The following is a 115,343-nucleotide window of genomic DNA, read 5'->3' as shown; positions in this document are numbered from 1 at the left end:
TGCCGGTAGATCACCCGTGCCCGGGCTCCGGCAGGTTGCGCCGGACGTGCCGCCCGCAACGTCGTGGCCCGGTTCACGCGGTGGCACCGAGCCGTTCGGTCACCCCGAACACTTCGTCGTAGATCGATCCCGGAATCGTGAACGGCTCTGTCGCAGCGACTTCCGAAAGGTGCGCGGCGATGTCGTCAGCGCTGGGGTTACTGTCCGGCGGCGCCATCCAGCCCTCGGCCAAACCGACGAACACGCGGGCGAAACGCCCCGCGCAGGCCGAGAAGTTCTGGTGGCTCATCCCGCAGTCGCGGCTGGCCAGGTACACCACCAACGGTGCGACGAGTTCCGGCCGGATCGCTTTGAAGAAGCCGTTGTCTTCAAGGACTTTCGGGTCGCCCAGGGTCTCGGTGACCATTCGCGAGATACCGAACGGAAGGACGGTGTTGGCAAGGATCCCGTGCGGTGCTCCCTCGAGCGCGATCACGTTGGTCAACCCGACCAGCCCGGCCTTGGCCGCGGCGTAGTGCGCTTCCAGATGCTGACCGAACATCCCCGCCGACGACGCGATGAAGACGAACCGGCCGTAACCCTGACTCTTCATCACCCGGTAGGCGGGCTGAGCGAGATAGAAGCCGCCGTCGAGGTGGACGCTCAACATGCGCCGCCAGTCCTCGGGGGACAGCTCATCGAAGGGGATGCTGTTGAAGATGCCGGCGTTGCTGACCACGGCGTCGAGCCGGCCGAAGCATTCGACCGCCGTGCGCACGATCGCCGCACCACCCTCGGGGCTGTCGACCGAATCGTAGGATGCCACCGCCGTGCCGCCGGCAGCCGTGATCTCCTCGACGACCTGATCGGCGACCGCGGCGTCCGAGCCCTGGCCCGCCATCGTGCCGCCGAGGTCGTTGACCACGACAGCGGCCCCACGCCGGGCCAGTTCGAGCGCGTACACCCGGCCCAGGCCGCGGCCGGCTCCGGTCACCACAGCGACCTGGTCGTTGAAGTCGATCACTTTGTAGCCCTTGCTAGTTGATGTTCCGGCTCGGTCCATTGACTCCGGGTGGTGCCGAACTCTACGGTGGAACAGATATTTGGTCAACGCGACGGCGTAGTGCGGAGGTATCGGTTGTCTGACGGTGGTGGTGACGGCGCCCGATTCTCCGGGCTGGGCATGCTGGCATCCGCGCTGGCAGCTCGTCCGGTCGCGGTGGCGGCAGCCGACGCGGGAAGCGGACCGTGGACCGACGGCAAGACCGTGTTCGTCGACCCGTCGGCGCCCACGCGCAGGCAGCTCGAATCGGTGGCCGTGCAGGCGTCGCTCATCGCGGCAGGCAGCCTCGACCCCGATGTGGTCGGTGCCCTGGTCCGTCATCGGCGGTTGGCCAGGCGTTACCTGGCCGTCGAGGGGCACCGAGCGCTGTTGGCCAATCACGCACTCCTGCCGAATTCCCTTGGCTCCTTGGCGGATCGAAGTATCGGCGAGCGCAGTGAGTCGGCGGCATCGTCCCTGGCGATCGCGCGGGGGCGGGATGCGCTCGACGACCCGCCTGCGGGATTCGGGGTGATTCAGGTCAAGAAGGTCCTGGCCGCGTGTGCGACGGTCAAGCCGGCCGACGAACAGTCGGTGGGACATGTGCCGCGGCGGCCGGGCAAGCGGGAACTTGAGGAACTCGATGAAGGCGACGTCGATGATTCTGATGATCCCGATCTGTTCTCCAGCCCGGTCGGCGGGGGCGGGGCCATCGGAAAATGGCTCAAGAAACTGCTGTCCTCGTCGCGCAAGACGGGTGGCAACGGTGGGGGACCGCCCGGTGCCGACTCACCGACACATCGCACCAACTCGACGAAATGCGGGGTGCATGCGGTCACGTCGCTGGCGACGGTGTCGTCGGAGGAATTCGTCGACATCAAGACCGAGGGCGTGAAGTACCCGGAATGGAACGCCGAACGCGGGGTCTATAGGCCGGACTGGTGCACGGTCCGCGAGGCTGACCCGCAGATCAAGGCGCATGCCACCCAGCAGATCGAGGATGCGATCAGCGTGCGGCGCCCGCTGGCGCGCCTCGGGATGGGTTTGCATCGGCGTCACCGCCAGCCCCAGGGCGACGACATCGACATCGATGCCGCGCTCGAGGCGCGCGTGGAGGTCCGGGCCGGGTCGGTACCCGACGAGGCCGTCTATCTCGACAGTCTGCGAAGGCGGCGGGACTTGTCGGTGCTGTTGCTGTTGGATGTGTCCGGCTCGACGGCCGAGCCGGGCACCGTCGGGCGCACCGTGCACCAGCAGCAGCGCACGGCGGTAGCGCATCTGATGGTCGCCCTCCATGACCTGGGCGACCGGGTGTCGCTGTACGCCTATTACTCCCAGGGGCGGTCGGCGGTGACCATGGTTCCGGTGAAACGGTTCAACGATCACCTGGACGCGCAGGTGATCCGAAGGCTGAACAGCCTTGAGCCCGGCGCGTATTCGCGACTCGGAGCGGCGATCCGGCATGGGGCGTCGGTCCTCGAGAAGCGCGGCGGCACGTCGCGGCGACTGCTTGTCGTCCTGTCCGATGGACTGGCCTACGACCACGGCTATGAGCGGGCCTACGGTGCTGCTGACGCCAGACGTGCCTTGGCCGAGGCCCGGCGCCGGGGTACCGGTGCTGTGTGTCTGACCATCGGTGCCAGTACCGACGTGGAGTCGCTGCGCCGGGTGTTCGGTAGCACCGCACACGCCACCATCTCCGGTCCCGACCAGCTCGCGGGTGTCATCGGGCCGCTGTTCCGCTCGGCGATTCGCTCCGGCGAGGTTCGTCGCAGGGTGTCCTGAAGGTGCACCGGTTGCCGTGATGCGAAGTCCCAGAATGTCATTGGAATCATCGACGCCCGTGCATCTTCAAGCAATCAGTGCTTGAAACAAACATCTGGTCCGCGTTAGGCTCGCTTCTGTACCGCAGTGTCGCGGATACGACGAAAGGTGTGTTGATGGCTAACGAGTCAGGGCTCGCTCATCAGAACGGTGCCAATTCGCAGGCCCTGAGCGCGCGTCCCTATTACCGGCCGGTCGGCAACGAGGAGACGGTGTTCAAGGCGGCCTACCGCCAGGGTCTTTCACTGGTTCTGAAGGGTCCGACCGGGTGCGGCAAGACGCGATTCGTCGAGGCGATGGCTCACGACCTCGGCCGGCCGCTGATCACCGTCGCCTGCCACGACGACCTCACCACCGCGGATCTTGTCGGCCGGTACCTGTTGCGGGGCGATGAGACGGTCTGGGTGGACGGCCCGCTGACCCGCGCGGTGCGCGAGGGCGCGATCTGTTACCTGGACGAGGTGGTCGAAGCCCGGCAGGACACCACTGTGGTGTTGCACCCCCTCGCTGACTACCGCCGTCAGCTGCCGATCGAGCGCCTCGGCATCACGTTGGACGCGGCGCCGGGATTCGGTCTGGTGATGTCCTATAACCCCGGCTACCAAAGCGTTCTCAAAGACCTCAAGGACTCGACGCGTCAGCGGATGGTGGCCATCGAGTTCGGATTTCCGGACCCCGAAGTCGAAGAGGGCATCATCGCCCACGAGGCGGGAGTAGATCGCCCCACCGCTGCCGAGTTGGTGCGCTTCGGGCAGGCCATCCGGCGCCTGGAGACCGGTGGTCTGCGCGAAGTCGCGTCGACCCGCGTGCTGATCGCGGCCGGGCGCTTGGTCGCCGAGGGGCTGCCCATGGCCGTGGCGGCCAGGGTGGCGGTCGCGGGACCGTTGACCGACGACGTCGCGGTGAGTCGTGGTCTGCACGAGTTGATCGACGTCTACCTGGGCGGATCGGGATCTGGTGATTGACGCGGTGCACTGCCCCCGTTACGTTCAGAACAAATATTAGGTCGACCCCGGTGTTCCTGCGACGAACGCCCGCACCATGGAGGTCAGATGTCATACGAGAGCACCGCGGAGCCCATCAAGGTCGGCTACCTGATGGACTTCACCTTGCCGCCGGGGTTCCCGGACGAACTGCTGGCTTCGTTCACCCAGACTTTTGACCTGGTGTTCGAAGAGGCCGTCGAGCAAGGGCTGATGGATCGGCCGGTGCGGATGATCTACCGCGAGGTGGAAGGGCTGCCCAAGGGTTCGGTGAAAGCGGTCATCGACGCGTACGGCGAACTCGTGGACGAGGGCTGTCTGGTGGTGTTCGGGCCGAACATCACGGACAACTGTGTGCCGCTACGGGAAGCGATCGAGGAGCGCTTCAAGGTGCCGGCCATCAGCGTCACGGGAACCGACGACTGGCTCGGCGAGTGGACGTTCGCCTTTCCCCAGGGATCGATGACGGACGAACCCATCTTTCTGGCGGACCTGGTGGCGAAGCGGGGACTGACGGAGATCGGTGTACTGGTCGAGCAGAACCTCATCGGTGACAGCTATCTGAAGAATCTGCGAACGGCGTGCGCCCGCAAGGGCATTCGGATTGTCGCCGAAGCTGTGATCGCGCAAACGGCGCAGGACATCAATGCCGCCGTGAGCACGCTGCACGAAGCGAAGGCCGAGGCGATCGTCCATCTCGGGTTCGGTTTCGGCATCGTCTTCATCAACCCGGCGCTCGAGGCCGTCAACTGGGATCCCCCGCGCTTCACGACCACCGCATTCCAGAACGCCTGGGTCAACCCGATCATGTGGAACGCGTTTCTTGGCTGGACCGGGGTCGATCAGTACGACGAGGGGAACCCGGTCGGGCAGGCCTGGCTCGACAGATATGCCAATCGGTACAACGGAAGTCGTCCCGAGTACTGCGTCTCGGTGGTCAACCACGACGTGGCCGCCACGCTGGTGCGCGCCTTCACCGATGCACATCCGTTGAGCCCGCGCGGCGTCAAAGAGGCGCTCGAGCGCGTGAAGATGATGCCCGCGGCTTCCGGCGCACCCGGAACCCGGGTGTCCCTGGGGAAGTGGACACGACGCGCGTGGATGGGGTCGGGCTATCTGGTCGCCCGCACCCTCGATGCGGACGGTATCAACTCGCACCTGGTCGACCGGTTCGGGGAGGAATGACATGACTACCAGAGAATCCCTACCGCCTGATACCCAGGTCAAACCGCCGCCGCGCAAGGGTCCGAACTGGGGTCGCGTGATCGCCCTGCTCGCTTGGCTCGGCTTTCTCGGCCTGTTCGCCGCGGTCGGTCGCACGGACGTCGACCCGCGGGTGGCCAACCCGAACGTCGAGGGCCGGCCCCGTCCCGTCGCGTTCCTGACCGCGTTCGATCACTGGCAGATCATCCCGCAGGTGGGCGCCGTGATCATCGTCGTGGTGTTCACCGTCCTGTTCATCGTCGGCTGGCGGAAGAACCCCGGCAGCCCGGTGCTGCTCATGGTCCTGGTGACGACGTTGATCGTCTGGCAGGACCCGATCATGAACTGGTCGCCGTATGCGGTGTACAACCCGATGCTGCTGCACTGGCCGGAGAACTGGTACCTGATCATGATGTCGCCGACGGTGGAACCGTTCATCGTGTTCGGTTACGTACTGTTCTACTTCGGCCCGTACTTCCCGGGGATCTGGATCCTGCGCAAGCTGCAGGCCAAGCGCGGTCCCGAGGCGTTCGTCACCCGACACCCCCTGATCAGTTTGGGCGCATTGGTTTTGGTCATCGGCTTCATCTTCGATGCCATCCTGGAGGTCAGCCTGGTCCGCACCGGGCTGTACATCTACTCGCAGGCCATTCCGTTCGGCACGTTGTTCCCGGGCAGCACCTTCCAGTTCCCGTTGATCTGGGAATCGCTCTCGGTGACCTTCGTGATGGTCCCGGCGGCGATCCTGGTCTACCGCGACGACACCGGAAAGTCGGTGGCGGAGAAGCTCGCCGCGAAGGCGAAGCTCTTTCCGAGCAAGCCCGTACTCGGCACGTTCCTGGTGATGTTCGCGATCATCAACGTGTCGTACTTCGCCTACGGTGGCTGGTTCTGGGTCATCAAGGCCAGCGGCGCGGCGACCTCCGTCGCCTGCCCGTGGCCCTTCCCCGAGGCCAAGATTTATGACCCGCAGGGGTTTTACCGGGCGAACGGAGCCGAGGGGCCGTACTCGGTAGGCAAGTGGTCCACCTGGCAGCAGGGGCCGGCCCGCAACCCCGACGTCGAGTTGGGGTCGAAGAGCAACCGTTGCGCGACGGGCGGCCAGGATGGCTGAAGGTCGGACTGTCGTCATCACCGGGGCGTCCCGGGGACTCGGCTTCGCATCGGCCACGCGCCTTTATCGCGAGGGGTGGCGCGTGGTGGCTGCGATGCGCAGCCCGGAGAGGGGGATGCCTCAGCTGCGTGAGGCGACGGGAGCCGGCGAGGACGACGACAGGCTGATCGGTATTCAGCTCGACCTCACGGACGGAGCGTCGATTGCGGCCGCAGCCAAGAGCATCACCGAAGCGGTCGGCGCACCGTATGCGTTGGTGCACAACGCCGGTATCTCGGCAGCGGGGATGGTCGAGGAGACATCACCCGATCTGTGGGAGCGCATGTTCGGGACGAACATCTTCGGCCCGGTGGCGCTCACCAGGGCGCTTCTACCGACCATGCGAAAAGCCGGCCGCGGCCGCATCGTGCTGATCTCGAGCGCTGCGGGCGTGCGTGGGATGCCCGCAACCGCACCGTATTCGGCGGTCAAGGGTGCGCTGGAGCGGTGGGGTGAATCGATGGCCGGGGAGGTCGCACCGTTCGGGATCGGCGTCACGATCCTGGTTACCGGGACCTACGACACCGAGATCATCACCGACGCGGGGACCACGGACGACCGCGATCTGGACGGACCCTACGCTCGCCATCACCGCACGATGGACAAACGCGGGCGGGCCATGATGAAGCGCGCGGCCAGATCACCCGAGAAGTTCGCCGAAGGCCTGGCGAAAGCGCTCGACAGCTCGAAGCCGTTCGTCAGGACCGCGGTCGGTCCAGATGCACGAATGTTGTTGATCGCCAACCGTTTGATCCCCGCGGCGGGATTGCACCAGATGACCCGGCTGATGATGGGCATCCCGCGGTTCGGCGCACTCCGAGGGGAAGGCTCCCGCCATGGCTGAGCGCTCGAAAGTGACCTTCGAATCGAGGATGCTGATCGACGGCAAGCTCGTCGACGGTGAGGCAGGCACGTTCACCAACGTCAACCCGGCAAATGAAGAGATCCTCGGAGAGGTCTCGGACGCCTCGAAGGCCGACATGAACCGGGCCATCGACGCGGCCCGCCGATCATTCGACGAGACCGACTGGTCGACCAACAACCAACTCCGCAAGCGATGTCTCGAACAGCTGCACGAGGCGATCGAGGGCGAGTTGGAGGAGTTGCGCGAAGAACTCATCTCGGAGGTCGGTGCTCCGCGAGCCGTGACACACGGACCGCAGCTCGATGCCCCGCTCGCCGATGGACTCAGGTACCCGGCCAGGCTCATCGAAACCTTCCCGTGGGAAACCGATCTCGGTGACACCGTGGTATCGGTCACCGGCGTGAACACCACGCGCAAGGTGTGGCATGAGCCGGTCGGAGTGGTCGGCGCCATCGTGCCGTGGAATTTTCCGTTCGAGGTCGCCATCAACAAGCTGGGCCAGGCGCTGGCCGCGGGCAATACCATGGTGCTCAAGCCGGCCCCGGACACGCCGTTCAACGCCACACGGCTCGGCCGGCTCGTCGCCGAGCACACCGACATTCCCGCGGGCGTGGTCAATGTCGTGACGGCATCGGACCATCTCGTTGGCGAAGAACTGACCCTGTCGCCCAAGGTCGACATGATCTCGTTCACCGGCTCTACGGCCGTGGGCAAGCGGATCATGGAAAAAGGTGCCGCGACGATGAAGCGGCTCTTTCTCGAACTCGGCGGCAAATCGGCAACGATCGTCTTGGAAGATGCCGATTTCAACACCGCCTGCCTGATCGGCATCGGTCCCTTGTTGCATGCCGGGCAGGGCTGCGCCGCTCCCACCCGGATGCTGTTGCCGCGTTCCCGCTACGACGAGGGCGTTGCGATCCTGAAAGCCATCTACGAAAACGTCGTCCCCGGTGACCCACAGGACCCCGCAACCCTCTGCGGGCCGGTCATCTCGGCCAAGCAGCAGTCGCGCATCCTCGGCTACATCCGCAAAGGCGTCGACGAAGGTGCCACCATGCTCGTCGGCAGCGCCGAGCCACCGAATCAGTTCGACAGGGGATTCTGGGTCAGCCCAACACTGTTCACCGACGTGGACAACTCGATGACCATCGCCCAGGAAGAGATCTTCGGACCGGTTCTCGTCGTCATTCCCTACGAGGACGAAGACGACGCCGTCCGGATAGCAAACGACAGCCCGTACGGACTCGCCGGCAACGTCATGTCGAGCTCTCTGGATCGTTCACTTGCCGTCGCGCGCCGGCTGCGCGCCGGGTTCATCGGCCTCAACGGCACGGCGGGTTATGGCGCGGACACACCGTTCGGCGGCTACAAGAACAGCGGCGTCGGGCGCCAGAACGGAATAGCCGGATTCGAGCAGTACACCGAGATCAAGTCCGTCGCCTACCCGGCTCAATAGCGCTGGCAGCCTGAAGGAGTAGTAGTGGAACAGCTTTTTGACGACCTCGAGGACTTCGGCTCCTTCGACGATGCCGTCTCGGGTGACGTTCGCGACCCCTACCCGGAGCTTGCCAGGCTACGGCGCGAGGAACCGATCCAGCGGATCGACATGTCCGCGATGCCGGGGGAGCAGGGCAAGCCTGTCTTCATCGTGTACCGCTACGAGGATGCCCAGCAGATGCTGCGCGACAATCTGACGTTCTCGTCGTCCGGCGTCATCGCAGCGTTCGGCCCGGTTCTCGGTGAGCGCGTGATGCTGGGTATGGACGAACCGGTGCACGGTCGGCTGCGCTCGCTGGTGTCGAAGGCGTTCTCGCAAAAGGCCTTGGCGCGTTGGGAAGACGAGCTGGTCGGTAGGGTCGCGAACGAGCTCATCGACAAGTTCGCGGCCGACGGCAAGGTCGACCTGGTGAAGGCATTCACGTTCGACTACCCGAGCCGGATCATCGCGGGTTTGTTGGGACTGCCGGAAGAGGACTATCCGCAATTCCAGCGTTGGTCTATCTCACTACTGAGTTGGATCATGAACCCGGAGCGCGGGCTGGCGGCGTCGGCCGCGCTGTGCGAGTACTTCGCCCCGATCCTGCAGGCCCGTCGCACCGCGCCGAAGGAAGACATGATCAGTCTTCTCGCCGAGGCCGAGATCGACGGCGAGAAGCTCACCGACGAAGAGATCTTCTCGTTCCTGCGACTGCTGCTGCCCGCAGGCGTGGAGACCACCTATCGGTCACTGGGCAACCTGCTGTTCGGGTTGCTCTCGGACACAACGCAGCTGGATGCGGTCCGTGCCGACCGGTCGTTGCTGCCGCAGGCCATCGAGGAAGCGGTGCGCTGGAACCCGCCGCTGCTGACCATCACGCGCACCACAACCTGTGACACCGAACTCGGAGGGGTTCACATTCCGGAAGGGTGTTCGGTGATGCCGATGCTCGGTTCGGCGAATCGGCAGGAAGATCGGTGGGCCGACCCGGACGAGTTCGACATCTTCCGTACGTCCAAGGGAAATCTCGGCTGGGGGCACGGGGTCCATGTATGTCTGGGCATGCACCTTGCCCGGCTCGAAATGCGCACTGCCATCAACCTTCTGCTGGACCGACTGCCCAACCTGCGGCTGGACCCGGATGGAGACGACCCCCATATCCGTGGTCAGGTCTTCCGGTCGCCGACGTCGCTGCCGGTTCTCTTCGACGCGGCCGGCGCCCGATGACCGAACTCCGTTACGACGATCGGGTGGCGATCGTGACAGGCGGGGGCAGGGGCGTCGGACGTAGTCACGCCCTGTTGCTCGCCTCGAAGGGCGCGCGCGTCGTCGTCGCCGACTACGGCGTGGGCATCGACGGTGACGGCTGTTCAGCCGAACCGGCCACCGAAGTGGTCGCGGAGATCAAGGCGGCAGGCGGCGAGGCGGTGCCCTGCGTCGCGTCGGTGGCCGACGAGGCCGGCGCGGCCGCGATCGTCGACACCGCCCTGCGGACCTACGGACGCCTCGACGCCGTGATCAACAACGCGGGTATCCACGTCGCGGGCACACTACTCGACCTCAGCACCGATCAGTTCCGTTCGATGCTCGACGTCCATTATTTTGGAACACTTTTCGTGACCAGGGCCGCCTGGCCGCATCTGGTTCAAGCCGGCTACGGCAGGGTCGTGAACACCGTGTCCGAGGCCATGCTGGGCGGGATACCCGAACACACCAGCTACGGCGGTGCCAAGGGCGCGGTCTTCGGGTTGACCCGCACGCTGGCCGGCGAGGGCCTGGAACACGGAATCCTGGTGAACGCCATCGCGCCGCGCGCGTTCACCAGGATGTCGGCTGCGCAATCCGACAAGATTGCCGCCAACCACGGCATCTCGACAGAACTCATGGATCAGATCAACGCCGCGATGCCGCCTGACCTGTGCGCACCCGCTGCGGCATTCCTGGCACACGACTCCTGCCGGCTGTCCGGGGAGATCCTGCGGGTCGGGCTCGGAGGAGTCGCCAGGATCGCCGTGGTGGCCTCGCAGGGCATCAACCAGACTCCGTTGACGGCGGAGGGCATCGCGGAAAACCTCAGCACGATCATGGATCTCAGCACCGGTCAGGTCTTGGAAGTAGTTGCCGGCCGACCCGTACAGGAGGCGAAACAATGACCGAAATCCGTTCCGAATTCGAAGAAGTGGATTTCTTCACCGACGCATCACTGGTACCGGATCCTTACCCCTACTTCGACCACCTGCGGTCCAAGTGTCCTGTCGCCCATGCGACTCCGTTCAACGTGCTGGCCGTCACCGGCTATGACGAGGCGCTGGCCGTCTACAAGGATCCGGCGTTCTCGTCGTGCGTGTCGGTGGCGGGGCCGTTCTCCGGCCTGCCGTTCGGGCCGGGGGAGAGCGACGACGTCTCGGAGTTGATCGAGCAGCACCGGCTCGCGGTGCCGATGGGCGAGCACATCACCTCGCAGGATCCCCCGCTGCACACCCGGACCCGCGGTCTGATGAACAAGCTGATCACTCCCAAGCGCCTCAAGGAGAACGAGGACTTCATGTGGCGGCTGGCCGATCAGCAACTCGACACATTCGTCGACCGTGGATCGGCAGAGTTCCTGGCCGACTACGCCAAGCCGTTCTCGCTCTTGGTCATTGCCGATCTCCTGGGCGTCCCCGGCGAGGACCACGAGGAGTTCAAGGTGGCGTTCGCGCTGGAGACGGTAGGTGAGCTCGGTAAGGAGGCGCCGACAACGCACAACCCCCTGCAGTGGCTCAACGACAAGTTCTACGCCTACATCGAGGACCGCAGGCGTGCACCGCGCGAGGACGTGCTGACCGGGCTGGCACAGGCCAAGTACGAGGACGGATCGACTCCCGACATCGAGGACGTCATGAACCTGTCGACGTTCCTGTTCGCGGCGGGTACCGAGACCACGACCAAGCTGGTCAGCTCGGCGGTCCGGTTCATCGCGGACAACCCGGGATTCGAGACGATGCTGCGCGACGACCGGGCCAGGATTCCGTCCTTCCTCGAAGAGACGCTGCGGCTGGAGAGCCCGGTCAAATCACACTTCCGGATGGCCAGCAAGACCACCAGTATCGGTGACGTCGAGGTGCCCGCCGGGACCACCGTCATGGTGCTGCCGGGGGCGTGCAATCGCGATGACCGTAAATTCGCCGATCCCAATACCTTCCATCCCGATCGTGCGAACGTGCGCGAACAGATCGCGTTCATCCGGGGAGTGCACTCCTGCCCGGGCGCGCCACTGGCGCGCGCGGAAGGCCGGATATCGCTGAACCGGATCCTGGACCGGATGTCCGACATCACGATCTCCACCGAGCACCATGGCCCCGCCGAGGACCGCCGGTACACCTACGAGCCGACGTTCATCATGCGAGGCCTCAGCGAGCTTCACATCGAATTCAAACCGGCCGCCTGACCGGCCAACACACATAGGAGCCCAGATGACCGGAAAGCTCGATGGCAAGGTCGCTTTCATCACCGGTGCGGCCCGCGGACAAGGGCGGGCACATGCGATCGCGATGGCCGCCGAAGGTGCCGACATCATCGCGGTCGACATCTGCCGCGACATCCCGTCCAATCCCTATCCGTTGGCCACGCCCGATGACCTCGCCGAAACCGAAAGGGCGGTCAAGGAACTCGGCCGGCGCGTCGTCGCCCGCGTCGCCGACGTCCGAGAGCGCCACGAGCTGCGCGACGCGGTGGAGGCCGGAATCGCCGATCTCGGGAGGATCGACATCGTGGTTGCCAACGCCGGCATTCTTCCGATGGCGATGGGCAGGCCGGATCCCATGCAGTTCGTCGACGCCTCCGACGTCGACCTGGTCGGGGTGATGAACACCGTCGCGGTCACCGTCCCGCACCTGCCCGACGGTTCGTCGATCATCGTCACCGGATCGACCGCCGGCATGATCCGGGGCACCACTGACAACCCCAACATGGGCCCCGGCGGGGCGGGCTACGGATGGAGCAAGCGCGTCGTCATCGAGTACGTCGAGGAGATGAGTCTGCACCTGGCTCCGAAGATGATCCGGGTCAACGCCATTCACCCCACCAACTGCAATACGCACCTGCTGCAGAACGACGGCATGTACTCGATGTTCCGGCCCGATCTGACCGCCGAGGGCAAGAAGGCCACCCGTGAGGATGCCGAGCCGTTGTTCACGATCTTCCAGGCGATGCCGATCCCGTACATCGAACCCGAGGACATGGCCAACCTCGGTGTGTTCCTGGCCAGCGACGACAGCCGCTACATCACCGGACAGCAGATCCGCGTCGATGGCGGCTCATTGCTCAAGTGGCCCAACGGACCTGGCCGTTAACACCGGGCATCGCATCAGAAGGAGGTGGTAGTGGGCGCCCTCATCATGCTCGGCAGCCTGTTCGTCCTGATTGCCCTCGTCGTCGGCCTGGTGCTGTACTTCGACCCTGAGGCGCGGCGCCAACCCGATCGGGAGGTCGAGCCGTGAGCGTCGACTTCCTGATCAAGGCCGGGGTGGCATTCGCGTACATCACCGGTCTGGGTTTCCTGGCCGTCGGGATCTACCTGAGTTACCGGCGCGGGCGCCTGCATCCGTTGCTGTTGCTCTGTATCTCGGCGCTGTCGTTCTCTTGGATCGAGGCGCCCTACGACTGGGCGATGTACGCGCAGTTTCCGCCAGCGCTGCCGCGGATGCCGTCGTGGTGGCCGCTCAACATGACCTGGGGCGGGCTTCCCTCGGCGGTACCCGTCGGCTACATGGGGTACTTCGTGTTGCCGGCCATCATCGGTGCAGCGCTGGGGCGTTGGGTGGCCGGGACGTGGAACTGGCGTCGGCCGCAGACGCTGTTGCTGGTGGGCTTCGCGGTCGGGTTCTGCTGGGCCTTGTTCTTCAACGCGATCATCGGCGCGCGGCTCGGCCTGTTCTACTACGGCTACGTGATCGAGGGACTGGGCCTCTGGGAGGGGACCAAACACCAGTACCCGATCTACGACGCCATCGCGATGGGTGTCCAGATGATGGTGTTCACCTACCTGCTCGGCCGAACCGATGCCGAGGGCCGCAACGTCATCGAGATGTGGGCGGACAAGGTCTCCACGACGCGACTGCAGTCAGCGGCGCTGTCGGTGATCGCCGTCATCGTGGTCGGGCACGCGGTCTACGCCTCGGTCTTCGCGCCGCACCTGGTCACCAAACTGGGTGGGTGGGTGACCGTGGGACCGACCGAGCAGTTGTTCCCCGGGGTGCCGAATCAGCCGAAATAGCCGGCGCGTCCCGGCGTGCAGTCGTCACGCCGGAGTGGCGGTAGAGATCCGGAGCCACTCCAGCGTGACAATGCATGAACGATCAGGCGAGGAAGGTCAGTAGTTGTTGCAGCTGCCCGCGATCGAGTTGATCGGCCCGAAGTACTGCGCGGCCGCCGGGCTGCCCTGCAGTTGGGCCACTGTCTGCTGGCGCTCGACCGGTCCCGAGGCCAGGAAGTTACGCAACGCACCCTGGGCGAACGGAGAAGCGTTGAACTGCTGGGCCAGGTCGGGACGCTGAGCGTTGAGCGCCGCCATCACCTGCTCGTAGCTACATGTCGTGTTGACGACGCCGCTGAAATCGGGTTGGGCGGACGCCAGCCCCGCTGACAGCGGAACGGACAGCGCCAGTCCGCCGAGAGCGGCCGCGATGTACTTGAAAGAAGACTTGATCACCTGTTGGAACCCCCATGTTGTTCGCCCAAAAAGGCGACGCCTTGCACGTTTGCCGGACCCGGCCTCATTCGAGGTTAACAGGCGGCAGACGTACAAGGCGTCCTCGGAAATGCGGTGCCGGTTGCGCTAGTCGATGACGACGGCATCCTTGTGCTCGGTGATCGGCCGGGCCGGAAGCTGTTCGTCGCAGATGCGTTGCAGCTTCTCCAGGGTCTCGTCCAGACCCGGTCCCAGTCTCTTGCCCGGGGTGAACGTTGCAGGTAAGTGCTTCATACCCTGGATGACACCGATGGTCTCGTAGTGTTCAGTGCCCTCGGGGTCACAGCGGTAGTCCGGCATCCGGTCCAGCACAGCGGTGAGCATCGACTTGAAAACCGTTCGTGCCACGTTGGAGCCCACGCACCGGTGGACGCCGATGCCGAAGCTGAAGTGCCGATTGCCCTTGCGGTCCATGATGAGCTCGTTGGGCTGCTCGAAGACCGACGGATCGCGATTGGCCATTGCCCAGGAGATCCAGAGCCGCTCGCCCTCCTTGAACTGGGTGCCCTCGAACTCGGTGTCGCCGGAGAAGGTGCGTCCATCACCGGGTGCCGGCGTGTAGAAGCGCAGGAATTCCTCGGTGGCAGGGTCGAGCAGGGCGTCGCGCTCCGTGCTGAGGCGTTCCCGCTCCGCCGGGTTCTGCGAGAGCCATTCCAGTGAGTGCGCGGTGAGGGCTGTGGTGGTGTCGAAGCCGCCGCCGATGATCAACCCGAGATTGCCCAGGATCTCCAGATCCGGAGCGGGTTCACCGTCGATCCGCAGCTGCAGCAGGGCGTTGACCAGACCCGGCCGCGGGTTCTCCCGGACCTCCATCATCGTGTTGATCATGTCGATGCCCATCTGCCGGTTCATCTCCGCGACGCGTGCGGCGTCGGGTGAGTGTTCCGGTGTGGATACCGACAGGTGGGCCGGCTCGCTGTAGATCATCCATTTGTCGAGCTTGATGCCCATCATCGCCAGGGTCAGCACGGCCGGCACGATGTTGGCCAGGTCATCGACGAAATCGATACGACCGCTTTCGATCTTCTCGTCGATTGCGGCCCGGACGATCTCGTCGACGAACGGTTTCCAGCGTTTTATCGCGGCGGGGGACAGGTACGGATTCAGCGCCCCGCGGTAGAGGCTGTGCTCCGGTTCGTCCATCTCCAGGATGCCGCCGCGAACGACGGTGGCTCGCTGCGCCTTGGGGATGGTGATGCCTTGATACGGGGTCTCACCGCTCAGATCGTGGTGGTTGGACACCACGGGGCAGCGGGCCAGCTCGAAGACCTCCTTGCTGCCCGCGGCCACCCAGTGCCCGTTGTAGACGTCAGTCCACGCCATCGGGCAGCGGGACTGCATCTCCTCGGTGATCTTCTCGAACTGCAACCGGTATTCCGGTGTGTGCCGGTCGAAGTGATAGTTGTTCTGCTTGCGGTCGTCGTCAGTCGCAACATCGTCAGTGCTGGATGCTCTTCGAGCAAGCTGCTCATCGGTGCTCACGGCGTTGGCTCCCTTTGTATTCGGGTCGACATCAATCTTCGATGACAATGGCTTGCTCGGGGCAGGAGTGTGCGGCCTCGCGGACCGCGTCCTCCTGATCAGCGGGCACCACATCGGAAACCGGTGACGAGTGGCCGTCGACGTCGTCGAGGACGAACGAGTCGGGTGCGATCATCGCGCACAGGGTGTGGCCCTGGCAGCGACTGGCATCGACCGAAACTTTCACTACGCCAATTCCTTTCGAATCTGCGGATGCGGAATCACACGTGGTAGTCGTACCACTTGAGGTAGCCACCGGCGTCGACCCGCAGCTGCATGCCGGTGACGAAGCGTGACTCGTCGGAGGCCAGCCACAGCACCGCGTTGCTGATGTCCTCGGGCTCGATGAAGTTGACCTTCATGGCCTGCTGCACACCGAACACGGGCTCGGCGTCGGCACGGGTCGGGTTCTCCAGATCCGGTCGGAACGAGCGGTACATCGGCTCGCTCTGCAGCATGTTGGTATTGCAGTTGGTGGGGTGAATGACGTTGGCGCGGATGCCGCGCACCGCCAGTTCGGTGGCCAGCGCGTGTACGTATTCGGAGATTAGCCGCTTGGAGATCATGTAGCCCATGCCGCCCGGATCGGCGCCCGGGTTGGGCTTGCTGTGGGCGTCCATCAGAGCGGCGGCCGATGCGGTCGCGATGATCGAAGCGCCCTGGGTGAGGTGCGGCAGCGCGACCTGGATGGCGTTTATCGTGCCCACGAAGTTGGTGTTGATGCCATCGGTCCAGGCTTGCATCGCGGGCTCGCCCTTCATCGCGGCGATGCCGGCCTGCGCCACGACGATGTCGAGCCTGCCGAACTCCGCGAGCCCCGCTTCCAGCGCGCCCCGCAACTCGGCTTCGTTGCGGACATCGGCCTGAGCGGTGACGATCCGGCGCCCGGTCTTCTCGACGTAGTTCTTGGTCTCTTCGAGGTCCTCTGGCGTGGCCATCGCATAGCCGACGGTGTCGTAGTTCTTACAGATGTCGACCGCGATGATGTCGGCGCCCTCTTCGGCGAGCCGGATCGCGTGGCTGCGGCCCTGGCCGCGTGCCGCGCCGGTGATGAATGCGACCTTCCCGGCAACCCTGCCTTCTGCGCTGTTTCCCACAATTGTCCTTTCGCTGATGATGTTTCGGGTGCGCGACATGCGCGTCAGGTGTTACGGCCGCCGTTGACGCCGAGGATCTGGCCGGTGATGTAGCTCGCCTCTTCGGAGACGAAGAAGGCGCAGGCGGCGGCGATGTCTTCCGGCTTGCCCATTCGCCGCACCGGGGTCTGCTCGATCTGCTTGTCGGTGTCCCCGAGGAAGCCCTTGCCTTCGGCCTTGCGCAGCATTGGAGTGTCGATGAATCCCGGCGGCACGGCATTGACCGTGATGCCGTTCGGGCCGAGTTCCAGCGCCAAGCTCTTGGTCAGGCCGTTCACCGCGGACTTCGCCGCGACGTAGGGCGACATGAAGGGCTGGCCCGAATGTGTGCTCGACGACGAGATGTTGACGATGCGACCCCAGCCGGCCTCGAGCATGTCGGGCAGTACTGCCTGGATGCAGTGGAATACGCCGTTCAGGTTGACGTCGATGATCTGCTGCCACTTCTCGAACGAGACATCGCTGAAGCGCTTGAAGCAGTCCAGGCCGGCGGCGTTGACCAGCACCGAGATCGGGCCGAGTTGGGCGCGAACCGCATTGAGTGCGGTGTCGACGGCGGCGCGGTCGGTCACGTCCGCGACATGCGCGAAATCGTCGTCCGATGGCTGTAGGTCGAGTATCGCGACGTTGAGGCCGTCGGCGCGCAACCGGGCGACGATGGCCGCCCCGATGCCCGAACCTCCTCCGGTGACAACGGCATTCTTCATGACAGTTCTCCGGCCGCCGGGCGAAGCCGGGCTTTCTCAGGGGTCAAGAATCATCCTTCCGATTATGAGAACCGTACTCTCGGAGCAGTGTGCACCGCAAGATCTGAGCGGAACCCGCGCGCCGCCTGCGCGGATGGCGGACCGGCGGCGAATAGGGCATGACTAGCTGATCTAGCTTTCACTTGAGTTCTCATCGAGCGAATGTATGATTCGCCGGTGATGAGAATGCAGTTTCCATCACAGTAGGGAATCGCCTGAGGAGGATGATGCAGCAGGAAGCGCCGACCGTCGCGCAAGAACAGCGGGCTGACCGGAAGTTGTTGATCGGCGGAGAGCTGCGCGAGACGCCGCGGACGTTTCCTTCGGTCAATCCAGCTACCGGCGAGGTGTTCGGCTACGCGCCCGACGCCACGGTCGCCGATGCCGAGGCTGCGGTCGCCGCTGCCAGGCAGGCATTCGACAACACCGACTGGTCCACCAACACCGAACTGCGGATCCGTTGTCTGGAACAACTGCACCAGGCCCTGGCCGACCATCGTGACGAGCTGGCCGCACTGACCATCACCGAGGTGGGCGCCACTGCGGCGCTGTGCGCCGGTGCGCAGCTCGACCAGCCGATCGACATCGTGCGGTACTACGGCGAGCTGCTCAAGACCTACCCGCTGACCGAAGATCTCGGAAACATCGAGAGCCGCGGCATGCAGCACCACCGGTGGGTAGAGAAGGAAGCGGGCGGTGTCGTCGCCGCGATCATCGCCTACAACTACCCGAACCAGCTGGCCCTGGCCAAGCTGGCACCCGCGCTGGCCGCGGGCTGCACCGTGGTGCTCAAGTCGGCCCCGGACACCCCGCTGATCACGCTGGCGCTCGGCGAGCTGATCGCCAACCACACCGACATCCCGGCCGGCGTCGTCAACGTCCTGTCAGGCGCGGACCCCGAGGTGGGCGCCGTGCTCACCACGAGCCCCGACGTCGACATGGTCACCTTCACGGGTTCCACGCCCACCGGCCGGCGCATCATGGCCGCGGCCAGTGAGACCTTGAAGAAGGTGTTCCTCGAACTCGGCGGCAAGTCCGCCGCGATCGTCCTCGACGATGCCGACTTCAACACCGCCGCACTGTTCTCGGCGTTCAGCATGGTCACCCACGCCGGTCAGGGTTGCGCGCTGACCTCGCGGCTGCTGGTGCCGGCCAAGCACAAGGACGAGATCGTCGAACTGATCAAGAACAACTTCGGACTGGTGCGCTACGGAGATCCGGCCGACCCCAAGACCTACATGGGTCCGCTGATCAGCGAGAAGCAGCGCGACAAGGTCGACGGCATGGTCAAGCGGGCCGTCGAGGCCGGCGCCACCCTGGTCACCGGCGGCGAGAAGGTAAATCCCGGCTTCTTCTACACGCCCACGCTGCTGGCCGATGTCGACCCGGACAGCGAGATCGCCCAGGAGGAGGTGTTCGGACCGGTGCTGGCCGTCATCGCCTACGAAGATGACGACGACGCGGTGCGCATCGCCAACAACTCGATCTACGGGCTGTCCGGAGCGGTGTTCGGCAGCGAGGACCGCGCGCTCGGCGTGGCCCGGCGGATCCGGACCGGCACCTTCTCCATCAACGGCGGCAACTACTTCAGTCCCGACAGTCCGTTCGGCGGGTACAAGCAGTCGGGCATCGGCCGGGAGATGGGGACCGCCGGCCTCGAGGAGTTCATGGAAGCCAAGACGTTCGCCCGGGTGCTGTCATGAGTGGGCCGTTGCAGGGAGTCCGGGTTCTCGAGGTCGCGATGTACGGCTTCGTCCCCTCGGCCGGCGCTGTGCTGGGGGAGTGGGGTGCCGACGTCATCAAGGTCGAGCACGCCGTCACCGGCGACCCGCAGCGCGGTCTGCGTCAGACCGGGCCGCTGCGCGTCGAGGGCGACCCCAACCCGAACATCGAGCACGCCAACCGCGGCAAGCGCAGCATCGGGCTGGACATGTCGGTGCCGGAAGGGCGCGAGATTCTGCTCGAGCTGGCGAAGAGGGCCGATGTGTTCCTCACCAGCTTCCTGCCCGGGCACCGGCAGAAGTTCGGCATCGACGTCGACGACATCCGTGCGGTCAACCCGAAGATCATCTACGCCCGCGGTAGCGCTCTCGGCCCTCGCGGCGAGGAGGCGGTCAAGGGCGGCTACGACATGACCGCGTTCTGGTGCCGGGCCGGCACCGCCGCCACGATCACGCCGGCCGGGATGGCGGGCATGATCGCGCCACCCGGGCCTGCCTACGGTGACACCATCTCGGGCACCAACCTGGCCGGCGGCATCGCCGCAGCGTTGTTCAAGCGGGAGCGCACCGGTGAGCCGTCAGTAGTGGACGTATCGCTCCTGGGCAGCGGACTGTGGTCGATGGGCCACACCGTGGCGCTCACCCAGCACTTGAACCAACTGATGGTGACGCCGCCACCGGGCGTGCACGGGTCTCCCATCAACCCGCTCGTCGGGCTGTACGGCACAGCGGACGACCGTTACATCTCGTTCGTGATGATGCAGCCGACCAAGTTCTGGGCCGACGTCTGCCGGCACATGGACCTGGAGGGCTACATCGACGACCCGAGGTTCGCCACTGCTGAATCGTTCGCGGAGAACACGCCCGACGCGGTCGAGATCCTCACCGAGGCGATGAAGAAGGGGACTTTGCCAGAGTGGAGCGAGCGATTCGCCACGCTGGCCGGTCCGTGGGCTCCCGTGCAGGACACCCTGCAGGCCGCCAAGGACGCCCAGATCCGGGCCAACGAGTACCTCGTGCAGGCGGGCGAGCTCGAGTTGGTGGCCAACCCAGTGCAATTCGACGTCACGGCGCCGAGCACCGGGCCGGCGCCGGGATTCGCCGAACAGACCGATGACATCCTGGGCGAACTCGGTCTGGACTGGGATCGCATCATCGAACTCAAGACCGCCGGCGCCGTTACCTAGGCCGCTGTCGGAATGCCCTTGATCGCCACCATCGCAATCCGTCTGTCGTGGGCGGCCGCCATTGCGGCCCACGACAACGACGGCCGTGTTGTGCAACCGCTCGTCGACCACCGCCCCAATTGTCAACTACCGGAGCAAGTTCTACGTTATTTGCCCTCGCGGCAGATAACGGGTCCGATAGCATCAGGCACTCGGGGAGCGGTCGTGGGGACGGATCTGTCCGGCTTCACCGGTAGGTCCGGTGAAGTCAACAAGATCCGCGGGAACCAGGAGGTGCGTCAAATGTACGAGCGCACCGCGCATTTGCCGGCCAATGTCGAGCCGGACGGCTCGTGCATGGATCCGCGCATGAAAGGCCTTGTTCCTCAGGCGGATTCGGTTGAGGCCAGGCTCCCGACCGGCCGGTTGGCATGCGCCGGGTCTGAGGTTGCGGCATGACCCCGCTGGGGCCGCAGGCCGCACCGTACGTAGTAGAGCTAATCGGGCACCGGCGCGGTGCAGCACCTAACATCGGCGCACCGACTGCGGTGTCCGCAGCCATCAGCCGGGACAGGAGTACGCATGGCGGATAAATGGTCGACGGGCGTATCGCTACGTAATCTCTCGGGTCCGATGCAGGCTGTCGGTGCGTTGTTCGCGATGTCCTTGGACGCCTTCCGGTTCATCTTCAAGCGGCCGTTTCAGGGCCGGGAGTTTCTGGAGCAGTGCTGGTTCGTGGCGCGGGTGTCGATGGCGCCGACGTTGTTGGTGGCGATCCCGTTCACCGTTCTGGTGAGCTTCACCCTCAACATCCTCCTTCGCGAGCTGGGTGCGGCTGATCTGTCGGGGGCGGGTGCGGCGTTCGGTGCGGTGACCCAGCTGGGGCCGATGGTGACGGTGCTGATCGTGGCCGGAGCCGGGGCGACGGCGATGTGTGCGGATCTGGGTTCGCGCACGATCCGTGAGGAGATCGACGCGATGGAGGTGCTGGGCATCAACCCGATCCAGCGCCTGGTGACTCCGCGAATGCTGGCGTCGGGTTTGGTGGCGTTGCTGCTGAACAGTCTGGTGGTGATCATCGGCATCCTGGGCGGCTACGTGTTCTCGGTGTTCATCCAGGACGTGAACCCCGGTGCGTTCGCGGCCGGCATCACGCTGTTGACCGGGGTGCCCGAGGTGATCATCTCGTGTGTCAAGGCCGCGCTGTTCGGGTTGATCGCCGGGCTGGTGGCCTGCTACCGCGGGCTGACGATCAGCGGCGGCGGCGCCAAGGCGGTGGGCAACGCGGTGAACGAGACCGTGGTCTACGCGTTCATGGCGCTGTTCGTGATCAACGTGGTGGTCACCGCCATCGGTATCCGCATGACGGCGCACTGAGGCAGGGGACGCAATGGGAACCATGACGATCCTGCGGTCGACGTATCCGCGGGTGACCCGGCAGTTCAACAAACCGGTCTCGACGCTGAGCCGGATCGGCGATCACACGCTGTTCTACCTCAAGGCACTGGCCGGCACTCCGCACGCGGCCATGCATTACCGCAAGGAACTGGTCCGGCTGATCGCCGAGATCTCGATGGGCGCGGGCACCTTGGCCATGATCGGCGGCACCGTGGTGATCGTGGGGTTTTTGACCCTGGCCACCGGTGGTGTGCTCGCCATCCAGGGCTATTCGTCGCTGGGGAACATCGGCATCGAGGCCCTGACCGGATTCTTGGCGGCGTTCATCAACGTGCGTATCGCCGCGCCGGTGGTGGCGGGTATCGGCCTGGCCGCGACCTTCGGCGCCGGCGTGACCGCCCAGCTCGGGGCGATGCGGATCAATGAGGAGATCGACGCGCTGGAAGCCATGGCGATCCGGCCGGTCGAATACCTGGTGTCGACCCGGATCGTGGCCGGGATGATCGCCATCACCCCGCTGTACGCGATCGCGGTGATCCTGTCGTTTCTGGCCTCCCAGTTCACCACCGTGGTTCTGCTGGGCCAGTCCGGCGGTTTGTATGACCACTACTTCACGACGTTCCTCAATCCGATCGACCTGCTGTGGTCGTTCCTGCAGGCCGTCCTGATGGCCATCACCATCCTGCTGATCCACACCTACTTCGGCTACTTCGCCTCCGGCGGCCCGTCCGGAGTCGGGGTGGCGGTCGGCAACGCCGTACGCACATCGCTCATCGTCGTGGTCTCGGTGACCCTGCTGGTGTCACTGTCCGTCTACGGCTCCAACGGCAACTTCAACCTGTCGGGTTAGGGAGAAGACTTGACACGCAACGTAGGTCCGGGTCCAGCCCACCGGTCCGAAACGACAAGTAGCGCCGCGCCGGTGGCAGCCCGCCCCGGACGCAGCTTCGGCGCGCGGAGCTCCGCGCGGCCACTGGCCGGTCTGGCGACCGTGGTCGCGATAGTCTTGATCTTCGGCCTGGCGGTCGCGCTGTTCCGCGGCAGCTTCACCAAGACCGAGCCGCTCACCCTGATCTCCGACCGTGCCGGCCTGGTGATGAACCCGGACGCCAAGGTGAAGATGCGTGGCGTGCAGGTCGGCACCGTGAGCTCGATCGAACACCGCGCCGACGGCAAGGCCGTGCTGCACCTGGCGATGAATCCCTCGCAGCTGCGCCTGATCCCCGGCAATGTTCAGGCTGACATCGCCTCGACCACCGTGTTCGGCGCGAAGTACGTCCAACTCGTCGCGCCGCCGAACCCGTCCGCCGAGAAGCTGCGTCCCGGCCAGACCCTGCAGGGCGACCATGTCACCGTCGAGATCAACACGGTCTTCCAACAACTCACCAATGTCCTCAACAAGATCGACCCGGCCAAGCTCAACGAGACGCTCGGCGCGCTGTCCTCGGCGTTCGCCGAGCGCGGCGAGGCGATGGGGCAGTCGCTGTCGGACTTCGATGCGGTGCTGAAGAAGATCGAGCCCAGCCTGCCCAATCTCACGGGCGACATCGAGAGCATGGCCGCCGTGTCGAAGGCCTACGGTGACGCGGCGCCGGACCTGCTCAAGACCATCGACAACACCAACCGGCTCAGCGACAGCATCGTGGACGAGCAGAAGAACCTCGACAACTTCCTGGTCAGCTCCATCGGCCTGGCCGACGCCGGAAACGACGTCATCGGTGGCAACCGGCAGGCGCTCAGCACCACACTGAACCTGTTGGCGCCCACCACCGATCTGCTCAACGAGTACGCGCCCGGAATCGAGTGCGGCCTCAAGGGCATGTTGTACCTCTACCACCAGCCGCCGCAGCCGGACCCAGGCGTCGTCGTCAACGTGGCCTTCACGTTGGGCATCGAGCGCTACCGCTACCCGCAGAACCTGCCCAAGGTGGCAGCCAAGGGCGGCCCGCACTGCATGGGCCTGCCGTACATCGGATTTGGTAACAAGGCCAAGTACCTGGTCACCGACACCAACGCCAACCCGTTCAAGTACGGCAACCAGGGCATCCTGTTGAACTCCGACGGACTCAAGCAGATCCTGTTCGGTCCGCTGGACGGCCCGCCACGTAACACCGCACAGATCGGACAACCGGGATGAAACGGGGCAGAACGACATTCATCAAGTTCGCGTCCTTCGCGGTGGTGATGGCCGTCCTCACGGCCTTCCTGTTCATGACGTTCTCGGAGTACCGCGGCGGTACCTACTCGGGGTACTCGGCGGTCTTCGGTGACGCGTCACGCCTTAAGGCCGGAGACTCGGTGCGGGTTGCCGGGGTCCGGGTGGGAACGGTGAAAAGTGTTTCGCTGCAACCGGACAAGTCGGTGAAGGTTGACTTCGACACCGACCGCAATATTGCGCTGACCACCAGTACCAAGGTCGCGGTTCGCTATCTGAACCTGGTCGGGGACCGTTACCTGGAGCTGATCGACAGCCCCGGATCGACGAAACTGCTGCCCGCCGGATCACAGATTCCCAAGGACCGCACCGCAAGTGCGCTCGACCTCGATCTGTTGCTCGGCGGCCTGCGCCCGGTGATCCAGGGGCTCAACCCCCAGGACGTCAATGCGTTGACCTCCTCGCTGATTCAGATCTTCCAGGGGCAGGGCGACACTCTGGATTCACTGCTGAGCAAGACCTCGTCGTTCTCGAATACGCTGGCCAACAACGATCAGGTCATCCAGCAGTTGATCGACAACCTGAACTCGGTGGTCGGAACCCTGGCCAAGGACGGTAAGAAGTTCGACGGAACGGTCGACCGTCTCGAACAGTTGATCAGCGGCCTGTCGCAGGACCGTGACCCGCTCGGTACGGCGGTCACCCAGCTGGACAACGGGACCGCCTCGCTGGCAAACCTTCTCACTGAGGCGCGGCCCCCGCTCAAGGGCACGGTCGATCAGCTCAACCGGCTCGCCCCGCTGCTCGATGACCACCAGATCGTCTTGGACCGTGGTTTGCAGAAAGCCCCCGACAACTTCCGCAAGCTCGCTCGGCTGGGCTCCTATGGCAGCTGGATCATGTATTACATCTGCGGACTTGGTATCCGTGTCACCGATCTGCAGGGCCGGACCGCGTCCTTCCCGATGATCAAACAAGAAGGCGGGAGGTGCGCGGAGCCCTGATGCTTAAGTACCGCGAATCAAACCTGATCAAGGCAGGTTTCATCGGCGTCGTGCTGATGATGCTCATCATCGCCGTCGGGCTACAGCCCGAACGGCTGCAGCAGTGGGCCTCCTCGGTGCGTCATCAGGCACTGTTCAGCGAGGCCGGCGGGATCGCCACCGGCAACGACGTGACCTTGTCCGGAATCAAGATCGGTTCGGTCACCGATGTGTCGCTGCAGAACGGCGACGCGTTGGTCACCTTCACCACCGAGGGCAAGTACCCGTTGGGGTCGCTGACCACCGCGCACATCCGCACCGGTTCACTGCTGGGTGAGCGGGTGCTGACGTTGGAGTCCGATGGCGCCGGCACGTTGCGCACCACCGATGTGATCCCTACGTCGCGCACGTCGTCGCCGTACTCACTGACCGACGTGGTCGGTGACCTGACCACCAATTCGGCGGGGACCGACACGGCGTCGCTGAACCAGTCCCTGGACACGCTTTCGGCGACCATCGATCAGGTCGCACCGAAGCTCGGGCCGACATTCGACGGCCTGAGCCGGCTGTCGAAATCGATCAACGGGCGTAACGAGAGCTTGGCCAGCCTGCTCAAGAGCGCCAGCGATGTGACCGTGGTGCTGTCACAGCGCAGCGATCAGCTGAACACGTTGATCCTCAACGCGAATGATCTGCTCGGCGTGCTCAACGACCGGCGTCAGGCCATCGTCGATCTGCTGGCGAACACCGCGGCAGTCTCGCAGCAGCTCAGTGGACTCGTCGCCGACAACGAGGCGCAGTTGGCGCCGACGCTCAAGCGGCTCAACTCGGTGACGGCGATGCTGGAACGCAACCGCGACAACATCAGCAAGGCGTTGCCGAACTTGAACAAGTTCCAGCTGTCCCAGGCCGAGACCCTGGCGAACGGGGCGTACTACAACGCCTATGTCCCGAACCTGCAGCCCGCTCAGTTGCTACAGCCGTTCTTCGACTACGCGTTCGGGTTCCGGCGCGGGACGAACGCCGGTCAGCCACCGGACAATGCCGGCCCGCGGGCCGAATTGCCGCTGCCCTACAACGGAATTCCCGGAGGTTCACGCTGATGAACCGCAGTCGTTTCGGTAAGTGGCTTGCCGTGGCGTTGGTGGCGCTGCTCGTGGTCGGCGCGGCAGTCCTGCTGCGTCAGACCGTCTTCGGGCCGAAGACCATCTCGGCACTGTTCACCTCGGCCACCGGCGTCTACCCAGGTGACGATGTCCGGGTCTCCGGTGTCAAGGTCGGCACCATCGACTCCATCAAACCCGAGGGCACCCAAACCCGGGTGACCCTCAAGGTCGACCACGACGTGCCGATCCCCGCGGATGCGAAAGCGGTGATCGTGGCCCAGAACCTGGTTGCCGCGCGCTATGTGCAGCTCGCACCCGCCTACCGGTCCAGTGGTCCCACGCTGCCCGACAACGCGGTAATCGGCTTGGACCGCACCGCCGTTCCGGTGGAGTGGGATCAGGTCAAGGAACAGCTGATGCGGCTGTCCACCGACCTCGGACCGCAGAGCGGTGTCAACGGGACGTCGGTTTCCCGGTTCATCAACAGCACGGCAGACGCGATGGCCGGCAACGGTGACAAACTGCGCCAGACGATTTCCCAGCTGTCCGGCGTTGCCCGGGTCCTGGCAGAGGGCAGCGGCAACATCGTCGACATCATCAAGAACCTGCAGACGTTCGTCACCGCTTTGCGGGACAGCAACCAGCAGGTGGTGTCGTTCCAGAACCGGTTGGCCACCCTGACCAGCGTGGTCGACGGCAGCCGGTCGGACCTGGATGCCGCGCTGACGAACCTGTCGGTGGCGGTGGTCGACGTGCAGCGGTTCGTCGCGGGATCTCGCGATCAGACCTCCGAGCAGGTGCAGCGGCTGGCCAATGTCACCCAGAACCTGGTCGACAACAAGATGAACATCGAGAATCTGCTTCACGTCGCGCCCAACGCGTTCATGAACGGCTACAACATCTACAACCCGGACTCGGGCAGCGCGGTCGGGCAGTTCGTGATGAACAACTTCTCCAATCCGGTCGAGTTCATCTGCGGCGCCATCGGTGCCGTCGAGAACACCACCGCACCGGAGACCGCGAAACTCTGCTCGCAGTATCTCGGGCCGGCGTTGCGGCTGCTCAACTTCAATTACCTGCCGTTCCCGATCTCGCCGTATCTGATGCCGTCGGCCAGCCCCGAGCAGCTCGAGTACTCCGAACCGAGTCTGGAACCCGGCGGCAGTGGTGGATCGCCCATGGCGCCCGAGATTCCGCCGTCAATCTCGGCCTACAACCCTGGTCCCGAGCCGCCTCCGCCGTTCACCGGACGGGAACCCGGAGTGCCGCCGCCAGGGGCCCAGCAGCTGTTGCCGGGTGGCGAGTACTACCCGCCCAACATGCCGAACACGGTGTCGGACATGCTCAATCCGACCGGCGGGCAACCGGGTCCGCCGCCAGGGCCGCCGCCCGGTCCACTGGCCGCCGAAGCCCCGGCGCCCGCGGCACCGTCACCAGCAGAAGGGACGCCACCAGCATGATCAGGGGAAAGCCGGTGCGACTGGCGATCGCCGTCGGATCCTGCGTTGCGCTGACCACCAGTGGGTGCGCATTCCAGGGCGTCAACTCACTTCCCCTGCCCGGGGCGGTGGGCCGGGGTGCGGACTCCAGCGTCTACCACGTCGAGATCGCGAATGTGGCGACACTGGAACCGAATTCACCGGTGATGATGAATGATGTCGTCGTCGGTAGTGTGCGCAGCCTGTCGGTGAAGGACTGGCACGCGGACGTCGAGTTCTCGGTGAAGCCCGGTGTTGTGGTGCCGGCCAACGTGGTGGCCAGTGTTGGGCAGACCAGCCTTCTGGGCTCGATGCATCTGGCGATCAACCCGCCCGCGGGTCAGGCTCCCAACGGAAAACTCCCTCCGGGAGCGACGATTCAGCTCAACAACTCGTCGACGTATCCGACGACGGAGCAGACCCTGTCTTCACTGGCCGCGGTGGTGAATGGCGGAGGCCTGGGGCAAATGGGCGACATCATCCACAATTTCAGTGCCGCGATCAACGGCCGGGAAACTGATTTCCGTGACCTGCTGACCCGGCTGGATACGTTCGTCGGAGCACTGGATGCCCAGCGCGACAATATCGTTGCGTCCATCGAGGGCTTGAACCGCCTGGCCTCGACATTCGCCGGGCAACGCGATGTCATCACCCGTGCGCTGGAGAAGATTCCGCCGGCTCTCGACGTGCTGATCAAGGAACGGCCGAGATTCACGACCGCACTGCAGAAGCTGGGGACCTTCAGCGCTACCGCCAACCAGTTCGTCAACGATTCGCAGGCTGATCTGGTCAGGAACCTGAAGAACTTGGAGCCCGCGCTGAAGGCGCTGGCCAACATCGGGCCGGACCTGACTTCGGTGCTCGAATATGCCCCGCACTTCCCCTTCACCCAGAGCTTCATGGACCGGGTGATCCGAGGTGACTACTACAACCTGTTCGCATACTTCGATCTCACCATCCCGCACCTCAAGCGCAGCCTGATGATGGGAACCCGTTGGGAGCAGGGAGACGCCCAAAACGTTCCGGTGCCTGGGGATCCGGGTTATCTGAACTACACCTATGACCCGCTCAAGACCGGGGTCGCCCCACCGCCGCCGGATGCGTTCCCGCCGGCTCCGGAAGCACCACCCGCACCGGGTCTCCCGGCTCCCACTTATTCAGGTCCGGTATTGCCGGTGGTGCCACCGGCGCCGCTGACCATGCCCGGGGGTATGCCTCAACCGGTGGCCCCGGCCGCCGGGTCGACGTCGATTTTCGCGGGACCGTATGCGCCTCAAGGTGGTTCGGCCCCCAACGATCAACTGCCCGCACCTACTCCACCGACAGGGGGTGGCGGATAAATGCTCACCCGCTTCATCCGGACTCAGTTGATTCTGTTCACCGTCGCCTCGGTCGTCGGCGTGGCGGTCATGCTGTTCGCCTACATGCAGTTGCCGACGCTGCTCGGCATCGGACGTATCACGGTGAAGATGGAACTGCCGGCGACCGGAGGTCTGTACCAGTTCAGCAATGTCACGTATCGCGGGTCCCAGATCGGCAAGGTCACTTCGGTGGAGCTGACCGAGAAGGGCGCCGAGGCGACGCTGTCCCTGGACCGCTCTCCGAAGGTGCCTGCCGATCTGGCAGCCGAGGTCCGGAGCATGTCGGCGGTCGGGGAGCAGTACGTCGAGTTGTTGCCGCGCACCTCCTCCGGGCCCTACCTGGACAACGGCTCGGTGATCGCGGTGTCGAACACCAAGATTCCGCAGCAGGTCGGTCCGATGCTGGATCAGCTGAGCGCACTCGTGGACACCATTCCGAAGGACAAGCTGAGCCAGCTGTTGGACGAGTCCTACAACGCGTTCAACGGCACCGGCTATGACTTCGGTTCGCTGCTCGACTCGGCTTCGACCATCACCAGGGACTCCAACGCCGTCTCGGACCAGACGCGTGCATTGATCGATGACGCCAAGCCGTTCCTCGACGCGCAAGCGCAGACCACCGATTCGATCAGAACCTGGGCGGCCAGCCTGGCCGGTATCACCGGTCAGGTTGCCGACAATGATCCCGAGGTGCGGTCGCTGCTGCGCAACGGTCCGGGTTTCGCCCAGGAGACCACGAAGCTGCTCGAGCAGATCAAGCCGACCTTGCCGATCCTGCTGGCGAATCTGACCACATTCGGCCAGATCGCGGTCACCTACAACCCGTCGATCGAGCAGCTGTTGGTGTTGTTGCCGCCGTACGTCGCTCAGCTGCAGACGTACGCGCCGACCAACAACACGAGCGGTCTGCCGATGGCCGACTTCTCGTTGGGTCTTGGTGATCCACCGACCTGCACGGTGGGATTCCTGCCGCCGTCGGCATGGCGCTCCCCGGCCGACACCTCCGTCATCGACACTCCGGACAACATCTACTGCAAGTTGCCGCAGGATTCCCCGATCGGCGTCCGCGGCGCGCGCAACTACCCGTGCATGGGGCATCCGGGTAAGCGGGCTCCCACGGTCGAATTGTGTAACGATCCCAAGGGATTCCAGCCGATCGCCCAGCGCCAGCACGCGCTCGGCCCATACCCGATCGACCCCAGCCTGATCGCCCAGGGCGTGCCCCCGGATACCCGGGTACTGCCGGACGAGAAGATCTTCGGACCGCTCGGCGGCACCCCGCTGCCGCCGGGGGTAACCGCTCCGCCACCGGGTGCAGCGCCCGAACCGCAGCCGGCACCGAACTTCGCCGGGACCGGACCGGGTCCGCTGCTGCCGGGGCAACCGATGTACCTCGAGCCACCGGTCCCTGGCGTGCCACCGCCACCCCCAGGCGATCCCAACGCGGTGCCCGTGCCTGCGGTGGACCAGCCGCAAGCCACCGAGATTCCGCCCGTCCCGCACGGACAAGGGGTTTTCCCGGATGCGCCCGAGCTTCCGATGCCCACGCAATCCAGTGTGGCGCCGAGTGCGTTCAACGGCGGGGGCGGCCATGGGCCGTCGGTGGCGATCGCGAAGTACAACCCGCGCACGGGGGAGTACATGGGTAGCGACGGCAACCTGTACAAGCAGACGGATCTGGTGTCCCAGCCCAAGTCGTGGCAGGACCTGATGCCGACATAGTGCGAGCACGAAAAGAACCGGCCACGGGCAATCGCCCGTGGCCGGTTTCTTTGTCTGTCTTCGGTTTTCGCGTTCTTCGTCAGCCGCTGCCCCGTCGGTGCGGCTACGCGGGCCGCATGTAGAACGGCATCCGGACGGTTGGCCACTGATTACGCCCGCACGAGCCACTGGGGCCGGTGGTCACGTCCTCGCCGGTGTATTCGCTTGAGGCAAGGTCCACGTGCCCGTCGAAGCCCACCGGGTAGATCTTGTATATCTGCATGCCCTCGATGGGGGTGCCGTCGGCGCAGAACCGCCAGTTGGGTACGACCCGCTTGATGTACCAGAGGCCGTTCGTCGTGTAGATCGGTGCCGACCAGCCGGCGTCGCTGGTCACCGTGCCGTTGCACTCGGTGGGCGAGATGCACTGGGTCGAGATGGTCCAGTTGCTACGTACCGAGGGCTGGTTCTCGTAGCGGTCGTTGATCTTGGCCCATTCGCCATTGGACGATGTGGCGAACGTGCCGTTGATACCCCACTGTTCGGCGGCGGCGGGGGCGGCGCCGCTCAGGCCGACCACTGCCGCGGTGGCGACGGCCACCACACCAGTACTTACCCGGGAGACTGACATGAACGCTCCTTCTGACCAACCTGTCGAGGCGGTAGCCATGTTCTCAGTTTCGGAGAATATCACTATCAGTAGGTGGTCCACGTTCGATTTGGCCAGGCCATCCCACCGCGCTACCGGCCTGTGGACCAGCGGCGTGTCGATCGTAGTAATATTCTCCAAAACTGAGAGTTTAATTTCCAGCTATGCGAAAGTAGCAACGTGCGTGTGACGGTGATGGCGACCGCTTCAGTGATTGTCGCCGGGATGCTGGCTGCTCCGCAGGCAAACGCGGGACCGCAGACATGTAATGACGCGTTCTGCACACCGGGTATCAACCCGAACGCAGTGCTCGGCGCTCCGTGCGACAACACCTCCTACTACGTGTTCGGGGTCGACGCACGCAACGGATGGGGACGCCTGTTGTTCTGCGGCTCACCACGGCGCTACGAGCCGCGGTGGTTCCGGTCGCCACCCATGGTGGGCATCCGCGACGAGAACAGCCTGTGCATCAACGAACTCGACTCGGTGGCCCAAGCCCCGGACGGGCTGTTCCTGAGCTGTGTTCCGATGAATGGCGAACAGCGCTGGCTCCGCGGCGACGCCTGATCCAACCGACTGGGTCAAATGCTTGAAGACGCTTGAGGGCGACGCGGTTCGCGTCGCCCTCAAGCATTTTGATGTTTCGGTTGCGAGGTCTACCAGTTCCGGATCGAACACAGTGCGCCCTTGGGGCCGCTGTTCGTCTTGACCACCACACCGTCGACTGCCAGTTTGCAGTTGAATCCGGGGGTCGGAAAATTGGGCGATTCACCGCTCTGCACGAGGACCATGGCCCACAGGTCCGGATCGGCAAGCATCGCGTCGAAAACCCATGGCCTGTCCGGTGCGATGTCCACATCGGCCCGCGGGCTGAACTCGTACGGATTGTGGCTGTAATCCGAGAACTGTGCGGGATCGCTGTCGCGGTAGTAGATGTGAGCCCAGTAGGGGGCATCGGCGGTCACGGTGTACTGCACGTGGTGCAGCGGCGGACCGGCCAGCTCGGGATCGTCGGCGAATGCCGGTGCGGCCGTGGCGATTGCGCCGGCCGCCAGGGTGGCAGCCGTCGCGATGTTCAGGGCTCGGCTCGTCGGGTAGCGCATCGATCACATCCTCGTCAGGGTGAACGGGTAGGTGAAGGAGCCACCGGGAGCGCCGTCGCAGCCGGCGTCGAACGTGGAGACCATCTCGCCTGCGAGTGTGTTCGCGTCCCACGTGTAGACGTCGTGGGTCGGGATCGTCGGCCCGTAGTAGATGTCCCCGCACCGCAAGCCGTAGAACTCGTCGATCGTCAAGGTGTACCGACCGTCGACCAGCCTCGCGTCGCCACGGTTGGAGACCGCCTTGGCGACCGGCTGGGGGATGGTCACGATGGTGACGCAGTCCTTCTGCCTGACGTCGGACCCGGGTTCGCGGCAAGGCGTGATCGCTGACCACAACCACGTGTGGAAATCCCTGCGGTCGGGCATGTTGAGGCTGTAGTTGCCGAAATACATGGCCTGCGACGGCGGTGCCAATGCGATTGCTGTCCCCAACCCGAGCGCGGCGCTCATCGCCATACGGATCAAGCTGGATTTCACGGGCACCTCCACGGATCAGCACTGGTCGGCTGACTATAGAACGAGATCGAGCTTCACCGTGCCGAAACCGGAATCTCGTCTTCGCCAGCGAGATTGTCATTCTCGCAATAGGAGAATAACAAATACGGGCGAAGGCGAGATCCGCGGAATCGTCTGTCGAGCGGTGGGGTCAGCGCACCGGGTTGAACGTGATGTGCAGATCGGTCAGGCCGCGCAGGATGAACGTCGGCTCGTAGGTGTAGCGACGATCGTCGGCGGGGCCGTGAAACTCCTCGTCGATACCGATGTCGGCCATCCGGTCCAGGATCCGCTCCAGCGACACCCGGCCTTCGACGCGGGCCAGTGGGCCGCCGGGGCAGCTGTGCACGCCACGGCCGAATGCGATGTGCTCGCGCACGTTCTTGCGATCGAGGCTGAACGTGTGTGGATCCTCGAAGCGGACCGGGTCGCGGTTCACCGCGCCCGGGCACACCATGAGCGTGGTGCCGGCGGGTACATCGATGTCGCCGAGCTTGGTGTCCTTCTTGGCCAGCCGGAACTGGCTCTTGACCGGGGCGTCCATCCGCAGGGCTTCCTCGACGAAGGTCGGGATGCGGCTGCGGTCGTCGCGCAGGGCCTGCTGGATGTCCGGGCGGTCGCCGAGCACCCGCAGCGACGCCGAGAGGAGCTTGGTGGTGGTCTCCTGGCCGGCGGCGAAAAGGAAGGTGGCGGATCGAACCACTTCGATGATGGGCGGTACGGAACCGTCCGGGTAGTTCGCTGTGGCGAGGGCCGTCAGCACGTCGTCGCGGGGTTCTTTCCGACGGTCTTCGAGGTAACCGATGAACTTCTCGTCGAGCCATTCCAACGGATTGCTGGAAACGAGGTCGCCGTCGAGGGAGCCGACCTGCGCCCCGGGTCGGGGCGCGCCCAGCACGGTGCGGAACTCTTCGTGGTCTTCTTCCGGTACGCCCAGCATGTCGGCGATCACCAGGAGTGAGAAAGGCTTGGCGTAGGCGCTGAGGAACTCACACTTGCCGTCGGCGATGAAATCGTCGAGACACTGGTCGGCCAGCCGCCACATGAAGTCCTCGTTCTCCTTCAACCGGCGCGGTGTCAGCAGCCGATTGAGCAGGGAACGGGCGTTGGTGTGGTCGGGTGGGTCCATCGTGACCATGTGTTCGAACATCGGCATCTGGGCGCGATGCGCCGCAATCTGCTCGGTGATGTCCGAACCTTCAGGGGTGAAGGGCAGCGGCGGGAACGGGCCGGCCACCGCGATGCACGACGAGAAGAGATCGGAGTCCTTGAGGACCGTGGTGGCCTCTTCGAACCCGGTGATCGCCATGACGCCGTAATTCGGTTCCTTCACCACCGGACACTTGCTGCGCAGGTGGTCGAAGTACGGGTGCGGGTCGGGTACCAGCGACTGGTCGGTGAAGTAGTCGACAGTGTCGTAATTGGTCGTGCCGGAATCGCTCATGATGTGCGCTGCCTCCCGAAATCGATATGCGCTGCGGTGGTTTCGCGACGGGCTGCACCGCGCGAAGAATTATCGAAAATTGCTGAGCACCTGCTTAGCATGGCGGTAGAGTCGTGGTCAAGATCGCGTGGCTGGGCGAAAGTTACGATCAGCCGGACGTTGTTGGGGGCGGGGCGAGAGGAGGATCGGGTATGGCATCGGAGCGGAGGATCGGGGCGCCCGACGCAAAGAACCGGATCGTGCTGCTCGACGCTGCCGAGGCGCTGATGATCGAGGAGGGATACGTCGCGGTCACGTCCCGCCGGGTGGCTGAGCGGGCCGGTCTCAAGCCCCAGTTGGTGCACTACTACTTCCGCACCATGGACGACCTGTTCCTGGCGGTGTTCGTGCGACGTGCCGACGAGGGGTTGGCTGCGCAGGCCGAAGCCCTGAACTCCCCGCAGCCGCTGTGGGCGCTGTGGCGGTTCGGCACCGATCCGAGCGCGACGCGCTTGACGATGGAGATGACGGGGCTTGCCAACCACCGACCGGCGCTGCGGGCTGAGATCGGCCGCTACGCCGAGATGTTCCGCGACGCGGAAACCAAGGCGATCGACGGGGCACTGCGGCGCTACGGCGTCGACTCGTCGGAGGTGCCGCCGATCGTGTGGACATTCATCGCAGCCAGTGTGTCGCGGGTGATGGTCATGGAGCAGGCTCTCGGAATGACGGCAGGCCACGCCGAGGTGCTGCAGTTCTGCGAGGACTGGCTGAGGCGCCTCGAAGGCGAGCCGCAGCCGATGGAACTGCCGGCCTGAGGCCTGCCCTTGCGCGGGCAGCCGCGAATGTCCCCCGAACCGATGGTTGCGGGGGACATTCACGTCGGATCGCCGGGGAACTAGAGCGAGAGGATGGTGGCCGAGGCCGTGCCCGGTGCGCCGTAGACCTGGGCCAGGCCGACGCGGGGGTTGCCCGGTACCTGGCGTTCGCCTGCTTCACCACGGAGCTGACGCACAAGCTCGTGCATCTGCCGTAGACCCGAGGCGCCGATGGGCTCGCCGTTGGCGATCAGGCCGCCGTCGGTGTTGACCGGGATCGACCCGCCGATCTCGGTGGCGCCGTCGGCCAGCAGCTTCTCCTGCTCGCCATCGGCACACAACCCGGTCTCGGCCATGTGGATCACCTCGGCGCCGGCATCGGTGTCCTGCAGCTGGGCGATGTCCACGTCTTCGGGTCCGATGCCCGCGGCCTCGTAGGCGGCCTTCGCGGCGAACACGGTCGGCGAGGGGTCCTCATCGAGCGGCGCCGACGTTCCGTGTACCTCGTAGGCGCCGAAGGTCCGGGTCCGGATCTCGCTGGCCCGCACGTACACCGGCTTGTCGGTGTATTTGTGGGCGATGTCGGCACGACACATGATCACCGCGGCCGCGCCTTCGTCGGGTGCGCAGAACATGTACTGCCGCAGCGGGTAGTTCAGCACCGGGGAGGCCATGATCTCCTCGACCGAGATCTCCTTGCGCCGGAACGCATTCGGGTTCTTCTCACCGTTGCGGAAGTTCTTGTTGGCCACCCGCGCCAGCGTCTCCTCGGAGATGTTGTGCTTGTGGATGTAGTGGTTGGCCTTCATCCCGAAGAACTTGGTGGTGACGAACTGGCCGTTCTCGGCATACCACTGCGGCAGCGCGAGTTTGGCCGGGTCGTCGGTGAAGGCGCCGCGCGGGTGCTTGTCCAGGCCGATCGCGATGCCGATGTCGTACTTACCCAGCCGGATCGTGTCGGCGGTCTGTTGGATCGCGCTGGCCGCGGTGGCACATGCGTTGAACACGTTGGTGAACGTGATGCCGGTCAGCCCGACCAGTCGGGTGACCGCATCGGGATTCGACACCTCATAGCTGCCGCCGAACCCGAACTGGATGTCCTTCCATTCCAGGCCGGCATCCTCCAGTGCGAATTGGATTGCCTCGGCGCCCATTTGCATCGCGGTCTTGTCGAAGCGGCCGAACGGGTGCAGGCCGACGCCGATGATGGCTACGTCATTGGTCATGTGCGCGGCCTATATCGACGCGGACCCGCCCCGACGGCATCGGCTCACCCAGGCCGATACGCCGCACGGCATTGGCCACGACCGTCGCCCCGAGCACGACCTCGGAGGCGAGTTGGGGCCAGGTGCTCAACGTCTTGCCGACCTCGACCAGCGAGGCCGCCATCCGGGGTGAGAGCTGAGCCGCGTCGAGAATGCGCAGCACGTGGGGCACTTTGTCCTTGCTGCTGAGCCCGGCCAGGTCGCGCGCGGCGATGTCGCCGAGCAGGCCGTGCAGGATCGGCCGCGTGGGTTCGAGGTCGAACCGTTCGACATCGAGTAGCCCGCGATCACCCGTGGTCATCAGCACAGGCAGTCGTCGGGCCCGGGCAGCCTCGCGGACAAGCACTTTGGCATCCAGTGAGTCGCATTCCTCGACGATGACGTCGAGCCCCTCCAGGAACTGGTCGATGGACTCGGGCACCGCACCGTTGCGGTCGATCCGAACCTCGATGTAGGGGTCGATCTCGGCGATTCGGCGCGCGGCCACCACCGCCTTGTTCAACCCGAGATCGAACACGGTGCCGGGGACCCGGTTGAGGTTCGCCAACTCGAGTGCGTCGAAGTCGGTGAGGCGAATCTCGCCGCACAGCCCCTCGGTGGCCAGGTTGTAGGCGATGGCGTGTCCGACGCTGAGACCGATGACACCGATCCTCAGGCCCGACAATCGTCGCTGTTCGCCGGCGGTGACGAGGTTGCGGTTGCGGTCCAGGCGCAACCGATTGAACGCGGCCGGCCCCAGAATATGCACCAGGCTGCGACGCCATGGGTAGTAAGCCCACCGGGTCGGCTCGTCGTGCACTTCCTGGCCGACCGCAGGAACAAGCGTGCGCAGTGCGGACCGCTGCTCGTGACACTCATCGATGACGGTGATGCGCGGGTCCCGGCGCAGCTGGTCGAGGGTGAATTCGTCGTCGATGAAGATCGCGCGATGCTGATCGGGGTGGTTGAGTTCGCCCAATTCGGAATTCCCGATGCTTGCGTGGGTGTTTTTGTCGGTCATCGTCCCACCGCGGTCTGAGTGTGGGCGTCGAAGCCGGCTGCGGCCGTGTGCGGGCTGATCCTCTGGGCCTCGGCGAAGTAGCGCGACAGCTGCCCCGGGTCCGCGTGGTTGGCGAATGTTCTGCTATCCCACCACATCATCTTCGTCTGGTATCGCTCGTCCGGATAGGGCGTCGCCGGAATTCTTGCCGCGAGCACCCCGCCCGATGACAACCAGCGTTTGAGTACATAGGCCGCGGCTGTTGCCATGGCAAATTGAATGTCCAACAGTGTCATGGCGTGCAGCGGCATACGCGCCAGCGTATCGGTGAGTGCGCGGCTCTGTTCCGGGTCGTCGCATACCCAGGCGGTCTTCATCTCGACCACTCCGAACGGCAGGCGGTCGGCGATCATCTTGCGTACCGAATCGAGTGCGGGCTGTCCGCTCCATTCGACGATTGCATGGCTGTCCTCGACGTGCTGGTGCGGCCCCTTGGCCCGCAGGCCGCCGACGACGTCGCCGGCACTGTTGATCCCGACGCAGAACAGCGCCGTATCCTCGCCTGTCCTTAGGGTTTTCGGATCCAGCGCGCATTCCACTCCGTGTTTGCGGTAGTTGGACTGGGCGCCGTAGACGTATTCGTTCCACAGCTCACGTTCCGCGGCCGGCCGGGCCACGACGATCGTGCACTCGCTTTCGGGGTCCCACCAGCTTGGGCTTTCGTCCAATGTCACGCAGCGGCGGCCTGCGGCATCGAGTTGGGGAGCGGTCATCTGGAATCCATTTCGTCGGTCAGCCGTGCCTTTCGACTGGGACGGCTGATTTTGGCGTGTAGCACGGTTGTGCGAATACGTGTGATGAGTATTGCGCCGCCTCGTAGGGGAATTCCAGCGAGCTGAGAAATCTTGTCCAGGAGGGCGATGAATTCTGTCCGGACGTCTCCGATTTACTGACGGGTACATGCAATTCTGGCAAATTCGGATCGCGCTATTTATCCCGTATACGTCGATTGAAGATGGCGGTGGCAAAAATTCTGAATTGACGGCGATGTCGAATGGGTGGTGTCCGGGTGTGGCGGCGAGCTTTTGCTGTGACGGCCCTCAGCCAGCGCTTCGGGGATAGCGCGCCACGGTGAATGGCGATCGACTTCGCGTCGGCTCGGCCCTTTCGGGCCGGTGATGCATTGGTGGGTAGTGTCCGGGCCTCGCAGCCCAGGTGACATTCTGTTGGTGATGACCGAGGAGTATCCGAAAGCAACCGCCCTGCCGGCTCGCGATGTCGGCAGGCTGCTGCTGCGTTGCGCAGACCGGCCCGGCTTGGTCGCTGCGATCAGCGGCTTCCTCACCGGCGCCGGCGCCAACATCGTGTCGCTGGATCAGCACTCCACCGAGCAGACCGGCGGCACCTTCATTCAGCGGACGATCTTCCACCTACCGGGGTTGGCCGCGGCGCGCGACGAACTTGAGCGCGACTTCCGGCGGCAGGTGGCCGAACCGTTCGAGATGGACTTCCGTCTGACCGAGGCCGCCAAACCCAAACGGGTGGCGCTGATGGCCTCCCGCGAGGATCACTGCCTACTGGATCTGTTGTGGCGCAACCGGCGCGGTGAACTCGACATGTCCGTGGTCATGGTCATCTCGAACCATCCCGACCTTGCCGATCAGGTGCGTGCGTTCGGTGTGCCGTTCCTCTACGTTCCCGCGACCCCTGAGAACCGGGTCGAAGCCGAACAGCGCCTGCTGGAGTTGTTGCGCGGCAACGTCGATCTCGTGGTGCTGGCCCGGTACATGCAGATCCTCACTCCCGAGTTCCTCGATGCCGTGGGCTGCCCGCTGATCAACATCCATCACTCGTTCCTGCCGGCGTTCATCGGTGCGGCGCCGTACCGCAGGGCAAAGGAACGCGGGGTCAAGTTGGTCGGTGCGACAGCGCATTACGTGACCGGAGATCTCGATGAGGGGCCGATCATCGAACAGGACGTGGTCCGTGTGGACCACCGCCATTCGGTCGGTGACCTGGCGCGGCTGGGTGCGGACGTGGAGCGGCTGGTGTTGTCGCGCGCGGTGCTGTGGCACTGTGAGGACCGCGTAGTCCGGTTCGGAAATCAGACCGTGGTCCTCTGACCACGGTTCGAGAGGAGTGAGCGTGAAAGTCTTCGACGGTCTTGACGAGTTCGTGGCGGCGAAGGGCAGCGAGTTGGGCCCGACCGAATGGATGGAGATCACCCAGGACCGGGTGAACCTGTTCGCCGACGCCACCGATGACCATCAGTGGATCCACGTCGACCCGGACAAGGCGGCGGGCGGCCCCTTCGGCGGGACCATCGCACACGGCCTGCTGACCCTGTCGCTGTTGCCGCACTTCACGCATCAGCTCTATCGCGTCGACAACATCGCGATGGCGATCAACTACGGCTACAACAAGGTTCGGTTCATCACCCCGGTTCGGGTCGGCTCCAAGGTGCGGGCAAGTGCGACGATCGCCGATGTCGCCCAGCTCGACGGTGCGGTGCAGGCGACCATGACCGTGACTGTCGAGATCGAAGGCTCGGACAAGCCGGCTGCGGTCGCCGAGTCGATCATCCGCTTCATCGCCTGATCCCAGGCCGGTTTCCGGCGGAATTTCCGACGAGCAGTCTCCCGTTCGGGGGACTGCTCGCGGCGTTTCTGACACTTGTCAGAATTCATTGACGTCCGTCAAAGCCCGCTGTTAGTGTTCTGCATCACAACGTGAAGGAGCACTGTGTTGCAGCGTTCACTGCCGCGGACCGCGATCATCGGCGCGGGCATCAGCGGGCTCACCGCCGGGAAGATGCTCAAGGACTACCGGGTGCCGTACACGACGTTCGAGACGTCGGACCGAATCGGTGGGAACTGGGCCTTCGGCAATCCGAACGGGCACAGCAGCGCGTACCGATCCCTGCACATCGATACCAGCAAGCATCGGTTGTCGTTCAAGGACTTTCCGGTCCCCGAGCACTTCCCGTCGTTCCCACATCACTCCGACATCAAGTCCTATCTGGATGCCTACGCGAATGCGTTCGGGTTGTCGGAGAACATCGAGTTCACCAACGGAGTGGTGCACGCGGCCCGGATCGACGGGGGTGGTTGGGAGATCGAGGATCAGGCCGGCGCCCGCCGCGAGTTCGACCTGCTGGTCGTCGCCAACGGTCATCACTGGGACCCGCGACTGCCGGAGTTTCCCGGGACGTTCACCGGTGACGAGATCCATTCGCACCACTACATCGACCCGAAGGAACCGCTTGAGTTGACCGGCAAGCGGATTCTGGTGGTGGGCATCGGGAACAGTGCCGCCGATATCACCGTGGAGTTGTCATCCAAGTCGTTGCAGAACGAGGTGACGCTGTCCACCCGCTCGAGCGCCTGGATCGTCCCGAAATACATTGCAGGACAACCAGGTGACAAGTACTTCCGCACCAATCCATATCTGCCGTTGTCGTGGCAGCGCAAGATGGTCCAGCTGATCGGGCCGATGCTGGGTACCGATCCGACGATGTACGGCCTGCCTGCGCCGAATCACAAGCTCTTCGAAGCGCATCCGACGCAGTCGGTGGAGTTGCCGTTGCGGCTGGGGTCCGGCGATGTAATCCCCAAGCCGAACGTGTCCCGCCTGGACGGCGCCACCGTGCATTTCGAGGACGGGACGAGCGGCGACTTCGATGTGATCGTCTATGCGACGGGCTACAACATCACCTTCCCGTTCTTCGACCGGGATGTCATCAGTGCACCCGACAATCACATCCGGCTCTACAAGCGGATGTTCAAGCCCGGCATGGACGATCTGGTGTTCATGGGTTTCGCGCAGGCGATTCCGACGCTGTTCCCGTTCGTGGAATGCCAGTCCCGGTTGCTGGCGGCCTACGCGGTCGGACGCTACGCCCTGCCGCCGGTGCCGGAGATGGAGCGGGTGATCGATGCCGATCAGCAACTGCACGGTGGACATTGCACTGACCGGCCCCGGCACACCCAGCAGGTGGACTACTTCTATTACGAGCACGATATCCGCACGCGCGAATTGCCCGCCGGGGCCAAGCGAGCAGCCGACCGCGCCGGTCTGACCGCCGGAGTGACGGCATGACCTACACCGAGCTCACGTTCTTCTCGGCCGGTGACCGGTGCAGCGCCTGGCATTTCGCCGCGGCCGGGGACGGGTACACCGGGGCGGCGGGACGACCGGTGGTGGTGATGGCGCACGGGTTCGGCGGCACCAAGGACTCCGGCCTGCAGCCATTCGCGGAGCGGTTCAGCGCGGCCGGGTTGGACGTGGTGGCCTTCGACTACCGCGGCTTCGGAGCCTCCGACGGGCAACCGCGGCAGAGCGTTTCGGTCGAGCGCCAGATGGCGGATTACGCAGCAGCCATCGCCGCCGCTCAACAATTGCCGGGGGTGGATCGCAGCCGGGTGGTGCTGTGGGGATCGTCGTTCTCGGGTAGTCACGTCCTGCGCGTGGCCGCGCAGTGCGCCGACGTGGCCGCGGTGATCGGCATGACGCCGCTGACGAGTGGGCTGGCCGCCAGTCGTGCGGCCGTGGCGCATGGCGATGTCGCATCGGCGCTGCGCTGGACCCTGGCGGGGGTGAAAAGCCGCGTGGCCGTTGCGGCCGGCCGGGCACCGACGTTGATGCCGCTGGTGGCCAAACCAGGGGAGGCCGGCGCGCTGGCCCTCGACGGTGCATACGACAGCTACCGTGCCATCGCCGGGCCGACGTGGCGCAACGAAGTCGATTCGGCCATCGGGATGGAACTGGTGCAGATCCGCACCGGCGCCGCGGCCAAGGCACTGAAGTGCCCGGTGCTGATTCAGATCGCCGACTTCGACCGGTTCGTGCCGGCCAACTCGGTGATGAAGACGGCCGTACAGGCCAGGGCTCAGGTCCATCACTACCCGTGCGATCACTTCGACGTGTGGCCGGGCCATGACTGGTTCGACACTGCGGTCCAGGATCAGCTGAAGTTCCTGACCCGGACCTTGGGTTCGGTCTGACCTAGTCTCGCGAAGAGTTATGGGCCGTACAGCGCCGCAACGTCTCCCGGCCGCACCTTGAGGGCGGCATTGCGGGGGAGCGCATCGACGACCGCCACGGCCACCGGCACGTGATGGCTCGGAAGCACCTCGCGCACCAGGTCTTTCAGTTCGGCCTCGGTGGGCGCGACAACATCGCGTCGTAGCTCGACCGCAGCGAACGGAACCGCGCCGAGGCGGGCATCCGGAACACCCACGACGCAGGCATCGAGCACGCTGGGATGCGAGATCAGGACCCGCCGAACCGTTTCCGGGAGAATCTTGAAGCCACCGCGGTTGATCGCGCCGTCGCCTCGCCCGTGCAGGGTGACGAACCCGTCCTCGTCCACCGAGGCCAGATCGGTGGTGCGCACCCAGTCCGGTCCGATGACTGCGACGCTGGCTTCGAGCAGCCCGATGCTGCCCGCCGGAACCTCGGCCGCAGTGTCTGGATCGACGATGCGGACGCGCACACCGGGCAGCGGCCGGCCGACGCTGTCCGGCTTGTCCGCGCCATACCGGCGGTACAACTCTGGGGTCCAGCTGCACACCGATCCGGCGAATTCGGTTGCCCCGTAGGCCCATAGCAATGGTATGCCGTAGCGACTCTCGAACTCCGTCCGCAGTTCCGGCTCCAACGGTCCGGAGCCGCCCGAGAGTCCCTGCAGCGACGCCAGATCCTCGGGAGGAACGTCGGCCTGCAGCAGCATCCGGAGGATCGCGGGCTGCACGCCCGCCCGGGTGATCCGGTAGGTCTTGATCGCCTGGACCCACTCGGGGACGCTGAACTTCTCCAGCAGCACCATGCGCTTGCCCGAGCACGGTGCGGCCAGCAGCTGGCACACGCCGATGCTGCCGAACGGCCAGTAGACGAGCGCGGGTGGAGCGTCGGGGCCGACCACTTCGGTGCCCGCACCGATCGTCATGCTCAGCACGGTGTGGGCAAGCACCTTGGTGGCGACCGGGATTCGCTTGGGTGGGCCGGTGGTGCCGCTGGTGAGGATGTGCAGGCCGGACTGTTCCAGGGTTGGGTCGTGTCGGCTGCCGGGCTGCCGCGCCGCGATCGTGCCGACCCCGAGCGGCTCACCGGACAACGAGACACCGGCCGATCCGGCCGCGCGCACCGCGCCGTTGAGTTCGGGTGTCCAGTCGTCGATATCGGCGAGGATCGCCGGCAGACGCAGGCTTTCGGCATCGCGGGCGATCGCGGTGGCCGACTGGTACGAGTAGATCATCACCACCGGGCGGCGCGACGCGATGAACCCGAGGATCGCCGCGGCGTGGGCCACCCGGTTGCGCACGACGATGCCGACCGGCTCGTCGGGCCCAACGCCCGCGTCCCGCAGCACGACCGACACCTGCTCGATGAACTGGGTGATCTCGTTGCCCGAGTACCATTTTCGGGCGAACTCGATGAACGGTTGGTCACGGTAGGCGTCCAGCCCGGTGGCCAGACTGTCGGCGAAGTCCGTGGATATCGGGCTGGACATGCCGGCCTAGAACTGGGTGGAGCCCAGATCGACGGCCACCCGGCTGGCGGTGACATACCGTGACTCGTCGCTCGCCAGCCAGATCGCGGCATCGGCGATGTCCTCGGGTTCGGCGATGTAATCCGGCAGGAACGGCGTCACCATCTGCATAAGGCCAGGGTTGGTGTCATTGGCCCGGTTGAGGGCGGCCAGCATGTCGCCGGTTCCCATCGGGGTGTTGACCGCACCCGGATGCAGGCTGTTCACCCGGATCTTGTGCTTGCCCAGTTCGGCCGCGAACGCCCGGGCCATACCGGCGACGGCGTGCTTGCTGGCGGTGTAGTGCACCATGAACGGCTGCATCTTGATGCCGGCGGCCGAGCTGATCAGGATGATCGACCCGCCGCGGCCGCCGTCGATGATGTGCTGGGCACCGGCCATCACGGTGTTCCAGGTTCCGGTGACGTTGATGTCCATGACGTCGCGGAACGACTCGGGGGTGGTCTCGTTCCACGGCTCGGGCACCGTGATGCCCGCATTGGCCACGATGACGTCGAGCCGGCCGAACTCAGCGACACCCTTGCCGACGATCTCCCGCAGCGCGTCGTGGTCGCGGGTGTCGGCGGCGGTGGCGATGATGCGCTTGCCGGTGGCCTCCACCAGGCGCACGGTCTCGGTCAGATCCTCGGGGGTGGCGGAGTCGTAGGGCACACTCGGCGGCAGCGGCCCGGCGATGTCGACCGCGATGATGTCGGCGCCCTCTTTGGCCATCCGGACCGCGTGCGCGCGTCCCTGCCCGCGGGCAGCTCCGGTGATGAAGGCGACCTTTCCGGCGAGCCGCTCGGTCATGGATTCTCCTTGGTGAGTCTGTTGATGGGTGGGTGGTTCAGTGCTGGCGCTGGGCGGCCTTGACCAGCCCGCCGCCGATGATGAGTCGCTGGATCTCGCTGGTGCCTTCGTAGAGGCGCAACAGTCGGACCTCCCGGTAGATGCGCTCGACCGGGACTTCGCGCATGTAGCCGGTGCCACCGTGGATCTGGACCGCGAGATCGGCTACGTTGCCTGCCATTTCGGTGCAGAACAGCTTGGCCGCCGAGGGGGCGATGCGGCGATCCTCGCCGGACACCCACTTGGCTGCGGCGTCGCGCACCAGAGCCCGGCCGGCCATCACTCCGGTCTGCTGGTCGGCGATCATTGCCTGCACCAACTGGAAGCTGCCGATCGGCTGGCCGCCCTGGGTCGCCGCGGCGGCGTAGGTCACTGACTCGTCGAGCGCGCGTTGGGCGGATCCCACCGCGAGTGCCGCGATGTGGACCCGGCCCCGCGCCAGGGAGGTCATCGCGGCGCGGTAGCCGACATCTTCGCTACCGCCGACGAGTGCGCTGTTCGGCACTCGCACATCGGTGAAGTTGACGTCGGCGGTCCAGGCGCCCTCCTGGCCCATCTTGGCGTCCTTGGCACCGACTTCGACGCCGGCAGCGTCGGCCGGCACAAGAAAGACAGCGATACCGGCTCCATTCTCGTCGGCGGGACGGGTGCGCGCGAACACGACGAACAGGTTCGCGGTGGGCGCGTTGGTGATGAACCGCTTCTGGCCGTTGATCACCCAGTCGTCCCCGTCACGAACAGCCTTGGTGCGCAGGCCCGCCGGATTGGATCCGGCACCGGGCTCGGTCAGTGCGAACGAGGCGACGACGTCGCCGGAGGCGATACCCTCCAGCCACCGGGACTTCTGCTCATCGGTGCCGAACCCCACCAGCACCTGCCCGGCGATGCCGTTGTTGGTGCCGAACATCGACCTCAATGCCAGCGACGTGTAGCCGAATTCCATTGCGAGTTCGACGTCTTGGGCCAGGTTGAGCCCGAGCCCGCCCCACTGCTGGGGTATCGCGTACCCGAACAGCCCCATGGCCTTGGCCTGTTCCCGCAGATCGTCGGGCACCTGATCGGTGGCCAGGATCTCGTTCTCGCGGGGCACCACAGCGGTGCGGATGAAGCTGCGGGTCTGCGCCAGGATCTCCTGGAAGTCCTCGTCGCTGACTTCGGCGGTGGCCGCGGTGGTGGTCACAGAGGAACTCCATTTCTTCGCGCGAGATCCGTGGGGATGACCCTGGGCATGACCCGTGGGGTGACTGCTCGCCAATATCGTATATGAAATATGATCTGGCTCAGACAGAGCCCCCGGGATCGAAAGTTAGGTGATCAGGTGTCGTTGCTGACCGGTCAGACTGCAGTGGTGACAGGCGGTGCCCAGGGTCTGGGCCTGGCCATCGCGAGACGTTTCATCGACGAGGGCGCCCGGGTCGTTCTCGGCGACGTCAACCTGGAGGCAACGGAAGCGGCCGCCCAGGAACTCGGCGGGCCTGAGGTGGCGACCGCGGTGCGTTGTGATGTGACCTCGTCTGCTGAGGTCGAGGCCCTCGTGCAGGCCGCTGTCGAGCGGTTCGGCGGGCTGGACATCATGGTCAACAACGCCGGCATCACCCGCGACGCCACGTTGCGCAAGATGACCGAGGAGCAGTTCGACCAGGTCATCGCGGTGCACCTGAAGGGCACGTGGAACGGCACCAAGTCGGCCGCGGCGATCATGCGGGAGAACAAGCGTGGCGCGATCGTGAACATGTCCTCGATCTCGGGCAAGGTCGGACTGGTCGGTCAGACCAACTACTCGGCGGCCAAGGCCGGCATCGTCGGCATGACCAAGGCATCGGCCAAAGAACTCGCCCACCTCGGCGTGCGGGTCAACGCCATCCAGCCGGGGCTGATCCGCTCGGCGATGACCGAGGCCATGCCGCAACGGATCTGGGACCAGAAGCTGGCGGAGATCCCGATGGGTCGCGCCGGTGAACCCGACGAGGTGGCCAAGGTCGCGCTGTTTCTGGCCAGCGACCTGTCGTCGTACATGACCGGCACGGTGCTCGAGGTGACCGGCGGAAGGCACGTATGACCCGCGACGCGGTCGTCTGTGAACCGGTGCGCACCCCGATCGGCCGCTACGGCGGCATGTTTCAGTCCCTGACGGCCGTCGAACTCGGTGTCGTGGCACTCAAGGGTCTGCTGGAGCGCACCGGGGTGGCACCCGAGCAGGTGCAGGACGTGATTCTGGGGCACTGCTATCCCAACAGCGAGGCCCCGGCCATCGGCCGCGTGGTGGCGCTCGACGCCGGCCTGCCGGTCACGGTTCCCGGTATGCAGGTCGACCGGCGATGTGGCTCCGGGCTGCAGGCCGTGATCCAGGCGTGCCTGCAGGTGCGCAGCGGGGACAACGATCTGGTGGTGGCCGGCGGCGCCGAGAGCATGAGCAACGTCGCGTTCTACTCCACCGACATGCGTTGGGGTGGGGCCCGGAGCGGTGTGCAGATTCACGACGGGCTCGCGCGCGGACGCACCACTGCCGGTGGGCAGTTCTACCCGGTGCCCGGCGGAATGCTGGAAACCGCCGAGAACCTGCGCCGCGAGTATCGCATCACCCGCACCGAGCAGGACGAACTTGCGGTGCGCTCGCATCGAAGTGCTGTGGCGGCCCAGGAGTCCGGCGTTCTGGCCGAGGAGATCATTCCCGTGACGGTCCGCTCCCGTAAAGGCGAGACCACGGTCGACACCGATGAGCACCCGCGTGCCGACACCACCGTCGAGGCGCTGTCCAAGCTGAAACCTGTTCTGCTCAAGCAGGACCCGGATTCCACCGTGACCGCGGGCAACTCCAGCGGTCAGAACGATGCGGCATCGATGTGCATCGTCACCACCCCGGAGAAGGCCGCCGAGCTGGGCCTGCGGCCGCTGGTGCGGATGGTGTCGTGGGGCTCGGCGGGTGTCGCCCCCAACGTCATGGGCATCGGTCCGGTTCCGGCCACCGAAGTGGCGCTGGCCAAGGCCGGCCTGCAACTCAGCGACATCGACCTGATCGAGCTCAACGAGGCGTTCGCCGCCCAGGCGCTGGCCGTGATGAAGGAGTGGAAGTTCGGCGAGGCCGACTTCGAGCGCACCAACGTCCGGGGATCCGGCATCTCGCTGGGGCATCCGGTCGGGGCGACCGGCGGGCGGATGCTGGCCACGCTGGCGCGGGAACTGGATCGGCGTCAGGCCCGCTACGGGCTGGAGACCATGTGCATCGGCGGCGGTCAGGGGCTGGCCGCTGTCTTCGAAAGGGTGGCATCGTGACCAGACTCGCCCAGACCCTGGGGCTGACCGAGTTCCAGACCGAGATCGTCTCGACGGTACGGCAATTCGTCGACAAAGAGGTCATCCCGACCGCCCAGGAGCTGGAACACTCCGACACCTACCCGCAGGCCATCGTCGACCAGATGAAGGACATGGGCCTGTTCGGGCTCATGATCCCCGAGGAGTACGGCGGGCTCGGCGAATCGCTGCTGACTTACGCGCTGTGTGTCGAGGAGCTGGCCCGCGGCTGGATGAGCGTGTCCGGGGTGATCAACACCCACTTCATCGTCGCGTACATGATCCGCCAGCACGGAACCGACGCCCAGAAGCAGAAGTTCCTGCCGCGCATGGCGACCGGTGAGACCCGCGGGGCGTTCTCGATGTCCGAGCCCGAGCTGGGGTCGGATGTGGCGGCGATCCGCACTCGGGCCAAGAAGAACGACGACGGTACGTACACGATCGACGGCCAGAAGATGTGGCTGACCAACGGCGGCAGTTCAACCCTGGTGGCCGCGCTGGTCCGGACCGATGAGGGTGCCGACAAGCCGCACCGCAACCTGACCGCGTTTCTGGTCGAAAAGCCCACCGGCTTCGGTGAAGTCGTTCCCGGGCTGACCATTCCGGGCAAGTTGGACAAGCTCGGCTACAAGGGCATCGACACCACCGAACTGATCTTCGACGGCTACCGCGCCAGTGCCGACGACGTGCTCGGCGGAGCCACCGGGCAGGGTTTCTTCCAGATGATGGACGGGGTCGAGGTCGGTCGCGTCAACGTCTCGGCCCGGGCCTGCGGCGTGGGAATCCGCGCCTTCGAGCTGGCAGTGCGGTATGCGCAGCAGCGGGAGACGTTCGGCAAGCCGATCGCCGAACATCAGGCCGTGGCATTCCAATTGGCCGAGATGGCAACCAAAGTCGAGGCCGCGCATCTGATGATGGTCAACGCCGCCCGCCTCAAGGACTCCGGCGAGCGCAACGACGTGGCCGCCGGCATGGCGAAATATCTGGCCAGCGAGTTCTGCTCGGAGGTCACCCAGCAGAGCTTCCGGATCCACGGCGGGTACGGCTATTCCAAGGAGTACGAGATCGAGCGGCTGATGCGCGATGCACCGTTCCTGCTGATCGGTGAGGGCACCAGCGAGATCCAGAAGAACATCATCAGCAAGCGACTGCTGTCCGACTATCGGGTCTGAACCGTGTCCATACCCGATTTCGCTTCTCGGCCACAGCTGGCCGAAGATGTGGCGCGACTGATCCGGCGCCGGATCTTCGACGGCACCTATCCGGCGGGCAATTACATCCGGCTCGAGCAACTGGCGGCCGAGCTGGGGATCAGCGTGACGCCGGTGCGCGAGGCGTTGTTCGGCCTGCGCACCGAGGGGCTGCTGACGCAGCAGCCCCGGCGCGGGTTCCTTGTGCTGCCGGTCACGCGGCGGGACATCGACGACGTGGCCGGCGTGCAGGCCCATATCGGCGGGCAGCTGGCGTCCCGGGCAGCCGGCCAGATCACCGACGGTCAACTCGGTGAGCTCGCTCGGATCCAGCGGGAGCTGGAAGACGCCTATGCGCAAGACGATCATGAGGCAGCGGTACGGCTCAACCATGCGTTCCATCGCGGCGTCAACCGGGCGGCCGAATCGCCGAAGCTGGCCCAGCTGATGTCCCAGATCACCCGGTACGCACTGGAATCGGTGTACCCGACGGTGGAGGGCTGGCCCGAGCAGTCCACGCACGACCACCGCCGGATCCTGGCCGCACTGAAGGCCCGCGACGGGGATGCGGCCCGCGACGCCATGGCCGAGCATCTGTGTGCCGCGTCCAAACCGCTGACCGAGCACCTCGACCGGCTGGGCGTGCTGGAGTAGCGAGTTGACCCCGCGAGCAGACACAAACCTGCCTATTTTCACGCCTAGATGGGCAGGTTTGTGTCTGCTCGCCGAAGAAAGGTGAGCGGGAATGCCAGGTGTTCTCGACGGGATACGGGTGCTCGACTACGGCCGGTTCATCGCCGCACCCTGGTGCAGCGCGATCCTGGCCGACATGGGTGCCGACGTGCTGCGGGTGGAGAAACGCGAAGGCGGGGAAGACCGTTGGGTGCAGGCCGTCACAGAGGGCGGCGAGGGCGGCACCTTCCTGCAGTGCAACCGCAACAAGCGCTCACTCACGCTGGACTCCACCACCGCTGAGGGCGCGGAGATCACCCGCCGGCTGGTGGCGCAAGCCGACATCGTGATCGCCAACATGCCCGCGGCGGGGATGCGGGCCAGCGGGCTGGACTACGAGACGCTCAAGGCGGTCAAGCCCGACATCATCCTGGCCAGTGCGACGGCCTACGGCGAGGGCGGTCCGTACAGCGACAAGATCGGCTTCGACGGCGCCGGACAGGTGATGTCCGGGGCGGTCTACCGGCAGGGGCTGCCGGACCAACCGATCCGAACGGTGGTTCCCTACGCGGATTTCGGGACCGCGCTCACGCTGGCGATCGGCGTCATGATGGCGCTGTATCACCGCGACAAGACGGGGGAGGGGCAGCACGTCGAGGGTGCCCTGTTGCCCACCGCGCTGATGTTGTCGAACGCCTTCCTGATCGAGCGGGAACTGCTGCAGGTCGACAAGCCCCGGATGGGCAACAAAGGTGCGTCTGTCGCGCCGTGCGATCTCTATCGCACCGCCGACGACCAGTGGGTCCTGCTGCAGGTCGCCGGACAGCCGATGTTCAAGCGCTGGTGCCGACTGGTGGGTCGCGAAGAACTGTTCGACGATCCACGCTTCGCCAACGACGACATCCGTTGGGCCAACGGCAACATCCTCAATGACATCATGGCCGACTGGTGTGCGGACAAGACCAAGGTCGAGGTGTTGGAGCTGTTGGAGAAGGCGAAAATGCCTGCGGCTCCGCTGCATTCCACACAAGACGTGCTCGATGACCCGCACGTGCAGGCCATGGGTTACCTGAAGCGGGTTCCGTTCCCGGGTGCGTCGCGCGATGTGCCGATCATCGAGACTCCGTTCCGGATGTCGGCGACGCCGGGGACGATCCGCCGGCGGGCTCCGCTGTTGGGTGAGCACACCGACGAGGTGCTCGCCGAGATCGGTTATGACGCAGCCCAGATCGCCGCATTGCGGACGAACGCGATCGTGTGAATCTAGAGCGCTTCGCCCATCGCGTGCAGCGCCGCGAGTTGATCGCAGAAGTGTTCGGCATTGTGCGCCTGCACCGTGCAGTTGGCGATGGTGGCTCCGGCGTCGCGTAACCGGACCAGACGACCGCGTGCGGTATCCGGGTCGCCCAGCGGGTCCAGTGCGGTACCGGGGGAGAGCACGATATCGAAGTCCGCGGGCAGCTGGTGCGGCGCGAGGAACTCGGCGATGGTGGCAGGCGAGAGGCCGAAAGGCATCCAGCCGGTACCGAGTTCGACGGCACGACGTAGCGAGCGTTTGGTGCGCCCGCCCACCCAGACGGCGAGATCCGTACTGGTGGCGTGCGGTTCGATGACGAAACCGTCGACCTCGCGCTGCCCCCAGGCGGCGCGAAGCCTGGTGATGTCCCGGTCGGCCGCGGCTCCGCGATCCTCCCACTGCGCGCCGAGCAGTTCGAATTCCTCGGTCAGCGATCCGACGCCGACGCCGAGGATCACCCGCCCACCGCTCAGCCGGTCGAGGGTCCCATAACTCTTCGCCAGCGCCACCGGGTGGTGATAGGGGAGCACCACCACGGCGGTGGCCAATCGGATGCGTCGGGTCCGGGCGGCCAGGAACGACAAGGTGGCCAGCGGATCCCAGTACACCGTCCCGCGTACCGCGGCGGCGGAGGCGGGTATTCCGGTGTGCTCGGCGCACGTCAGGTGGTGAAATCCCAAGCCGTCAGCGGTCTCGGCGATCAACGCCAGCTCGTCGGGGCCGGCGCCGGCCTCCCACGGTGAGAACTCGCCGGGGTGTTGCATGACGATGGGTGTGGACAGTCCGAGCTTCACGACGTTGCCTCCTTGATATGGATCATCGCAAAGCTGACGCCGGCGACGACGGCCAGGTCAGATGTTGGTGGTCAACGGTCAGTCCCTCTCCAGCATGGCCCGCAATGCAGCGTTGTCGACTTTCCCGGTGGCCCCGCGCGGGACGGCATCCTCGTCGTCGAGGAGAAGCCACCGCGTGGGCACCTTGAACGCGCTGATGGCTGCCCGGGTGGCCGAGCGCAGTGCTTCGACCGACAGCCCGTCGCCCACCACGGTCGCACCGACCCGGTTGGTCTGGCCGTCAGGAACGTTCACCACGTACGCGGTGCGTACCCCGGGAATGGACCGCAGCGCCCGCGCGACTTCACTCGGATACACCGTGGCACCACGGACCTTGAACATGTCGTCGGATCTGCCGCGGTAGAACAGAAACCCTTCCGCATCCAGATGCCCGAGATCGCCGGTCGGGTAGTAGCCGTCGGCGGTGAACACGTCTTCTCGGTTACGCCGGCAGATTCCGCGCATCACGTGCGGGCCGCGGATCTGGATCGCGCCGGTTTCGCCGTGGCGCAGCGGCCCGCCGGTATCGGCGTCGACGATCCGCACCTCCATACCGTCGAACGGTTTCCCGCAGCTGCCCCACGCGGACTCCGGCATGTCGGTGTCGGCGCGGTATCCGCTGTACGGGCCGAACGATTCGGTCATCCCCAACAACGAGGCCCGTGCCCCCGGCCGTGACCGCATGCCGTCCGGCAACAGCGCGTCCAGACTCCCCGGCTGCAGCGAGCGCAGATCCGCGGTGCCGGCGTGGCGGGCCAGCGCCTCGGCCTGCTCGGGCCAGCCTCGGAACAGCGTGACCTGTTCGCGCTGAAGCAGCTCGAGTGTGGATTCGGGGTGGGGGATGGGTTCAGTCACGAGGGTGGCCCCGGCGAGCAGGGCCGAGAGGATCCCCGCACCGAAACCGCCCACCCAGAAGAACGGCATGGGCAGATACAGCCTGGTATCAGAGGTGATGCATCGCGCGGCAAGCCCAGAGCGCACGGCGCCCAGGGAATTTCGGTGTGAGTGAATGGTCCCTTTGGGTGGCCCGCTGCTTCCCGAGGTGAACATGATGACCATCGGGTCGCTTTCGCGCACGCAGGCCGCCAGCGCATCGGCCGCGCCACGTGTTCCACTGAATCCCAGTGCTTCCTCGGCGGTCCACACTGCGCGCAGCGCGGGCACCTGATGCCGGTCCAGCGGGTAACGATGGCCACGGAATTCTTCGACCGCGATGAGGAGCTGCACCGACGCCATGCGCAATTGCGCCGTGAGTTCGCCCGGGCGCAGCAGTGTGCTGAGCGGGACCAGCACGGCACCGATCCGCATCAGCGCGATGGCGATCCGCACCCACTCCACCCCGTTGGGCATGATGAGGCCGACCCGGGACCCCTTGGTGATACCCGCGGCGATGAATCCGGAGGCCAGTTCGGCTGTGCTGGAGTCGAGTTCGGCGTAGGAGATCCGGACCGCGGGGTCCACCACCGCAGTCTTCCGGGATGATGAATGAGCGCGTACCAGCGCGTCGATGGTGTCAGGCTCGCGATCAGGCACTGAACAGCCTCGCCAGTGCGGGTAGATCGAGCTTGCCGCTGGAGAGTGTCGGTACCTCGTCGGTCCCGCACACCGCGAACACCCGAGGGACCTTGTAGGCCGACAGCGTGGCGCGCAGGTCGCTTCGCACCGCCTCGATGTCGACGGGGTCGTCGGTGACGATCACCGCCGCGACGATCTGCCCGCGAGTCGTGTCGGGCAGGCCGAGGACGTGGGCGGTGAGTCCCAGTACCGCCAACGCCTTCTCGACCTCACCGGGGGTGACGTTGGCGCCGGCGGTCTTGATCATCGCGCCCGCGCGGCCGAGGAAGTAGAAGTAGCCTTCGTCGTCGACGCGTACGAGATCGCCGGTGTGAAACCAGCCGTCGGCGTCGAAGGAGTCTTCGCGGTTGCGTCCGTAGTAGCCCTGCATGACGTATGGCCCGCGGACGCACAATTCGCCGGAGTCGAGCACCTTCGTGTCGAATCCGGGTGCGGGCCGGCCATAGCTGCCACGACGATGCTCGGGTTGGTCGCCGTCGTCGCCGTCGTCGCCGTCGACTAACACCACGCTGCCGGTCTCGGTCATCCCCAGCATGTTGTGACGTAGCTCCGGATCGGCGGGCCGGCAGTCGGCCGCCATGACGGGGTAGAGATTGCCTCGCCGTGCCGAGAAATGACGGTTCGGGTAGCTGGGATGGCTGCTCAGATGGCTGATGCCGGCGACAAAACCATTGGTGATGGTGGGTTTCTCGGCCTCCAATAGGTCGAGGGTGGCACCCGCGTCGGTGGCGTTCGAACAGATCAGGGTGGCCCCGGCGGTGATAGTGGCCAGCAGGCCGAAGGCGAACCCGCCGATCCAGAAGAACGGCGAGTTGCAGAACAGCCGGTCGGCCGCGGTGAGGCCGCGGATCCCGTTGAGGTTGCGCTGATGTTCGATCAGTGATGCGTGGGTGTGGACCACGCCTTTGGGGGAGCCGGTGGATCCCGAGGTGTAGATGATCGCGAATGGATCACTCCCATCCACATCGTCTTCGAAATCGGCAACCGTTCGGACGTTGGCGCGCGGCAGATCGAACAACACCTGCCGCAGGCAGGGTGCGTCGATACCGGCGAGGCGTTGCGCATAGTCGTGATTACGGAAACTGCGTGCCGACAGCAGGATCGCGGTATCGCTGTCGCGCACCTGGGTATCCAGCTCGGCCGCGGTGAGGAATGTGGAGTACGGCACCACCACCGCACCGATGCGGGCGGTCGCGAGCATCCCGACCACGAAATCGACACCGTTGGGATAGAGGAGCCCGACGTGCGTGCCCTTCCCGGCGCCGAGCGCGAGCAGGCCGCCGGCCACCTCGGCGGAGCGGCGCTGTGCCTCGGCGTTGCTGATCCGCTCCTCATCGCAGACCAGCAACGGGCGATCGGCACACTCGCGCAGCAGCCCCGCAACGGTGTCAGACACGCGAGGCGAAGTGGTCCCGTACGGCGCCGAGATCAGCCTTCCCCGAAGGGGTTCGGGGAATCGCCTCGACAATGGCGATATCGGTGGGGATCTCGTAGCGGGCCAGTCGGCCGCCCAGGTACTCGAGCAGAGCATCGACGGTGGTGGCGCCGTGCAGTTCCACCATCGCCACCGGAGTCTCGCCCAGACGGTCATCGGATATGCCGATCACGGCCGCACCGCGCACCGCGGGGTGGCTCTCCAGGGCAGTGCGGACATCGTCGGGCATCACCTTGAACCCGCCGCGGATGATGGCCTGGTCGGCGCGGCCGAGGATCCAGACGAATCCGTCGTCATCGATACGGGCTAGGTCGGTGGTGCGTAACCACTCCGCGTCGGCGTCGAACTGTGCCGGTTTGACCTCCAGCAAGCCCTTTTCGTCCGGCCGCAGCGGATTGCCGTCCTCGTCGACCACCCGCAGCCGGGCACCGGGGTTGGCCCGGCCCACACTGCCGCGCTTGGCTTTCCAGTACTTCCGGTGATCTGCCAACGTCCAGCTGGCCACCCCACCGCCGAACTCGGTCGCCGCATACGAGGTCAGTACCGGGATGCCGAACTTCTCGGTGAATGCGTCGGCGTCATCGGCGGACAGGGGTGCGGTACCGGAGGTGACCGCACGGACGCCGGCGAGATCGTCGCGGGTCAGGTCGGAGTGCAACACCATGCGGAGCGCCGCCGGGACCAGTGACACCGCCCTCGGTTGGTGCTCGCGTACGGCGTCGGCCCAGCGCGTGAGGTCGAATTTGGCCAGCAGCACGAATGATCGGGCTTCGGCGATGCACAGCAACACCCGGTACACGCCGCCGACATGCACCAGCGGCGAGTTGAGGATCGCCACGCCACGCCGCAGTTCGGTTGGTGCCGGGGAATTTTCGGGATCCCGTCCGATCACGCTGCGGGCCAGCATGTCGTAGGTCAGGTCCACCCGCTTGGGCGGGCCGGTGGTTCCGCTGGTCAGCATCCACACCGCCACACCCGGACGCCCCGCATCACGGGACGGGCTCCGGGCGGGCCCGACCTCGGGTTCGGTATGAAGATCGCGGATCGTCACGGTTGTCGTCGCAGGCGAGGGGGTGGCCAGTGCGGCGATGTCCTCGGCCAGGCCGATGAGCACCGGCAGACCGAGGGCTTCGATGTCGGCGCGGGTGCGCTCGTCACCGCGGGACGGGTTGATCACGACGACGGTTCCGCCTGCGGCCAGTACACCCAGCAGTGCCGCCACATGCGGGGGCTGATTGCGCAGCATGATGCCGACCTGCGTGCCGGAAGAGACCGCGCTGATGCGCCGCGCCAGCGTCGCGACCTGGCCCCAGCTGTGCCACTGGCCGTCGTACTGGATGGCGTTCGCGTTCGGGTCCAGGTCGAGTACGTCGTCGATGCGCTGCGAAAGAGGGTGGGCCATCAGCGGATCCGGGGCGCTGTCTTTGGCAGCGGGCGCTCTGTCAGCTCGGCCTTGGCGATCGGATTGCCCAGCCGGGTGTAGATGAGGCCCTGGTCCATGGCGGCACGGTAGGGCTTGTCCAGCGATTCCCAGATCGCCTTCACGGTTCCTTGCGTGGCGGTCGGCGGTTTCGCGGCGATGGTGGTGGCGATCTCGTTCGCGCGTTCCCACAACTGGTCCCTGGCCACCACCTCGGTGACCAGTCCGATGCGCAGCGCGGTCTCGGCGCCGACGCGTTCGTCGTTGCCCATCAACGCCATCCGCAACGTGTCGCCGAGCCCGACGCGGCGCATCAGGCCGATCGGCTCCAACGCCGACACCAAACCGGCGCTGACGTGGGAATCGAAGAACGTGGCCTCCCGCGAGCAGATCACGACATCGGCTTCGTTGACGAAATAGAGCGCTCCGGCCGTGCACATGCCCTGCACCGCGCACACCACCGGCTTCCACATCTTCTGCCACTTCGGGCTGAGCAGTTCGCCGGGATCTTCGTGGTTCCAGACGATCTCGGGCTGGCCGTAGCTGGACTTCACGTCCAACCCGGCACTGAATGCGCGGTCGCCCTCCGCCCGCAACACCACGGCATTGATGCCTTCGTCATCTTTGATGGCGTGCCAGGCGTCGCGCATTTCGTTGCACATGGCGCGGTTGAACGAGTTCAGCGCTTCGGGGCGGTTCAGCGTGATTGTGGCGACACGTGATTCGTGGTCGAAGTCGAGGAGAATCGTGTCCACTACCGTGCCTGCCAGTTGGGCTTGCGCTTCTCCAGGAACGCCCGGGGTCCCTCCAGCGCATCCTCGGTCCGGACCACGCGCTCGCGGAACGTCTCGGCCAGGATCTCGCCCTCGTGTAACGGCAGATCCAGGGTCTTGTGAATGGCCAGCCGGGTTCCTCTGACCGCCAGTGGGGCGTTGAGACACACCGTGTCGGCGATCTCATGTGCGCGTTCCAGCAGCTTGTCGTGTTCGACGATCTCGGTGATCAGTCCGAGTTCGTAGGCGCGCTCGACCGTCATGCGTTCGTGCTTGCCCATCAACGCCATTCGCAGGGCCACCGAACGCGGCAGCGCTTTGGCCAGGCGGACCATCTCGCGGGCGGCAACCAGCCCGATGCTCACGTGGGGGTCGAAGAACGTCGCCTTGTCCGAGGCGATCACGATGTCGCCGGTGGTGACCCAGTCCAGTCCCGCGCCGCAGCAGATTCCGTTGATCGCGACCACGACGGGCTTGGCCATGCTGCGGAACGGCGGGGTGCCCTCCTGCGGTGCCTCCCATTGTTCGTAGGTGGACAGGTAGGGCCGCTCGTTGAGCACCTTGCCGTCGCCGGGGATTTCCTTGACATCGGCGCCCGTGCAGAATGCGCGACCGGTCGCGGTGACGATCATCAGCCAGACGTTGTCGTCGTTCTCGGCTTCGTCGTAGGCGGCCCGCAACTCCGTGATCATGTGCGGCGACAGCGCATTGAGCGCGTCGGGCCGATTCAAGGTGATGGTGGCCTTGTGGCCGTCCACCTCGTACTTGATGGTCTCGTAATCGGTCATCTTTTCCTCTGGTTATCGGCCTTGGAAATTCGGGTCGCGACGTTCCCGGAACGCGGCCAGGCCCTCTTTGAAATCGGTGGTGCGGCAGGAGAGTTCCAGGTTGGACAGCTCCTGGTTGAGTGATTGCGCGAGCGTTGCGTGCTGGCCGTAGGCGATGGCCTGCTTGGCGAGCCCGATTGCCACGGTCGGTCCGGCGGCCAGCCGCGCCAATAAGGAGTCCACTGCCGTATCCAACTGGTTGGCGGCAACCGCATCGTGGATCAACCCCCAGTCGGCAGCCTGGGACCCGGTGACCTGCTCGCCGAGCAGCAGCATGCGCTTGGCCCGGGCCACCCCGGCCAGCCGGGGCAACAGCCAGGTCGCGCCGGAATCGGGGGTGAACCCGCGGCTCATGAACGGTTCCCAGAAGGTGGCGCCGGTATCGGCGATGGTGAAGTCGGCGGCTAGTGCCAGGTTGCAGCCCAGCCCGACGGCCCAGCCCCGCACCGCGCACACCACCGGCAGCTGGATGGTGGCGACCAGTTCGATGACGCGGTGCGCGGTATGGGGGATCCGCCGGACCAGATCGCCGGTGCGGGGCCGCTGACCCGATTCGTTGGTGGCGACCCAGTCGGCTCCGGTGCAGAAGTCGTCACCGGCCCCGATGATGGCGATCGCCCGCAGGGAATCGTCGTAGGCGGCCGCCGACAAGATCCCGACCAGATCGTCGATCATCTGATGGTTCAACGAGTTACGCCGCGACGGGCGGTCGATGGTGATGCGCAGGAGGGAGTCCGCGCGGGACGTGGTCACCGAACCGTCACTCACCTGGATTCCAGCCTTTCCCAATCCATACAGTTGCCCATACAGTAGGCGATGCGGTTACTATCTTGTACAAGTTAGCAAGGAAAGGTCGCTGATGGAAGGACGCGCGAGGCGCATCCGGCAGCCTCGGGTTGCCGAGATCGTGGCGTCCAAACTGCGCGACGACATCCTGTCCGGCCGCCTCCGTGCGGGCGACATCCTGCCTACCCAGGAGAGCCTGTTCCAGGACTTCGGGGTCAGTCCGCCGGCATTGCGCGAGGCCATTCACCTCCTGGAGACCGACGGGTTGATCTCGGTCCGCCGCGGAAATGTCGGGGGAGCGGTGGTGCAGATGCCGTCGGCCGACCGCACCGCCCACATGATCGGCATGGTGCTGCAGACGCGGGCCGCCACGCCGGCCGATGTGAGCGAGGCGCTGCTGCATCTGGAGCCGATCTGTGCGGGAATGTGCGCCGCCCGGGAGGACCGCGCCACCGAGGTGGTGCCGTACCTACAGGCCGAGATCGACCGTCAGGCAGCGCAGTTCGACGACACCGCGCAGTATGTGCCCAACGCCCGGCGGTTCCACGAAGCCCTGGTGTCCCGATGCGGCAACGAACCGATGATCCTGCTGATCGGCTCGCTGGAGCTGATCTGGTCGACGCACGAGTCCGGGGTGTGGACGGGTGAAGGCGAGGCGGGCATGTCGGCCCCCACCATGCGGGCTGCACTGCGGGACCACCAACGGCTGGTGGGCGCGATCGCCGACGGCAATCCGGCCCGGGCGACCAAGCTCGCGGCCGACCATCTCACTGCGGCGCGGCGCACCACGCTGGCCGCCAACAACGGCAAAACCATTGAAGCGAGGTTGATTTCGCATGACAGATGACCGGGTGCTCTTCGCGGTCGATGCGGACCACCGCATCGCCACCATCACGCTGAACAATCCCAAGCAGCGCAATTCCTATGACGCCGCGATGCGCGACGAGGTCGCGCGCTACCTCGACATCGTGGCCGACGACGACGATCTGACCGTGGTGCTGCTGCGTGGCGCCGAGGGTGTGTTCAGCACCGGTGCCGACATGAACAACGCTTACGGTTGGTATGGCGATCGCGATGAGCGCTCGCGCGAAGAGCAAGGTAGTGGGGCGGGGAAGGACTCACGCAAGTCGCGCCCCAGCCAGCGTCGCCGACTCACGGTGGACCGCAAGTCGTTTGGCTTCTACCACAACTTCATGGGGTTCCCGAAGGTCACCGTGGGCGAGATCAATGGTTACGCACTCGGCGGTGGATTCGAGATGGCGTTGATGACCGACATCTCGGTGATCGCCCGTGACACCAAGATCGGGATGCCGGCCACCCGGTTCCTCGGCCCTGCGCTGGGCAGCCTGCACATGTTCTTCCACCGCCTCGGGCCGGTGCTGGCCCGGCGGATGTTGCTCACCGGGGACATCGTCGAGGCCGGTTCCATCGAACACCTCGGTGTCTTCACCGACATGTGCGATGCCGATCAGGTGACGGCCCGCGCGCAGTACTGGGCGGCCAAGGTGGCCAAGATGCCGGCCGACGGGGTGGTGATCGCCAAGGAGGCGTTCCGGCTCGTCGAACAGAGTCAGGCCTACCAGGGCGAGGAGGTGGCGAGCTACATTTTCCACGCCTACGGCACCAACCTGCAGTTCTCGCCCGGCGAGTTCAACTTCGTCAAGACCCGCGCGCAACATGGCACGAAGGAAGCGTTCCGGCTGCGTGACGAATATTTCCACGTCCCCGAGCCGCAGTAGAAACCCCCCTGATACCGTTACATAAACACGATATAGCGTAAAGGTGAAACCATGCCAACACCCGTCATCGTGGGCGCTGCCCGCACAGCGATCGGCCGCTCCTTCAAGGGAACGCTGGTCAACACCCCGCCGGAAACCCTGATCACCACCGTCCTGCCCGAGGTGGTGCGTCGGGCCGGCATCGCTCCGGAGGCCATCGACGATCTGATCTTCGCCGAATCCAATTACGGCGGCGGCGATATCGCGCGCTACGCGGCCGACGCGCTGGGCTGGGAGTCCGTGCCCGGCCAGGCCGTCAACCGGCACTGCGCGGGATCGCTCACCGCGATCGGTAACGCCTCGGCCCAGATCGGCTCCGGCATGGAGCGAGTCCTGGTGGCCGGCGGCGTGCAGTCGCTGTCGTCATCGCCGCTGATGAAGTGGCGGGTGCCCGGGCCGGAGCTGACCTTCATCGAGCCGTGGATGACCCCGACGCATGTCGAGACCCCGGATGCGCCGATGCGCGACATGTCGATCACGGTCGGCTGGAACACCGCGCAGGCCGCCGGGATCACCCGCGAGGACATGGACGCCTGGGCCGCCCGATCGCACCAGCGGGCCATCGCGGCCATCGATGCGGGCAAGTTCCTCGACGAGATCGTGCCGTTGAAGGTGACCCAGCCCGACGGCTCGGTCATCGAGTTCAGTGTCGACGAGCATCCGCGCCGCGGTACCACCGCCGAGAAGCTCGCCGAACTCAAGGTCCTGCACCCGGAGATCGAAGGATTCTCCATCACCGCGGGCAACAGCAGCGGCACCAACGACGCTGCCGCTGCTGTCGCCCTGGTCGGCGACGATTATGCGGCCGCGGAGAACCTCAACGTGATGGCCAAGGTCAGGGCCTGGGGTGCCGTCGGTGTGCCGGCTCGTGACTGCGGCCTCGGCGGTGTCGAGGTGATCGGGAAGGTCCTGGACCGGGCCGGGCTCAAGCCCTCGGATGTGGCGCTGTGGGAGATCAACGAGGCCTTCGCCTCGGTGCCGATCGCCGCGGTGCGCAAGTACGGCATCGACGAGGAGCTGGTGAACTTCTCCGGCAGCGGCTGCAGCCTCGGCCACCCGATCTCGGCTTCCGGTGCCCGCATGGTCACCACGCTGATCTACGAACTGCAGCGTCGCGGTGGCGGTATCGGCGTGGCCGCGATGTGCGCCGGCGGCGGCCAGGGCGGCGGACTGGTCATCGAGGTCTGAACCAGGTTGGCCCTCTGCGTCCCCGGCGCGAAGCTCCGAAAAGGATGCGCCGTGGACGCGGACTCAGCTGGCTGTGACCTTGCGCCGGGCGGGCGTCTTCTTGGTCTTGCCGGCGTTCGCCGCTATCCGTTGAGCGGCGTGGTCGAGGATGCACTCCAGGCCGTACTCGAAGTTCTTCTCGTCAGCCGCGCCGATACGGTGGCCCTCGCTGGTGACCTGTGCCAGCAGCGGGGTGACCTCGGGGTCGATGACCATGGTCTCTTCGTAGTCGCCGGGCGCGTTGTCGTTGGCCCGGTTCTTCTCGTAGAGGCGGTGCAGTACGACCGAGCCTCGGACGTGTACCGACACGGCCGAATAGGTGTCGAAGGCATCCTCGACCGACAGCCCCGCCTCGACCAGCCCGGAGATCGCGGTCTCCATCTCCTGCACACCCAGGCGTGCGGCGCGCGGGCTCAGTGCCGACCGAATGAGAATGAGATCACACAGAATCGGGTTACCCATGAAGGCTTTTCGCATGGTCCGGGCGTGGTTGGCCAGTGACTCGCGCCAATCCTTGGCCTCGACGTAAGGGGTGGCGACGACGAACTCACGCAGCGCGCGGTCTGTCATCGCGTTGAGCAGATCGTCCTTCTTGCGGAAGTACCAGTAGATGCTCGTGACACCGACGCCGAGATGTTTGCCCAGCAGTGGCATGCTGAGGTTGTCGATCGACACCTGCTCGGCGAGTTCGAATGCGCCGTTGATGATGTCGTCAGGATTGATGGACCCACGTTCGCGCCGTTGACGTTTCTCAGCGGTCGGTTGCTTTGCCACTGCGGGCACCTCCATCGAATCGATTCTGCTCAAGTCGTCCCTGTGCCGCGGCTCAATCGCAGGTGAATTTACCGCCGGCCACCAGCTGAACTGCGCCTATGGGCGCGTGTCGCGGGGTCTTGTCGCTGTCAACCTTACCGGTAGCCCTTCCGTGGAGGCCTTCCACCGTTCGCGCCGATGCGTCGCTCGGGCACTGCCGATGGGGTGCCGCCTTTGTACTGTAATCCCTATAGTAGGCTTTTCCGGGTTATTGGGCCGCGAGTAAAGGGGCAGCGATGTCGGACGAAGTTCTCACCGAACGACGGGGGCGCACCCTCGTCATCACCATCAATCGGCCCGAGGCGCGCAATGCGTTCAACCTGCCGGTGGCGGAAGGTCTGGCCGCGGCGATGGACGAGCTCGACGACAGCCCGGAGCTGTCTGTCGCGATCCTCACCGGTGCGGGCGGGAACTTCAGCGCAGGGATGGATCTGAAGGCGTTCGCCTCCGGTCAGTTGCCATATGTGGAGGGCCGCGGGATCGGCTTCACGGAACGGCCGCCGCGCAAGCCCGTCATCGCTGCCGTCGAGGGCTACGCGCTCGCCGGCGGAACCGAGATGGTGCTGGCCACCGATCTCATCGTGGCATCGCGGACGGCCAAATTCGGTATCCCAGAGGTCAAGCGCGGCCTGGTGGCCGGTGGTGGCGGGCTGCTGCGGCTGCCTCACCGCATTCCGTACCAGAAGGCGTTGGAACTCGCGCTCACCGGTGAGAATTTCACCGCAGAGGAAGCAGCCGACTGGGGGTTCGTCAACAAGCTGACCGAGCCCGGCGAGGCGTTGGCGGGTGCACTCGAGCTGGCTGAGAAGATCACCGCGAACGGGCCGCTGGCGGTCGCCGCGACCAAGGAGATCATCGTCAAGTCGGCTGAGTGGAGCCAGGCCGAGATGTGGAAGAAGCAGAACGAGCTGCTCGGGCCGGTGTTCGCTTCCAAGGATGCCATCGAGGGGGCGACGGCGTTCGCCGAGAAGCGTGCGCCCAACTGGACCGGTTCCTGACTCTCCGATGGATCTCGGATTCGCAGGTGCGGCCACCGTCGTCGTGGGCGGTGGGCGCGGGATGGGCTTTGCGACGGCGCAATGCCTGGCCGAGGACGGTGCGCGGATTGCGATCGTCGGGCGGTCCAGGGACGTACTTGATGCTGCCGCAACGGAGCTGGCCCGCCTGGGATCGCCGGAGGCGGTGGCGATCGTCGCCGATACCTCGGACAGCTCCCAGGTCGAGCGGGCCTTCGCCGAGGTGGGCGAGCGTTGGGGTGAGCTCAACGCACTGATCAACACGGTCGGCCCGGGGGCCGCGGGCAACTTCGAGGAGTTGACCGATGACCAGTGGCAGGAGGCGTTCGACGCCGGCCTGATGGGCATGGTGCGCTGCGTACGTGCGGCATTGCCGTTGCTGCGCAATGCCGAATGGGCACGCATCGTCAACTTCTCCGCCCACTCCACCCAGCGGCAGAGCACGCGGCTGCCGGCCTACACGGCGGCCAAGGCGGCCGTGAACAGCGTGTCCAAGAACCTGTCGCTGTTGTTGGCCAAGGACGAGATCATGGTCAATGTGGTTTCCCCGGGCAGCATCTCGTCGGAGGCGCTGCGGGGCTGGGCCGGCACTGTGGGTGTCGACGGCGACGACCCGTATGCGTTGATGGCGGCCATCGACGAGCATTTCGGGCACCCCGCCCACTTGCCGCGTGCCGGACTTCCCGGCGAAATCGGGCCTGTAGCAGCATTTCTCGCGTCCAAGCGCAACTCGTACATGACGGGCGCGAACATCAACGTCGATGGCGGTAGCGACTTTATCTGAGCCCAGATCTAGAGGAGCGCGATATGGCAACGGCAGGCGAAGCACGGGACTGGGCCCGCGGTGCCCTGCGCGGGATCGGTGACTCGCTATACACCCCGTTCTGCGGAACCGACGGCGACGACATCGACTGGGATGCCTACCGGTACCTGGTGCGCTACTGCGTCGGCGACCTCGGTCACCAGATGCTTTGGTGTACCAGCGGTTTGGCCGAGTTCTGGGCGCTGACCCTCCCCGAGCGCAAGCAGTTGCTCGAGGTGGCGATCGAGGAGGGGCGCCGGGCCAACCCGGATGTCGTGATTCAGGCCTGCACCGCGGCGACCTCGGCCAAAGATTGTCTGGAACTCACGCTGCATGCGCAGCAGTCGGGTGCCGACATCGTCTACATCCAGACGCCGATGATGGAGGCGCACGGGGGCGAGGGCGTTCTGCGCTTCTTCCGATACATCGCCGACCGCACGGATATCGCGCTGGGGATGTTCAATTCACCGTCCTCGGGCTACGTACTGGCACCCGACGAGAGTGCCCGGATTGCCGAGGCGATCCCCGCCGTGTGCGCGACCAAGGAGGGGGCGTTCCGGCCGGCGGCGAGCCGTCGACTGCATGACCTGGCGCCATACCTGGCGGTCTGGGAATGCGACACCACGGTGTACCGGGCCGGCTGGCTGCGGGAGGGCATCGTCTGCCCGGCCCAGTTGGGCACCGCCGGATACCTCTATGAAACGCCGCAGCGCCGCATCTTCACCGAATACTGGGACCTGGTGTACGCCGACCGGCTCATCGAGGCGATGGACTTCGGCCGGGAGTCGGGGTTGGACCAGTTCAGCCTGGACATGGGGTCCTGGTTCACCTGCTACCCGGGTCGCGCTGACTATTTCACCCACTGGTCCGACGCCTTCAAATACGCGGCCTCGGTGCTGGGATTGCCCGTCGGCGGCTACCCGCATTCCCGTCCGCCCCAGGCATTGCTTCCGGATGCGGCGAAGACTCAGATCGAGACCGCCTATCGAAAGCTCGGTGTGATCGACGCCTGAACCGTCTTTGCGCAGGTCGTGGGGGCGACACGAGGCTTGCGGAATGCACTACCGATAGGTATACAGTATGTATGTCTGAACGGCTGGTGGGGCATCGGCGCATGACGGTCGCTGACAGTGTGGGAACCGAGGCGGTCCTCTACGAGGTCACTGGCGGCGGGGTCGCGGTTATCACCCTCAACCGTCCGGATCGGCTGAACTCCTGGGGCGCGGACATCTCCGCCGGCGTGTACGCGAGTTTCGATCGCGCAGAAGCCGATCCGGCCGTCCGGGCGATTGTGCTGACCGGTAGCGGACGCGGCTTCTGCGCCGGCGCCTACATGGGTGCCATGCAGGATCTGGGTGGCAGCATCAACGAGGACACGGATGTCAGCAAGATCGTCGGCGAACGTCACCCGCACTTTCTCACCGAGCTGCGCAAACCGGTCGTCGCCGCCATCAACGGGGCGTGCGTCGGCATCGGCCTCACCCACGCGCTGATGTGCGATGTCCGATTCGCGGCGGCCGGCGCGAAATTCGCCACCGCCTTCCCGCGCCGGGGGCTGATCGGCGAATACGGCATCACCTGGATCCTGCCTCGACTGGCCGGCTGGGGCGCCTCGGCGGACCTGTTGCTATCCGGCCGGACATTCTTCGCCGAGGAAGCCGTCGCGCTCGGGTTGGTGAAAGAGGTTGTCGCGCCTGAGGATCTGCTGACCCGCGCCTTGGAGTACGCCGAGGATCTGGCTCGCAACTGCTCGCCGGCTTCAATGGCGGTGATCAAGGGCCAGCTCTACGGCGACGCCAATGACAACGTCGCCGACGTCAGCGACCGCGCCGAGAAGCTCATGCACGAGTCCATGGTCCGCCCCGATCTCGTCGAGGGCATCACCGCATTCTTCGAAAAACGGCCCCCGAACTTCCCGCCCCTGAAAGAAGGTTGATGATATGACCGAAGCTCCCGAACGGCTTCCATACCTCGCCGTCGACGTCGACAACCATTACTACGAGCCGGTCGATGCATTCACCCGGCACCTGCCCAAGGAGTTCCGGAGCCGTGGAGTGCAGATGGTGCAGGACGGCAAACGTACGTTGGCGATGTTCGGCGGGACGGTCAACCATTTCATCCCCAACCCCACCTTCGATCCGATCATCGAGCCGGGCTGCCTGGATCTGCTGTTCCGCGGCGAGATCCCCGAAGGGGTGGACCCCGCGTCACTGATGAAGGTCGACCGGCTCGCTGACCATCCCGAATACCAGAATCGCGATGCCAGGGTGAAAGTACTGGACCGCCAGCATCTGGAGACCGTGTTCATGCTGCCGACCTTCGCCTGCGGTGTGGAGGAAGGACTCAAGCACGACATCGAGGCCACCATGGCTTCGGTGCACGCCTTCAACCTGTGGCTCGATGAGGACTGGGGATTCGACCGGCCCGACGGCCGATTCGTGTCGGCTCCCATCATCTCGCTGGCCGATCCTGAAAAGGCCGTCGAGGAAGTCGAATTCGTGCTGAGCCGCGGCGCCAAGCTCGTCTGTGTGCGGCCGGCACCGGTACCGGGTGCGGTCAGGCCCCGCTCACTCGGTGACCCGCTGCACGACCCGGTGTGGGCCCGCCTGGCCGAAGCCGGTGTCCCGGTCGTCTTCCATCTGTCTGACTCCGGGTACATGGCGGTCCCGGCGTTGTGGGGCGGTAGCGGAGTATTCAAGGGGTTCGGCAAGCGTGATCCGCTCGACATGGTGATCATGGACGACCGCGCCATCCACGACACCATGGCCTCGATGATCGTGCACCAGGTGTTCACCCGGCATCCCAAGCTCAAGGTCGTGAGCATCGAGAACGGTTCGTACTTCGTCTACCGGCTGATCAAGCGGCTCAAGAAGGCGGCCAACAACGCGCCGTATCACTTCAGAGAGGATCCGGTCGAGCAGCTCCGCAACAACGTCTGGATCGCGCCGTACTACGAGGACGATGTGAAGCTGCTCGCCGACACCATCGGTGTCGACAAGATCCTGTTCGGCTCCGACTGGCCGCACGGTGAGGGTCTCGCAGATCCGACCACGTTCACCGCCGACATCCCGCAGTTCCCCGAGTTCAGCCTCGAGGACACCCGGATGGTGATGCGCGACAACGCACTTACCCTGCTCGGTGACGTGAATCGTGTTGCAGCCGGTGCCGGGCACCTGACGGTGCCGGCGTAGTCAGCATGGCGGAGTGGACGATCGGCGCCGTCGTCGATGCGATCGCCGAGGCGGTGCCCGACCGGGAGATGACGGTGTGCGGCACCCGCCGCACCACCTTCGCCCAGGGCGCCGACCGGACCCGCCGGCTGGCCAGCTTTCTGGCCTCCCGGGGCCTGGGTGCGTATCGGGAGCGTCGGGACCTGAACCGTTGGGAATGCGGTCAGGACGTGGTCGCGCTCGTCATGCACAACGACCGGTATCCCGAGATGGTGATCGGCTGCCTCAAGGCGCGGACGGTCCCGGTGAACGTGAACTACTACTACTCGCCGGGCGAGGTGGCCGACTTGTTGGCCTACCTGAAGCCCCGCGCGGTGATCTACCACCGATCGCTGGGGGCCAAGTTCGCTTCCGTATTGGGGGATGAAGCGCTGCAGGCCGAATTGCTCATCTCGATCGACGACGGCGGCGGAGCCGAGTTGCCGGATGCGGTGACACTGGAAGATGCTCTGGCTCAGGGAGATACCGACCGCGACGTCGCCCCGTCACCTGATGACCTGCTGATGGTCTGTACGGGCGGTACGACGGGCCGTCCCAAAGGCGTGATGTGGCGTCAGGGCGACATCTACGTGTCATCGATGAACGGCGCCGACCACGATGAGGTGAGCGAGATCCACGACAAGGTGGCCAATGCCGGCCCGCCGTGGTTCGCGGTGTCGCCATTGATGCATGCCGCCGGGATGTGGACCGCTTTCTCCGGCCTGCTGTCCGGCCAGACCGTGGTGCTGCACGACACCAAGCCACGCTTCGACCCGCGCACTGTGCTCGAAACCGCGCAGCGGGAGAAGATCGGGCTGATGACGATGGTGGGCGACGCCTACGCCGCCCCGATCGTCGAGGAGTTGGGCCGGCGTTCCTACGACCTGTCGTCGATGTTCGCGATCGGCACGGGTGGTGCGGCCACCAACCCGAAACATCAACGCGCACTGCTGGAACATATCCCGCAGATCACCATCATCAACGGGTTCGGCTCTTCGGAGACCGGCAACATGGGATTCGGTCACACCCAGCGCGAAACTGCGACTGCCGAAACCTTCCAGCTACGGGCCGGCGGGCTGGTGCTGGCCGACGATTACTCCCGTTTCCTTGATCCCGGCGACACCGAGGTGGGCTGGGTGGCGCGCAACGGCCGGATCCCACTCGGCTACTTCAACGACGAGGCGGCGACGGTGAAGACCTTCCCCGAGGTTGCCGGAGAACGGGTGGTGGTCTCGGGTGACCGCGCCTCGCTCGAAGCGGACGGCACCCTGCGCCTGTTGGGACGGGATTCGTTGGTGGTCAACACCGGCGGCGAGAAGGTGTTCGTCGAGGAGATCGAAGAAGTCTTGCGTGCGCATCCCCAGGTGGTGGACGCGCTCGCGGTGGGCCGGCCCAGCGAGAGGTGGGGCGAAGAGATCGTCGCCGTCGTGGCAGTGCGCGACGACGTGAGCCCAGATGCGTTGCGGGATCACTGCGCGAATGTGCTCGCGCGTTTCAAGATCCCCAAGGAAGTCGTATTCGTCGAGCAGATCCGACGGCTCGGCAACGGTAAGGCCGACTATCGCTGGGCCAAGGGGGTAGCGGTGGCAGCTGGCCAGACGGAGAGGGAACGGGTATGAGTCACAAGGTGATCGACTGTCTGGCCAACGTGCACTTCGGCGAGACCGAGAACCAGCCCACCTTCATGCAGAAGGTGCGCGATGATTACTTCAAGGGTCCGAATTCGATGTACGACCAGATCGACCTCTCGGAGATGCTCGATGAGATGGACACCCATGGGGTACGCAAGGCCATCTTGATGGACAACCTGGCCAAGCCGTCGGTGACGGCGCGTAAGTTCGTCGAGGCCCACCCCGATCGGTTCGCGCTGGCGGTCGGCGGGGTCAATCTGTTGCGCCCCATTCCGTCGCTGCGTGAACTCGCGGCCGTCGTGGCAGATCTCCCCGTCGCCTATACCGTTGTCGGACCGAGCTTCTGGGGAGACGGGCAGTACCCGCCCAGCGACGCGGTGTACTACCCGCTGTACACCAAGTGCGCCGAGATGGAACTGCCGCTGTGCGTCAACACCGGGCTGCCCGGCCCGCCGATTCCAGGTGAGGTACAGAACCCCATCCATCTCGACCGCGTATGCGTGCGCTTCCCTGAGCTGAAACTGTGCATGATCCACGGCGCAGATCCGTGGTGGGACATCGCGATCCGGATGCTGATCAAATACCAGAACCTGCGGTTGATGACGTCGGCGTGGTCGCCCAAGCGGCTGCCGGAATCCCTGCTGCACTTCATGCGAACCAGGGGGAAGGGCAAGGTCATCTTCGCCTCGGATTTCCCGGTGCTCCGCATGCAGCGCGTCGTGCCGGAGGCGCTGGCACTCGATCTGCCGGCTGATGTGCTGGACAACTACCTCTACAACAATGCCGCGGAGTTCTTCTTCGGCGAGGACACCGCGCACGCGAGGAGCAAAAAGGAGATGGAGAGCTGATGGACCGCTACGAACTGCGCAGGCTGGATTACAGCCTGACCGAGGACCACGTCGACCTCCAGACCGCATACCGGCAGTTCTTCAAGACGCACTCCGACATCGAAACCGTGCGTGCGGCCGAGCCGTCGGGCTTCGACAAGAGTTTGTGGGAACGGTTGTGCGCCATGGGCGCCACGACGATGGCACTCCCGGAATCCGCCGGCGGTGACGGGGCGACACTCGTCGACCTGACCTTGGTGGCCGAGGAGCTCGGCCGCTCGTTGGCGCCCGTGCCGTGGATCGACCATGTCGTGGCGGCGCGGTTGCTGGCACGACTCGGTGCGCTCGAGTCAGAGGACATTGTCAACGGCACCCAGATCGTAGGGCTCGACCCGCAGCAGGTGGCGCCGACCGGCACCCGGCTCATTCCGGTCGGATCGATCGCGGACCACATCATCGTCCGCGACGGCGATGGAGATGGAGCTGTCGTGCTCCTAGGTTTCTCCACGCGCCCGGCACGCGTCGACAACATCGGCAAGCTGCCGATGGCCTGGGTCGACCCGGCTACCGCAGACACCCGGGTGGTGCTGGCCAGCGGTGCCGATGCCCTGGTGGAATATCAACGGGCGTTGGATGAATGGCGTCTGCTGACCGCAGCGGCGCTGGTGGGCCTGGTCGAGGAGACCATGACGATCGCCGCCGAGTTCGCCAAGTCCCGCTACACCCTGGGCGTGCCGATCGGGACGCTACAAGGCATCTCGCATCCGCTGGCCAACATCGCCATCACCGTCCAGAGCGGGCGGGGCCTGGTGCGTCGAGCCGCATGGTTCCTGGACAACGAGCCGGACGAGCGGCCGGAACTGGCACCTTCGGCGTTCGTCTTCATGGCCGAGGAGGCCGCCAAGGCTGCCACCACGGCGGTACACGTTCAGGGTGGACTCGGGGTGTCCGCGGAGGCGGCAGCCACCGCGTACCTGGTGCGGGCGCGCGGTTGGGCGCTGGCCGGTGGTGACCCGGGCGCCACCGCGGTGCACGTCGCCCACATCGTCGCGGCTCGCGAGAGCCGGGAAGTCACAAAGGTTTAGGGGAGCAGGCGTGGATTTCTCAACAGTCGAACTGTCCGCGGAGGACGACGCGTTCCGCACCGAGGTGCGCGAGTTCCTCTCAAGTGTCGTTACCGAGGACGTCATCCGCCACGACCGCGAAACCGGCGACAACTTTCACGAGGGAGTGCACCTGGCCCTGGGCGCCGCCGGCTACCTGGAGAAGGAATTCAAGCCCGAGGCCGACGGCGGCTTCTCCCGGGTGCAGTCACGCATCTGGCAACTGGAGAAGCGTCGCGCCGAGGTGCCGTGGGTGACCTGGGGGACCACAATCATGATCGCCCGGTCGGTGACGAAGTTCGCCTCCCCCGAGATCCGCGACGATGTGTTGCGCGGGGTTTTCGACGGCACTGTGCGAATGTGCCTGGGTTACACCGAGCCTGAGGGTGGGTCGGATGTCGCCACGTGCAAGACCCGCGCGGTGCGTGACGGTGACCAGTGGGTAATCAACGGCTCCAAGATGTTCACCACCGGCGCGCACAACTGCCAGTACGTCTTCCTGATCACCAACACAGATCCGGAGGCGCCGAAACACAAGAGCCTCACCATGTTCCTGGTGCCGCTGGACTCCGACGGCATCGAGATCCAGGGCATCCGCACCGTCGACGGTGACCGCACCAACATCGTGTACTACTCCGATGTCCGGGTCGACGACAAGTATCGGCTCGGTGACGTCAACGGTGGTTGGACGGTGGTCCGTGAACCGCTCGACGCCGAGCACGGGGCGGTCGCAGCCGCCGACGACGGTCTGGCCGATGTCGCGATCATGATGCATCAGGCCGGATTCGTGGCCGAGGCCGCGGACAACGTGGCCGCGCTGGTCGGTACGCCGGATGCCAGTGGGCGCGCTGCGGTTGACGATGGATCGGTTGCATATCGGTTGGGGCGCAGTGTGGCTCGTCTGGAGGCGTCACTGTCGGCGCCCAGCATTTTCGGCCGGGTGGCGTTGGCGCAGACCATGCGTGATATCGCCCCGGATCTGATGGATATGGCGGGATCAGTGGCCGCGCTGCCGATCGGGGCCGACGGGGGAGCCGATGATCGCAGCGAGTACGTCTACCGCTTCGCGCCCTTGGTCGGCATCTACGGCGGCACGCTCGAGGTGTTCCGCAACATGATCGCTCAGCATGTGCTGGGCCTGGGGAAGCCGAACTATTCGGGCCCCAAGGCGAAGGCCTCATAGCGTGAGCAGACGTGAATGTGCCCCGAAACGCTGGTTTCGGGGCACATTCACGTCTGCTCGTCGAGGGAAGTCCCCGTGTGGGCGCCAGCGAGCTCCCGGCAGAGCGGGTCAGCAGCTGGTCAGCGCCGGGGGCTTGACTGCCTCCGGATCGGGGTTGGCGATCGGCAGGCCCATGAAACGCCGCGCATTGTCACCCATGAAGTCATAAGTGCGGCGGATGTCCATGCCCTCGGCGTACTTCCAGAAACCCTTGGGCTCGGCCAGCCCTTCGGGATGTGGATAGTCGGAGCCGAACAGCACCTTGTCCCACCCGACCGTCTCCACCACATCGGACACGCAGCCCTCCCAGAACGGGCTCACCCAGATGTTGCGGCGGAACACGTCATGCGGATGCTCGGGGAAGTTCTGCGGCATCTTCTTGTACAGGTCTGCGAAATCGTGGAACAGCGGGAAGATCCAACTGCTGCCGTTCTCGACGCTGGCGATGCGCAGGTTCGGGAACCGGGTCAGGGTGCCGTGGCAGATCAGCGCGGTCAGCATGTCGGCGATCTCGCGGTGGCCCAGCACCATCCAGCGGAACGCGCTCTGCGCCATGAAGTTCTGGGTGTACGGCGGCTCCCACTTGTTGACGTAGTCATCGAGCGGGGGATAGCTGGCGTGCAGGACGATCGGCAGGCCGGCGGCCTCGACGTCACGCCAGAACGGGTCGAACTCCGGCAGTGCGGGGGAGCGCCAGCCGTGCAGTCCGTTGACCGGGCCCGGTTTGATCAACGCGACCTTGGCGCCATTGGCAAGGATGTAGTCGAGTTCCTTTTGTGCCGCATCGACTTCGGACAGGTTGATGATCGGAGTGGAGAACACCCGGTTGGCGTGGTTGAAACCCCAGTGCTCGAGGATCCACTCGTTGAGGGCGTGGACGATCGCCAGCGTCAGCTGCGGGTCGTCGGCACTGGAGTGCTCGACGAGGCTGCCCAGGGTGGGATAGTTCAGCGCCTCGACCACGCCTTGGCGGTCGAGTTCCTTGACCCGGTCCTCCGGGTTGCGGGTGGCCTCGGGTGCGTCGATGGCCTTGCCCTGCATCTCGCGCAGGGTCAGACCTTCGGTGTTCTCGCCGGCGAAGAACTTCTCGTGCGCCCCCGGTGCCGCGACGCGTTCGAAGGTCGGGTTGGGGATGAAGTCCGTGACCCGGTTGTTGATCACCACCCGGGTCTGACGGCCGATCTGCGCGTACTGCACGGCACGTGAGTATTTTTCGGGGAGGAACTTCGTCAGCGCATCGCCGGTTTCGTACATGTGCTGGTCGGCATCGAAAATCGGTGCTTCCCTGAACTGTTCGGTCATGTCAGTGGTTCCTTTTCTCCCGCGAGCAGACGCAAAACTGCCCTTTTCGGCCGGGAAATGTGCAGTTTTGTGTCTGCTCGGCGATGAAAGTCAGAGCGTCAGGACGGTGGCGCCTGCGGTGCCGGGGGCGCCGTAGAGCTGGGCGAAGCCGACGCGCGGGTTGCCGGGCACCTGCCGGTCGCCGGCTTGCCCCCGTAGTTGGCGCACCAGTTCGTGGATCTGGCGCAGGCCCGAGGCGCCGATGGGTTCGCCGTTGGCAATCAGGCCGCCGTCGGTGTTGATCGGAAGCGATCCGCCGATTTCGGTGGCGCCGTCGGCCAGCAGCTTCTCCTGGTCGCCGTCGGCGCAGAACCCGCATTCGGCCATATGGATGATCTCGGCACCCGCGTCGGTGTCCTGTAGCTGTACGACGTCGACCTCTTCGGGTGCTACCCCGGCCTTTTCGAATGCCGCGCGCGCGGCGTACACCGTGGGTGCCACGTCCTCTTCCACCGGCGCGCAGGTGGTGTTGACCTCGTACGCGCCGTAACGCCGGGTGCGGACCTCGACAGCTTTGAGGTACACCGGCTTGTCGGTGTACTTGTGCGCGATGTCGGCACGGCACATCACCACCGCGGCCGCACCCTCGTCGGGCGCGCAGAACATGTACTGGGTCAACGGGTAGTTGAGCATCGTCGAGTTGAGGATGTCGTCTTCGCTGATCGGCTTGCGCCGGAAGGCATTCGGATTCAGCGCACCGTTGCGGAAGTTCTTGTTGGCCACCTTGGCCAGAGTGCGTTGCGAGATGTTGTGCTCATGCAGGTAGCGGTTGGCCTTCATGCCGAAGAACTGGGTGGTGAGGTACTGGCCGTTCTCGGCGTACCAGCTGGGCATCCCGACCAGGGCGGGATCCTCGGTGAACGCGCCGCGCGGGTGCTTGTCCAGGCCGACGGCGATGCCGATGTCGTAGTCGCCGAGCCGGATCCCGTCAGCGCAGGCCTTGGTGGCGCTGGCTGCGGTGGCACACGCGTTGAATACGTTGGTGAACGGGATGCCGGTCAGCCCGACCATCCCGACGATGGCGTCCGGGTTGGCCACCGTCCAGCTGCCCCCAGTGGCGGCGCCGATGTCTTTCCAGTCGACTCCGGCGTCGGCGACCGCGGCGAAGATCGCGTCGACCCCCATCTGCATCGCGGACTTGCCTTCGAAGCGGCCGAACGGGTGGATACCGACGCCGATGATGGCTACGTCATTGGTCATGTGCGCGGCCCTTCTGGACGGGCTGGAAGGCGAAGGTGACAACGTCGTTGCCGTCTTCGTCGGTGGTGAACGGGATCATGGTGAGTTCGACGTCCATGCCGAATTGGAGTTTGGCGGGGTCGTTTTCGGTGAGGCGGCCTTCGACGCGGATGACGGGGCCGGTGTCGTCGGTGAGTTCGACGAGGCCGACGCCGAAGGGGACGAAGGCTTTGCCGGTGGGGCCTTTGTAGGGGGCGCCGGGTGGGAAGCCTTGGGTGGTCCAGGCGATGACGGTGCCGCGTCGGGGCAGCAGGGCTTGTTCGGTGTTGCCGCCGGAGCATTTGGGGCAGCGGGCCTGGGCGGGGAACGTGGTGGCCGTGCAGTCGGTGCAGCGGCTGCCGATCAGCTGGGGTTCGGTATCGGGCCAGGTCGAGATCTCGGGCGCCAGAGCCTTCTGAGTTGACACGTCGCTGACGATAACTGGAAATGCAATTCTCGTCTAGTGAGAACCGACTCTCGGTAGGCTCCTCGATGCAGTTGAGACGGCATGGACAGATGGAGGCGGCGTGAGCGAGGTTCTACCGGGGGAGGTCCGCCAGATCGGGTACGTGGTCACCGACCTGGACGATGCGATAGCGGGCTGGCTGAAGATGGGTGTCGGTCCGTGGTTCGTGATCCGCGACCTGCCGCAGCGGGTGACCTACCGGGGCGCGCCGTGCGAGGTGAAACTGTCCCTCGCGCTGTCCAACAGCGGTGACCTGCAGGTCGAGTTGATCCAACAACTCGATGACACGCCCAGCATCTTCACCGAGTTCCTCGGCGGCGCCGGCGCGGGAGGCTTTCACCAACTTGCCTACTGGGCAGACGATTTCGATGCGGCGATGGACAAGCTCGGCGAGGAGGGCTGGCCCCAGGTGTGGTCGGGCGGGGAAGGGGAGGGGGTGCGTTTCGCGTACTTCGAGCCGCCGGCAGGTGCCTCGATCGTCGAGGTCATGGAGCTGACCGACGCCTCGGCCGGCATGGCCGCCTTCGTACGCGCGCAGGCCGCCGACTGGGACGGCAGCGATCCGGTTCGGGAGTTGGGCGGCTGACGTCGGCCGAGCGGCCAGTTGTGACACATTTTCTCGCAACGGCCGTGTCGGAACCGGCCATTCGACAGGCGGTCGCCAACGGCGCGCTTATTTGCCTTTGTTCATCACTTTGTCCGCGGCAGCCCAGTGCTCGTCCGAGCACCACAGCCGGGCGAAGGCCGCGACCGCCTCGGTGGTCGACACCCCGTTGATCACCCGCTTGACCTCAGCGGCCTGATGTCGGGCCAGAAGCTGCGCCGTCGACCGCCAGGTCTCGGCGAACTCGGCCCGGGGGACGACCTGGTCGATCAGGCCGACCTGCTCGGCCTCGCGTGCGCCGAGGATGCGACCGGTTCCGGCCAGCAACAGCGCCCGGCTGCGACCGACCAGGGTGGCGAGTCGTTCGGCCCCGCCCCAGGCGGGCATGATCGCCAAGGCCACCTGGTTGAAGCCGATCTTGATGTCATCGGCGGCGATCCGGATGTCTGCCGCGACCGCGACCTCGGCCCCACCGCCCAGGGCATGGCCGTTGAGCGCCGCGATTACCGGCCCGTCGAAACCGGCGATGCGGTCGCAGATCGTGCGCATCCGCCAGGCCATCTCGGAAGCCTCGAGCTCGGTGCGCAGTGCTGCCAGTTCCTTGAGGTCGCCCCCGGAGACGAAGGCGCGGTCGCCGCCGCCGGTGATCACCAGAGCGGACGCGCCGGCTGCCCCGTCGAGCGCCTTGTTCAGCGCATCCATGGTGTCCAGCGAGATGGCGTTGCGTGCCTGCGGTCGGTCGATTGTGATGACCGCCAGTTCGCCGTCGATTTCGAGGTCGACCATCAAACGTTCTCCAGTTCCGGGATTGGCATTCTCGTTTGATGAGAATAGCATCACCGTTGTGCGCGACATCCCCGTTGAGCTGACCAAACGGTACGTCGAAGAAGGCTGGTGGCGGCCGGAAACCCTGGGGCAGATGCTGGCCGACGGTTTGGCCGCCAGCCCTGATGCCGAGTTCTACGTGCACTCCGCGACTCGTCCGTACCGGGGCACCTTCGGCGAGGTCGAGCGCACCGCCCGGCGCCTGGCCGCCGGGCTTCGCGATCGCGGAGTCAGACCCGGTGACGTCATGGCCCTGCAACTACCGAACTGGATGGAGGCCGCGGTCGCATTCTGGGCCTCGGCATTCCTCGGTGCGGTGACCGTGCCGATCGTGCACTTCTACGGACGCAAGGAACTCGGCCACATCATGGCCACGGCGAAACCGAAGGTGTTCATCACCACCGAGCAGTTCGGCCGGATGAAGTTCGAGCCCGATCTGTGTGCCGATGTCCCGATCGTCGGCCTGGTCGGCCTGGTCGGCCTGTCCGACGAGCGCTCGCGCGAGCAGCATGTTCACGCGTACACCGACTTGCTGGCCGACGAGCCGATGGACGGCACCCTGACCGCGGATCCCGCGGCCCCGGCCCTGATCGCCTTCACCTCCGGAACCACCCGCGAGCCCAAAGGCGTTATCCACAGCCATCAGACGCTGGGCTTCGAAACCCGCCAGTTGCTGGAGAACTATCCACCGGACCGGGGTCGTCAGCTCACCGCCACGCCCGTCGGGCATTTCATCGGCATGCTCGGCGCGTTCCTGATCCCGGTGCTGGAGGGTGCCCCGATCGATCTGTGCGACGTCTGGGATCCGGGCAAGGTGCTGGAGTTGATCGAGCGGGACGGATTGTCGATCGGCGGCGGGCCACCGTATTTCGTCACCAGCCTGATGGACCATCCGCAGTTCAACGAACGCCATCTGGCCCGGTTCACCACTGTCGGCCTGGGCGGCTCGACGGTGCCCGCGGCCGTCACCCGGCGACTGGCCGATCTGGGCCTGTTCGTCTTCCGTTCCTATGGCAGCACCGAACATCCGTCGATAACCGGATCCGGCGCAGGGGCGCCGGAGGCCAAGCGCCTCTACACCGATGGCAATGTGCGTCCCGGTGTGGAGATCCGGCTCGGGTCGGACGGCGAAATCTTCAGCCGTGGACCGGATCTGTGCCTCGGCTATACCGACGATGCCCTCACCGCAAAGCATTTCGACTCCGACGGCTGGTATCGCACGGGTGACATCGGAGTGCTCGACGAGGACGGGTACCTGACCATCACCGACCGCACCACCGACCTCATCATCCGGGGCGGCGAGAACATCAGCGCGCTCGAGGTGGAGGAGGTGCTGCTGGGCCTGCCCGATGTGATCGAGGCGATCGTGGTGGCCGCACCAGACGCGCGGCTGGGCGAGAGGGTGGCCGCGGTCCTTCGGGTGCGCGACGGCGGCACGATGCCCACCCTCGATCAGGTACGGGCGCATTTCGAGTCCTGCGGGGTGGCCCGGCAGAAATGGCCGGAAGAGCTACATCAGGCCGAGGATTTTCCCCGCACGGCCAGCGGCAAGGTTCAGAAGTTCGTCATCCGTCAGGAGATTGCTGCAATCGCCCGGTGAGCAGCCCTCGGGCCGAGCTGGGCATTGCGGCAGCTATCAAGTGAGAATATGATTCTCTCGAATTGCAAAGGAGTTTTCCATGGGACAACTGTCGCATAGGGTCGACATTCCGTTTCCGCTGTTCGACGCGGACAACCACCTCTACGAGCCGCCGGAGGCGATGACCAAGTACCTCCCCAAGGAGTACAAGGACATCGTCCAGTACGTCGAGGTCAACGGCCGCACCAAGATCGCGATTGACGGCCACATCAGCAACTACATCCCGAACCCCACGTTCTCGCATGTCGCCAAGCCGGGTGCCTGGGAGGAGTACTTCAAGTTCGGCAACCCGGACGGCAAGAGCAAGCGCGAGCTGTTCGGTGAGCCGATGCGGTCCATCCCGGCGTTCTTCGAGCCGGAGCCGCGTCTGGAGCTGATGAACGAACTCGGCGTCGACCGCAGCCTGATGTTCCCGACGCTGGCCAGCCTCATCGAGGAGCGCTTGCGCGACAATCCGGTCGCCATCCACGTCATCGTCCACTCGCTCAACCAGTGGCTGGACGAGGTCTGGGGCTTCAACTACCAGAACCGCATCTTCACCACCCCGGTCATCACCCTGCCGATCGTCGAGAAGGCGATCGAAGAGCTGGAGTGGGCGGTCAAGCGAGGCGCACGCGCCATCCTGATCCGCCCGGCCCCGGTGCCCGGCTTCCGTGGCCCGCGCTCGTTCGCGCTGCCCGAGTTCGACCCCTTCTGGGAGCGCTGCGTCGAGTACGACGTGTTCGTCGGCATGCACTCCTCGGACAGCGGCTACTCGCGCTACACCTCGGAATGGGACGGCACGGTGCAGGAGATGCTGCCGTTCCAGACCAATGCCATGTCGATCCTCAACGAGTGGCGCCCGATCCAGGATGCGGTGGCCTCCTGGGTGATCCACGGTGCCCTGTTCCGCTTCCCGAAGCTCAAGGTGGGCATCGTCGAGGCCGGGTCGAAATGGATGTTCCCGCTGCTGGATTCGATGGCCGAGGTCTACAAGAAGGCCCCGGAGGCCTTCTTGGGCAACCCCATCGAGGAGATCAAGAACCGCATCTACGTCAGCCCGTTCTACGAAGAGGGCATCGACGACCTGATCAACCTGATCGGCGTGGACCAGGTGCTCTACGGCTCCGACTGGCCGCACCCGGAGGGCCTGGCCGAGCCGACCCACTACGTGACCGCGCTCGAGCACCTGGCCGTCGAGGATCAGGCCAAGATCATGGGCGGCAACCTGGGCCGCCTGGTCACGCTCTAAGGGGCCGACACATCAATCAGTGGCAGACCATCCCCGCGATGGTCTTGAGTGCAGCGGACCGTTTCGGCGATGCCGAAGCTGTCGTCGACGGTCCGCTGCGTCTGTCCTTCACCGAACTGGTCGAGCGCATCCGGAAAGCCTCGGGTGCGTTCGTCGAGTTCGGCATCGCCAAGGGGGACCGGGTCGCGGTCTGGGCCCCCAACTCCGCCGAGTGGATCATCGCCGCGTTCGGGATCATGGTCGCCGGCGGCGTGCTGGTTCCGGTCAACACCCGGTTCAAAGCCGAAGAGGCCGCCGACGTGGTGGCGCGCAGCGGTGCCAAGGCGGTATTGGTCCAAAAGGGTTTCCTCGGACAGGATTTCACTTTCTCAGAGACTGATCTCGATGTTCCGACCATCGATCTGAAGTCCGACTTCCTGAGTAGTGGAAGCCCGTACACGCGCGATGTGGAGCCCACCGACATCGCCGATGTCATCTTCACCTCGGGCACCACCGGTAGGCCCAAGGGTGCGATGATGAACCATCGCCAGACGCTGCGGGCCTACGAGGAGTGGGCCACCCTGGCGGATCTGCGCGAGGGCGATCGCTATCTGATGATCAACCCGTACTTCCACACCTTCGGGTTGAAGGCCGGGTTGGTGGCGTCCTTCCTGCGCGGTGCGACGATGCTGCCGGTGGCGGTGTTCGACGTCGACAACGTAGTGGAACTGATTGAGCGCGAACGCATCACGATGCTGCCGGGCCCGCCCACGCTCTACCACTCGCTGCTGGCCGTAGCGGACCGTGACCGGCTGGCGACGCTGCGGGCAGGGGTGACCGGTGCCGCTGACATCCCGGTGGAACTGGTGCGTCGTATCCGCGAAGAGCTGCCGTTCCAGACGTTGATGACCGGCTACGGCCTCACCGAGGCGGGCAACGTCACGCTGTCACGTCCGGGTGATTCGGCCGAGGATGTGGCCACCACCGCCGGGCTGCCGTGCGAGGGGATCGACGTGCGCATCGCTGACGACACCGAGGTGCTGGTGCGCGGCTACAACGTGATGCAGGGCTACCTGGACGATCCGGCGGCCACCGCCGAGGCGATCGATCCCGACGGCTGGCTGCACACCGGAGATCTCGGCGAGTTCACCCAGTCCGGACGGCTGCGGATCGTCGGCCGTAAGAAAGACATGTTCATCGTCGGAGGCTTCAACGCCTACCCGGCCGAGATCGAGGGATTCCTGCTCGAGCATCCGGCGATTGCCCAGGTTGCCGTCATCGGCGTCGCCGACGAGCGGATGGGGCAGGTCGGCAAGGCGTTCGTGGTGCTGCGGGACGAGCCCGGCGCGGCGATCGCTGCGGAGGAATTGATCGCCTGGAGCCGCGAGCGCATGGCTGGCTACAAGGTGCCCCGGTATGTCGAGTTTCTCGACGAACTACCACTCAATGCCACCGGCAAGGTGATGAAGAATGAGCTTGAGGCGCGGGTAACGGCGAGTCCGGGCTAAGTGAGCACACAGTGCGTAAACATCATTTCCGCAGGTAAATGCGCATTTATGCGCCTGCTGTCGATGATGTACTCTCGGGTCACTACCGCAAACTGATAACGTAATTCTCGTTAAGCAGGCTGCTGAACGGACAGGAGGTCGGCATGCCGTCCCGCAAGCCTTCGTCGCCGGTAATCGATACTAGCGAAGATGACGCGTCACCGAGCGACGCACTGAAACTGGCTGAACAGGCCGAAGCGGAGGCCGCAGAGGCCGAGGCCGTTGCGGCCGCCGCGCGGGCCAGGGCCCGCGCCATTCGGCTGCGTAACCAGGCCGACGCCGACAAGGACGCCGCGGACGCGACCGTGGCCGACGGTCCGGTTGACGAAGTGCCGACAACCGAGCCTGCCGACGTCCCCGATGCCGACGAGTCCGATACCCCTGAGATCACCGACACCGCCGGCGTCGACGCAGAGGCAGGGGCCGTTGAGGCCGAACCGCTTGAAAAGGCAGAGCCAGAGGCCGCCGAGGGCACGTCGGCCCGCCGACTCCCGCGGGTGCGGGTTTCAGGTCTGTTCTGGAAGGTGCTCGCGACCTGCCTGACGCTCATCGTCATCGCTGGACTGCTCGGATTCAGCGGCTGGATGATCTGGCACAACCGCCAGGCCGAGCATCGCCAGCAGTTGGCGGCCGAGTACACCGCTGCCGCCCGCCAGACCGTCGTCACCCTCATGTCGCTGGACTTCAACCACGCTCAAGATGCCGTCAAGAACATCCTCGACAACTCGACGGGCGAGTTCCGGGAGGACTTCGAGGCGCAGTCGAAGGACTTCGTCAAGCTGGCCCAGGACGCAAAGGTGGTGACCGAGGCGAACGTGACGGGCGCCGCGGTGGACACCATGAGCGACAACAACGCCGTTGTGCTGGTCGCAGTGAACACCAAGGTGACCAACACCACCGGGGCCAACAAGCAACCGCGGCCGTGGCGAGTGGCCGTCAACATGGTCCGCGAAGGTGACCAGATCAAGCTGTCGAAAGTCGAGTTCGTGCCGTGACCCTGGACCAGGACATCAAAGAGACCGAGAAAGCCGACACCGAGACGGCAGTCGAGATCGAAGCGGGCGCCGAGGAGCAGGCCGAGACCGATGCGGCCGACGACAGCGACACGGCTGCTTCTGAGCCACCGGGAGGTTGGCGGCAGCGGCTGAAGATGCTGTGGTTCCCGCTGGCACTTGTGGTGGCGCTGATCGCGTCGGCCGCCCTGGCCGGATGGCTGTACTTCGCGCAGTTCCGCGTTGACCAGCAGACCGGTCCGGCAGCGTCGGCGACTGTGCTCAAGGCGGCCAGCGAAGGCACGACGGCGCTCCTGACCTACGCGCCGGACAGTCTCGACCGCGATTTCACGGCCGCAAAGTCACATCTGACCGGAGATTTTCTCTCGTACTACACCCAGTTCACGCAGGAGATCGTCGCCCCCGCCGCCAAGCAGAAGTCGGTCAAGACCACTGCGGCGGTCGTGCGTTCGGCCGTCTCGGAGATCCACCCCGATTCAGCGGTGGTGCTGGTGTTCGTGAACCAGGCCACGACGAGCGCCGAGAACCCCAACGGGAGTTTCACGGCCAGCGCCGTCAAAGTCGGGATGAGCAAGATCAACGGCAACTGGTTGATCTCGTCGTTCGACCCGGTGTAACGGCGCTACCAGCGAGGGGCCGTCAGTCCTGAGCGTGACGCTCGTACGCCCATCGCTCCAGCCACGTCTGTAGTTCGTGCACCGCCAGCGCGGTGATCACTGCGCTGAAGACAGCGAGGCCCAGCAATAGCGCACTCATGGCCGGCACCCCGCGTTGCCGTTGTGTTGGCGGCTCACGTGCAACCCGGGACGGTGCGGTGAGCCTGGGACCACGTAGTGCGTTACCTGCCTCGGTGCGGCGCCGTCGGGCGTGTCCAGGACAGACCGCTTGATGGCCTGGTAACGATCGCGCTCAGCGGCACACCAGGAGTCGGGCCAACCTTCGAGCAGGTCGCGGCTTCGGACCAGCCGGTGCAGGGCGGGATGGGTGACCGAAGGTGCCGGTCGTCCGTCGATCACCGCCATTGCCTCGTGCAATGCGAGCGCTTCGTGCCAGTCAACCTTCACCTCGGGGGCCAGGCTGACGTACTGGTGCCGCACCACGAGCAGGGCGTCTGCGCCCAACGGTCGCAATCGCCACAGCGCGGATCGCAACGAGGACACCGCCTTGTGCGGCGGGCTGCCCGGCCACAGCAGGTCGCATACCCAGCTGCGGTGCAGCTCGCGGCGCTTCACAGCGGCCAACGCCACCAACCGGCGACAGGACGGCGGCAAGACCACCGGCTCCATGTCGCGGTAGACGGCGAACTCGCCGAGGACGTTCAGCGTGAATTGCTTGGACACAACATCATCCTCGAGCGTGGCCGCGGCTCTGACATCAGTAGTGCACTACTCGTATTTCGAGTTTTTTCGGCGAGTTTCTGCGACCACGCCGCCGCGAATCCTCGGTCCGGCGTCCAGATGCGATGGAATTGCGGTGACACGTGGCGAAGAAGGGGCATACCAGGGTGAACGAAGTCAGGCCTAGTCCGGTTCAAACCCACCGGCTGAGCCGGATGGCCGGACGCGATCCGCACGAGCAGCACCGGGTGGCGACTCCGCTGGAATTGCTGTTCGACCTGACATTTGTAATCGCCTTCGGGGTGGCCGCCGCACAATTCGCGCATCTGATGGCCGAGGGGCACGTGTCGGCCGGGTTGGCGGGTTTTGGGTTCGCCGCGTTCGCGATCTGGTGGGCGTGGATGAACTTCACCTGGTTCGCCTCCGCCTACGACACCGACGACTGGATCTACCGGGTGATGACGATGCTCCAGATGGTCGGCGTCATCATCCTGGCGCTGGGCATACCGCCGGTGTTCACCTCCATCGAACACGGCGGGCACGTCGACAACGTGGTGATGGTGGCGGGCTATGTGGTGATGCGAATCGCGATGGTGGGGCAGTGGTTACGGGCCGCTGCGCAGGATCCGCCACGCCGGTCCGCGTGCCTGACCTATGCGTGTGCGGTCGTCGTCGCGCAGATCGGGTGGGTGGTGCAGATCTTCGTACAGACCTCGCTGACGGTCTTCTTCGTCACCGCCCTGGCGCTGATGGTCGTCGAGATCAGCGGACCGATCCTGGCCGAGCGGTGGATGGGTGGCACCCCGTGGCACGCCCATCACGTCGCCGAGCGCTACGGGCTGCTCGCGATCATCGCGTTGGGTGAAGGAGTGGTCGGCACGGTGGCGTCCCTGACCGCGGCGGTGGGGGAGCACGGCTGGTCCACCGACGCCATCCTGCTCGTCGCTTCCGGAATCGGGCTGACCTTCGGGATGTGGTGGGTGTACTTCCTGGTTCCGGCCGGCGCATTGCTGCACGCCCAGCGCTCACTCTCGTTCTGGTACGGATATCTGCACCTGGCGGTGTACGCGGCGATCGTGGCCACCGGCGCCGGCTTGCACGTGGCGGCGTACTACGTCGACGGTCAATCGAAGCTGAGTTCGGTCGGTACCGTGCTGGCAGTGGCGATTCCGGTTGGCGTCTACCTGGCGGCGATGTTCGTCATCTACTCACTTCTTGTGGGGGATTTCGACCTGCTGCACGCGCTGTTGCTGGCGCTGGCCGCAGGGGCGCTCGTGGCCGCGGTGGCGCTGGCCGCAAACGGGACGTCGATGGCGGCGTGTCTGTTGGTCGTTACCGCGGCACCGCTGGTGGTGGTCGTCGGGTTCGAGGCGGTCGGGCACCGGCACGCCGCCGAGATCGTCGGTCGGCGCCTGGACGCTCACCGGCCAGGGTGAGTCTCGAAGCTTTCCAACAACATTCGTTCCTGCTCGGCCGCCAGCAGGCGGCGCGTCTTGTGGCGGGTGATCAGGATTCCGATCGTGGCCAGAATCCAGACCGCGTACTGCACTGACCAGGCCAGCCGGAACGATGCGAAAGAGTAGCTGTCGGCGCCGGACAGGATCAGGCCCATCGCCTGCATCACCAGCAGTGCCGCCAGGAAGCCACCCATGTTCACCATGCCCTGGGCGGTCCCGAGCGTGTGGCTCGGATTGAAGGTGCGGGCGAAGTCGAATCCGACCATCGAACCGGGACCGCCCACCGAGATGACGACGATGAGCACCACCAACAACCACACCGGCGCCGGGCCGGGCAAGGCCAGCACCACGGTCCACACCAGGGCGTTACTGGCGATGATCCAGAGCACCAGACGTGATCTGCGGTGCGGATGCCGGCCCGTGAATACGCCGATCATGATCCCGGCCGAGATCGCGGCCACCACTGAGACAGTCAGCAGCGAGCCTGCTGCGGTCTCCGAAAGTCCCTGCGCCACCGTCAGGTAGGGCACTCCCCACATCAGCGCGAACACCGTGACCGAGAACTGGGTGCCCATATGGGTGAAGAATCCGAGCCTGGTGCCGGGTCGCAGCCAGACGGTCTTGATACGGGACAGGCTGGCGTGCAGGGAGATCGGCTCGGACGTGAGCGCCGTGCCGTGCGGAGTGTTGCGGATCAGGGCCAGCGCCAACACGATCACCACGATTCCGAACGCTGCGACCGACAGGTATGCCGGTGTCCACCCCGACCCGGTGAGGATCGCGAGGAACGGGACCGCAGACAGGACCTGACCGAGCTGACCGCAGATCCCGGTCAGCTGTGCCACCAACGGAACGCGCGCCGGCTCGAACCAGTACGGCACCAAGCGAAGTACCGAGATGAAGGTCAATGCGTCGCCCAGGCCGACGATGGCCCGCGCACCGATCGCCGCGGGTAGCGACTCGCTGAGTGCGAGCACGAGTTGGCCGGCGGTCATCAGCGCGGCCCCACAGACGATGAGCACACGGGAGCCGAACCGGTCCAGCAGCAGTCCGGCTGGTACCTGGGCCGCGGCATAGACGATCACCTGCAGCACGACGAACGTGGACAGCACGCCAGGGCTCGCGGCAAATCTGTCGGCGGCCTGCAGGCCGGAGACGCCGAGGGTCGTGCGGTCGAGCACGGCGATGATGTACGCGAGTAGTCCGGTGGCCCAAACGATCCAGGGACGCACGCGGGCACCTTTCGTCAAATGTGTTTCTCGGGGCAGGCATACATGCTCTCGCACTCATGGGTGGCCAAGCGACCGGAGTTGATTGTCGCGGCTGTGAATTTCGTCTCGAGGCCCGCTCTGCCGCGATTCATAGAGTTGGCTGAAAATGCACTCTCACGTGTAACTGGGAACAGGTGGTGCGGCATATGTGCAGATAACCGGGCTGCTTATGTACATGGAGGGCGGCGGGGTCGCTCAGCCGTGAATTCGCTCGCAGTATTAATCGGGGAGTAGGGTGTCGGCATGAATCGCTGTTCAATCCGACGCGGAGGACGTCGGCTTGGTTGAGTATCGTCTGGAAGACCTGGCGCGTATTTCCGGCGTCAGCGCTCGCAATATCCGCGCTTATCGTGAGCGCGGACTGCTGGATTCGCCGCGGCGCGTCGGGCGCTCGGCGTACTACGGCGAGCGGCACCTGGCTCAGTTGACCGCGATCAGCCAGCTACTGGCCAAAGGTTTCAACTCGGCGCACATCGCCGAGTTCTTCGCGGGCTTGCGTGGCGGCAAGGATCTGCCCGGTGCTCTGGGAATCCAGGCCTCGGACTGGTGCCGGCCGAAAACACTGACACTGAACGTGGATCCGGCCGACGAGGATGTCCGCACGCTCGTGGAGTTCGGATTGCTGGACATCGTGGAGGGCCTGGAGGGCCCAGAGCGCGTCGAGGCCCCCGCGGAGGTGGTCGACCCGGCATTGGCCGCGCTGGTCACCGGCGCCGAGGACCAGCGGCGCTGCATCCGGATCATTGCCCACCTCGCCAGGTCGACCGATGCCGCGATCGAACAGGTGGCCGAGTCGGCTGTCGCGGCGCTCGCCGCATGCCGGGGCGTCTCGTCCGATACCGACTTGCGGGAGCTGGCCCAGGCCGTGGTCTCGGTCGGATTGGAGCGGGCCCTGCGGACCCGTTTGGCAACCGCTGAATAAGGCCTGTTCAGACCCAATCGGGGCAGGTGTGAACCTTGATGTACCTGTGGTCGGTGGCGTTGAAGTGAATATTGAGGAACTTGTCGTAATCTGAGGCACGTGTCGATATCCCGACGCGACCTGCTCAAATACGCGGCGGCTGCACCCGCGCTGATCGGGCTGGGTACCGGCCTGGCGTCGGTCGGCGCCGGAGTGACCGCCCCTCCGGCCGGCGCCGCGCCGCTGGGTGTCCTGCTCGATTACGCCGCCGGCGTCATCCCTGCTGCCGATATCCGCACGTCAGGAGCCATCGGGGCAATTCGCTATGTCTCCGACCGCAGGCCCGGCGGTGCGTGGATGCTCGGTAAGCCGATTCAGTTGCCCGAAACCCGGGATCTGTACCAGAACGGCCTCAAGATCGTGTCCTGCTATCAGTACGGCAAGGAGCACACCGCCGACTGGCTGGGCGGGCAGAACGCCGGGATTCAGCACGCCAAGCGCGGCTGGCAGTTGCACTCCTCTGCGGGCGGATCGGTGGGGGCGCCGATCTACACGTCGATCGACGATGATCCGAGCTATGAGCAGTACAAGCAGCAGGTAGCGCCGTATCTACGCGGCTGGGAGGCCGTGCTGGGGCACCAGCGGGTCGGCGTGTACGCCAACTCCAAGACGATCGAATGGGCTCTGCAGGACGGGCTGGGCTCGTACTTCTGGCAGCACAACTGGGGCTCGCCGGGCCGGGTCGCCCACCCTGCCGCACACCTGCATCAGGTCGAGATCGACAAGCGCAACGTCGGCGGGATCGGCGTGGACATCAACCACATCCTCAAGCCGCGATTTGGTCAGTGGGACTGAAATAGTTACCGACGAGTAAGATATTTCAGCAAACTTTTTGCTCGGATGCGCGAGATTCGCTGGACAGAATCGGCCCGATTGTCTGCTGGATCGCGGCTGCTCGGGAGCCTCGGATGCGACGGAAAATTTAGGTAACGATTCGATAACAATACTGCCTTGATCTGCGCAGTTATGGCTACTCGACCGTAACCACCCGCCAGCAGGACGTTTGTCCCGAATGGCTTTGGCCGCCAGTCTGTGCTGCGTTACGTTACCGGCGGTTACCCATGCGTAGAACTCGCCAGTAACCAATCTGGGCGGAAAACGCCTACCCCCTCTTATGACACTCTTAGTACGGCGGGAATGTGAGTGACACCGTCCGGAGAGTTCCGGCGGCCGGCATTCCAGCCTGATTCGACGCTGAATCGCCGTTGGCCTGTCGCCCGGGCAGCCCACACCGCCCCAGACATGCAGACAGACACCGAGCACCGCACCGCGACAGCCACACGCGACACCATTCACCGCAGAACCACAGCAGCACCGAGGAGATAGCGCCAGTGACGATCTACGAACACGACCGGGTGTCCGCCGGTCGCAACGACGACTCAGGATCCGACGGTCGGCAGGCTGACTCCACCCACGCCCTCGTCGACCGGCTGAGCGCCGGAGAGCCCTACGCCGTCGCCTTTGGCGGCCAGGGCAGCGCCTGGCTGGAGACTCTTGAGGAATTGGTGTCCTCGGCCGGTATCGAGGCCGAACTGGCGACCCTGGCCGGCGAGGCCGAGTTGCTGCTCGAGCCGGTGGCCGCCGAACTCGTCGTGGTGCGGCCTATCGGGTTCGAGCCGCTGCAGTGGGTTCGCGCGCTGGCCGCCGAGGAGCCGGTGCCGTCCGACAAGCAGCTGACCTCTGCTGCCGTGTCGGTGCCCGGCGTCCTGCTCACCCAGATCGCCGCGGTGCGCGCACTGGCCCGTCAGGGCATGGACCTGGCCGCCACCCCGCCGGTGGCCGTCGCCGGGCATTCCCAGGGCGTGCTGGCCGTCGAGGCCCTGGCCGCCAAGGGCGCCAGGGATGTGCAGCTGCTGGCGCTGGCGCAGCTGATCGGCGCGGCAGGCACCCTGGTGGCCCGTCGCCGCGGGATCACCGTGCTGGGTGACCGTCCGCCGATGGTGTCGGTCACCAATGCCGAGCCCGAGCGCATCTATGAACTGCTCGAAGAGTTCAGCCAGGACGTCCGCACCGTGCTGCCCCCGGTGCTGTCCATCCGCAACGGCCGGCGCTCCGTTGTGATCACCGGCACACCTGAGCAGCTGTCGCGGTTCGAGCTCTACTGCAACCAGATCGCTGAGAAGGAAGAGGCCGAGCGCAAGAGCAAAGTCCGCGGCGGCGCGGTCTTCGCTCCGGTCTTCGACCCGGTGCAGGTCGAAGTCGGTTTCCACACCCCCCGTCTGGCCGACGGCGTCGACATCGTCGCCCGTTGGGCCGAGGCCGTCGGAATCGACGTCAAGCTCGCCCGCGAGATGGCCGAAGCCATCCTCGTCAGCCAGGTGGACTGGGTCGACGAGATCACCGAACTGCACGAGGCCGGCGCCCGCTGGATTCTGGACCTCGGCCCCGGCGACATCCTGACCCGCCTGACCGCCCCGGTGGTCCGCGGGCTCGGCATCGGGATCGTGCCCGCCGCGACCCGCGGTGGCCAGCGCAATCTGTTCACCATCGGTGCGGTGCCCGAGGTGGCCCGGCCGTGGTCGAGCTACGCCCCGACCGTGGTGAGCCTGCCCGACGGATCGGTCAAGCTTTCGACCAAATTCACCCGGCTCACCGGACGCTCGCCGATCCTGCTGGCCGGTATGACGCCCACCACAGTGGACGCCAAGATCGTCGCGGCCGCAGCAAACGCCGGCCACTGGGCCGAGCTCGCCGGCGGCGGGCAGGTCACCGAGCCGATCTTCAACGATCGCATCGCCGAATTGGGCGAGCTGCTGGAGCCCGGCCGGGCCATCCAGTTCAACACCTTGTTCCTCGATCCGTACCTGTGGAAGCTGCAGGTCGGTGGCAAGCGGCTGGTGCAGCGCGCTCGCCAGTCCGGTGCGCCGATCGACGGTGTCGTGGTCAGTGCCGGCATCCCGGACCTGGAAGAGGCCGTCGACCTGATCGGCGAACTCAATGACCTCGGCATCAGCCACGTGGTGTTCAAGCCGGGCACCGTCGAGCAGATCCGCTCGGTCATCCGGATCGCGGCCGAGGTGCCCACCAAGCCGGTGATCGTGCACATCGAGGGCGGCCGCGCCGGTGGCCACCACTCGTGGGAGGACCTCGACGACCTGCTGCTGGCCACCTACTCCGAGCTGCGCAGCCGGTCCAACATCACTATCTGCGTCGGCGGTGGCATCGGCACCCCCGAGCGGTCCGCGGAATACCTGTCCGGCCGCTGGTCGGCCACCCACGGTTACCCGCTGATGCCGATTGACGGCATCCTGGTCGGCACCGCCGCCATGGCCGCCCTTGAGGCCACCACGAGCCCGCAGGTCAAGCAGCTGCTGGTGGACACCAAGGGCACCGAGGCATGGGTCGGCGCCGGCAAGGCCTCGGGCGGCATGGCCTCCGGCCGCAGCCAGCTCGGCGCCGACATCCACGAGATCGACAACACCGCGTCGCGCTGCGGCCGGCTGCTCGACGAGGTGGCCGGTGACGCCGACGCCGTGGCCGCGCGCCGCGACGAGATCATCGCCGCGATGGCCGACACCGCCAAGCCGTACTTCGGTGATGTCGCCGACATGACCTACCTGCAGTGGCTGCGCCGCTACATCGAGCTGTCCATCGGCGAGGGCAACAGCACCGCGGACACCAAGCGTGACGACTCGCCGTGGCTGGACATCACCTGGCGCGACCGCTTCGAGCAGATGCTCAAGCGCGCCGAAGCACGTTTGCACGCACAGGATTTCGGTTCGATCGAGACGCTGTTCGATGCCGACGGCGACGGCCAGGCGCTGCTGGAGGACCCGAAGGCCGCGCTGGCCGCGCTGGTCTCGGCCTACCCGGACGCCGCTTCGGTGCAGCTGCACCCGGCCGATGTGCCGTTCTTCGTCGAGCTGTGCAAGACGCTGGGCAAGCCGGTCAACTTCGTCCCGGTGATCGACAAGGACGTGCGCCGGTGGTGGCGCAGCGACTCGCTGTGGCAGGCCCACGATGCGCGCTACGACGCCGATCAGGTGTGCGTCATCCCCGGCACCGCCGCGGTGGCCGGCATCACCCGGGTCGACGAGCCCGTCGGTGAATTGCTGGACCGCTTCGAGCAGGCCGCCGTCGACGAGGCGCTGGCCGCCGGCGCCCAGCCGCAGGCCGTGCTGTCGCGCCGTCAGGGCCGCGGCGATGTGACCGGTCCGCTGGCCGTGCTGCTCGACGCCCCCGACGTGTTGTGGGCCGGTCGCACCTCGGTCAACCCGGTGCACCGGATCGCCCCGGCTGCCGAGTGGCAGGTCCGCGAGAACCGTTCCGCCACAAACGCTTCCACCGGAGCCCGCCTTGAGGTCGCCGATGATCAGCACGTGGTGCTGTCGGTGCCGCTGTCGGGAACCTGGATCGACATCCGGTTCACCCTGACCGAGGCCATCCGCAGCGGTGGCGCACCCGTCGTCGAGGTCGCCGACGCCGCGACCGCGATGCGTTCCGTGCTCGCCATCGCCGCGGGCGTCGACGGACCGGACGCGCTGCCTCCCGTCGTCGACGGGACCGCCAAGGTCACCGTCGCCTGGAACCCCGAGCAGGTCGCCGATCACACCGGCGTCACCGCCACCTTCGGTGCGCCGCTGGCGCCGACGCTCACCGTGGTCCCGGATGCCCTGGTCGGTCGTTGCTGGCCCGCGGTGTTCGCCGCGATCGGGTCGGCTGTCACCGACTCCGGATTCCCGGTCGTCGAAGGTCTGCTGAGCCTGGTGCACCTGGACCACGCCGCGCACCTGCTGGCTGCGCTGCCTGCCGAGCCCGCCGAATTGGCCGTCACCGCAACGGCTTCAGCCGCCTACGACACCGAGGTCGGCCGAGTTGTGCCGGTTTCGGTGACCGTGCGCAGCTCCGACGGCACCGAGCTGGCCAAGCTGGAGGAGCGGTTCGCCATCCGCGGCCGTACCGGCGAGGCCGAGCTGACCGACCCGGTCCGGGCCGGCGGTGCGATCTCGGACAACGCCACCGACACCCCGCGTCGTCGCCGGCGCGACGTCACGGTCGGTGCACCCGTGGACATGCGGCCGTTCGCCGTGGTGTCCGGTGACCACAACCCCATCCACACCGACCGGGCAGCCGCGCTGCTGGCTGGTCTGGAATCGCCGATCGTGCACGGCATGTGGCTGTCGGCCGCGGCGCAGCACGTCGTCACCGCCACCGACGGGAAGCCGATCCCGCCGGCCAACCTGGTCGGCTGGACCGCCCGCTTCCTGGGCATGGTCAAGCCGGGCGACGAGGTCGACTTCCGCGTCGACCGGGTCGGAATCGACGTCGGCGCAGAGGTTGTCGAGGTTCAGGCCCGCATCGGCTCGGAGCTGGTGATGGCCGCGACCGCGCGGCTCGCGGCGCCCAAGACCGTCTATGCGTTCCCCGGCCAGGGCATTCAGTCCAAGGGCATGGGCATGGAGGTCCGGGCCCGGTCCAAGGCCGCCCGCAAGGTGTGGGACAAGGCCGACAAGTTCACCCGTGACACGCTGGGCTTCTCGGTGCTGCACGTGGTCCGCGACAACCCGACGTCGCTGATCGCCTCCGGTGTGCACTACGAGCACCCCGAAGGTGTGCTGTACCTGACCCAGTTCACCCAGGTCGCGATGGCCACGACGGCTGCGGCCCAGGTCGCCGAGATGCGTGAGCAGGGCGCGTTCGTCGAGGGCGCGATCGCCTGCGGTCACTCCGTCGGCGAGTACACCGCGCTGGCCTGCGTGTCCGGCGTCATCGAGCTCGAAGGTCTGCTGGAGGCAGTGTTCCACCGTGGCTCCAAGATGCACGACATCGTGCCGCGGGATGAGCGGGGCCGGTCCAACTACCGGCTGGCTGCGATCCGGCCGTCGCAGATCGACCTCGCCGACGAGGATGTCGAGAGCTTCGTCGCCGAGATCGCCGAGCGCACAGGTGAATTCCTGCAGATCGTGAACTTCAACCTCCGCGGTTCGCAGTACGCGATCGCCGGAACCGTGCGGGGCCTGGAAGCGCTGGAGGAAGAGGTCGAGCGGCGCCGTGAGATCAGCGGCGGCAAGCGGTCCTTCATCCTGGTGCCCGGCATCGACGTGCCGTTCCACTCCAGCGTGCTGCGGGTGGGCGTGGACGACTTCCGGCGCAGCCTGGAACGCGTCCTGCCGCGCGACCGCGATCCGGAATTGGTGGTCGGGCGCTACGTCCCGAACCTGGTGCCCCGCCCGTTCACGCTGGACCGCGATTTCATCCAGGAGATCCGCGACCTGGTGCCGGCAGAGCCGCTCGACGAGATCCTCGCGGACTACGACACCTGGCGTAACGAGAAGCCCAGCGAGTTGATGCGCAAGGTCGTCATCGAGCTGCTCGCCTGGCAGTTCGCCAGCCCGGTGCGCTGGATCGAAACCCAGGACCTGCTGTTCATCGAAGAAGCTGCGGGAGGCCTCGGCGTCGAGCGGTTCGTCGAGATCGGCGTGAAGAACGCGCCGACGGTCGCCGGACTGGCCACCAACACGCTGAAGCTGCCCGAGTACGCCCACAGCACCGTCGAGGTGCTCAACGCCGAGCGCGATGCCGCGGTGCTGTTCGCCAGCGACACCGACCCGGAACCGGAGCCTGAGGTCGAAGAAGCGGCCCCGGCGGCGGCTTCCGAGGCCGCTCCTGCTGCTGAGGCCGCCCCGGCCCCGGCAGCCGCCCCGGCTGCTCCTTCCGGTGGCCCACGGCCCGACGACATCACGTTCGACGCGGCCGACGCCACCGTGGGTCTGATCGCGCTGAGCGCCAAGATGCGCATCGACCAGATCGAGGGGCTGGACTCGATCGAGTCCATCACCGACGGTGCGTCCTCGCGCCGCAATCAGCTGCTGGTGGACCTGGGCTCCGAGCTGAACCTGGGTGCCATCGACGGTGCCGCCGAGGCGGACCTGGGCGCGCTCAAGGGACAGGTCAGCAAGCTGGCCCGCACCTACAAGCCGTTCGGCCCGGTGCTCTCGGACGCCATCAACGATCAGCTGCGCACCGTGTTCGGCCCGTCGGGCAAGCGCCCGGCCTACATCGCCGAGCGCGTCACCAAGACCTGGGAGCTGGGTCCGGGCTGGGCCAAGCACGTCACCGTCGAGGTGGCGCTGGGCACCCGTGAGGGCAGCAGCGTTCGCGGCGGCGATCTGGGTGCTCTGCACCCGGGCGCGCTGGCGACTGCCGCCGACGTCGACAAGGTCATCGACGCCGCGGTCGTCGCGGTGGGCGCCCGCCAGGGCGTGCCGGTGAGCCTGCCCTCGGCCGGCGGTGCCGGTGGCGGCGGTGTGGTGGATTCGGCCGCGCTGAACGAGTTCGCCGAGAAGGTCACGGGTCCCGACGGCGTGCTGGCCTCGGCCGCCCGCCTGGTGCTGGGCCAGCTCGGCCTGGACGCTCCGGTCGGTGCCCCCGAGGCTGCGACCGACGCCGAGCTGATCGACCTGGTCACCACCGAACTCGGTTCGGACTGGCCGCGATTGGTGGCTCCGGCGTTCGACGCCAAGAAGGCTGTCGTGTTCGACGACCGCTGGGCCAGCGCCCGTGAGGACCTGGTCAAGCTGTGGCTGGCTGACGAGGGCGAGATCGACGCCGAGTGGCCGCGCCTGTCGGAGCGCTTCGAGGGTGCCGGACATGTCGTTGCCACGCAGGCGAATTGGTGGCAGGGCAAGGCGCTGGCCGCCGGCCGTACCATCCACGCCTCGCTGTTCGGTCGCATCGCGGCCGGCGCGGAGAACCCGGGCAAGGGCCGCTACAGCGATGAGGTCGCCGTGGTGACCGGTGCGTCGAAGGGCTCGATCGCCTCGTCGGTCGCCGGGCAGCTGCTCGACGGCGGCGCCACGGTCATCGCCACCACCTCGCGTCTGGACGACGACCGGTTGGCGTTCTACAAGGAGCTCTACCGCGAGAACGCCCGCTTCGGTGCCACCCTGTGGGTGGTCCCGGCCAACATGGCGTCCTACGCCGACATCGACAAGCTGGTCGAGTGGGTCGGTAGCGAGCAGATCGAAAGCCTTGGGCCGCAATCGATCCACCTCAAGGATGCGCAGACCCCGACGCTGCTGTTCCCGTTCGCCGCACCGCGCGTGGCCGGGGATCTGTCGGAGGCGGGTTCACGCTCCGAGATGGAGATGAAGGTGCTGTTGTGGGCCGTGCAGCGGCTCATCGGCGGGCTGTCGACGATCGGTGCCGAGCGCGACATCGCCTCACGGCTGCACGTGGTGCTGCCGGGCTCGCCCAACCGCGGCATGTTCGGCGGCGACGGCGCTTACGGCGAATCCAAGTCCGCGCTCGACGCGTTGGTGAACCGCTGGAGCGCCGAAGCTTCGTGGGCCGACCGGGTCAGCCTGGCGCACGCGCTGATCGGCTGGACCAAGGGCACCGGGCTGATGGGGCACAACGATGCCATCGTCAGCGCGGTCGAGGAGGCCGGCGTCACCACCTACACCACCGCCGAGATGGCAGCCATGCTGCTGAACCTGTGCACGGTGGACGCGAAGGTGGCCGCGGCCAACGCCCCGGTCAAGGCGGATCTGACCGGCGGACTGGGTGACATCAAGATCGACATGGCCGAGCTGGCTGCCAAGGCCCGTGAAGACATGTCCAGTGCCGCAGGCGAATCCGAGGACGACGAGGACGAAGGCGCGATCGCCGCACTGCCGTCCCCGCCGCGTGGACACAACCCGGCCCCCGCGCCGGAGTGGGCCGATCTCGACGTCGACCCGGCCGACCTGGTGGTCATCGTCGGCGGTGCCGAACTCGGGCCGTACGGCTCGTCGCGCACCCGCTTCGAGATGGAGGTCTCCGGCGAGCTGTCGGCGGCCGGCGTGCTGGAACTGGCCTGGACGACCGGTCTGGTCAAGTGGGAAGACGATCCCAAGGCCGGCTGGTACGACACCCAGACCGGTGAGCTGGTTCCCGAATCGGAGATCGTGGAGCGCTACCACGACGCCGTGGTGGAGCGCTGCGGCATCCGCGAGTTCGTCGACGACGGTGCGATCGATCCCGATCACGCCTCGCCGCTGCTGGTCAGTGTGTTCCTGGACAAGGACTTCAGCTTCGTGGTGTCCAGCGAGGCCGACGCCCGGGCGTTCGTGTCCTTCGACCCCGAGCACACTGTGGCCTTGCCGGTGCCGGATTCCGGTGACTGGCAGGTGATCCGCAAGGCGGGCACCGAGATTCGGGTTCCGCGCAAGACCAAGCTGTCGCGCACGGTCGGTGCCCAGATCCCCACCGGGTTCGACCCGACGGTGTGGGGCATCACCCCGGACATGGCCAGCTCGATCGACCGGGTGGCGCTGTGGAACATCGTGGCGACAGTGGACGCGTTCCTGTCCTCGGGTTTCACCCCGACCGAGCTGATGCGTTGGGTGCACCCGAGCCTGGTGGCCTCCACCCAGGGCACCGGCATGGGCGGCATGACCTCGATGCAGACCATGTACCACGGCAACCTGCTGGGTAAGTCCAAGCCGAACGACATCCTGCAGGAGGTGCTGCCGAACGTCGTTGCGGCACACGTCATGCAGTCCTACGTCGGCGGCTACGGCGCGATGGTCCACCCGGTCGGCGCGTGCGCCACCGCGGCGGTCTCGGTCGAGGAGGGGGTCGACAAGATCCGTCTCGGCAAGGCCGACCTGGTGGTGGCCGGCGGCTTCGACGATCTGACCCTGGAAGCCATCATCGGCTTCGGTGACATGGCGGCCACCGCCGACACCGAGACGATGCGGGCCAAGGGCATCAGCGACTCGAAGTTCTCCCGCGCCAACGACCGTCGTCGTCTCGGCTTCCTGGAAGCCCAGGGCGGTGGCACCATCCTGCTGGCCCGCGGTGATCTCGCCGTCAAGATGGGCCTGCCGGTGCTGGCCGTCGTCGGTTACGCGCAGAGCTTCGCCGACGGTGTGCACACCTCGATCCCGGCTCCGGGCCTGGGTGCCCTGGGCGCCGGGCGTGGCGGCAAGGATTCGCAGCTGGCCCGCTCGCTGGCCAAGCTGGGCGTCGGCGCCGACGACATCGCGGTGATCTCCAAGCACGACACCTCGACGCTGGCCAACGATCCCAACGAGACCGAGCTGCACGAGCGGCTGGCCGACTCGATGGGTCGCTCACAGGGTGCTCCGCTGTTCATCGTCAGCCAGAAGACGCTGACCGGGCACGCCAAGGGCGGCGCGGCGGTGTTCCAGATGATGGGTCTGTGCCAGATCCTGCGCGACGGCGTCATCCCGCCGAACCGCAGCCTGGACTGCGTCGACGACGAGCTGGCCACCTCCGGCCACTTCGTCTGGGTGCGCGAAACCCTCGACCTGCGCGGCAAGTTCCCGATCAAGGCCGGTCTGGTCACCAGCCTCGGGTTCGGTCACGTGTCGGGCCTGGTTGCCCTGGTGCACCCGGAGGCGTTCATCGCAGCGTTGGATCCGGCCGAGCGCGACGACTACCGCAAGCGGGCCGAGCAGCGCACGCTCGCCGGTCAGCGTCGGTTGGCCGGGGCGATCGCCGGTGGGCGTCCGATGTACGAGAAGCCCGCCGATCGCCGGTTCGACCACGACGTGCCGGAGAAGCGTCAGGAAGCAGCGATGTTGCTGAATGCCGACGCTCGACTCGGTGACGACGATCTCTATGTGCGGTGAGTGCGTGCACGGAGAGGTGAGCTAGGTTCGCTTCCATGGCGATTGTGGGAGTAGGCATCGATCTGGTTTCCATACCTGAGTTCGCCGAGCAGGTAGACCGGCCGGGAACCGTATTCGCCGAGACGTTCACGCCAGGTGAGCGCCGGGACGCCGCGGACAAGAGTTCGTCGGCGGCCCGGCACCTGGCGGCCCGGTGGGCGGCCAAGGAAGCTGTGATCAAGGCCTGGTCGAGTTCACGGTTCTCCAAGCGGCCGGCCCTGCCGGAGGGGATCCACCGCGATATCGAGGTGGTCACCGACATGTGGGGCCGGCCCAAGGTGCGGCTGTCCGGTGAGATCGCCAAGCACCTTGAGACGGTGACCATTCACGTCTCGCTCACCCATGAGGCCGATACCGCCGCCGCGGTGGCCATCATCGAGGAGCTCTGACCCTTCCTCCGCGAACAGACGCCTAGGTACCCGGATCGCCCCGATTTCGGGTACCGGAGCGTCTGCTCGCGCGGGGGTGGTGACGGTCTAGTGTCGTCAGCATGGCTGATGTCGTGCAGCGGGTGCAGCAGGTGTTGCCGTCGGTTCGGTCCGACCTGGAGGACCTGGTCCGCATCCAATCGGTGTGGGCCGACCCGGCCCGGCGTGACGAAGTGCACCGCAGTGCCGAGGCGGTCGCAAAGCTGTTGTCGGAAGCGGGCTTTCCCGACATTCGCATCGTCAGCGAAGGCGGTGCACCTGCGGTCATCGCGCACTACCCGGCACCGGCGGGAGTGCCCACGGTCTTGCTGTACGCCCATCATGACGTGCAGCCCGAAGGGGATCCGGCCCAGTGGGACTCCGCACCGTTCGAGCCCACCGAACGTAACGGCCGGCTCTACGGTCGCGGCACCGCCGACGACAAAGCTGGTATCGCAACACATCTGGCCGCGGTAAGGGCCTTCGACGGAAAGCCTCCGGTAGGCGTCACGGTGTTCGTCGAAGGCGAGGAGGAGTCCGGTTCGCCGTCACTGGGGGCATTGCTGGCTGCGCACAAAGACGCTTTGGCCGCCGACGTCATCATCATCGCCGACTCCGACAACTGGAGCACCGAGATCCCGGCGTTGACCGTGACGCTGCGTGGTCTGGCCGACTGCGTGGTCGAGGTGGCCACCCTGGATCACGGCCTGCATTCGGGCCTGTGGGGCGGCGTCGTGCCCGACGCGTTGAGCGTGCTGGTGCGACTGCTGGCCAGCCTGCACGACGACGACGGCAATGTCGCGGTCTCCGGCTTGCACCAAGCGACCGCGGCTGACGTGGACCGCGGTGCGCACTGGGTCCGCCAGGAGTCCGGCCTGTTGGACGGGGTGTCCGAAATCGGTTCCGGCTCAGTGGTGCAACGCATGTGGGCGAAGCCCGCCATCACCGTCATCGGCATCGACACCACATCCATCGACAAGTCGTCGAACACCCTGATTCCACGCGCCCGCGCCAAGATCAGCATGCGGGTCGCGCCCGGCGGCGACGCCCACTCACATCTGGAGGCGTTGACCCGTCACCTCGAAGCCCATGTCCCGTGGGGCGCTCAGGTCACCGTCACGCCCGGCGACGTCGGCCAGCCGTACGCGATCGAGGCCTCGGGGTCGGTGTATGACGCGGCCCGTTCGGCGTTCCGCACCGCCTGGGGAACCGATCCGGTGGACATGGGCATGGGCGGATCGATCCCGTTCATCGCCGAATTCGCCGAAGCGTTCCCGGCCGCGACGATTCTGGTGACCGGCGTCGAGGACCCCGGCACCCAGGCGCACAGCGTGAACGAAAGCCTGCACCTGGGCGTGCTGGAGAAAGCGGCGACGGCCGAGGCGCTGTTGCTCGAAGCGCTGGGCCGTTAAGCCGTCGGTGATTCAGACGCCGTAGGGCACGTGCCGGCACCAACGGAAAGTGCTCGGCAGGAGCGACAGCACTGCGGTCAGCGCGGCGAGGATGAAGCGGGCCAGGAAATCGCCGGCAGTGCCGGGGACAAGGACCAGCACTGCCAGCGTTTGCAACGCCATCACCGACGAAACCCCGGCCAGGATGTACAGGCCGGGGATCTTACGGCGGAGCAGTTGAACCGCCCCGATCAACAGCAGAATGCCGTAGATCAGGTAAGTCGCGAAGATCAGCGTCAGTAGTCCGGTACCGCCCGACCCGGATGCCACGGCGGGGATGCCGAGAACGACTCCGACCAGCATCGAGAGTCCGCCGAGCACACCGAGCGCCGCGGCGGTTTTCGCGGTGAATGCACTCGGCGGCGGGCCGGCCTCAGTGTCCATGTCGTCCATCCTGGCGGCCTCGCGGATCAGATGGACAGATCGCGGCGCAACTTGGCGACATGACCGGTGGCGCGCACGTTGTACTGCGCGACGGCGATCTTGCCCTTTTCGTCGACGACGAACGTCGAGCGGATGACGCCCTGAACGGTCTTGCCGTACATGGTCTTTTCGCCGAATGCACCCCAGGCCGTCAGCACCTCACGACCCGGATCGGACAGCAACGGGAAGGTCAGCTCTTCCTTGTCGCGGAACTTGGCGAGTTTCTCCGGCTTGTCGGGGGAGATGCCGACGACGTCGAGTCCGGCGCCGCTGAGTTCGGCGAGGCTGTCGCGGAAATCGCACGCCTGCTTGGTGCAGCCGGGCGTCGAGGCGGCGGGGTAGAAGTACACGATGACCTTGCGGCCCTTGTAGTCGGAGAGCTTGACGACGTTGCCGTCGGCGTCGGGCAGGCTGAAAGCCGGGGCGGTGTCTCCCACCTCGAGGCGCGGGGTTGGCGGCATGCGTGTATCCCTTCTTGTCGACCGGTTCCGTTGTCACGGCGCCGGCTGATCTAGGGTAGTGCGGCAGGGCAGCACGACGTGGAGCGGCTTGGAGGAGCAAACAGTGGCGAACCGGGACCCGGAGAGCATCAAGCGGGACATCGATCAGGCTCGCGATCAACTGGCGGTGACGGTCGACTCCCTGGCCGAGCGGGCCAACCCCCAGCGTCTGGCCGACGATTTCAAGTCGGCGGTGATCGGCTTCATCAAGAAGCCAGCCGTGACTGCGTCTTTGGCCGGTGCGGGCGTGCTGGTGGTGTTCGTGGTCGTTAGACGGATCAAGCGGCGCTGAGCTGATTTGCAGGGCGCGCTGTGCGCCCTGACGTGATACACGGCCGCTGGGCGACGTTTTGATACGCCGCCTCAGCGGCTCTGTGGTTTGATACGCCGCTCAGCGGCTCAGGCCTATTTGTGCCGCTCAGCGGCGGCGGAACAGGAGCCAGTCCGCCAACGAGAAACTCGGGGGATTGGCGACGCGTCCGAGCCGATTGCAGCTATACACCATGACGGGCTGATTCGCAGCAACAAATGCCGAGGTTGATGCAGCTGTGGGGTCGACGCCACCATCGGTAGCCATCAGCTAACACCTCTTATCTTGGCGCAACCGCCACGGGGTACCGAACCACAACGAATCAGCTAACTTGAGATTAACACGGCTTCTTGCGTCTGACCAGCGAAAGCGCTGGTATTGAATACTAGACAGTAACTTACGGCGACGTCAACATCTGACTTGCCCGGCGGCCGGTCATGTTGCGACGCAGTTATCAGCACATTGTCGGCAGGCGTCAGCGGAGTGGTTTTCCGCGTCGCCAGGGTCGCTCACCGCAAAGTAATTCGGAGGTTTGGGCGGCAGTCGTAGGGCGGGCCGCCGATGCATCCGCCGACGTCGGCGGATTCGCCGAAAGTTTGCTGTGGCTGTGGCGTCGTGTGACGTCGTGTGGCGCGGCATTGGCTCCTCTGCCGTGATTTGGTGGAGAAAACGATTGGCAAACGTGGGCTCGTCTGGTAGCCCGAGGGGTTCCGCGCAACTCGGTGCTGATCTGCCGCGGTAGCTGAAATCCGCTGCATCGCAGGGCGGGAACGGCTTTTTCTCGTGGAACCGGTTGCCAGTGCATAGGTGTCCAGCTAAGGTCGACTTCGGGTCAGGATAGGGGAGTCGGGCCTAGGTCTTCATCTCGGCCGCAACGCGGACCGAACGTTTGACAAGGGGGTATTGCGTTGCAGCTAACTTATTTTCCGTTTGCCAGGATTGCTGCATGTGCCTTCGCCGGTACAGCTGATCCCGACGGACTCATCGTCGGGATTCGCTGACAACACCCGATGGCTCATGTCGAACCTCTCGGTGGGGATGTGGGCCGTGGTCACACCGACTGGAGGTACCCATATGGCGCATGTGAGCGATGAAACCCTCGGCGATCTACGCCGGGAACTCGACCGCTTCAAAACCGAGCAGCACCGGGATAGCGGCTATGCCGCCGCGCATCTGGCAGGTGCGGTGGAGATGTTGTTGGAAGAGGCTGAACCCAGCATCGGCGACAGGCTCGCCGATCGGTATCGAGCCAGACAATAGATGTACCGCCGCAGTAACTCTCAACCCCTGAAACGCAGAAACCCTGCCGAGGCAGGGTTTTTGGTTGGTGCGCCGTCAGGGTTTCGAACCCCGGACCCGCTGATTAAGAGTCAGCTGCTCTACCAACTGAGCTAACGGCGCGCGTGAGAGAGACTAACAGGAGTTTCGCTCAACAGTGAAATCCGCTGGTGGCGGGCCTGGGACGTGGTTCCGGTGAGCCAGGGTTCCGCGGGCCCCTTAGACTATTGCCAAGAATTTGCCGTCGACCGTGCGAGGGGTAGGACGAACATGGCACAGGCCCAGACGGTGACCCGTCCGTATCGGGGTGTGTTCCGGCGAGCGGTGGTTGCCATGGTGCCGGCGATGATGCTGGGCCTGACGGCATGCGGGGGCGAAGATCCGCAGGGGCCGCAGCCGGTGATCACCGACAAGGGCACTCCTTACGGCGATCTGCTGGTGCCCAGGGTCAATGCCTCGGTGACCGACGGCGCGGTCGGGGTGACTGTCGATGCGCCGGTCACGGTGAGCGCCGAGAACGGTGTGCTCGGCGGTGTCACCATGACCAACGAAGACGGTGTCAGCGTCGCAGGGAAGTTCAGTGCTGACGGGCTGACGTGGTCGACCACCGACCGGCTGGACTACAACGAGCAGTACACCCTCAATGCGCAGTCGCTGGGGCTGGGTGGTGTCGCCAACCGCCGGCTGCGATTCGAGACGCACTCGCCGGCGAACCTGACGATGCCCTACGTCCTGCCCAACGATGGGGAAGTGGTCGGGGTGGGGCAGCCCATCGCCGTCCGCTTCGACGAGAACATCACCGACCGGGTGGCGGCTCAACGGGCCATCACGGTCAAGACCACTCCACGGGTCGAAGGCGCCTTCTATTGGCTCAACAACCGCGAAGTGCGTTGGCGTCCGGCCAAATACTGGAAGCCCGGCACCTCGGTGGACGTGTCCGTCAACACCTATGGCGTCGCGTTGGGCGACGGGTTGTTCGGCCAGGGCAACGTCACCACCCACTTCACGGTGGGCGACGAGGTGATCGCGTCCGCCGATGACAACACCAAGACGCTGACCATCCGGCGCAATGGCGAGGTCATCAAGGCCATGCCGATTTCGATGGGCAAGAACAGCTCTCCGACCAACAACGGCGTCTACATCATCGGTGATCGCTTCGACCACATGGTCATGGATTCGTCGACCTACGGGGTACCGGTCAACTCGCCCAACGGTTATCGCACCGAGGTCGACTTCGCGACTCAGATGTCCTACAGCGGTATCTACGTCCACGGGGCCCCGTGGTCGGTGGGCAGCCAGGGCTACAGCAATGTCAGCCACGGCTGCCTCAATGTCAGCACCGCCAATGCCCGCTGGTTCTACGAGAACACCAAACGCGGCGACATCGTCGAGGTGACCAACACCGTGGGCTCGGTGTTGCCGGGCACCGAGGGCCTGGGGGACTGGAACATTCCCTGGGACCAGTGGCGCACCGGCAACGCCAGCACCTGATTCTCGGCACCGCCCGATTACCTGCGCGGTAATCGACAACGCGTCTCCAATCGGTGAATCTGACTGAGTCCCAGTTGATTACCGTGAAAGAGGCGATATGGCCGAGATCGACGACACTGTCACCGCATACCTGCGCACCTGGAATGCCACCGATACCGTCGAGCGGCGGGCGCTGCTGGAACAGCATTGGGCGCCGAGCGTCACCTACACCGATCCGCTGGCTGAGGTGAGCGGGCACGACGGTATCTCCGGCGCCATCGAGTCCGTCCAGGCCCAGTTCCCGGGCTATGTGTTCACACTCGTCAGCGGACCGGACGCCCACCACCAGCAGGCGCGTTTTCAGTGGGGTCTCGGTCCGCGCGATGCCGAGCCGTTGGTGGTCGGGTTCGACGTGCTGTCCACCGACCCCGAAGGACGGATACAGACCGTTCTCGGGTTCCTGGACCGGGTGCCCGCCTGACTACTTCACAGCGCGGTCCAGTGCCGCAAGCGATTCGGTGAGGAAGTCGCTGTCGAACGGCGGCATCCCGCCGATCTGGTCGCGGAAGCTCTGCGGGGTGTCGGTCCAGTCGTAGGTGATGGTGACGTCGGTCCGGTCGCCGTTGGGGGCCAGGTCGTAGCGCCAGCTCCAGCCGCCCGGTGCATGGTGGCCGGCCTCGTCGAGCTGGCCGGGCAGCCAGGCGATGGTCCGGTCCTTGTCGAACGCGGTCACCAGGTTGTGCATGACGTAATGGCCCCCGGCGGCCGGCAGGAACATGTTGATCGCGAACATCTGGCCGGTCCCGGTGATCGGCTTGGGGTCGATCGCGTCGCGCACCCAGTCGCCGGGTTCGGTGTCGCAATGCCGGGCCGGGTCGGCCAGCACGGCGAACACCTGGGCCGGGGACGCGGAGATGGTCCGGGTGACGACGTAGCGTTCCTGGTCGGTTGATGCGGTCATCGAGAGTCCTTTCCATACAGGCGGGCAATATCCGGGCTGTCCAGCCAGCCCGAGTATGTGGGTTGCGATGGCCACCCTTCTGGGGAATCGAGCCATTCCTCCTGCCGGCCGTACGGCAGCAGGTCGATCAGGGCGAAGGAGTGGCTGAGCTGTTCGGTGCCGCGGCCGTTGGTGTGCCAGGTGCGGTACACGGTGTCGCCGTCACGCAGGAACACGTTGACCGCGAATCCGCCGCCCGGCGCAGCGTCGACGTCGGTACCGAACGAGCTCTCCGACGACGAGTACCAGTCCATCCGGTTACCGACCTTGTCGCGGTAGGCCAGTGCGTCGTCGATCGGTCCGTTGGTGACGATGACGAAACGGGCGTCGTAGTTGTTCAGGAAGTCGAGTCGGGTGAACTGCGACGTGAACCCCGTGCAGCCGCCGCACTGCCATTCGGCGCCGTCGGTCCACATGTGGTGGTAGGTGATCAGCTGGGTGCGACCGTCGAATATGTCGGCCAGCCGCACCGGGCCGTCCGCGCCCATGAGCGTGTAGTCCGGTAGCGCCACCATCGGCAGCCGTCGTCGTGCCGCGGCGATCGCGTCCAGTTCCCGGGTGGCGGCCTTCTCGCGACGCCGTAGGTCGTCGAGCGCGGTGCGCCAGGCGTGCTGGTCGACTATCGGAGGTTTTCCTGTCGTCATGAAGGGCTCCTGATTGCTGTTCGGAGAATCTCGTTCTCTTAAGTGGACCCACCGCGCGTCCGGAACTCATCGCACCCGGTAATGTCCGACGAGCGAAGGGTGGCCTAACACCTCGAGATGAACCATGGAGGTTGATCCAGAATGAGCGGTCAACGAGCCGATGCAGCCGGGCTGCGTCTCCTCGTCGTCGGTGCCTCGTCGGGCATCGGCCACGCTGTTGCGGTCAGTGCCACCGAACGCGGTGCCAAGGTCGCGGTGGCGGCACGGCGCATCGACCTGCTGAATTCCCTGGCGGAGGCGACCGGCGGGTACGCCTTCGAACTCGACGTCGAGGACTCCGCGGCGATCAGCCGGGTGGTCAACGACGCGGCGGACGCCCTGGGCGGCCTGGACGCTGTGGTGTTCACCAGCACGGTGATCCCGTTCGCCTACATCGAGGACACCGACGTAGCCACCTGGTTGCACGCATTCAGCGTCAACACCGTCGGCGCCAACAACGTGCTGCGTGCTGCGGCACCCCGACTGGCCGAGAACGGTGTGGTCCTGGTGGCGTCCAGCTACGACGTGGGCCGCCCGCGGGCCGGTGTGGCGGCGTACAGCGCCAGCAAGGCCGCCCTCGACGAGATCCTGCACTCCTGGCGCATCGAGCATCCCGAGCTGTCGCTGATCCGGGTCGGGGTCGGCCCCACCGATGACACCGAGATCCTTCGCGGCGCCGACCGCGACCTGCTGGACCAGTTGGTCACGACGTGGGTGGCCCAAGGTGCTCTGCCCGCCCGGATGTCGGCCCTGCGCGACGTCGCCAACACCCTGGTGTCGCTGGTGACCACCGCGTACGAGAATCCGACCGTGGTGCCCGAGGTCGTGCAGCTGGCGCCGCGGATCAAGAAGAAGGCCGGCGCGATCGACGCGACGAAGTAGCGGTCGGCCGGGGTGTCCCGGCTCGATCATTTCCTGGCCCGCCGTAGTGGATGGGCCCGTATCCGGCCAGGCGCATTTTTTACTGCCTGCTGTTGGCGGTGGACCGTAGGTGACCGCTGTTGTCGGCTTATGTCTTTGAGGCTGGCTGACACGTTCGAGTTCCTCTCTGCATGACTCTGCATCCGCCTGTGAGCGCGGTACTTTGTCGTCCAATCGTCACCAGATGCCCTGGGCGGCATTAACTGTCACTGCTCCTTCTCGGCGCGGTGCTGGGGCGATCTTGCAGAACCTGAAGCTGCTTCCGGCCGGCGTTTCTATGAGTTTCAAGAGATTCATTGATAATGACAATCATATTCAATAACTTGGACGCTTCGAGTAGACGGTCTACAAGGAGGGTTTCTCATGGCCGCGGTATGGATGGCCTCGCCGCCGGAGGTGCATTCCGCGTTGTTGAGTAGCGGCCCCGGCCCGGGAGCGATATTGGCCGCCGCCGGTGCGTGGTCATCGTTGAGCGTCGAATATGCCGCGATCGCAGAAGAACTCGCCACGGTGCTCGGCGGGGTGCAGGCTGGTGCGTGGCAAGGTCCGAGCTCGGAACGGTATGTGGCAGCTCATCTTCCGTATCTGGCGTGGCTGTACCAGGCCGGCGCCGACAGCGCTGCGGTCGCTGCCCGGCATGAAGCCGCAGCCGCGGCCTATGCCAGTGCCTTGGCGGGGATGCCCACTCTGGTCGAGTTGGCCGCCAACCATGCAAGGAACGCAGTCCTGTTGTCCACCAACTTCTTTGGTATCAACACCATTCCGATCGCCTTGAACGAGGCTGACTACGTGCGGATGTGGATCCTCGCTGCCACCACGATGACCGTCTATCAAGGCGTCTCTGAGGCCGCGGTGGCATCCACCCCGTCTACCCCGGCGGCGCCACGGATCCTGCACGGCGAGCATGACCACGATGACCATGACCATGACCATGACCATGACCATGACCACGACGATGACCACGGCCACGGAGACCTGAGCCCGCTCGACCCGCGATGGTGGCTGGAAGTCGGCCAGGAGCAGATCGAGAACATTCACTTGCTGATCGACAATCTGCTGAATGACCCCGCTGCGCTGTTGACCAACCTGCCCATGGTGTTGGCCGACATGGCTTTCCACGCGGCGCAGCTGTTGCAGGTGGTTGTCCAGCTGTCCCCGGCGCTGATTCAGCCGGCTCTGAGCATCGTGACCGCGAACCTGGGTTGGGCCATCGCAGGCTTGGCCGCAATCCAGCCGCCCGTATCCGGCGTCGCCGAGATTCCGCACGGCGCAGAACCGGGGTCCTGGCCGGCGGCCGGCGGAACATCGTCGGTTCCGAGCAGCTCGCCGGTTCCGACTACGCCCTCCGCTCCGGCGGTCCCCTCGGCCGGGGCGTCGGCAACCACAACCGCCACCTCCGCGCCGGCGCCATCCGCCGCCCCGGGCGGTGGGCCGGGGTTCTTCCCGCCGTACCTGATCGGCGCGCCCGGTGTCGGCGTCCCCGCCGCGGCACGAGCCAACGCCTCGGCCATCGCCAAGAAGAAAGCCTCCGAACCCGATATCGCTGCGGCCGTTGCCGGGGAATCAGCCCGAGAGGCGCGGGCCCGTCGGCGTCGACGAGCCGGGATGCGGGACCGAGGCCATGGCAACGAGTACATGGACCTCCAGGCCGATCCGCAGGAGAGCGCCTCCCCGGGGGCGGCGCAGACGGTGTCGGATCGCGGTGCGGGGCCGATGGGCTTTTCAGGTGTGCTCGACAAGGCAGAAACGACGACGACGGGGTTGACGACGTTGGGCGATGGGGGGTTCGGGGACGGTCCGAGCGCGCCGATGTTGCCGTCGACCTGGGATCCAGACGCGAAGGATTGAGTGCGCGCCGTAGGCGGTGAGACGAGTCATGCTCATCGTCTGGTCTCGCTGATAGCTGCAACACTCGGTGCGTGCAATGGGACTGGCTTTTTCTGACGGCGATGTCATGCGCACTTGTGGGCTGGCTGTTGCGCCTCACAAGGTCCGATGCCCCGCGTCTGCAACTCGCGGCCAACATTCTGCTGATCGGTGGTTTGACTGTCGTCGCAGCCGTCGTGGCGCTGTACGTGGCGTTCTTCGCCCTGCTGCTCTACTGCCCGGCGGCCTGGATCTTCGATGACGGCTGGCCGTTGACCGCGACGGTCTGGTTGCAGGCGACATTGATGATCGTGGCGGTCGTGGCCGCATTGCGGCGCAAGCTGGTCAGCCGGCTACCGGTGCTGGTGTTCGTCGTGACGACGCTGGGATTTGGTGCCTGGCTGTTTCTGCATCCGTGGGAGTGGGTTCCACGTCCGAGCTGAGTGGCGCGGGCAATGAACGCCGGCAATGAAACAGAAACGCCGCCTGCTTGCGCAGACGGCGTTCCCGATATCGGGGTGGCTGACGGGACTCGAACCCGCGACAGCCAGGATCACAACCTGGTGCTCTACCAACTGAACTACAGCCACCATCGCCGGTCAGCCTTTCGGCATATGCGGCTCGTAGATACTAACTGCTCGGGTGCTGTAGCGCCGAATCGGTTTCTGGCGCGTCGTCCTTCGGCGGGCCGAGCTCGGCCGCGATCGCAGCAATATCGCTGGTAGACGGCCCGGGCTGGGCGACGAACGCGGTCGAGCGGTAGTACTTGAGTTCGCGGATCGACTCGTGGATATCGGCCAGGGCGCGGTGGGCGAGGCCTTTTTCGGGCTGGCCGAAGTAGATCCGGGGGTACCAGCGGCGGCACAGTTCCTTGATCGAGCTGACGTCGATCATGCGGTAGTGCAGGTAATCGTCGAGTTTGGCCATGTCGCGGGCGATGAAGCCGCGGTCGGTGGCGATGGAGTTGCCGGCCAGGGGAGCGGCCTTGGCCGTCTTGACGTGGCCGCGGATGTAATCGAGCACCATCTCTTCGGCGGTGGCCACATCGACGGTCGACCGCCGGACTTCTTCGATCAGCCCGGACCGAGTGTGCATCTGTTTGACCACGTCGACCATGGAAGACAGCGCCTCGTCGTCGGTGTGAATGACCACGTCCAGGCCGTCACCGAGGATATTCAGGTCTGCATCGGTGACCAGAACCGCGATCTCGATCAGCCGATCGGACTTGAGGTCCAGGCCGGTCATCTCACAATCGATCCATACCAGTTCGTCTCGCACGAAGATCCACAGTATTCCCATACCGGGCGAGGGGTTGCCACACCCACCACGCGCGCCGCCCGGCAAGTAGTGTCAGACCCCGATTGGCTCGTTCGCGCAAACTGGGAGGACCGCGGCATGACCACCGAATCGACAGCTACCCCCGCGCAGCAGATCGCTGCGGGTTACGCAGTCGAAGGCCAGGCATTGGAATTGGGAACGGTAGTCGTCGACGGCGCCGTCGACCCGGCCGCGCAGGTCCGCATCCCGTTGGCCACGGTCAACCGGCACGGGTTGATCGCGGGTGCCACCGGTACCGGTAAGACCAAGACGTTGCAGGTGATCGCCGAGCAGCTCTCGGGGGCCGGCGTTCCGGTGCTGATGGCCGACGTCAAGGGCGACTTGTCCGGCCTGGCCCGCCCCGGAACCGCCAACGACAAGACCGATCAGCGCGCCAAGGACACCGGTGACAGCTGGACGCCGACGGCGTTCCCGGTGGAGTTCCTGTCGCTGGGCACCGAGGGCATCGGGGTTCCGGTCCGGGCCACCATCACCAGCTTCGGCCCGATCTTGCTGTCAAAGGTATTGGGGCTCAACGCTACTCAGGAGTCCACCCTGGGGTTGATCTTCCACTGGGCCGACCAGAAGGGTCTGCCGCTGCTGGATATCAAGGATCTGCGTTCGGTAATCCAGTACCTCACCAGCGACGAGGGTAAACCCGAGCTCAAAGCGCTCGGCGCGGTGTCGCCGACCACCGCGGGGGTCATCCTGCGCGCGCTGGTCAACCTCGAGGCCGAGGGTGCCGACACCTTCTTCGGGGAGCCGGAGCTGGAACCCAAGGATCTGCTGAGGACCGATGCCCAGGGCCGCGGCATCATCACGCTGCTGGAATTGGGCGCCCAGGCGGCGCGGCCGGTGATGTTCTCCACCTTCCTGATGTGGGTGCTGGCCGACCTGTTCACCACGTTGCCCGAGATCGGCGATGTCGACAAACCCAAGTTGGTGTTCTTCTTCGACGAGGCGCATCTGCTGTTCAACGACGCCTCCAAGGCTTTCCTCGATCAGGTGGAGCAGACGGTCAAGCTGATCCGCTCCAAGGGCGTCGGCGTGTTTTTCTGCACCCAGCTGCCCACCGACATCCCCAACAACGTGCTGTCCCAGCTGGGCGCCCGGGTGCAGCATGCGTTGCGCGCCTTCACACCTGATGACCAGAAGGCCCTGTCGAAGACGGTGCGCACCTACCCCAAGACCGATGTCTACGACCTGGAGAACGCACTGACGTCGTTGGGTATCGGCGAGGCGGTCGTCACCGTGCTCTCGGAGAAGGGTGCGCCGACGCCGGTGGCCTGGACTCGGATGCGGGCGCCGCGGTCGTTGATGGACACGATTGGCACAGACGCGATCACAGCGGCCGCCAAGGCCAGCCCGCTGCAGGCCACCTATGGCCAGACCGTGGACCGTGATTCGGCGTACGAGCGGCTGGCCGCCAAACTGGCCCCGCCGCCGTCGGCCGAGGATCCGGGCGGCTTCGCCGGGGTCGAGGCCTCAGGTGAGATCGAGGCGATGCCCGCCCCCGCACAGCCCCAAGAGCCGGGGATGCTCGAGCAGGTGATCAAGAGTTCGGCGTTCAAGAGCGCCATGCGCTCGGCGGGCACCGTCATCGGCCGCGAGATCACCCGCAGCATCTTCGGGACCGGCCGCCGCCGCTGAGCGGCGAATCAGGCTGCCGCCGCTGAGCGCAGCGCCGTTTTCCACGTCAGGGTCGTCGTCCGTGACTTGAGTTCAAGTGAGGATCAACAGCCCTGGCGTAGAAAACGGCGCCGAGAAGGCGAGAAGTTGAGAAGCCGAGAAGCGCAAGAAAACTAGCCGCCGCCGAGCTTCTTGTAGACAGCGCCGACGATCGGCGTGACGATGCCGCGCGGCGCGTAGCCGCTGGCCATCGACATGGCCTTGGACGTGACGCCGGGAACCACGCGCATCTTGTTCTTGTCGAGGCCGTCCAATGAGAGCTTGGCGGTGTATTCGGTTGAGATCCATAGGAAGTCGGGGATCAGTCGTTCGACCAGGGACTGCTCGGACGCGTCGGGCAGCTCGGTGCGGACCGGGCCCGGCGCCAGCACGGTGACGTGCACGCCCGCGCCCTTGAGCTCGCCGCGCAGCGACTCGCTGAACGTGTTGGCGAACGCCTTGGACGCCGCGTAGGTGGCGTTGTTGGGGATCGGTGAGTTGCCTGCCGCCGATCCGGAGGTCAGGATGCCGCCGGAGCCGCGCTTGACCATTCCGGGCAACACCGCCAAGACCAGATCGTGCACGCCGAGCACGTTCAGCTGCACCTGCGCCTTCTCGCCGGCCGGATCGAGGTCGACGACCGGGCCGAAGGTCGCGGTGCCCGCATTGGCGCACAGGATCGAGATTTCGCGCTGGGCCAGTTCGTCGCACAGGACGCCTCGGGCCGTGGGGTCGACGAGGTCGACGGCACGCACCTCGACGATCACGCCGTAGCGCTCGGTGAGACGTTGCGCCAGTGACGTCAGCACGTCCTCCCGTCGCGCGGTGATGATGAGGTTGTGGCCGCGGGCGGCGAGTTCGGTGGCCAACGCTTCGCCGATGTTCTGCGAGGCGCCGGTGACCACGGCACGGGCATCCGGACTGGGTGCGGGTACTGGCATGCGGCCAATCCTAAGAGGAGCGGGAGGCCATAAGGTGGCGGGCATGACGAACCCAGGGCGAGCGAGGGTGCTCGCGTGGGCATTGTGGGACTGCGGCGCGACGGGCCTCAACGCCATCGTCGTCACCTTCGTGTTCTCGGTGTACCTGACCGGCAGCGTCGGGGCGGATCTCCCCGGGGACACCACGCCGGCCAGCTGGCTGGGCCGGGCCATGACGGTCGCCGGTCTCATGGTGGCCCTGCTGGCCCCCGTGACGGGTATCTGGGTCGACGCGCCGCAGCGGCGGCGCGGGGTGCTGGCCGTGATGACCGGTGCGGCCGTGATGTTCACGGCGGCGATGAGCCTGATCCGTGACGACCACCGCTACCTGATGCCCGGCCTCATCCTGCTGGCCTGCACCGCAGCCTGCAACGAGCTGGCCACCGTGCCCTACAACGCCATGCTGCGACAGCTGTCCACTCCCGAGACGTCCGGCCGGACCTCCGGGCTGGGCCTGGCGTTGGGCTATGCCGGCAGCGTCGTGCTGTTGCTGCTGGCCTACGTCGGGTTCATCGCCGGTGACGGGGACACCCGTGGCCTGCTGGGCATTCCGGCCGCAGACGGGCAGAACGTGCGGGCGGTGATGCTGCTCACCGCGGTCTGGTTCGTGTTGTTCGCGCTGCCGATCTTCATCGTTGTGCCGCGGGTGACCGACGCAGTCCCGGTCGAACGCATCGGCTTCTTCGGTGCCTACCGCAAGTTGTGGGCCGAGATCCGCAGTGAATGGCAGCGCGACCGCAATGTCGTCTACTACCTGGTGGCGAGCGCGGTGTTCCGCGACGGGTTGGCCGGGGTCTTCGCGTTCGGAGCGGTGCTGGGTGTCAACGTCTACGGCATCTCGCAGGCGGACGTGTTGTTGTTCGGGATCAGTGCCTGCGTGATCGCGGCGGTCGGGGCTGTCAGCGGTGGCCTGCTCGATGATCGGGTGGGCTCCAAGCCCGTCATCGTCGGATCTCTGGTCTGCCTCATCGTGGTGGCGCTGTCCCTGCTCATGCTGTCAGGACCGGTGGCCTTCTGGGTGTGTGGCCTGCTGCTGTGCCTGTTCATCGGGCCGACGCTGTCCTCGGCGCGCACCTTGATGCTGCGGATCACCGCGGACGGCAAGGAAGGCGTGGCGTTCGGGCTCTACACGACCGTCGGACGCGCGGCCTCGTTCCTGGCCCCGTGGCTGTTCTTCACCTTCATCGACTTCTTCGGCGCCGACCGCGCCGGGATGGGCGGTCTGGTCCTGGTGTTGGTCGTGGGACTGGCGGGCATGCTCGCCGTGCGGGTGCCCGCACGGCAGCCCGGTCCCGCCGTACCGACGCCGTGAGCCCACGGAGACTTACCGACTCCGTCGGCTCACGGTTCAGGGAGTGCCGACGCAGATCGTGATTCCCGAGCCGGTGCGGTGCTGGGTTTGCACACCGTTGACGGTCACGGTGCAGGCGACGTCAGGGCCGAAGTTCACGACGCTCACACTGGCGGTTTCGGTCGCGGGTGCGGCGAGCTCGACCTGCTTGCTCCACGGCAGCGGGACGTTGAACTCGGTCTGGAGCATGTTGCCGGTGTCCAGGTAGGTGATGTTGATGGCCCGGCCCTCGCCGGTGACCTCGTAGGTGACGCTCTCGGTGGGCCCACCAGGGGTGGTCGCCGTGGGCGGCGCGGTGGTGGGCGCCGGGATCGTGCGCGGAGCGCGCGAGGTCGTGGTGGGCGCCGTCGGCGACACGCTGAAGCTTGGTTGCGGGGTGATCGGCTGCGGTGCGACCACGGTCTCCTGGCTTGACCCGTTGGCGATCACCAACGCGATGACGAGGCCCAGGACCACCAGGATCGCGACCGCCGCCAGGATCCACAGCCACAGCCGGGGTTCGTGGTTGTCGGGCTCCGGCGGGGCAGGGGTGCCCGGCGGTGGGGAACCGGCCCCGTATTGGCCGGTTGCGCCTGCGTCGTATCCGTAGGGAGGGTAGGACGGCAGCTGTTGGGTGGGATTCGGCGCCGAGGATCCAGCCGGTGGCGCCGGATTGGGTACAGCCGGGTACGAGCCCTGATACGGCGGCTGGTTCGAGTACGCCGGATCGGGATAGTCCACGGGGTAGCCGCTACCGAACGATTGGGTCGGCTCGGATCCGTCGCGGCGTGGTGAATCGGTCATGCCCACCTCATGGCTGCGAGGGTACCTGTGCGGATGCTCAGTCCGCTGCGGCCGAGGTCGCGGCGAGCGAGTTGCGGGGACATGCTGGAGTGGACCGCAGAAGTGACGGGAGGACGCGAGGTGGCCGCAGATCGGCATGTGCGGGTGAACTACGGCGCGTCGTTGTCACCGGATGCGACGGCTTTTGCCCACTTGGTCGACGACGGCGGCTACCCGCGCGCGGTGCAGCGGTTCCTGCGCGGCTGGCGGGCCAGCTCCTCACGCGACGTCGAGCTGCCCGTGGTCGGGCCCGTGACGAAGGTCATCCATTCCGCCGACGGCCACTGGCTGGCCTGCCAGGTGGCCCCCGAAGGCGGGACCCGCAGCCAGATCTGGGTGGTGACCACCGATCCCGACGACCGTGACGCGCGCAGGATCGACTACTGGCCGGCCGACGCCGAAGGCACCGCGGAACTCATCAGCTGGGACGGCACCCAGGTCGCGGCGATCCTCACCGGGGAGGACGGCGTCGGCAGTTCGTGCCTGATCGATCCGGCCACCGGGGACACCCTCGTGCTCGACCGGCGCTCGGGCGGTCGGCTCGTGGACGCGTGGGCGGGCGCATCGCTGGTACGGGTCGGCCCGCGCGGATACCAGGAGCTCATCATGTTGTGGGGGCTCACCGAAATTGCGCTGCTGCCATCGGATCCCGGCTCGGTCACCGATTTCGGTGTGATCCTCGACGATCACACCCCGCGCCGGCTCCGCAGTGGTATCGACGGCGAGACCACGCTGTACCACCCGGCCGGCACGTACGGGCCCAACAGCACCGAGGGATTCGTGCGGGCACTGATCCGCAGTGACAACGGCGCCGCGCATGCG

103 protein-coding genes, 2 tRNA genes and 1 pseudogene (1 of these 106 cut by a window edge) are annotated in these 115,343 nt (G+C 65.8%); 67 read left to right on the top strand and 39 right to left on the bottom strand.

Going from position 1 to position 115,343, the window contains the following annotated elements; genetic code table 11:
* Positions 1–73: 73 nt before the first annotated feature.
* Positions 74–1,003 (bottom strand): SDR family NAD(P)-dependent oxidoreductase, encoded by a 930-nt coding sequence (locus EYZ64_RS22140; RefSeq protein WP_135456737.1) that lies wholly within the window; start codon positions 1,001–1,003, stop codon positions 74–76.
* Between the two features lie 159 nt (positions 1,004–1,162).
* Between EYZ64_RS22140 and EYZ64_RS22135 the strand changes: the two genes are divergently transcribed.
* The 11 genes from EYZ64_RS22135 to EYZ64_RS22085 all read left to right on the top strand — a co-directional run bounded on the left by EYZ64_RS22135 (position 1,163) and on the right by EYZ64_RS22085 (position 13,783).
* Positions 1,163–2,806: a nitric oxide reductase activation protein NorD gene (locus EYZ64_RS22135; RefSeq protein ID WP_210115686.1), complete on the top strand. Its 1,644-nt coding sequence runs from the start codon at positions 1,163–1,165 to the stop codon at positions 2,804–2,806.
* 155 nt (positions 2,807–2,961) lie between these two features.
* Entirely contained in the window at positions 2,962–3,810 is an 849-nt protein-coding gene (locus EYZ64_RS22130) for a CbbQ/NirQ/NorQ/GpvN family protein (protein ID WP_135456733.1), read from the top strand.
* 87 nt (positions 3,811–3,897) lie between these two features.
* Positions 3,898–5,013 (top strand): ABC transporter substrate-binding protein, encoded by a 1,116-nt coding sequence (locus EYZ64_RS22125; RefSeq protein ID WP_135456731.1) that lies wholly within the window; start codon positions 3,898–3,900, stop codon positions 5,011–5,013.
* A 1-nt stretch (position 5,014) separates the two neighbouring features.
* Positions 5,015–6,145 carry a spirocyclase AveC family protein gene (locus EYZ64_RS22120; RefSeq protein WP_135456729.1) on the top strand — a complete coding sequence of 377 codons (1,131 nt, stop codon included), beginning with the start codon at positions 5,015–5,017 and terminating at the stop codon, positions 6,143–6,145.
* Complete coding sequence (locus EYZ64_RS22115) at positions 6,138–7,028, top strand: SDR family oxidoreductase (protein WP_135456727.1); 891 nt, start codon at positions 6,138–6,140, stop codon at positions 7,026–7,028. The genes EYZ64_RS22120 and EYZ64_RS22115 overlap by 8 nt, the downstream gene beginning before the upstream one ends.
* The gene (locus EYZ64_RS22110) at positions 7,021–8,505 is read left to right on the top strand and encodes an aldehyde dehydrogenase family protein (RefSeq protein ID WP_135456725.1); all 1,485 of its coding nucleotides are present in this window, start codon (positions 7,021–7,023) and stop codon (positions 8,503–8,505) included. The genes EYZ64_RS22115 and EYZ64_RS22110 overlap by 8 nt, the downstream gene beginning before the upstream one ends.
* Before the next feature lie 24 nt (positions 8,506–8,529).
* Complete coding sequence (locus tag EYZ64_RS22105) at positions 8,530–9,753, top strand: cytochrome P450 (RefSeq protein WP_135456723.1); 1,224 nt, start codon at positions 8,530–8,532, stop codon at positions 9,751–9,753.
* Complete coding sequence (locus EYZ64_RS22100) at positions 9,750–10,679, top strand: SDR family NAD(P)-dependent oxidoreductase (RefSeq protein ID WP_135456721.1); 930 nt, start codon at positions 9,750–9,752, stop codon at positions 10,677–10,679. Before EYZ64_RS22105 ends, EYZ64_RS22100 begins: the two co-directional genes overlap by 4 nt.
* Positions 10,676–11,956, top strand: a complete 1,281-nt coding sequence (locus EYZ64_RS22095; protein ID WP_135456719.1) for a cytochrome P450 — start codon at positions 10,676–10,678, stop codon at positions 11,954–11,956. Before EYZ64_RS22100 ends, EYZ64_RS22095 begins: the two co-directional genes overlap by 4 nt.
* Positions 11,957–11,981: 25 nt before the next feature.
* Positions 11,982–12,860 (top strand): mycofactocin-coupled SDR family oxidoreductase, encoded by an 879-nt coding sequence (locus tag EYZ64_RS22090; RefSeq protein ID WP_135456716.1) that lies wholly within the window; start codon positions 11,982–11,984, stop codon positions 12,858–12,860.
* 143 nt (positions 12,861–13,003) lie between these two features.
* Positions 13,004–13,783, top strand: a complete 780-nt coding sequence (locus EYZ64_RS22085) for a spirocyclase AveC family protein (protein ID WP_135456714.1) — start codon at positions 13,004–13,006, stop codon at positions 13,781–13,783.
* Positions 13,784–13,879: 96 nt separating this feature from the next.
* Here the strand turns inward: EYZ64_RS22085 and EYZ64_RS22080 are convergent, their stop codons facing one another.
* From EYZ64_RS22080 to EYZ64_RS22060, 5 genes are all read right to left on the bottom strand, one after another.
* Entirely contained in the window at positions 13,880–14,218 is a 339-nt protein-coding gene (locus EYZ64_RS22080) for a hemophore-related protein (protein WP_135456712.1), read from the bottom strand.
* Between the two features lie 126 nt (positions 14,219–14,344).
* The gene (locus EYZ64_RS22075) at positions 14,345–15,739 is read right to left on the bottom strand and encodes a cytochrome P450 (RefSeq protein ID WP_286175087.1); all 1,395 of its coding nucleotides are present in this window, start codon (positions 15,737–15,739) and stop codon (positions 14,345–14,347) included.
* Positions 15,740–15,770: 31 nt separating this feature from the next.
* Complete coding sequence (locus tag EYZ64_RS22070; protein WP_135456709.1) at positions 15,771–15,965, bottom strand: ferredoxin; 195 nt, start codon at positions 15,963–15,965, stop codon at positions 15,771–15,773.
* A 34-nt stretch (positions 15,966–15,999) separates the two neighbouring features.
* Positions 16,000–16,875 (bottom strand): mycofactocin-coupled SDR family oxidoreductase, encoded by an 876-nt coding sequence (locus EYZ64_RS22065; protein WP_286175086.1) that lies wholly within the window; start codon positions 16,873–16,875, stop codon positions 16,000–16,002.
* Positions 16,876–16,919: 44 nt separating this feature from the next.
* Positions 16,920–17,621 carry an SDR family NAD(P)-dependent oxidoreductase gene (locus EYZ64_RS22060; protein WP_135456705.1) on the bottom strand — a complete coding sequence of 234 codons (702 nt, stop codon included), beginning with the start codon at positions 17,619–17,621 and terminating at the stop codon, positions 16,920–16,922.
* A gap of 263 nt (positions 17,622–17,884) precedes the next feature.
* Between EYZ64_RS22060 and EYZ64_RS22055 the strand changes: the two genes are divergently transcribed.
* From EYZ64_RS22055 to EYZ64_RS22005, 11 genes are all read left to right on the top strand, one after another.
* Positions 17,885–19,363 carry an aldehyde dehydrogenase family protein gene (locus EYZ64_RS22055; protein WP_167857923.1) on the top strand — a complete coding sequence of 493 codons (1,479 nt, stop codon included), beginning with the start codon at positions 17,885–17,887 and terminating at the stop codon, positions 19,361–19,363.
* The gene (locus tag EYZ64_RS22050) at positions 19,360–20,568 is read left to right on the top strand and encodes a CaiB/BaiF CoA transferase family protein (protein WP_135456701.1); all 1,209 of its coding nucleotides are present in this window, start codon (positions 19,360–19,362) and stop codon (positions 20,566–20,568) included. The genes EYZ64_RS22055 and EYZ64_RS22050 overlap by 4 nt, the downstream gene beginning before the upstream one ends.
* A gap of 204 nt (positions 20,569–20,772) precedes the next feature.
* Positions 20,773–21,006: a hypothetical protein gene (locus EYZ64_RS22045; protein WP_135456699.1), complete on the top strand. Its 234-nt coding sequence runs from the start codon at positions 20,773–20,775 to the stop codon at positions 21,004–21,006.
* 123 nt (positions 21,007–21,129) lie between these two features.
* Positions 21,130–21,924 carry an MlaE family ABC transporter permease gene (locus tag EYZ64_RS22040; RefSeq protein ID WP_075921044.1) on the top strand — a complete coding sequence of 265 codons (795 nt, stop codon included), beginning with the start codon at positions 21,130–21,132 and terminating at the stop codon, positions 21,922–21,924.
* 13 nt (positions 21,925–21,937) lie between these two features.
* The gene (locus EYZ64_RS22035) at positions 21,938–22,795 is read left to right on the top strand and encodes an MlaE family ABC transporter permease (protein WP_036448723.1); all 858 of its coding nucleotides are present in this window, start codon (positions 21,938–21,940) and stop codon (positions 22,793–22,795) included.
* Between the two features lie 9 nt (positions 22,796–22,804).
* Positions 22,805–24,082, top strand: coding sequence for an MCE family protein (locus tag EYZ64_RS22030; RefSeq protein ID WP_135456697.1), 1,278 nt, complete (start codon positions 22,805–22,807; stop codon positions 24,080–24,082).
* On the top strand, positions 24,079–25,104 hold the full coding sequence (locus tag EYZ64_RS22025; RefSeq protein ID WP_135456695.1) for an MCE family protein: 1,026 nt from the start codon (positions 24,079–24,081) through the stop codon (positions 25,102–25,104). The genes EYZ64_RS22030 and EYZ64_RS22025 overlap by 4 nt, the downstream gene beginning before the upstream one ends.
* Positions 25,104–26,186: an MCE family protein gene (locus EYZ64_RS22020; protein ID WP_135456693.1), complete on the top strand. Its 1,083-nt coding sequence runs from the start codon at positions 25,104–25,106 to the stop codon at positions 26,184–26,186. Before EYZ64_RS22025 ends, EYZ64_RS22020 begins: the two co-directional genes overlap by 1 nt.
* Positions 26,186–27,649 (top strand): MCE family protein, encoded by a 1,464-nt coding sequence (locus EYZ64_RS22015; RefSeq protein ID WP_135456691.1) that lies wholly within the window; start codon positions 26,186–26,188, stop codon positions 27,647–27,649. Before EYZ64_RS22020 ends, EYZ64_RS22015 begins: the two co-directional genes overlap by 1 nt.
* The gene (locus tag EYZ64_RS22010) at positions 27,646–29,007 is read left to right on the top strand and encodes an MCE family protein (protein WP_135456689.1); all 1,362 of its coding nucleotides are present in this window, start codon (positions 27,646–27,648) and stop codon (positions 29,005–29,007) included. The genes EYZ64_RS22015 and EYZ64_RS22010 overlap by 4 nt, the downstream gene beginning before the upstream one ends.
* On the top strand, positions 29,008–30,750 hold the full coding sequence (locus EYZ64_RS22005; RefSeq protein ID WP_135456687.1) for an MCE family protein: 1,743 nt from the start codon (positions 29,008–29,010) through the stop codon (positions 30,748–30,750).
* A 103-nt stretch (positions 30,751–30,853) separates the two neighbouring features.
* Here the strand turns inward: EYZ64_RS22005 and EYZ64_RS22000 are convergent, their stop codons facing one another.
* Entirely contained in the window at positions 30,854–31,360 is a 507-nt protein-coding gene (locus tag EYZ64_RS22000; RefSeq protein WP_135456685.1) for an Rv2253/PknI dimerization domain-containing protein, read from the bottom strand.
* A gap of 213 nt (positions 31,361–31,573) precedes the next feature.
* Here EYZ64_RS22000 and EYZ64_RS21995 point away from each other — a divergent pair, with 213 nt between their 5' ends.
* A complete protein-coding gene (locus tag EYZ64_RS21995; protein WP_036450882.1) occupies positions 31,574–31,945 on the top strand; it encodes a hypothetical protein in 372 nt (123 codons plus the stop codon).
* Positions 31,946–32,034: 89 nt separating this feature from the next.
* Here the strand turns inward: EYZ64_RS21995 and EYZ64_RS21990 are convergent, their stop codons facing one another.
* From EYZ64_RS21990 to EYZ64_RS21980, 3 genes are all read right to left on the bottom strand, one after another.
* Entirely contained in the window at positions 32,035–32,481 is a 447-nt protein-coding gene (locus tag EYZ64_RS21990; protein WP_135456683.1) for an Rv2576c family protein, read from the bottom strand.
* A gap of 3 nt (positions 32,482–32,484) precedes the next feature.
* On the bottom strand, positions 32,485–32,958 hold the full coding sequence (locus EYZ64_RS21985; protein WP_135456681.1) for a hypothetical protein: 474 nt from the start codon (positions 32,956–32,958) through the stop codon (positions 32,485–32,487).
* 169 nt (positions 32,959–33,127) lie between these two features.
* Positions 33,128–34,420 (bottom strand): cytochrome P450, encoded by a 1,293-nt coding sequence (locus EYZ64_RS21980; RefSeq protein WP_135456679.1) that lies wholly within the window; start codon positions 34,418–34,420, stop codon positions 33,128–33,130.
* A 191-nt stretch (positions 34,421–34,611) separates the two neighbouring features.
* Between EYZ64_RS21980 and EYZ64_RS21975 the strand changes: the two genes are divergently transcribed.
* On the top strand, positions 34,612–35,217 hold the full coding sequence (locus EYZ64_RS21975; RefSeq protein WP_135456677.1) for a TetR/AcrR family transcriptional regulator: 606 nt from the start codon (positions 34,612–34,614) through the stop codon (positions 35,215–35,217).
* Between the two features lie 80 nt (positions 35,218–35,297).
* Here EYZ64_RS21975 and EYZ64_RS21970 read toward each other — a convergent pair whose 3' ends face one another.
* From EYZ64_RS21970 to EYZ64_RS21960, 3 genes and pseudogenes are all read right to left on the bottom strand, one after another.
* Positions 35,298–36,443 (bottom strand): thiolase family protein, encoded by a 1,146-nt coding sequence (locus tag EYZ64_RS21970; protein WP_135456675.1) that lies wholly within the window; start codon positions 36,441–36,443, stop codon positions 35,298–35,300.
* Positions 36,439–37,482, bottom strand: a pseudogene (locus EYZ64_RS21965) (Rv1355c family protein); the annotation flags it as partial. The gene EYZ64_RS21970 and the pseudogene EYZ64_RS21965, both read right to left, overlap by 5 nt.
* Positions 37,479–38,234, bottom strand: a complete 756-nt coding sequence (locus EYZ64_RS21960; protein WP_135456673.1) for a hypothetical protein — start codon at positions 38,232–38,234, stop codon at positions 37,479–37,481. The gene EYZ64_RS21960 and the pseudogene EYZ64_RS21965, both read right to left, overlap by 4 nt.
* Before the next feature lie 459 nt (positions 38,235–38,693).
* Between EYZ64_RS21960 and purU the strand changes: the two genes are divergently transcribed.
* The 4 genes from purU to EYZ64_RS21940 all read left to right on the top strand — a co-directional run bounded on the left by purU (position 38,694) and on the right by EYZ64_RS21940 (position 42,464).
* The gene (gene purU, locus EYZ64_RS21955) at positions 38,694–39,584 is read left to right on the top strand and encodes a formyltetrahydrofolate deformylase (protein ID WP_167857921.1); all 891 of its coding nucleotides are present in this window, start codon (positions 38,694–38,696) and stop codon (positions 39,582–39,584) included.
* A 22-nt stretch (positions 39,585–39,606) separates the two neighbouring features.
* The gene (locus EYZ64_RS21950; protein ID WP_135456671.1) at positions 39,607–40,059 is read left to right on the top strand and encodes a MaoC family dehydratase; all 453 of its coding nucleotides are present in this window, start codon (positions 39,607–39,609) and stop codon (positions 40,057–40,059) included.
* Between the two features lie 147 nt (positions 40,060–40,206).
* Positions 40,207–41,559 carry a flavin-containing monooxygenase gene (locus EYZ64_RS21945; protein ID WP_135460177.1) on the top strand — a complete coding sequence of 451 codons (1,353 nt, stop codon included), beginning with the start codon at positions 40,207–40,209 and terminating at the stop codon, positions 41,557–41,559.
* Positions 41,556–42,464, top strand: a complete 909-nt coding sequence (locus EYZ64_RS21940) for an alpha/beta hydrolase (RefSeq protein WP_135456669.1) — start codon at positions 41,556–41,558, stop codon at positions 42,462–42,464. Before EYZ64_RS21945 ends, EYZ64_RS21940 begins: the two co-directional genes overlap by 4 nt.
* A gap of 17 nt (positions 42,465–42,481) precedes the next feature.
* Here EYZ64_RS21940 and EYZ64_RS21935 read toward each other — a convergent pair whose 3' ends face one another.
* Genes EYZ64_RS21935 through EYZ64_RS21925 form a run of 3 tightly spaced genes read right to left on the bottom strand, consistent with a single transcriptional unit; the run spans position 42,482 to position 46,019 of the window.
* Positions 42,482–43,972, bottom strand: a complete 1,491-nt coding sequence (locus EYZ64_RS21935; protein ID WP_135456666.1) for a class I adenylate-forming enzyme family protein — start codon at positions 43,970–43,972, stop codon at positions 42,482–42,484.
* A 6-nt stretch (positions 43,973–43,978) separates the two neighbouring features.
* Positions 43,979–44,800: a mycofactocin-coupled SDR family oxidoreductase gene (locus tag EYZ64_RS21930; RefSeq protein ID WP_044517170.1), complete on the bottom strand. Its 822-nt coding sequence runs from the start codon at positions 44,798–44,800 to the stop codon at positions 43,979–43,981.
* A 37-nt stretch (positions 44,801–44,837) separates the two neighbouring features.
* Positions 44,838–46,019, bottom strand: a complete 1,182-nt coding sequence (locus EYZ64_RS21925; RefSeq protein WP_135456664.1) for an acyl-CoA dehydrogenase family protein — start codon at positions 46,017–46,019, stop codon at positions 44,838–44,840.
* A 90-nt stretch (positions 46,020–46,109) separates the two neighbouring features.
* On the opposite strand from EYZ64_RS21925, the gene fabG reads away from it, so the two are divergent.
* From fabG to EYZ64_RS21900, 5 genes are all read left to right on the top strand, one after another.
* Positions 46,110–46,898 (top strand): 3-oxoacyl-ACP reductase FabG, encoded by a 789-nt coding sequence (gene fabG, locus EYZ64_RS21920; protein ID WP_167857920.1) that lies wholly within the window; start codon positions 46,110–46,112, stop codon positions 46,896–46,898.
* Entirely contained in the window at positions 46,895–48,112 is a 1,218-nt protein-coding gene (locus EYZ64_RS21915) for an acetyl-CoA C-acetyltransferase (RefSeq protein ID WP_135456662.1), read from the top strand. Before fabG ends, EYZ64_RS21915 begins: the two co-directional genes overlap by 4 nt.
* Positions 48,109–49,302: an acyl-CoA dehydrogenase family protein gene (locus EYZ64_RS21910; protein ID WP_135456661.1), complete on the top strand. Its 1,194-nt coding sequence runs from the start codon at positions 48,109–48,111 to the stop codon at positions 49,300–49,302. Before EYZ64_RS21915 ends, EYZ64_RS21910 begins: the two co-directional genes overlap by 4 nt.
* 3 nt (positions 49,303–49,305) lie before the next feature.
* On the top strand, positions 49,306–49,974 hold the full coding sequence (locus tag EYZ64_RS21905) for a GntR family transcriptional regulator (protein ID WP_090434129.1): 669 nt from the start codon (positions 49,306–49,308) through the stop codon (positions 49,972–49,974).
* A gap of 91 nt (positions 49,975–50,065) precedes the next feature.
* On the top strand, positions 50,066–51,253 hold the full coding sequence (locus EYZ64_RS21900) for a CaiB/BaiF CoA transferase family protein (RefSeq protein WP_135456659.1): 1,188 nt from the start codon (positions 50,066–50,068) through the stop codon (positions 51,251–51,253).
* Positions 51,254–51,255: 2 nt separating this feature from the next.
* Here EYZ64_RS21900 and EYZ64_RS21895 read toward each other — a convergent pair whose 3' ends face one another.
* The 7 genes from EYZ64_RS21895 to EYZ64_RS21865 form a co-directional block, all read right to left on the bottom strand.
* Positions 51,256–52,083 carry a TIGR03619 family F420-dependent LLM class oxidoreductase gene (locus tag EYZ64_RS21895; protein ID WP_135456657.1) on the bottom strand — a complete coding sequence of 276 codons (828 nt, stop codon included), beginning with the start codon at positions 52,081–52,083 and terminating at the stop codon, positions 51,256–51,258.
* Between the two features lie 78 nt (positions 52,084–52,161).
* Positions 52,162–53,655 carry a class I adenylate-forming enzyme family protein gene (locus tag EYZ64_RS21890; RefSeq protein ID WP_135456655.1) on the bottom strand — a complete coding sequence of 498 codons (1,494 nt, stop codon included), beginning with the start codon at positions 53,653–53,655 and terminating at the stop codon, positions 52,162–52,164.
* Positions 53,648–55,093: a class I adenylate-forming enzyme family protein gene (locus EYZ64_RS21885; RefSeq protein WP_135456653.1), complete on the bottom strand. Its 1,446-nt coding sequence runs from the start codon at positions 55,091–55,093 to the stop codon at positions 53,648–53,650. Before EYZ64_RS21885 ends, EYZ64_RS21890 begins: the two co-directional genes overlap by 8 nt.
* Positions 55,086–56,534, bottom strand: a complete 1,449-nt coding sequence (locus EYZ64_RS21880) for a class I adenylate-forming enzyme family protein (RefSeq protein ID WP_135456651.1) — start codon at positions 56,532–56,534, stop codon at positions 55,086–55,088. Before EYZ64_RS21880 ends, EYZ64_RS21885 begins: the two co-directional genes overlap by 8 nt.
* Positions 56,534–57,307 carry an enoyl-CoA hydratase/isomerase family protein gene (locus EYZ64_RS21875; protein ID WP_135456649.1) on the bottom strand — a complete coding sequence of 258 codons (774 nt, stop codon included), beginning with the start codon at positions 57,305–57,307 and terminating at the stop codon, positions 56,534–56,536. Before EYZ64_RS21875 ends, EYZ64_RS21880 begins: the two co-directional genes overlap by 1 nt.
* Positions 57,307–58,113 carry an enoyl-CoA hydratase/isomerase family protein gene (locus tag EYZ64_RS21870; protein WP_135456647.1) on the bottom strand — a complete coding sequence of 269 codons (807 nt, stop codon included), beginning with the start codon at positions 58,111–58,113 and terminating at the stop codon, positions 57,307–57,309. The genes EYZ64_RS21875 and EYZ64_RS21870 overlap by 1 nt, the downstream gene beginning before the upstream one ends.
* A 12-nt stretch (positions 58,114–58,125) precedes the next feature.
* Entirely contained in the window at positions 58,126–58,920 is a 795-nt protein-coding gene (locus EYZ64_RS21865; RefSeq protein ID WP_210115549.1) for an enoyl-CoA hydratase/isomerase family protein, read from the bottom strand.
* Between the two features lie 91 nt (positions 58,921–59,011).
* On the opposite strand from EYZ64_RS21865, the gene EYZ64_RS21860 reads away from it, so the two are divergent.
* Genes EYZ64_RS21860 through EYZ64_RS21850 form a run of 3 tightly spaced genes read left to right on the top strand, consistent with a single transcriptional unit; the run spans position 59,012 to position 61,904 of the window.
* A complete protein-coding gene (locus EYZ64_RS21860) occupies positions 59,012–59,785 on the top strand; it encodes a FadR/GntR family transcriptional regulator (RefSeq protein WP_135456643.1) in 774 nt (257 codons plus the stop codon).
* Positions 59,775–60,677 carry an enoyl-CoA hydratase/isomerase family protein gene (locus tag EYZ64_RS21855; RefSeq protein ID WP_167857919.1) on the top strand — a complete coding sequence of 301 codons (903 nt, stop codon included), beginning with the start codon at positions 59,775–59,777 and terminating at the stop codon, positions 60,675–60,677. Before EYZ64_RS21860 ends, EYZ64_RS21855 begins: the two co-directional genes overlap by 11 nt.
* 51 nt (positions 60,678–60,728) lie before the next feature.
* Positions 60,729–61,904, top strand: a complete 1,176-nt coding sequence (locus EYZ64_RS21850; RefSeq protein WP_135456641.1) for a thiolase family protein — start codon at positions 60,729–60,731, stop codon at positions 61,902–61,904.
* Positions 61,905–61,967: 63 nt separating this feature from the next.
* Here EYZ64_RS21850 and EYZ64_RS21845 read toward each other — a convergent pair whose 3' ends face one another.
* Positions 61,968–62,732, bottom strand: a complete 765-nt coding sequence (locus tag EYZ64_RS21845; RefSeq protein WP_210115548.1) for a TetR/AcrR family transcriptional regulator — start codon at positions 62,730–62,732, stop codon at positions 61,968–61,970.
* A 260-nt stretch (positions 62,733–62,992) separates the two neighbouring features.
* Here EYZ64_RS21845 and EYZ64_RS21840 point away from each other — a divergent pair, with 260 nt between their 5' ends.
* From EYZ64_RS21840 to EYZ64_RS21800, 9 genes are all read left to right on the top strand, one after another.
* Positions 62,993–63,754 carry a crotonase/enoyl-CoA hydratase family protein gene (locus tag EYZ64_RS21840; protein WP_135456637.1) on the top strand — a complete coding sequence of 254 codons (762 nt, stop codon included), beginning with the start codon at positions 62,993–62,995 and terminating at the stop codon, positions 63,752–63,754.
* 7 nt (positions 63,755–63,761) lie between these two features.
* Positions 63,762–64,556, top strand: coding sequence for an SDR family NAD(P)-dependent oxidoreductase (locus tag EYZ64_RS21835; protein WP_135456635.1), 795 nt, complete (start codon positions 63,762–63,764; stop codon positions 64,554–64,556).
* A gap of 23 nt (positions 64,557–64,579) precedes the next feature.
* Positions 64,580–65,587 carry a dihydrodipicolinate synthase family protein gene (locus EYZ64_RS21830; protein WP_135456633.1) on the top strand — a complete coding sequence of 336 codons (1,008 nt, stop codon included), beginning with the start codon at positions 64,580–64,582 and terminating at the stop codon, positions 65,585–65,587.
* A gap of 101 nt (positions 65,588–65,688) precedes the next feature.
* Complete coding sequence (locus EYZ64_RS21825) at positions 65,689–66,510, top strand: enoyl-CoA hydratase (RefSeq protein WP_135460174.1); 822 nt, start codon at positions 65,689–65,691, stop codon at positions 66,508–66,510.
* A gap of 4 nt (positions 66,511–66,514) precedes the next feature.
* Positions 66,515–67,765 carry an amidohydrolase family protein gene (locus EYZ64_RS21820; RefSeq protein WP_135456631.1) on the top strand — a complete coding sequence of 417 codons (1,251 nt, stop codon included), beginning with the start codon at positions 66,515–66,517 and terminating at the stop codon, positions 67,763–67,765.
* 5 nt (positions 67,766–67,770) lie between these two features.
* Complete coding sequence (locus tag EYZ64_RS21815) at positions 67,771–69,402, top strand: acyl-CoA synthetase (RefSeq protein ID WP_135456629.1); 1,632 nt, start codon at positions 67,771–67,773, stop codon at positions 69,400–69,402.
* On the top strand, positions 69,399–70,262 hold the full coding sequence (locus EYZ64_RS21810; RefSeq protein WP_135456627.1) for an amidohydrolase family protein: 864 nt from the start codon (positions 69,399–69,401) through the stop codon (positions 70,260–70,262). The genes EYZ64_RS21815 and EYZ64_RS21810 overlap by 4 nt, the downstream gene beginning before the upstream one ends.
* The gene (locus EYZ64_RS21805) at positions 70,262–71,326 is read left to right on the top strand and encodes an acyl-CoA dehydrogenase family protein (RefSeq protein WP_135456624.1); all 1,065 of its coding nucleotides are present in this window, start codon (positions 70,262–70,264) and stop codon (positions 71,324–71,326) included. Before EYZ64_RS21810 ends, EYZ64_RS21805 begins: the two co-directional genes overlap by 1 nt.
* 10 nt (positions 71,327–71,336) lie before the next feature.
* The gene (locus EYZ64_RS21800; RefSeq protein WP_135456623.1) at positions 71,337–72,527 is read left to right on the top strand and encodes an acyl-CoA dehydrogenase family protein; all 1,191 of its coding nucleotides are present in this window, start codon (positions 71,337–71,339) and stop codon (positions 72,525–72,527) included.
* Between the two features lie 108 nt (positions 72,528–72,635).
* On the opposite strand, the gene EYZ64_RS21795 is transcribed toward EYZ64_RS21800, so the two are convergent.
* From EYZ64_RS21795 to EYZ64_RS21785, 3 genes are all read right to left on the bottom strand, one after another.
* Positions 72,636–73,868, bottom strand: coding sequence for an amidohydrolase family protein (locus tag EYZ64_RS21795; RefSeq protein WP_135456621.1), 1,233 nt, complete (start codon positions 73,866–73,868; stop codon positions 72,636–72,638).
* 90 nt (positions 73,869–73,958) lie between these two features.
* Positions 73,959–75,107 (bottom strand): thiolase family protein, encoded by a 1,149-nt coding sequence (locus EYZ64_RS21790; RefSeq protein WP_135456619.1) that lies wholly within the window; start codon positions 75,105–75,107, stop codon positions 73,959–73,961.
* The gene (locus tag EYZ64_RS21785; protein WP_167858165.1) at positions 75,097–75,564 is read right to left on the bottom strand and encodes a Zn-ribbon domain-containing OB-fold protein; all 468 of its coding nucleotides are present in this window, start codon (positions 75,562–75,564) and stop codon (positions 75,097–75,099) included. The genes EYZ64_RS21790 and EYZ64_RS21785 overlap by 11 nt, the downstream gene beginning before the upstream one ends.
* 88 nt (positions 75,565–75,652) lie before the next feature.
* Between EYZ64_RS21785 and EYZ64_RS21780 the strand changes: the two genes are divergently transcribed.
* Entirely contained in the window at positions 75,653–76,177 is a 525-nt protein-coding gene (locus EYZ64_RS21780) for a VOC family protein (protein WP_135456616.1), read from the top strand.
* 87 nt (positions 76,178–76,264) lie between these two features.
* Here the strand turns inward: EYZ64_RS21780 and EYZ64_RS21775 are convergent, their stop codons facing one another.
* Positions 76,265–76,981: an enoyl-CoA hydratase/isomerase family protein gene (locus EYZ64_RS21775; protein WP_135456613.1), complete on the bottom strand. Its 717-nt coding sequence runs from the start codon at positions 76,979–76,981 to the stop codon at positions 76,265–76,267.
* A gap of 58 nt (positions 76,982–77,039) precedes the next feature.
* Here EYZ64_RS21775 and EYZ64_RS21770 point away from each other — a divergent pair, with 58 nt between their 5' ends.
* From EYZ64_RS21770 to EYZ64_RS21750, 5 genes are all read left to right on the top strand, one after another.
* Entirely contained in the window at positions 77,040–78,620 is a 1,581-nt protein-coding gene (locus tag EYZ64_RS21770) for an AMP-binding protein (RefSeq protein ID WP_135456611.1), read from the top strand.
* Between the two features lie 79 nt (positions 78,621–78,699).
* On the top strand, positions 78,700–79,890 hold the full coding sequence (locus tag EYZ64_RS21765) for an amidohydrolase family protein (RefSeq protein ID WP_135456609.1): 1,191 nt from the start codon (positions 78,700–78,702) through the stop codon (positions 79,888–79,890).
* 11 nt (positions 79,891–79,901) lie between these two features.
* A complete protein-coding gene (locus tag EYZ64_RS21760) occupies positions 79,902–81,377 on the top strand; it encodes a FadD3 family acyl-CoA ligase (protein WP_135460173.1) in 1,476 nt (491 codons plus the stop codon).
* A gap of 143 nt (positions 81,378–81,520) precedes the next feature.
* The gene (locus EYZ64_RS21755) at positions 81,521–82,411 is read left to right on the top strand and encodes an Rv1363c family protein (protein WP_135456607.1); all 891 of its coding nucleotides are present in this window, start codon (positions 81,521–81,523) and stop codon (positions 82,409–82,411) included.
* Positions 82,408–83,046: a twin-arginine translocation pathway signal gene (locus tag EYZ64_RS21750; RefSeq protein ID WP_135456605.1), complete on the top strand. Its 639-nt coding sequence runs from the start codon at positions 82,408–82,410 to the stop codon at positions 83,044–83,046. The genes EYZ64_RS21755 and EYZ64_RS21750 overlap by 4 nt, the downstream gene beginning before the upstream one ends.
* Before the next feature lie 135 nt (positions 83,047–83,181).
* Here EYZ64_RS21750 and EYZ64_RS21745 read toward each other — a convergent pair whose 3' ends face one another.
* Positions 83,182–83,769, bottom strand: coding sequence for an AfsR/SARP family transcriptional regulator (locus EYZ64_RS21745; RefSeq protein ID WP_135456602.1), 588 nt, complete (start codon positions 83,767–83,769; stop codon positions 83,182–83,184).
* 212 nt (positions 83,770–83,981) lie between these two features.
* Between EYZ64_RS21745 and EYZ64_RS21740 the strand changes: the two genes are divergently transcribed.
* A complete protein-coding gene (locus EYZ64_RS21740) occupies positions 83,982–85,202 on the top strand; it encodes a low temperature requirement protein A (protein WP_135456600.1) in 1,221 nt (406 codons plus the stop codon).
* Here the strand turns inward: EYZ64_RS21740 and EYZ64_RS21735 are convergent.
* Positions 85,187–86,455, bottom strand: a complete 1,269-nt coding sequence (locus tag EYZ64_RS21735; RefSeq protein WP_135456598.1) for an MFS transporter — start codon at positions 86,453–86,455, stop codon at positions 85,187–85,189. The genes EYZ64_RS21740 and EYZ64_RS21735 overlap by 16 nt on opposite strands.
* A gap of 319 nt (positions 86,456–86,774) precedes the next feature.
* Between EYZ64_RS21735 and EYZ64_RS21730 the strand changes: the two genes are divergently transcribed.
* The 5 genes from EYZ64_RS21730 (at position 86,775) to EYZ64_RS21710 (ending at position 99,893) form a co-directional block, all read left to right on the top strand.
* Positions 86,775–87,416 carry a MerR family transcriptional regulator gene (locus EYZ64_RS21730; RefSeq protein WP_286175084.1) on the top strand — a complete coding sequence of 214 codons (642 nt, stop codon included), beginning with the start codon at positions 86,775–86,777 and terminating at the stop codon, positions 87,414–87,416.
* 99 nt (positions 87,417–87,515) lie between these two features.
* The gene (locus tag EYZ64_RS21725) at positions 87,516–88,250 is read left to right on the top strand and encodes a DUF1906 domain-containing protein (RefSeq protein ID WP_135456596.1); all 735 of its coding nucleotides are present in this window, start codon (positions 87,516–87,518) and stop codon (positions 88,248–88,250) included.
* Positions 88,251–88,786: 536 nt separating this feature from the next.
* Complete coding sequence (locus tag EYZ64_RS21720; RefSeq protein WP_135456594.1) at positions 88,787–98,035, top strand: type I polyketide synthase; 9,249 nt, start codon at positions 88,787–88,789, stop codon at positions 98,033–98,035.
* A 35-nt stretch (positions 98,036–98,070) separates the two neighbouring features.
* Complete coding sequence (acpS, locus tag EYZ64_RS21715) at positions 98,071–98,463, top strand: holo-ACP synthase AcpS (RefSeq protein ID WP_029110067.1); 393 nt, start codon at positions 98,071–98,073, stop codon at positions 98,461–98,463.
* A gap of 101 nt (positions 98,464–98,564) precedes the next feature.
* Entirely contained in the window at positions 98,565–99,893 is a 1,329-nt protein-coding gene (locus EYZ64_RS21710; RefSeq protein WP_135456592.1) for a dipeptidase, read from the top strand.
* A gap of 12 nt (positions 99,894–99,905) precedes the next feature.
* Here the strand turns inward: EYZ64_RS21710 and EYZ64_RS21705 are convergent, their stop codons facing one another.
* Both EYZ64_RS21705 and bcp read right to left on the bottom strand, forming a co-directional pair.
* Positions 99,906–100,316, bottom strand: a complete 411-nt coding sequence (locus EYZ64_RS21705) for a hypothetical protein (protein WP_135456590.1) — start codon at positions 100,314–100,316, stop codon at positions 99,906–99,908.
* A gap of 26 nt (positions 100,317–100,342) precedes the next feature.
* Positions 100,343–100,816, bottom strand: coding sequence for a thioredoxin-dependent thiol peroxidase (gene bcp / locus EYZ64_RS21700; RefSeq protein WP_135456588.1), 474 nt, complete (start codon positions 100,814–100,816; stop codon positions 100,343–100,345).
* Between the two features lie 103 nt (positions 100,817–100,919).
* Here bcp and EYZ64_RS21695 point away from each other — a divergent pair, with 103 nt between their 5' ends.
* Positions 100,920–101,147 (top strand): DUF3618 domain-containing protein, encoded by a 228-nt coding sequence (locus EYZ64_RS21695; RefSeq protein WP_044524135.1) that lies wholly within the window; start codon positions 100,920–100,922, stop codon positions 101,145–101,147.
* Positions 101,148–102,239: 1,092 nt separating this feature from the next.
* On the top strand, positions 102,240–102,425 hold the full coding sequence (locus tag EYZ64_RS21690) for a hypothetical protein (protein WP_167857918.1): 186 nt from the start codon (positions 102,240–102,242) through the stop codon (positions 102,423–102,425).
* A 65-nt stretch (positions 102,426–102,490) separates the two neighbouring features.
* On the opposite strand, the gene EYZ64_RS21685 is transcribed toward EYZ64_RS21690, so the two are convergent.
* Positions 102,491–102,566: transfer RNA gene (locus EYZ64_RS21685), tRNA-Lys, on the bottom strand.
* 147 nt (positions 102,567–102,713) lie between these two features.
* On the opposite strand from EYZ64_RS21685, the gene EYZ64_RS21680 reads away from it, so the two are divergent.
* Together EYZ64_RS21680 and EYZ64_RS21675 are read left to right on the top strand one after the other, a co-directional pair.
* Positions 102,714–103,934, top strand: coding sequence for a L,D-transpeptidase (locus tag EYZ64_RS21680; protein ID WP_167857917.1), 1,221 nt, complete (start codon positions 102,714–102,716; stop codon positions 103,932–103,934).
* A gap of 97 nt (positions 103,935–104,031) precedes the next feature.
* A complete protein-coding gene (locus tag EYZ64_RS21675; protein ID WP_135456586.1) occupies positions 104,032–104,394 on the top strand; it encodes a nuclear transport factor 2 family protein in 363 nt (120 codons plus the stop codon).
* Here EYZ64_RS21675 and EYZ64_RS21670 read toward each other — a convergent pair whose 3' ends face one another.
* Positions 104,395–104,874, bottom strand: coding sequence for an SRPBCC family protein (locus EYZ64_RS21670; RefSeq protein ID WP_135456584.1), 480 nt, complete (start codon positions 104,872–104,874; stop codon positions 104,395–104,397).
* On the bottom strand, positions 104,871–105,557 hold the full coding sequence (locus tag EYZ64_RS21665; RefSeq protein WP_135456582.1) for a DUF899 domain-containing protein: 687 nt from the start codon (positions 105,555–105,557) through the stop codon (positions 104,871–104,873). The genes EYZ64_RS21670 and EYZ64_RS21665 overlap by 4 nt, the downstream gene beginning before the upstream one ends.
* Before the next feature lie 141 nt (positions 105,558–105,698).
* On the opposite strand from EYZ64_RS21665, the gene EYZ64_RS21660 reads away from it, so the two are divergent.
* From EYZ64_RS21660 to EYZ64_RS21650, 3 genes are all read left to right on the top strand, one after another.
* A complete protein-coding gene (locus EYZ64_RS21660; RefSeq protein ID WP_135456580.1) occupies positions 105,699–106,478 on the top strand; it encodes an SDR family oxidoreductase in 780 nt (259 codons plus the stop codon).
* 402 nt (positions 106,479–106,880) lie between these two features.
* Positions 106,881–108,365, top strand: coding sequence for a PPE family protein (locus tag EYZ64_RS21655; protein ID WP_135456578.1), 1,485 nt, complete (start codon positions 106,881–106,883; stop codon positions 108,363–108,365).
* Between the two features lie 101 nt (positions 108,366–108,466).
* Complete coding sequence (locus tag EYZ64_RS21650) at positions 108,467–108,826, top strand: hypothetical protein (RefSeq protein ID WP_135456576.1); 360 nt, start codon at positions 108,467–108,469, stop codon at positions 108,824–108,826.
* A 74-nt stretch (positions 108,827–108,900) separates the two neighbouring features.
* Here the strand turns inward: EYZ64_RS21650 and EYZ64_RS21645 are convergent.
* Both EYZ64_RS21645 and orn read right to left on the bottom strand, forming a co-directional pair.
* Positions 108,901–108,973, bottom strand: a tRNA-His gene (locus tag EYZ64_RS21645).
* 40 nt (positions 108,974–109,013) lie between these two features.
* Positions 109,014–109,661 (bottom strand): oligoribonuclease, encoded by a 648-nt coding sequence (gene orn, locus EYZ64_RS21640; RefSeq protein WP_167857916.1) that lies wholly within the window; start codon positions 109,659–109,661, stop codon positions 109,014–109,016.
* Between the two features lie 117 nt (positions 109,662–109,778).
* Between orn and EYZ64_RS21635 the strand changes: the two genes are divergently transcribed.
* The gene (locus EYZ64_RS21635) at positions 109,779–111,350 is read left to right on the top strand and encodes a helicase HerA-like domain-containing protein (protein WP_135456572.1); all 1,572 of its coding nucleotides are present in this window, start codon (positions 109,779–109,781) and stop codon (positions 111,348–111,350) included.
* A 152-nt stretch (positions 111,351–111,502) separates the two neighbouring features.
* Here the strand turns inward: EYZ64_RS21635 and cmrA are convergent, their stop codons facing one another.
* Positions 111,503–112,309: a mycolate reductase gene (gene cmrA / locus EYZ64_RS21630; RefSeq protein ID WP_135456570.1), complete on the bottom strand. Its 807-nt coding sequence runs from the start codon at positions 112,307–112,309 to the stop codon at positions 111,503–111,505.
* Between the two features lie 43 nt (positions 112,310–112,352).
* Between cmrA and EYZ64_RS21625 the strand changes: the two genes are divergently transcribed.
* Complete coding sequence (locus EYZ64_RS21625) at positions 112,353–113,660, top strand: MFS transporter (protein WP_135456568.1); 1,308 nt, start codon at positions 112,353–112,355, stop codon at positions 113,658–113,660.
* Between the two features lie 36 nt (positions 113,661–113,696).
* On the opposite strand, the gene EYZ64_RS21620 is transcribed toward EYZ64_RS21625, so the two are convergent.
* Positions 113,697–114,482 (bottom strand): MmpS family transport accessory protein, encoded by a 786-nt coding sequence (locus tag EYZ64_RS21620; RefSeq protein WP_135456566.1) that lies wholly within the window; start codon positions 114,480–114,482, stop codon positions 113,697–113,699.
* Between the two features lie 81 nt (positions 114,483–114,563).
* On the opposite strand from EYZ64_RS21620, the gene EYZ64_RS21615 reads away from it, so the two are divergent.
* Positions 114,564–115,343, top strand: partial view of an alpha/beta hydrolase family protein gene (locus EYZ64_RS21615; protein WP_286175083.1) — the beginning only. The gene runs 1,119 nt beyond the window's last position; 780 of the gene's 1,899 nt are visible here — the first part of the coding sequence; its start codon is at positions 114,564–114,566; its stop codon lies beyond the right edge, outside the window.

It is taken from the genome of Mycobacterium sp. DL99 (assembly GCF_004762045.1).
Taxonomy (GTDB): Bacteria; Actinomycetota; Actinomycetes; order Mycobacteriales; family Mycobacteriaceae; genus Mycobacterium.
Note: the sequence above shows the minus strand (reverse complement) of the source record. Positions and strands in the feature narration are given on the sequence as shown.

Bases quoted from the DNA above. Each gene is read 5' to 3' on its own strand.
- EYZ64_RS21650 (WP_135456576.1), top strand. From the start codon at position 108,467: ATGTCATGCGCACTTGTGGGCTGGCTGTTGCGCCTCACAAGGTCCGAT.
- EYZ64_RS22115 (WP_135456727.1), top strand. From the start codon at position 6,138: ATGGCTGAAGGTCGGACTGTCGTCATCACCGGGGCGTCCCGGGGACTC.
- EYZ64_RS21665 (WP_135456582.1), bottom strand. From the start codon at position 105,557: ATGACGACAGGAAAACCTCCGATAGTCGACCAGCACGCCTGGCGCACC.
- EYZ64_RS21815 (WP_135456629.1), top strand. From the start codon at position 67,771: ATGGCGGAGTGGACGATCGGCGCCGTCGTCGATGCGATCGCCGAGGCG.
- EYZ64_RS22005 (WP_135456687.1), top strand. From the start codon at position 29,008: ATGCTCACCCGCTTCATCCGGACTCAGTTGATTCTGTTCACCGTCGCC.
- EYZ64_RS22100 (WP_135456721.1), top strand. From the start codon at position 9,750: ATGACCGAACTCCGTTACGACGATCGGGTGGCGATCGTGACAGGCGGG.
- EYZ64_RS21840 (WP_135456637.1), top strand. From the start codon at position 62,993: ATGTCGGACGAAGTTCTCACCGAACGACGGGGGCGCACCCTCGTCATC.
- EYZ64_RS21825 (WP_135460174.1), top strand. From the start codon at position 65,689: ATGACGGTCGCTGACAGTGTGGGAACCGAGGCGGTCCTCTACGAGGTC.
- EYZ64_RS21795 (WP_135456621.1), bottom strand. From the start codon at position 73,868: ATGACCGAACAGTTCAGGGAAGCACCGATTTTCGATGCCGACCAGCAC.
- EYZ64_RS22125 (WP_135456731.1), top strand. From the start codon at position 3,898: ATGTCATACGAGAGCACCGCGGAGCCCATCAAGGTCGGCTACCTGATG.
- EYZ64_RS21740 (WP_135456600.1), top strand. From the start codon at position 83,982: ATGGCCGGACGCGATCCGCACGAGCAGCACCGGGTGGCGACTCCGCTG.
- bcp (WP_135456588.1), bottom strand. From the start codon at position 100,816: ATGCCGCCAACCCCGCGCCTCGAGGTGGGAGACACCGCCCCGGCTTTC.
- EYZ64_RS21675 (WP_135456586.1), top strand. From the start codon at position 104,032: ATGGCCGAGATCGACGACACTGTCACCGCATACCTGCGCACCTGGAAT.
- EYZ64_RS22025 (WP_135456695.1), top strand. From the start codon at position 24,079: ATGAAACGGGGCAGAACGACATTCATCAAGTTCGCGTCCTTCGCGGTG.
- EYZ64_RS21790 (WP_135456619.1), bottom strand. From the start codon at position 75,107: ATGACCAATGACGTAGCCATCATCGGCGTCGGTATCCACCCGTTCGGC.
- EYZ64_RS21860 (WP_135456643.1), top strand. From the start codon at position 59,012: ATGGAAGGACGCGCGAGGCGCATCCGGCAGCCTCGGGTTGCCGAGATC.
- EYZ64_RS21995 (WP_036450882.1), top strand. From the start codon at position 31,574: ATGGCGACCGCTTCAGTGATTGTCGCCGGGATGCTGGCTGCTCCGCAG.
- EYZ64_RS21810 (WP_135456627.1), top strand. From the start codon at position 69,399: ATGAGTCACAAGGTGATCGACTGTCTGGCCAACGTGCACTTCGGCGAG.
- EYZ64_RS22050 (WP_135456701.1), top strand. From the start codon at position 19,360: ATGAGTGGGCCGTTGCAGGGAGTCCGGGTTCTCGAGGTCGCGATGTAC.
- EYZ64_RS21990 (WP_135456683.1), bottom strand. From the start codon at position 32,481: ATGCGCTACCCGACGAGCCGAGCCCTGAACATCGCGACGGCTGCCACC.
- EYZ64_RS22035 (WP_036448723.1), top strand. From the start codon at position 21,938: ATGGGAACCATGACGATCCTGCGGTCGACGTATCCGCGGGTGACCCGG.
- EYZ64_RS21670 (WP_135456584.1), bottom strand. From the start codon at position 104,874: ATGACCGCATCAACCGACCAGGAACGCTACGTCGTCACCCGGACCATC.
- EYZ64_RS21710 (WP_135456592.1), top strand. From the start codon at position 98,565: ATGGCTGATGTCGTGCAGCGGGTGCAGCAGGTGTTGCCGTCGGTTCGG.
- EYZ64_RS21655 (WP_135456578.1), top strand. From the start codon at position 106,881: ATGGCCGCGGTATGGATGGCCTCGCCGCCGGAGGTGCATTCCGCGTTG.
- EYZ64_RS22130 (WP_135456733.1), top strand. From the start codon at position 2,962: ATGGCTAACGAGTCAGGGCTCGCTCATCAGAACGGTGCCAATTCGCAG.
- EYZ64_RS22135 (WP_210115686.1), top strand. From the start codon at position 1,163: ATGCTGGCATCCGCGCTGGCAGCTCGTCCGGTCGCGGTGGCGGCAGCC.
- EYZ64_RS21690 (WP_167857918.1), top strand. From the start codon at position 102,240: ATGGCGCATGTGAGCGATGAAACCCTCGGCGATCTACGCCGGGAACTC.
- EYZ64_RS21635 (WP_135456572.1), top strand. From the start codon at position 109,779: ATGACCACCGAATCGACAGCTACCCCCGCGCAGCAGATCGCTGCGGGT.
- EYZ64_RS21765 (WP_135456609.1), top strand. From the start codon at position 78,700: ATGGGACAACTGTCGCATAGGGTCGACATTCCGTTTCCGCTGTTCGAC.
- EYZ64_RS21855 (WP_167857919.1), top strand. From the start codon at position 59,775: ATGACAGATGACCGGGTGCTCTTCGCGGTCGATGCGGACCACCGCATC.
- EYZ64_RS21820 (WP_135456631.1), top strand. From the start codon at position 66,515: ATGACCGAAGCTCCCGAACGGCTTCCATACCTCGCCGTCGACGTCGAC.
- acpS (WP_029110067.1), top strand. From the start codon at position 98,071: ATGGCGATTGTGGGAGTAGGCATCGATCTGGTTTCCATACCTGAGTTC.
- cmrA (WP_135456570.1), bottom strand. From the start codon at position 112,309: ATGCCAGTACCCGCACCCAGTCCGGATGCCCGTGCCGTGGTCACCGGC.
- EYZ64_RS21940 (WP_135456669.1), top strand. From the start codon at position 41,556: ATGACCTACACCGAGCTCACGTTCTTCTCGGCCGGTGACCGGTGCAGC.
- EYZ64_RS21980 (WP_135456679.1), bottom strand. From the start codon at position 34,420: ATGAGCGATTCCGGCACGACCAATTACGACACTGTCGACTACTTCACC.
- EYZ64_RS21960 (WP_135456673.1), bottom strand. From the start codon at position 38,234: ATGACCGCTCCCCAACTCGATGCCGCAGGCCGCCGCTGCGTGACATTG.
- EYZ64_RS21775 (WP_135456613.1), bottom strand. From the start codon at position 76,981: ATGGTCGACCTCGAAATCGACGGCGAACTGGCGGTCATCACAATCGAC.
- EYZ64_RS21620 (WP_135456566.1), bottom strand. From the start codon at position 114,482: ATGACCGATTCACCACGCCGCGACGGATCCGAGCCGACCCAATCGTTC.
- EYZ64_RS21935 (WP_135456666.1), bottom strand. From the start codon at position 43,972: ATGTCCAGCCCGATATCCACGGACTTCGCCGACAGTCTGGCCACCGGG.
- EYZ64_RS21930 (WP_044517170.1), bottom strand. From the start codon at position 44,800: ATGACCGAGCGGCTCGCCGGAAAGGTCGCCTTCATCACCGGAGCTGCC.
- EYZ64_RS22090 (WP_135456716.1), top strand. From the start codon at position 11,982: ATGACCGGAAAGCTCGATGGCAAGGTCGCTTTCATCACCGGTGCGGCC.
- EYZ64_RS22010 (WP_135456689.1), top strand. From the start codon at position 27,646: ATGATCAGGGGAAAGCCGGTGCGACTGGCGATCGCCGTCGGATCCTGC.
- EYZ64_RS21805 (WP_135456624.1), top strand. From the start codon at position 70,262: ATGGACCGCTACGAACTGCGCAGGCTGGATTACAGCCTGACCGAGGAC.
- EYZ64_RS21870 (WP_135456647.1), bottom strand. From the start codon at position 58,113: ATGACCGATTACGAGACCATCAAGTACGAGGTGGACGGCCACAAGGCC.
- EYZ64_RS22020 (WP_135456693.1), top strand. From the start codon at position 25,104: ATGCTTAAGTACCGCGAATCAAACCTGATCAAGGCAGGTTTCATCGGC.
- EYZ64_RS22000 (WP_135456685.1), bottom strand. From the start codon at position 31,360: ATGTCAGTCTCCCGGGTAAGTACTGGTGTGGTGGCCGTCGCCACCGCG.
- EYZ64_RS21880 (WP_135456651.1), bottom strand. From the start codon at position 56,534: ATGGCCCACCCTCTTTCGCAGCGCATCGACGACGTACTCGACCTGGAC.
- EYZ64_RS22110 (WP_135456725.1), top strand. From the start codon at position 7,021: ATGGCTGAGCGCTCGAAAGTGACCTTCGAATCGAGGATGCTGATCGAC.
- EYZ64_RS21830 (WP_135456633.1), top strand. From the start codon at position 64,580: ATGGCAACGGCAGGCGAAGCACGGGACTGGGCCCGCGGTGCCCTGCGC.
- EYZ64_RS22040 (WP_075921044.1), top strand. From the start codon at position 21,130: ATGGCGGATAAATGGTCGACGGGCGTATCGCTACGTAATCTCTCGGGT.
- EYZ64_RS21845 (WP_210115548.1), bottom strand. From the start codon at position 62,732: ATGGAGGTGCCCGCAGTGGCAAAGCAACCGACCGCTGAGAAACGTCAA.
- EYZ64_RS21850 (WP_135456641.1), top strand. From the start codon at position 60,729: ATGCCAACACCCGTCATCGTGGGCGCTGCCCGCACAGCGATCGGCCGC.
- EYZ64_RS21970 (WP_135456675.1), bottom strand. From the start codon at position 36,443: ATGACCAATGACGTAGCCATCATCGGCGTCGGCCTGCACCCGTTCGGC.
- EYZ64_RS21625 (WP_135456568.1), top strand. From the start codon at position 112,353: ATGACGAACCCAGGGCGAGCGAGGGTGCTCGCGTGGGCATTGTGGGAC.
- fabG (WP_167857920.1), top strand. From the start codon at position 46,110: ATGATCTGGCTCAGACAGAGCCCCCGGGATCGAAAGTTAGGTGATCAG.
- EYZ64_RS21915 (WP_135456662.1), top strand. From the start codon at position 46,895: ATGACCCGCGACGCGGTCGTCTGTGAACCGGTGCGCACCCCGATCGGC.
- EYZ64_RS21975 (WP_135456677.1), top strand. From the start codon at position 34,612: ATGGCATCGGAGCGGAGGATCGGGGCGCCCGACGCAAAGAACCGGATC.
- EYZ64_RS21755 (WP_135456607.1), top strand. From the start codon at position 81,521: ATGCCGTCCCGCAAGCCTTCGTCGCCGGTAATCGATACTAGCGAAGAT.
- EYZ64_RS21705 (WP_135456590.1), bottom strand. From the start codon at position 100,316: ATGGACACTGAGGCCGGCCCGCCGCCGAGTGCATTCACCGCGAAAACC.
- EYZ64_RS21835 (WP_135456635.1), top strand. From the start codon at position 63,762: ATGGATCTCGGATTCGCAGGTGCGGCCACCGTCGTCGTGGGCGGTGGG.
- EYZ64_RS22055 (WP_167857923.1), top strand. From the start codon at position 17,885: ATGATGCAGCAGGAAGCGCCGACCGTCGCGCAAGAACAGCGGGCTGAC.
- EYZ64_RS22060 (WP_135456705.1), bottom strand. From the start codon at position 17,621: ATGAAGAATGCCGTTGTCACCGGAGGAGGTTCGGGCATCGGGGCGGCC.
- EYZ64_RS21900 (WP_135456659.1), top strand. From the start codon at position 50,066: ATGCCAGGTGTTCTCGACGGGATACGGGTGCTCGACTACGGCCGGTTC.
- EYZ64_RS22095 (WP_135456719.1), top strand. From the start codon at position 10,676: ATGACCGAAATCCGTTCCGAATTCGAAGAAGTGGATTTCTTCACCGAC.
- purU (WP_167857921.1), top strand. From the start codon at position 38,694: ATGACCGAGGAGTATCCGAAAGCAACCGCCCTGCCGGCTCGCGATGTC.
- EYZ64_RS21680 (WP_167857917.1), top strand. From the start codon at position 102,714: ATGGCACAGGCCCAGACGGTGACCCGTCCGTATCGGGGTGTGTTCCGG.
- EYZ64_RS22015 (WP_135456691.1), top strand. From the start codon at position 26,186: ATGAACCGCAGTCGTTTCGGTAAGTGGCTTGCCGTGGCGTTGGTGGCG.
- EYZ64_RS21660 (WP_135456580.1), top strand. From the start codon at position 105,699: ATGAGCGGTCAACGAGCCGATGCAGCCGGGCTGCGTCTCCTCGTCGTC.
- EYZ64_RS22120 (WP_135456729.1), top strand. From the start codon at position 5,015: ATGACTACCAGAGAATCCCTACCGCCTGATACCCAGGTCAAACCGCCG.